94 protein-coding genes, 5 tRNA genes, 2 pseudogenes and 1 riboswitch (1 of these 102 running past the window's edge) are annotated in these 114,204 nt (G+C 70.5%); of the genes and pseudogenes, 46 read left to right on the top strand and 55 right to left on the bottom strand.

Translation table 11 applies throughout. From position 1 onward, the window contains the following. Positions 1 to 609: the start of an FHA domain-containing protein gene (locus AB0B61_RS36325; protein WP_358441860.1), read on the bottom strand. It extends 1,719 nt beyond the left edge of the window; only the first 609 of its 2,328 coding nucleotides appear in the window; it begins with the start codon at positions 607 to 609; the stop codon falls past the left edge of the window. Between the two features lie 116 nt (positions 610 to 725). Continuing rightward, a complete protein-coding gene (locus AB0B61_RS36320; protein ID WP_358441858.1) occupies positions 726 to 1,322 on the bottom strand; it encodes an ABATE domain-containing protein in 597 nt (198 codons plus the stop codon). A gap of 85 nt (positions 1,323 to 1,407) precedes the next feature. Between AB0B61_RS36320 and AB0B61_RS36315 the strand changes: the two genes are divergently transcribed. Next, positions 1,408 to 2,280 (top strand): EamA family transporter, encoded by an 873-nt coding sequence (locus tag AB0B61_RS36315; protein WP_358441856.1) that lies wholly within the window; start codon positions 1,408 to 1,410, stop codon positions 2,278 to 2,280. Between the two features lie 71 nt (positions 2,281 to 2,351). Here the strand turns inward: AB0B61_RS36315 and AB0B61_RS36310 are convergent, their stop codons facing one another. From AB0B61_RS36310 to AB0B61_RS36270, 9 genes are all read right to left on the bottom strand, one after another. Beyond that, positions 2,352 to 3,437, bottom strand: coding sequence for a mechanosensitive ion channel domain-containing protein (locus tag AB0B61_RS36310; protein WP_358441854.1), 1,086 nt, complete (start codon positions 3,435 to 3,437; stop codon positions 2,352 to 2,354). A 12-nt stretch (positions 3,438 to 3,449) separates the two neighbouring features. Next, the gene (locus AB0B61_RS36305; protein WP_225289813.1) at positions 3,450 to 4,445 is read right to left on the bottom strand and encodes a ribonucleotide-diphosphate reductase subunit beta; all 996 of its coding nucleotides are present in this window, start codon (positions 4,443 to 4,445) and stop codon (positions 3,450 to 3,452) included. Between the two features lie 26 nt (positions 4,446 to 4,471). Then, positions 4,472 to 6,643, bottom strand: coding sequence for a ribonucleoside-diphosphate reductase subunit alpha (locus tag AB0B61_RS36300; RefSeq protein ID WP_358441851.1), 2,172 nt, complete (start codon positions 6,641 to 6,643; stop codon positions 4,472 to 4,474). A 125-nt stretch (positions 6,644 to 6,768) separates the two neighbouring features. Next, a riboswitch (cobalamin riboswitch) is annotated at positions 6,769 to 6,963 on the bottom strand. 4 nt (positions 6,964 to 6,967) lie between these two features. Then, positions 6,968 to 7,933: a tripartite tricarboxylate transporter substrate-binding protein gene (locus AB0B61_RS36295; RefSeq protein WP_358441849.1), complete on the bottom strand. Its 966-nt coding sequence runs from the start codon at positions 7,931 to 7,933 to the stop codon at positions 6,968 to 6,970. A gap of 106 nt (positions 7,934 to 8,039) precedes the next feature. Next, positions 8,040 to 8,807, bottom strand: a complete 768-nt coding sequence (locus AB0B61_RS36290) for an SAM-dependent methyltransferase (RefSeq protein WP_358441846.1) — start codon at positions 8,805 to 8,807, stop codon at positions 8,040 to 8,042. Positions 8,808 to 8,880: 73 nt separating this feature from the next. After that, entirely contained in the window at positions 8,881 to 10,701 is a 1,821-nt protein-coding gene (gene glmS / locus AB0B61_RS36285; RefSeq protein WP_357643043.1) for a glutamine--fructose-6-phosphate transaminase (isomerizing), read from the bottom strand. 47 nt (positions 10,702 to 10,748) lie between these two features. Continuing rightward, positions 10,749 to 11,024, bottom strand: a complete 276-nt coding sequence (locus tag AB0B61_RS36280; RefSeq protein ID WP_225289808.1) for a hypothetical protein — start codon at positions 11,022 to 11,024, stop codon at positions 10,749 to 10,751. 68 nt (positions 11,025 to 11,092) lie between these two features. Continuing rightward, the gene (locus AB0B61_RS36275) at positions 11,093 to 11,803 is read right to left on the bottom strand and encodes an ABC transporter permease (RefSeq protein WP_358441843.1); all 711 of its coding nucleotides are present in this window, start codon (positions 11,801 to 11,803) and stop codon (positions 11,093 to 11,095) included. Between the two features lie 167 nt (positions 11,804 to 11,970). After that, positions 11,971 to 12,774 (bottom strand): ABC transporter ATP-binding protein, encoded by an 804-nt coding sequence (locus AB0B61_RS36270; RefSeq protein WP_358441841.1) that lies wholly within the window; start codon positions 12,772 to 12,774, stop codon positions 11,971 to 11,973. Between the two features lie 56 nt (positions 12,775 to 12,830). On the opposite strand from AB0B61_RS36270, the gene AB0B61_RS36265 reads away from it, so the two are divergent. The 9 genes from AB0B61_RS36265 to AB0B61_RS36225 all read left to right on the top strand — a co-directional run bounded on the left by AB0B61_RS36265 (position 12,831) and on the right by AB0B61_RS36225 (position 17,721). Next, positions 12,831 to 13,445 (top strand): TetR/AcrR family transcriptional regulator, encoded by a 615-nt coding sequence (locus tag AB0B61_RS36265; protein ID WP_358441838.1) that lies wholly within the window; start codon positions 12,831 to 12,833, stop codon positions 13,443 to 13,445. 74 nt (positions 13,446 to 13,519) lie between these two features. After that, positions 13,520 to 16,159 (top strand): N-acetylmuramoyl-L-alanine amidase, encoded by a 2,640-nt coding sequence (locus AB0B61_RS36260; protein ID WP_358441835.1) that lies wholly within the window; start codon positions 13,520 to 13,522, stop codon positions 16,157 to 16,159. Positions 16,160 to 16,279: 120 nt separating this feature from the next. Continuing rightward, positions 16,280 to 16,351: transfer RNA gene (locus AB0B61_RS36255), tRNA-Gly, on the top strand. Positions 16,352 to 16,367: 16 nt separating this feature from the next. Further along, positions 16,368 to 16,438: transfer RNA gene (locus AB0B61_RS36250), tRNA-Cys, on the top strand. Positions 16,439 to 16,492: 54 nt separating this feature from the next. Continuing rightward, positions 16,493 to 16,564 (top strand) — tRNA-Gly (locus AB0B61_RS36245). A 22-nt stretch (positions 16,565 to 16,586) separates the two neighbouring features. Beyond that, a tRNA-Val gene (locus tag AB0B61_RS36240) sits at positions 16,587 to 16,661 on the top strand. Between the two features lie 274 nt (positions 16,662 to 16,935). After that, a complete protein-coding gene (locus AB0B61_RS36235; protein ID WP_358441921.1) occupies positions 16,936 to 17,367 on the top strand; it encodes a DUF6879 family protein in 432 nt (143 codons plus the stop codon). Between the two features lie 8 nt (positions 17,368 to 17,375). Beyond that, entirely contained in the window at positions 17,376 to 17,621 is a 246-nt protein-coding gene (locus AB0B61_RS36230; protein ID WP_358441832.1) for a helix-turn-helix transcriptional regulator, read from the top strand. 27 nt (positions 17,622 to 17,648) lie between these two features. Further along, positions 17,649 to 17,721, top strand: a tRNA-Asn gene (locus tag AB0B61_RS36225). A 405-nt stretch (positions 17,722 to 18,126) separates the two neighbouring features. On the opposite strand, the gene AB0B61_RS36220 is transcribed toward AB0B61_RS36225, so the two are convergent. Continuing rightward, a complete protein-coding gene (locus AB0B61_RS36220; RefSeq protein WP_358441829.1) occupies positions 18,127 to 19,200 on the bottom strand; it encodes a medium chain dehydrogenase/reductase family protein in 1,074 nt (357 codons plus the stop codon). 335 nt (positions 19,201 to 19,535) lie between these two features. Here AB0B61_RS36220 and AB0B61_RS36215 point away from each other — a divergent pair, with 335 nt between their 5' ends. Then, positions 19,536 to 20,237: a TetR/AcrR family transcriptional regulator gene (locus AB0B61_RS36215; RefSeq protein ID WP_358441826.1), complete on the top strand. Its 702-nt coding sequence runs from the start codon at positions 19,536 to 19,538 to the stop codon at positions 20,235 to 20,237. Here the strand turns inward: AB0B61_RS36215 and AB0B61_RS36210 are convergent. From AB0B61_RS36210 to AB0B61_RS36195, 4 genes are all read right to left on the bottom strand, one after another. Beyond that, positions 20,234 to 21,106 carry an LLM class F420-dependent oxidoreductase gene (locus AB0B61_RS36210; RefSeq protein WP_358441823.1) on the bottom strand — a complete coding sequence of 291 codons (873 nt, stop codon included), beginning with the start codon at positions 21,104 to 21,106 and terminating at the stop codon, positions 20,234 to 20,236. The two genes, AB0B61_RS36215 and AB0B61_RS36210, sit on opposite strands and share 4 nt — an antisense overlap. A 96-nt stretch (positions 21,107 to 21,202) precedes the next feature. Further along, positions 21,203 to 23,155, bottom strand: coding sequence for an ABC transporter ATP-binding protein (locus tag AB0B61_RS36205; protein ID WP_358441820.1), 1,953 nt, complete (start codon positions 23,153 to 23,155; stop codon positions 21,203 to 21,205). Between the two features lie 82 nt (positions 23,156 to 23,237). Further along, positions 23,238 to 24,974 (bottom strand): ABC transporter ATP-binding protein, encoded by a 1,737-nt coding sequence (locus AB0B61_RS36200; protein WP_358441817.1) that lies wholly within the window; start codon positions 24,972 to 24,974, stop codon positions 23,238 to 23,240. Further along, complete coding sequence (locus AB0B61_RS36195; RefSeq protein WP_358441815.1) at positions 24,974 to 25,597, bottom strand: helix-turn-helix domain-containing protein; 624 nt, start codon at positions 25,595 to 25,597, stop codon at positions 24,974 to 24,976. Before AB0B61_RS36195 ends, AB0B61_RS36200 begins: the two co-directional genes overlap by 1 nt. 121 nt (positions 25,598 to 25,718) lie before the next feature. On the opposite strand from AB0B61_RS36195, the gene AB0B61_RS36190 reads away from it, so the two are divergent. Further along, positions 25,719 to 27,209, top strand: coding sequence for a CYTH and CHAD domain-containing protein (locus tag AB0B61_RS36190; protein ID WP_358441813.1), 1,491 nt, complete (start codon positions 25,719 to 25,721; stop codon positions 27,207 to 27,209). Here the strand turns inward: AB0B61_RS36190 and AB0B61_RS36185 are convergent, their stop codons facing one another. Next, positions 27,210 to 29,576, bottom strand: a complete 2,367-nt coding sequence (locus AB0B61_RS36185; RefSeq protein ID WP_358441811.1) for a LuxR C-terminal-related transcriptional regulator — start codon at positions 29,574 to 29,576, stop codon at positions 27,210 to 27,212. A gap of 174 nt (positions 29,577 to 29,750) precedes the next feature. Here AB0B61_RS36185 and AB0B61_RS36180 point away from each other — a divergent pair, with 174 nt between their 5' ends. Then, complete coding sequence (locus AB0B61_RS36180) at positions 29,751 to 31,826, top strand: LuxR family transcriptional regulator (protein ID WP_358441809.1); 2,076 nt, start codon at positions 29,751 to 29,753, stop codon at positions 31,824 to 31,826. A 240-nt stretch (positions 31,827 to 32,066) separates the two neighbouring features. On the opposite strand, the gene AB0B61_RS36175 is transcribed toward AB0B61_RS36180, so the two are convergent. Beyond that, the gene (locus tag AB0B61_RS36175) at positions 32,067 to 32,534 is read right to left on the bottom strand and encodes an ATP-binding protein (protein ID WP_358441807.1); all 468 of its coding nucleotides are present in this window, start codon (positions 32,532 to 32,534) and stop codon (positions 32,067 to 32,069) included. Between the two features lie 360 nt (positions 32,535 to 32,894). On the opposite strand from AB0B61_RS36175, the gene AB0B61_RS36170 reads away from it, so the two are divergent. The 9 genes from AB0B61_RS36170 (at position 32,895) to AB0B61_RS36130 (ending at position 44,876) form a co-directional block, all read left to right on the top strand. Then, positions 32,895 to 33,395 (top strand): calmodulin-binding protein, encoded by a 501-nt coding sequence (locus AB0B61_RS36170; protein WP_358441805.1) that lies wholly within the window; start codon positions 32,895 to 32,897, stop codon positions 33,393 to 33,395. A gap of 227 nt (positions 33,396 to 33,622) precedes the next feature. Continuing rightward, positions 33,623 to 34,483, top strand: coding sequence for an amidohydrolase family protein (locus AB0B61_RS36165; RefSeq protein WP_358441803.1), 861 nt, complete (start codon positions 33,623 to 33,625; stop codon positions 34,481 to 34,483). A 259-nt stretch (positions 34,484 to 34,742) separates the two neighbouring features. Beyond that, positions 34,743 to 35,951, top strand: coding sequence for an FAD-binding oxidoreductase (locus tag AB0B61_RS36160; RefSeq protein WP_358441800.1), 1,209 nt, complete (start codon positions 34,743 to 34,745; stop codon positions 35,949 to 35,951). Further along, the gene (locus tag AB0B61_RS36155; protein WP_358441797.1) at positions 35,948 to 39,091 is read left to right on the top strand and encodes an amino acid adenylation domain-containing protein; all 3,144 of its coding nucleotides are present in this window, start codon (positions 35,948 to 35,950) and stop codon (positions 39,089 to 39,091) included. Before AB0B61_RS36160 ends, AB0B61_RS36155 begins: the two co-directional genes overlap by 4 nt. Positions 39,092 to 39,093: 2 nt before the next feature. Beyond that, positions 39,094 to 40,077, top strand: coding sequence for an aldo/keto reductase (locus AB0B61_RS36150; RefSeq protein WP_358441794.1), 984 nt, complete (start codon positions 39,094 to 39,096; stop codon positions 40,075 to 40,077). Further along, positions 40,074 to 40,796, top strand: a complete 723-nt coding sequence (locus AB0B61_RS36145; protein WP_358441791.1) for a hypothetical protein — start codon at positions 40,074 to 40,076, stop codon at positions 40,794 to 40,796. Before AB0B61_RS36150 ends, AB0B61_RS36145 begins: the two co-directional genes overlap by 4 nt. A 12-nt stretch (positions 40,797 to 40,808) precedes the next feature. Beyond that, complete coding sequence (locus AB0B61_RS36140) at positions 40,809 to 41,657, top strand: family 3 encapsulin nanocompartment shell protein (protein ID WP_358441788.1); 849 nt, start codon at positions 40,809 to 40,811, stop codon at positions 41,655 to 41,657. A gap of 263 nt (positions 41,658 to 41,920) precedes the next feature. Further along, on the top strand, positions 41,921 to 43,468 hold the full coding sequence (locus AB0B61_RS36135; RefSeq protein WP_358441786.1) for an AMP-binding protein: 1,548 nt from the start codon (positions 41,921 to 41,923) through the stop codon (positions 43,466 to 43,468). 1 nt (position 43,469) lies between these two features. Then, complete coding sequence (locus AB0B61_RS36130) at positions 43,470 to 44,876, top strand: DHA2 family efflux MFS transporter permease subunit (RefSeq protein WP_358441783.1); 1,407 nt, start codon at positions 43,470 to 43,472, stop codon at positions 44,874 to 44,876. A gap of 58 nt (positions 44,877 to 44,934) precedes the next feature. Here the strand turns inward: AB0B61_RS36130 and AB0B61_RS36125 are convergent, their stop codons facing one another. Both AB0B61_RS36125 and AB0B61_RS36120 read right to left on the bottom strand, forming a co-directional pair. Continuing rightward, positions 44,935 to 45,729, bottom strand: coding sequence for a carbon-nitrogen hydrolase family protein (locus AB0B61_RS36125; protein WP_358441780.1), 795 nt, complete (start codon positions 45,727 to 45,729; stop codon positions 44,935 to 44,937). Between the two features lie 10 nt (positions 45,730 to 45,739). Then, a complete protein-coding gene (locus AB0B61_RS36120) occupies positions 45,740 to 46,489 on the bottom strand; it encodes an aldolase/citrate lyase family protein (protein ID WP_358441778.1) in 750 nt (249 codons plus the stop codon). Positions 46,490 to 46,548: 59 nt separating this feature from the next. On the opposite strand from AB0B61_RS36120, the gene AB0B61_RS36115 reads away from it, so the two are divergent. Beyond that, positions 46,549 to 47,229 carry a GntR family transcriptional regulator gene (locus AB0B61_RS36115; protein WP_358441775.1) on the top strand — a complete coding sequence of 227 codons (681 nt, stop codon included), beginning with the start codon at positions 46,549 to 46,551 and terminating at the stop codon, positions 47,227 to 47,229. A gap of 25 nt (positions 47,230 to 47,254) precedes the next feature. Here AB0B61_RS36115 and AB0B61_RS36110 read toward each other — a convergent pair whose 3' ends face one another. The 5 genes from AB0B61_RS36110 to AB0B61_RS36090 are packed head-to-tail and all read right to left on the bottom strand — an operon-like array spanning position 47,255 to position 53,178. Beyond that, the gene (locus tag AB0B61_RS36110; RefSeq protein ID WP_358441773.1) at positions 47,255 to 48,901 is read right to left on the bottom strand and encodes an ABC transporter ATP-binding protein; all 1,647 of its coding nucleotides are present in this window, start codon (positions 48,899 to 48,901) and stop codon (positions 47,255 to 47,257) included. A 26-nt stretch (positions 48,902 to 48,927) separates the two neighbouring features. Next, a complete protein-coding gene (locus AB0B61_RS36105) occupies positions 48,928 to 49,725 on the bottom strand; it encodes a creatininase family protein (protein ID WP_358441770.1) in 798 nt (265 codons plus the stop codon). A 47-nt stretch (positions 49,726 to 49,772) separates the two neighbouring features. Further along, entirely contained in the window at positions 49,773 to 50,642 is an 870-nt protein-coding gene (locus AB0B61_RS36100) for an ABC transporter permease (RefSeq protein ID WP_358441768.1), read from the bottom strand. A gap of 2 nt (positions 50,643 to 50,644) precedes the next feature. After that, positions 50,645 to 51,589: an ABC transporter permease gene (locus AB0B61_RS36095; protein WP_357951285.1), complete on the bottom strand. Its 945-nt coding sequence runs from the start codon at positions 51,587 to 51,589 to the stop codon at positions 50,645 to 50,647. Then, positions 51,586 to 53,178, bottom strand: coding sequence for an ABC transporter substrate-binding protein (locus AB0B61_RS36090; RefSeq protein WP_358441765.1), 1,593 nt, complete (start codon positions 53,176 to 53,178; stop codon positions 51,586 to 51,588). Before AB0B61_RS36090 ends, AB0B61_RS36095 begins: the two co-directional genes overlap by 4 nt. 150 nt (positions 53,179 to 53,328) lie before the next feature. On the opposite strand from AB0B61_RS36090, the gene AB0B61_RS36085 reads away from it, so the two are divergent. After that, positions 53,329 to 55,146, top strand: a complete 1,818-nt coding sequence (locus AB0B61_RS36085) for a sugar-binding domain-containing protein (protein WP_358441762.1) — start codon at positions 53,329 to 53,331, stop codon at positions 55,144 to 55,146. Between the two features lie 37 nt (positions 55,147 to 55,183). Here the strand turns inward: AB0B61_RS36085 and AB0B61_RS36080 are convergent, their stop codons facing one another. The 3 genes from AB0B61_RS36080 to AB0B61_RS36070 form a co-directional block, all read right to left on the bottom strand. After that, complete coding sequence (locus AB0B61_RS36080) at positions 55,184 to 56,056, bottom strand: ACT domain-containing protein (protein ID WP_358441759.1); 873 nt, start codon at positions 56,054 to 56,056, stop codon at positions 55,184 to 55,186. Between the two features lie 165 nt (positions 56,057 to 56,221). Next, positions 56,222 to 56,425, bottom strand: a complete 204-nt coding sequence (locus AB0B61_RS36075; RefSeq protein ID WP_030475722.1) for a cold-shock protein — start codon at positions 56,423 to 56,425, stop codon at positions 56,222 to 56,224. Positions 56,426 to 56,748: 323 nt separating this feature from the next. Further along, positions 56,749 to 57,552: an SAM-dependent methyltransferase gene (locus tag AB0B61_RS36070; RefSeq protein WP_358441756.1), complete on the bottom strand. Its 804-nt coding sequence runs from the start codon at positions 57,550 to 57,552 to the stop codon at positions 56,749 to 56,751. Between the two features lie 186 nt (positions 57,553 to 57,738). On the opposite strand from AB0B61_RS36070, the gene AB0B61_RS36065 reads away from it, so the two are divergent. Continuing rightward, the gene (locus tag AB0B61_RS36065; RefSeq protein WP_357643012.1) at positions 57,739 to 57,987 is read left to right on the top strand and encodes an SCO4226 family nickel-binding protein; all 249 of its coding nucleotides are present in this window, start codon (positions 57,739 to 57,741) and stop codon (positions 57,985 to 57,987) included. Here the strand turns inward: AB0B61_RS36065 and AB0B61_RS36060 are convergent. Beyond that, positions 57,963 to 58,958, bottom strand: coding sequence for a LysR family transcriptional regulator (locus tag AB0B61_RS36060; RefSeq protein ID WP_358441753.1), 996 nt, complete (start codon positions 58,956 to 58,958; stop codon positions 57,963 to 57,965). The two genes, AB0B61_RS36065 and AB0B61_RS36060, sit on opposite strands and share 25 nt — an antisense overlap. 164 nt (positions 58,959 to 59,122) lie before the next feature. On the opposite strand from AB0B61_RS36060, the gene AB0B61_RS36055 reads away from it, so the two are divergent. Together AB0B61_RS36055 and AB0B61_RS36050 are read left to right on the top strand one after the other, a co-directional pair. Further along, on the top strand, positions 59,123 to 60,184 hold the full coding sequence (locus AB0B61_RS36055; protein WP_358441750.1) for a Glu/Leu/Phe/Val dehydrogenase dimerization domain-containing protein: 1,062 nt from the start codon (positions 59,123 to 59,125) through the stop codon (positions 60,182 to 60,184). 126 nt (positions 60,185 to 60,310) lie between these two features. Continuing rightward, positions 60,311 to 62,260 carry an AAA family ATPase gene (locus tag AB0B61_RS36050; protein ID WP_358441747.1) on the top strand — a complete coding sequence of 650 codons (1,950 nt, stop codon included), beginning with the start codon at positions 60,311 to 60,313 and terminating at the stop codon, positions 62,258 to 62,260. Here AB0B61_RS36050 and AB0B61_RS36045 read toward each other — a convergent pair. From AB0B61_RS36045 to AB0B61_RS36010, 8 genes are all read right to left on the bottom strand, one after another. Then, positions 62,232 to 64,172: an ABC transporter ATP-binding protein gene (locus AB0B61_RS36045; protein ID WP_358441745.1), complete on the bottom strand. Its 1,941-nt coding sequence runs from the start codon at positions 64,170 to 64,172 to the stop codon at positions 62,232 to 62,234. The genes AB0B61_RS36050 and AB0B61_RS36045 overlap by 29 nt on opposite strands. Then, positions 64,169 to 67,102, bottom strand: coding sequence for a type 2 lanthipeptide synthetase LanM family protein (locus AB0B61_RS36040; RefSeq protein ID WP_358441742.1), 2,934 nt, complete (start codon positions 67,100 to 67,102; stop codon positions 64,169 to 64,171). Before AB0B61_RS36040 ends, AB0B61_RS36045 begins: the two co-directional genes overlap by 4 nt. Before the next feature lie 6 nt (positions 67,103 to 67,108). Beyond that, positions 67,109 to 67,351, bottom strand: a complete 243-nt coding sequence (locus tag AB0B61_RS36035) for a DUF6229 family protein (protein ID WP_357951270.1) — start codon at positions 67,349 to 67,351, stop codon at positions 67,109 to 67,111. A gap of 92 nt (positions 67,352 to 67,443) precedes the next feature. Next, entirely contained in the window at positions 67,444 to 68,631 is a 1,188-nt protein-coding gene (gene pcaC, locus AB0B61_RS36030) for a 4-carboxymuconolactone decarboxylase (RefSeq protein ID WP_358441918.1), read from the bottom strand. An 8-nt stretch (positions 68,632 to 68,639) separates the two neighbouring features. Beyond that, entirely contained in the window at positions 68,640 to 70,316 is a 1,677-nt protein-coding gene (locus AB0B61_RS36025; protein ID WP_358441739.1) for a lyase family protein, read from the bottom strand. Continuing rightward, complete coding sequence (locus AB0B61_RS36020) at positions 70,306 to 70,830, bottom strand: protocatechuate 3,4-dioxygenase subunit alpha (protein WP_358441737.1); 525 nt, start codon at positions 70,828 to 70,830, stop codon at positions 70,306 to 70,308. The genes AB0B61_RS36025 and AB0B61_RS36020 overlap by 11 nt, the downstream gene beginning before the upstream one ends. Then, positions 70,827 to 71,495, bottom strand: coding sequence for a protocatechuate 3,4-dioxygenase subunit beta (pcaH, locus tag AB0B61_RS36015; RefSeq protein WP_358441735.1), 669 nt, complete (start codon positions 71,493 to 71,495; stop codon positions 70,827 to 70,829). The genes AB0B61_RS36020 and pcaH overlap by 4 nt, the downstream gene beginning before the upstream one ends. A 19-nt stretch (positions 71,496 to 71,514) precedes the next feature. Continuing rightward, positions 71,515 to 72,669 (bottom strand): 4-hydroxybenzoate 3-monooxygenase, encoded by a 1,155-nt coding sequence (locus tag AB0B61_RS36010; RefSeq protein ID WP_358441733.1) that lies wholly within the window; start codon positions 72,667 to 72,669, stop codon positions 71,515 to 71,517. Positions 72,670 to 72,749: 80 nt separating this feature from the next. Between AB0B61_RS36010 and AB0B61_RS36005 the strand changes: the two genes are divergently transcribed. The 3 genes from AB0B61_RS36005 to AB0B61_RS35995 all read left to right on the top strand — a co-directional run bounded on the left by AB0B61_RS36005 (position 72,750) and on the right by AB0B61_RS35995 (position 75,538). Further along, a complete protein-coding gene (locus AB0B61_RS36005; protein ID WP_358441731.1) occupies positions 72,750 to 73,499 on the top strand; it encodes an IclR family transcriptional regulator in 750 nt (249 codons plus the stop codon). 99 nt (positions 73,500 to 73,598) lie between these two features. Further along, positions 73,599 to 74,681 carry a Gfo/Idh/MocA family oxidoreductase gene (locus AB0B61_RS36000; protein ID WP_358441729.1) on the top strand — a complete coding sequence of 361 codons (1,083 nt, stop codon included), beginning with the start codon at positions 73,599 to 73,601 and terminating at the stop codon, positions 74,679 to 74,681. After that, positions 74,678 to 75,538, top strand: a complete 861-nt coding sequence (locus AB0B61_RS35995; RefSeq protein ID WP_358441727.1) for a PmoA family protein — start codon at positions 74,678 to 74,680, stop codon at positions 75,536 to 75,538. The genes AB0B61_RS36000 and AB0B61_RS35995 overlap by 4 nt, the downstream gene beginning before the upstream one ends. 15 nt (positions 75,539 to 75,553) lie before the next feature. Here the strand turns inward: AB0B61_RS35995 and AB0B61_RS35990 are convergent, their stop codons facing one another. After that, positions 75,554 to 75,814 carry a thiamine pyrophosphate-dependent enzyme gene (locus tag AB0B61_RS35990; RefSeq protein WP_358441725.1) on the bottom strand — a complete coding sequence of 87 codons (261 nt, stop codon included), beginning with the start codon at positions 75,812 to 75,814 and terminating at the stop codon, positions 75,554 to 75,556. A 107-nt stretch (positions 75,815 to 75,921) separates the two neighbouring features. Here AB0B61_RS35990 and AB0B61_RS35985 point away from each other — a divergent pair, with 107 nt between their 5' ends. Then, the gene (locus AB0B61_RS35985; RefSeq protein ID WP_358441723.1) at positions 75,922 to 76,821 is read left to right on the top strand and encodes an NAD(P)H-binding protein; all 900 of its coding nucleotides are present in this window, start codon (positions 75,922 to 75,924) and stop codon (positions 76,819 to 76,821) included. A 54-nt stretch (positions 76,822 to 76,875) separates the two neighbouring features. On the opposite strand, the gene ligD is transcribed toward AB0B61_RS35985, so the two are convergent. Both ligD and AB0B61_RS35975 read right to left on the bottom strand, forming a co-directional pair. Further along, the gene (gene ligD / locus AB0B61_RS35980) at positions 76,876 to 78,033 is read right to left on the bottom strand and encodes a non-homologous end-joining DNA ligase (RefSeq protein WP_358441720.1); all 1,158 of its coding nucleotides are present in this window, start codon (positions 78,031 to 78,033) and stop codon (positions 76,876 to 76,878) included. A gap of 31 nt (positions 78,034 to 78,064) precedes the next feature. After that, positions 78,065 to 81,313, bottom strand: a complete 3,249-nt coding sequence (locus tag AB0B61_RS35975) for a BTAD domain-containing putative transcriptional regulator (RefSeq protein ID WP_358441717.1) — start codon at positions 81,311 to 81,313, stop codon at positions 78,065 to 78,067. A gap of 55 nt (positions 81,314 to 81,368) precedes the next feature. On the opposite strand from AB0B61_RS35975, the gene AB0B61_RS35970 reads away from it, so the two are divergent. Then, positions 81,369 to 82,640, top strand: a complete 1,272-nt coding sequence (locus AB0B61_RS35970) for an FAD-binding protein (RefSeq protein ID WP_358441715.1) — start codon at positions 81,369 to 81,371, stop codon at positions 82,638 to 82,640. Between the two features lie 12 nt (positions 82,641 to 82,652). Here the strand turns inward: AB0B61_RS35970 and AB0B61_RS35965 are convergent, their stop codons facing one another. Continuing rightward, positions 82,653 to 83,393 (bottom strand): crotonase/enoyl-CoA hydratase family protein, encoded by a 741-nt coding sequence (locus AB0B61_RS35965; protein WP_358441712.1) that lies wholly within the window; start codon positions 83,391 to 83,393, stop codon positions 82,653 to 82,655. A 125-nt stretch (positions 83,394 to 83,518) separates the two neighbouring features. Next, positions 83,519 to 83,947, bottom strand: a complete 429-nt coding sequence (locus AB0B61_RS35960; RefSeq protein ID WP_358441709.1) for a DUF6223 family protein — start codon at positions 83,945 to 83,947, stop codon at positions 83,519 to 83,521. A gap of 219 nt (positions 83,948 to 84,166) precedes the next feature. Between AB0B61_RS35960 and AB0B61_RS35955 the strand changes: the two are divergent. The 3 genes and pseudogenes from AB0B61_RS35955 to AB0B61_RS35945 form a co-directional block, all read left to right on the top strand. Further along, a pseudogene (locus tag AB0B61_RS35955) lies at positions 84,167 to 84,889 on the top strand (histidine kinase dimerization/phosphoacceptor domain-containing protein); the annotation flags it as partial. A 232-nt stretch (positions 84,890 to 85,121) separates the two neighbouring features. After that, positions 85,122 to 85,688: pseudogene (locus tag AB0B61_RS35950) on the top strand (response regulator transcription factor); the annotation flags it as partial. Between the two features lie 71 nt (positions 85,689 to 85,759). Next, positions 85,760 to 86,965, top strand: a complete 1,206-nt coding sequence (locus AB0B61_RS35945; protein ID WP_358441706.1) for an alpha/beta hydrolase — start codon at positions 85,760 to 85,762, stop codon at positions 86,963 to 86,965. Positions 86,966 to 86,993: 28 nt separating this feature from the next. Here the strand turns inward: AB0B61_RS35945 and AB0B61_RS35940 are convergent, their stop codons facing one another. Next, positions 86,994 to 87,941 (bottom strand): GntR family transcriptional regulator, encoded by a 948-nt coding sequence (locus AB0B61_RS35940; RefSeq protein ID WP_358441703.1) that lies wholly within the window; start codon positions 87,939 to 87,941, stop codon positions 86,994 to 86,996. Positions 87,942 to 88,156: 215 nt separating this feature from the next. On the opposite strand from AB0B61_RS35940, the gene AB0B61_RS35935 reads away from it, so the two are divergent. Beyond that, the gene (locus tag AB0B61_RS35935) at positions 88,157 to 89,518 is read left to right on the top strand and encodes a carotenoid oxygenase family protein (protein ID WP_358441701.1); all 1,362 of its coding nucleotides are present in this window, start codon (positions 88,157 to 88,159) and stop codon (positions 89,516 to 89,518) included. A 16-nt stretch (positions 89,519 to 89,534) separates the two neighbouring features. Here AB0B61_RS35935 and AB0B61_RS35930 read toward each other — a convergent pair whose 3' ends face one another. Continuing rightward, the gene (locus AB0B61_RS35930; protein WP_358441698.1) at positions 89,535 to 89,657 is read right to left on the bottom strand and encodes a hypothetical protein; all 123 of its coding nucleotides are present in this window, start codon (positions 89,655 to 89,657) and stop codon (positions 89,535 to 89,537) included. Positions 89,658 to 89,771: 114 nt separating this feature from the next. Next, the gene (locus AB0B61_RS35925) at positions 89,772 to 91,469 is read right to left on the bottom strand and encodes an acyl-CoA dehydrogenase family protein (protein WP_358441696.1); all 1,698 of its coding nucleotides are present in this window, start codon (positions 91,467 to 91,469) and stop codon (positions 89,772 to 89,774) included. Between the two features lie 30 nt (positions 91,470 to 91,499). On the opposite strand from AB0B61_RS35925, the gene AB0B61_RS35920 reads away from it, so the two are divergent. Next, positions 91,500 to 92,216, top strand: coding sequence for a PaaX family transcriptional regulator C-terminal domain-containing protein (locus tag AB0B61_RS35920; protein ID WP_358441693.1), 717 nt, complete (start codon positions 91,500 to 91,502; stop codon positions 92,214 to 92,216). On the opposite strand, the gene AB0B61_RS35915 is transcribed toward AB0B61_RS35920, so the two are convergent. The 3 genes from AB0B61_RS35915 to AB0B61_RS35905 all read right to left on the bottom strand — a co-directional run bounded on the left by AB0B61_RS35915 (position 92,206) and on the right by AB0B61_RS35905 (position 95,448). After that, a complete protein-coding gene (locus AB0B61_RS35915) occupies positions 92,206 to 93,240 on the bottom strand; it encodes a hypothetical protein (RefSeq protein ID WP_358441690.1) in 1,035 nt (344 codons plus the stop codon). The two genes, AB0B61_RS35920 and AB0B61_RS35915, sit on opposite strands and share 11 nt — an antisense overlap. A gap of 63 nt (positions 93,241 to 93,303) precedes the next feature. Continuing rightward, positions 93,304 to 94,701, bottom strand: coding sequence for a glutamate--cysteine ligase (locus AB0B61_RS35910; RefSeq protein ID WP_358441687.1), 1,398 nt, complete (start codon positions 94,699 to 94,701; stop codon positions 93,304 to 93,306). A gap of 36 nt (positions 94,702 to 94,737) precedes the next feature. Next, on the bottom strand, positions 94,738 to 95,448 hold the full coding sequence (locus AB0B61_RS35905; RefSeq protein WP_358441684.1) for an SDR family oxidoreductase: 711 nt from the start codon (positions 95,446 to 95,448) through the stop codon (positions 94,738 to 94,740). A 101-nt stretch (positions 95,449 to 95,549) separates the two neighbouring features. Here AB0B61_RS35905 and AB0B61_RS35900 point away from each other — a divergent pair, with 101 nt between their 5' ends. The 3 genes from AB0B61_RS35900 to AB0B61_RS35890 all read left to right on the top strand — a co-directional run bounded on the left by AB0B61_RS35900 (position 95,550) and on the right by AB0B61_RS35890 (position 98,128). Beyond that, entirely contained in the window at positions 95,550 to 96,380 is an 831-nt protein-coding gene (locus tag AB0B61_RS35900; protein ID WP_358441681.1) for a helix-turn-helix transcriptional regulator, read from the top strand. A gap of 1 nt (position 96,381) precedes the next feature. Continuing rightward, entirely contained in the window at positions 96,382 to 97,419 is a 1,038-nt protein-coding gene (locus AB0B61_RS35895; protein WP_358441678.1) for a zinc-dependent alcohol dehydrogenase family protein, read from the top strand. Positions 97,420 to 97,522: 103 nt separating this feature from the next. Further along, the gene (locus AB0B61_RS35890; protein ID WP_358441675.1) at positions 97,523 to 98,128 is read left to right on the top strand and encodes a response regulator transcription factor; all 606 of its coding nucleotides are present in this window, start codon (positions 97,523 to 97,525) and stop codon (positions 98,126 to 98,128) included. A 63-nt stretch (positions 98,129 to 98,191) separates the two neighbouring features. Here AB0B61_RS35890 and AB0B61_RS35885 read toward each other — a convergent pair whose 3' ends face one another. The 6 genes from AB0B61_RS35885 to AB0B61_RS35860 form a co-directional block, all read right to left on the bottom strand. Continuing rightward, entirely contained in the window at positions 98,192 to 100,207 is a 2,016-nt protein-coding gene (locus AB0B61_RS35885) for a prolyl oligopeptidase family serine peptidase (RefSeq protein ID WP_358441673.1), read from the bottom strand. After that, the gene (locus tag AB0B61_RS35880; RefSeq protein ID WP_358441670.1) at positions 100,204 to 101,895 is read right to left on the bottom strand and encodes an ABC transporter ATP-binding protein; all 1,692 of its coding nucleotides are present in this window, start codon (positions 101,893 to 101,895) and stop codon (positions 100,204 to 100,206) included. The genes AB0B61_RS35885 and AB0B61_RS35880 overlap by 4 nt, the downstream gene beginning before the upstream one ends. After that, complete coding sequence (locus tag AB0B61_RS35875) at positions 101,892 to 103,748, bottom strand: ABC transporter ATP-binding protein (protein WP_358441667.1); 1,857 nt, start codon at positions 103,746 to 103,748, stop codon at positions 101,892 to 101,894. The genes AB0B61_RS35880 and AB0B61_RS35875 overlap by 4 nt, the downstream gene beginning before the upstream one ends. A gap of 90 nt (positions 103,749 to 103,838) precedes the next feature. Continuing rightward, the gene (locus AB0B61_RS35870) at positions 103,839 to 103,970 is read right to left on the bottom strand and encodes a SapB/AmfS family lanthipeptide (RefSeq protein ID WP_357642972.1); all 132 of its coding nucleotides are present in this window, start codon (positions 103,968 to 103,970) and stop codon (positions 103,839 to 103,841) included. 3 nt (positions 103,971 to 103,973) lie between these two features. Continuing rightward, positions 103,974 to 106,535, bottom strand: a complete 2,562-nt coding sequence (lanKC, locus tag AB0B61_RS35865) for a class III lanthionine synthetase LanKC (protein ID WP_358441664.1) — start codon at positions 106,533 to 106,535, stop codon at positions 103,974 to 103,976. Positions 106,536 to 106,608: 73 nt separating this feature from the next. After that, on the bottom strand, positions 106,609 to 107,787 hold the full coding sequence (locus AB0B61_RS35860) for a histidine kinase (RefSeq protein ID WP_358441662.1): 1,179 nt from the start codon (positions 107,785 to 107,787) through the stop codon (positions 106,609 to 106,611). 163 nt (positions 107,788 to 107,950) lie between these two features. Here AB0B61_RS35860 and AB0B61_RS35855 point away from each other — a divergent pair, with 163 nt between their 5' ends. From AB0B61_RS35855 to AB0B61_RS35845, 3 genes are all read left to right on the top strand, one after another. Continuing rightward, positions 107,951 to 108,919: an aldo/keto reductase gene (locus AB0B61_RS35855; RefSeq protein ID WP_358441660.1), complete on the top strand. Its 969-nt coding sequence runs from the start codon at positions 107,951 to 107,953 to the stop codon at positions 108,917 to 108,919. 44 nt (positions 108,920 to 108,963) lie between these two features. Continuing rightward, positions 108,964 to 110,646, top strand: coding sequence for a DNA polymerase/3'-5' exonuclease PolX (polX, locus tag AB0B61_RS35850; RefSeq protein ID WP_358441658.1), 1,683 nt, complete (start codon positions 108,964 to 108,966; stop codon positions 110,644 to 110,646). Between the two features lie 209 nt (positions 110,647 to 110,855). Further along, positions 110,856 to 111,596 (top strand): hypothetical protein, encoded by a 741-nt coding sequence (locus AB0B61_RS35845; protein ID WP_358441656.1) that lies wholly within the window; start codon positions 110,856 to 110,858, stop codon positions 111,594 to 111,596. A gap of 81 nt (positions 111,597 to 111,677) precedes the next feature. Here the strand turns inward: AB0B61_RS35845 and AB0B61_RS35840 are convergent, their stop codons facing one another. Next, positions 111,678 to 112,295, bottom strand: a complete 618-nt coding sequence (locus AB0B61_RS35840) for a hypothetical protein (protein WP_358441654.1) — start codon at positions 112,293 to 112,295, stop codon at positions 111,678 to 111,680. A 277-nt stretch (positions 112,296 to 112,572) separates the two neighbouring features. Here AB0B61_RS35840 and AB0B61_RS35835 point away from each other — a divergent pair, with 277 nt between their 5' ends. The 3 genes from AB0B61_RS35835 to AB0B61_RS35825 all read left to right on the top strand — a co-directional run bounded on the left by AB0B61_RS35835 (position 112,573) and on the right by AB0B61_RS35825 (position 114,182). After that, complete coding sequence (locus AB0B61_RS35835) at positions 112,573 to 112,980, top strand: cupin domain-containing protein (RefSeq protein WP_358441651.1); 408 nt, start codon at positions 112,573 to 112,575, stop codon at positions 112,978 to 112,980. Positions 112,981 to 113,109: 129 nt separating this feature from the next. Then, positions 113,110 to 113,436, top strand: a complete 327-nt coding sequence (locus AB0B61_RS35830; protein ID WP_358441648.1) for a carboxymuconolactone decarboxylase family protein — start codon at positions 113,110 to 113,112, stop codon at positions 113,434 to 113,436. Continuing rightward, a complete protein-coding gene (locus AB0B61_RS35825; RefSeq protein WP_358441646.1) occupies positions 113,433 to 114,182 on the top strand; it encodes an SDR family NAD(P)-dependent oxidoreductase in 750 nt (249 codons plus the stop codon). Before AB0B61_RS35830 ends, AB0B61_RS35825 begins: the two co-directional genes overlap by 4 nt. The last annotated feature ends 22 nt before the right edge of the window (positions 114,183 to 114,204 follow it).

Below are 114,204 nucleotides of genomic sequence, written 5' to 3'. Positions count from 1 at the left end.
GAACGTCGACGTCCCGATGCCGATGAGATCGTCCGGTGAGACGCGGGCCCGCTGAACGTGCCGGCCGTTGACGTACGTGCCGAAGCGGCTCCCCACGTCGACGATCTCGTGGACGCCGCCGGCGATCCGGAGCTCGGCGTGCCGGCGCGATACCCGCAGATCGTTGACCACCACATCGTTCTCGGGAGCCCGGCCGATGCGGACGACCTGCGCGCCGTCGAGACTCCTGACGGCGGCCGGCGCACGCCACTGCCCGGAGTGCGGGAAGCGGACCGTAGGTGTCGGCTGGAGCTCGGGTGCGCCGCCTCCGTCCACGGGGACGGTACGGAAGCTGACGAGCCCGCCCTCCGACGGGTGCCCGAGGCCGATCCTGGTTCCCGGACCGACGATGACCCGCTGGACGCGGTGGCCGCTCACGTACGTGCCGTTGCTGCTGCCCGAGTCCTCCAGGATCCACTGACCGCCCTCGAAGCGCAGCATGGCATGCGTACGCGAGACGTGATCGGCGTCGATGACCACATCCGACCCCGGGTCACGGCCTAACCGGTACGAACGCCCCGGATCGAGAGTCACCGGTGTGTCATGGCCTTCGACGACAAGCTGCGTCACGAGACCGCCTTTCCCACAGGAGCGAGAGGTGACGTGAGCGACTCTCCGTCGAGCCTCAAAATGGTTGACCGCAGACAGGATCCCCGAAAAGCGGCCGGGCCGCGAGCCTGCGGCGCTCACACCCGCCGGCGGGCGCGGAAACCCGCTGCCTTGGCGCGGTTGCCGCACTCGTGCATGTCGCACCAGCGCCGCGACGACCCGCGCGAGGCGTCGACGTACAGGCGGGTGCACACCTCTCCCCCGCATTCCTTGATCTGTACGATCTGCGGCCCGCCGAGCAGCTGGACCGCCTCCCTGGCGACCGTGGAGAGGGCCGCGGCGAGATCCCCCGAACGCTCGACCCGCCCGGCGTCGTTCAGCAGCACGGACGCCGGCGGCCCGGCGGCGACCCGGTTGACCAGCCGCCGATCGTCCGCCGCCACACCGGCCCCATCGGCAGCGGACCGGTCAACAGCCCCGCCGAGCCGGTCAATGGCGTCCCCCGCCGCCGGCCGACAGAGCGCCAGCCGGTAGAGGGCCTCCCGCAACGTCTTCCCCGCCGTGAGATCGGCGTCGCCGGCCACAGGCGGCACGTCGAGAATGCCCGCCTCGACCGTCCACCGCGCCAGGTCCGCCGGCTCGCGCAGCAGGTCACGCCGGTCCGACCGGCGGTGTTGCACGGTGCCCGCCAGGTCGAGCCCCAGATTGCCGCTGATGAAGGTGAAGCTCGTCACACCCCCATAGTAACCATGTTGACAGGTTATGCGAGAGCACGGAACAGTGACATAACCGGGTTAAGGGGTTATGGAGGGGTGTGCCGTGGCGGTCAGCGTTATGGAGACCAGGAGTAAGGCGCCGGCCCTCATGCCGTCCCTGTTCGTGGTGATGTGGAGCAGTGCCTTCATCGCGGGAGTGATCGGCGTCGGGGCGGCGCCGCCGTTGCTGCTGACGTTCGCCAGGTTCGCGCTGGCGGGGCTGTTGCTGGGCGGGTTCGCGCTGGCCGTACGGGCGCCGTGGCCGCGCGGCCGGCGGCTGGCGCACGTGGTGGTGTCCGGGATTCTGGTCCAGGCGGTGCAGTTCGGCGCGTTCTACTCCGCGATCGGCCTGCATGTGCCCGCCGCGGTCGTGGCGCTGGTGCAGGGCCTCAACCCGGTGGTGATCGCGCTGGTGGCCGGGCGGCTGCTGGGTGAGCGGGTGAGCCCGCGCCAGTGGGTGGGCTTCGGGCTCGGCGCGGCCGGGGTGGGGCTGGCGGTGGCGGACCGGTTGAGCTTCTCTCTGACCGGGGTGGCGCTCTGCGTGGTCGGGCTGCTGGGGTTGAGCCTGGGCACGGTCTACCACAAGCGGTTCGCCGCGGACATGGACGTGCGAACGGGCACCGCGACGCAGTTCCTGGTCGGCGCGCCGCTGATGGGGCTGGCCTCGCTGGTGCTCGAGACGCCGCGGGTGACGGACTGGGGCGCCTTCTCCGGCGCCGTGGGCTGGCTGGTGCTGGTCAACTCGATCGGCGCGTTCCTGCTGCTCAACACCATGCTGAAGAACGCGCCCGCGAGCCGGGTGAGCACGATGTTCTTCCTCACCCCGGCGGTCACCGCGGTGATGGCGTGGCTCCTCGTCGGTCAGTCGCTGCATCCGCTGGCCGTCGCGGGCCTGCTGGTCGGCGGCGCCGGCGTGCTGCTGGCCAACCGGCGCTGAGCCTCAGCCCGGCATGAGCGGCGTCATCCCGGCCGCCTCAGCCCGGCATGAGCGGCGTCATGCCGGGCGCCTCAGCCCGGCATGGAGCTGGTCCACGGCACCCCCGCGCGGGTCTCCGGGGTCTCGATGCGGAAGCGGGGCAGCGACTCGGGGAAGTTCTCCCTGATGTAGCCCACGAGATGTTCGCGTACGTCGCACTTGAGGTCCCAGGCGGAGGGCGAGTCGGCGGCGCTCATCAGCGCCCGCAGCTCGACCAGCCCGTTCGGCAGCACGTCGGTGACCTGGAGCGTCCAGTCCTTCTGGTCCCACAGCGGGCTCTCCTGGATGAACCGATAGAGCTCTTCGCGCAGCTTGCCGATCGGTATCGACCAGTCGACGCGCAGGAACACCACGGCGAGGACCTGGCTGCCGTGGCGGGTCCAGTTCTCGAACGGGTTCTGGGTGAAGTAGGACACGGGCAGGACCAGGCGCCGCTCGTCCCACAGGCGTACCACGACGTAGGTGAGCGTGAGCTCCTCGATCCTGCCCCACTCATCGTTGACCACGACCACGTCGTCGAGGCGCAGCGCGTCGCTGAAGGCGAGCTGGAGCCCGGCCAGCATGTTGCCGATGGTCGGCTGGGCGGCGATACCGACGATGGCGCCGGCGATGCCCGCCGAGGCGAGCAGCCCGGCGCCCAGCGCGCGGACCTGCGGGAAGGAGAAGAGCATGGTGCCGATCGCCAGTACGACGATGGTCACGGCGGCGACGCGGCGGACCAGCCCGATCTGGGTCATGATCCGCCGTGCCCGGCGATTGCGCTCCCCCTTGACCAGGACCAGCCGGTCCAGAACGACGTCCGTGAGGGCATAGCTGGCCTGGACGATCAGCCAGGTGACGCAGGCGATGGTGACCAGGCCGAGCACCCGGTCGATCGTGCCGCCGAGCTCGCGCTGGCGGACGCTCGCGCCGATCATCCCCGGCGAGAACACCAGGTTGGTCGCCACCACGACCCCCACCGAGAACGCCGCCCAGGTGCAGTGCTCCACCAGGTGCCGGGCGAGCGCCCATTTGCGGCCCGCCCTGACCAGCAGCCTCCTGACCACCTCCACCACGAGAATGGAGCCCGCCACCGAGATGGCGAGAATGAGCCAGTCGGTCGGCGACTGCACGTTCATGCCCCCTATGTCTTAAAAGGTCTCGTCAAATGTCACATTGCCCTCAACAGCCACTTGGTATGCGGAGACACGCCGTTCGAAGAAGTTGGCCAGCTCCTGGACGTCCTGCAGCTCCATGAATCCGAACGGGTTGGCGGTGCCGTACCTCTGGGGCAGCCCGAGCCGGGCCAGCCGCTGGTCGGCGACATATTGAAGATAGTCGCGCATCTGCTCGACGCTCATGCCGGGCATGCCGTCGCCGCACAGATCGCGGGCGAAGGCCAACTCGGCGGCGACGGCCTCCTCGATCATGCGGGTGACCTGCTCCCCCAGCTTGTCGTCGAACAGCTCGGGCTCCTCGGCCCGCACGGTGTCGACGACGCTGAAGGCGAACTCCATGTGCATGGACTCGTCGCGGAACACCCAGTTGGTGCCGGTGGCCAGCCCGCCGAGCAGGCCCCGCGACCGGAACCAGTATACGTAGGCGAACGCTCCGTAGAAGAAGAGCCCTTCGATGCAGGCGGCGAAGCAGATCAGGTTGAGCAGGAACTGCCGCCGCTCGTCCGCGGTCTCCAGCCGCCGCAGGCCGTTGATCGAGTCGATCCACCGGAAGCAGAACTCCGCCTTGTCCCTGATGGACGGGATGTGCTCCACGGCGGCGAACGCCTTGACCCGTTCCTCCAGGTCAGGCAGGTACGTGTCGAGCAGCGTCAGGTAGAACTGCACGTGTACGGCCTCCTCGAACAGCTGCCTGCTGAGGTAGAGGCGCGCTTCGGGGGCGTTGACGTGCTGATAGAGGTTGAGCACGAGGTTGTTGGCCACGATGGAGTCGCCGGTGGCGAAGAAGGCGACCAGCCGGTTGATCAGGTGGCGCTCCTGCGGCGTCATCCTGGCCAGGTCGGCGAGGTCGGAGTGCAGCTCCACCTCCTCGACGGTCCAGGTGTTGCGGATCGCGGCGCGATAGCGCTCGTAGAAGTCCGGGTAACGCATGGGGCGCAGGGTCAGGTCCATGCCAGGGTCGAGCAGCATTGCGGGGGTCTCCGTTCGAGGGGCTACTACTGGCAGGCTTCGCAGGTTTCCGGGTTCTCCAAGGAGCAGGCGACGGCGTCGAGCGCGATCGTCGTCTGGGCGATCCGGGTGGCCGGGCGCGAGCGCAGGTAGTAGGTGGTCTTCAGGCCCTGCTTCCAGGCATAGGCGTACATCGAGGACAGCTTCCCGATCGTCGGGCTGGCCATGAACAGGTTGAGCGACTGCGACTGGTCGATGTACGGCTGGCGGGCCGCGGCCAGGTCGATGAGCGCCTTCTGCGGCAGCTCCCAGGCCGTGCGGTACAAGGTCTTGAGGTCGTCGGGGAGGCCGGCGATGTCCTGGACCGAGCCGTCCGCCCGCTTGAGGTCGTCGCGCATCCGCTGCGTCCACAGCCCGCGGGCCTGCAGGTCGGCCACCAGGTAGCGGTTGACCTGGAGGAACTCCCCTGACAGCGTCTCGCGCTTGAACACGTTGGACACCTGCGGCTCGATGCACTCGTAGCACCCGGCGATGGAGGCGATGGTCGCGGTCGGGGCGATGGCGACCATCAGCGAGTTACGCAGCCCGGTCGCGGCGATCTTCGCGCGCAGCTCCGCCCAGCGCGGCCACGCGGCGGCGCCGTAGTGGTCGGGGTGCAGGACGCCGCCCGCCGCCCTGGTCTCCTCGTACGACGGATGCCGGCCGCGCTCCACGGCCAGGTCGGCGGAGGTGTCGTAGGCGGCCAGCGCGATCTCCTCGGCGACGCGGGTCGACAGCCCGAGCGCCTCGGGCGAGTCGAACGGCAGCCTGAGCGCGAAGAAGACGTCGGCCAGGCCCATCACGCCGAGCCCGATCGGCCGCCAGCGCTTGTTGGCCGCCTCGGCCTGGGCGGTCGGGTAGAAGCCCAGGTCGATGGTCCGGTCCAGGAAGCGCACCGCCGTACGGACGGTGGTGCGCAGCCGGGCCCAGTCGACGCCCTCGGCGGTCAGGTGGGCGGCGAGGTTGATCGAGCCGAGGTTGCACACCGCCGTCTCGCCGTCGCTGGTGACCTCGAGGATCTCGGTGCACAGGTTGGACAGGTGGATGACGTTCTCGGGCCGGGCCGTCTGGTTGGAGGTGCGGTTGGCGGCGTCCTTGAAGGTCATCCAGCCGTTGCCGGTCTGGGCGAGAGTACGCATCATCCGGCCGTAGAGGCTCCGGGCGGGCAGCTGCCGGACGTAGCGGCCGTCGGCCTCGTAGGCGCGGTAGGCGCGGGTGAACGCCTCGCCGTACAGGTCGGTGAGGTCGGGGACCTCCTTGGGGTCGAACAGCGACCAGACCTCGTCGGCCTCCACCCGCCGCATGAACTCGTCCGGCACCCAGTTGGCCAGGTTGAGGTTGTGCGTACGCCGGGCGTCCTCGCCCGTGTTGTCACGCAGCTCCAGGAACTCCTCGACGTCGGCGTGCCAGGTCTCCAGGTAGACGCAGGCCGCGCCCTTGCGGCGGCCGCCCTGGTTGACGGCGGCGACGGAGGAGTCGAGCGTACGCAGCCAGGGCACGATGCCGTTGGAGTGCCCGTTGGTGCCCCTGATGAGGGATCCGCGCGAGCGCACCCGGGTCCACGAGATGCCGATGCCCCCGGCGTACTTCGACAGCCTGGCCACCTGCCCGTAGCGGTCGTAGATCGACTCGAGCTCGTCGCGCGGCGAGTCGAGCAGGAAGCACGACGACAGCTGCGGCCGGCGCGAACCCGAGTTGAACAGCGTCGGCGAGCTCGGCAGGTACGACAGCGTGGACATGAGGCCGTACAGCTCGGCGGCCTCGGCGACCGTCTCCGACAGACCGCAGGCCACGCGCAGCAGGAAGTGCTGCGGCCGTTCGAGCACCGTCCGCGACTCCGGGTGCCGCAGCAGGTAGCGGTCATAGACCGTACGCAGGCCGAAGTACTCGAAGCGGTCGTCCGCCTCGCCGGAGACGAGCGCGTCGAGCTCGGCGGCGTGCGCGCCGACGAACGCGGCGAGCGAGTCCTGGATCAGCCCGGCGGCGTGGGTGGCGGCGATGGACTCGGAGAAGGTCCGCACGCCGTGCCCGGCCGCCTCGTCGGCGATCTCCTCGGCCAGGAGCCGGGCGGCGAGCCGGGAGTTCGCCGGATCGGTGATCACCCGGGCGGCGGCCTCCTCGATCGCCAGCCGCCGGTCAATGGCGACCGGCCGACCATCAGTCTCAATGATCTGCGTCACGTGCTCTCTCCTCGCGAGCTCATCCCCGTGAGGGCGCGCGAGAGCACGACGGCCCTGGAATCCCCGGCCGCGACGCCCCCGGCCCTCCCTCGAGGCCATGGACACTTCGATGGGCGGAGCCGGCCGGCTCCCCCAACGTCACCGGCAGGTCTTCGGGCTCGCGGGCATGGTCGAGGCTTCCTACTGGCCGTCGCTTCCCGGAAGTCTCCAGTGCTCGTGACGGCGGTCGTTCCCGCTCACCGCTGCGGGGCAGCCCCGGAATCGCACCGGGTTCCCTTTTGCTCCGCCCCGAGGGGCGAACCAGCGACGAGCAGGATCCTACATCTAGTGGCCGTTGGCGCAACTACCCCAGCATGTTGTGTCGCCCGCGTCGAGCATGCCCAGATCGCGGAGCACCGCCCTGGTCCTGCCGATCTCCGAGGCCAGCCACTGTTCGAAGTCGTCGCCGCTGAGCGGGAGCGAGGTCCATCCCTCCGCCCGGCAGGCCGCCCGCCACGAGTCGGACCCCGTGACCTCGTCGCAGAGCCGGATGGCGATGGCCTTCCCGTCGTCGGACATGCCCTCGGGCCCCACGGCCGCGCACCAGTCGGCGAAGTCCACCCGTACCCCGCACTCCAGCAGGCTCGGCGCCTCGATGCCGTCCACCCGGCGCGCGCTGGAGACGGCGAGCACCCTGACCAGGCCCTTGCCGATGGCGCGGCGCCAGTCCGCGAGCGTGCCGGTCGCCGCGGCGGCCTTGCCGCCCAGGAGCGCGGCCGCAGCCTCCTCGCTGCCGGGAAAGCCGGTGTAGTCGACCTGCCGGGTGTCGGCGCCGAGACCCTTGGCGATCAGCCCGAACAGCAGGTGGTCGGGCTCGCCCTGCGGTCCGCCCGTCAGCGGCGTGCGGTCGGGGTGGGCGACCAGTTGCGCGCCGAACTGGTCGAAGGTGGCGAACTTGGAGTGGGCGGGCACCACCACCACCTCGATCTGGCCGGTGAGCCGGGCCAGCGGCGTGGCGGTGTCGAGCAGCGACAGCCCGTTGTTGAGCTCGGTCGCGGCCAGCGCGGGCAGCCCGGTGACGGTGATCCGGGTGACGGGCGGGGTGCCGGAGACCGGGAAACCGGCGTCGCGGGCGGTCTTGACGAGCGCTTTGGTGACGCGGGCCCAGCGTCCGGCGCCGGGGACGATCGCGAAGCGCCCCGAGAGGCCGGCCGCGCTGACGGCACGTCCGCCGAGGCTCCCCTCCGTGCCACATCCTGTCGCGCAGGCCGCCACCGCCAGCCCGAGCGCGAAGAACCCCCGTCGGCGCATGGCGTCCTCCCCTCGCACCCCATTAACTACCCCACGTCACTGACACTTAACGCACTGTTACACATCAGGGTTGTGATTATCTGGGATCACGAAAAGTCGGGAAGAACTATGAAGTTTTCTCGCCCACACCGACGAGCAGGTACGACGGCAGCGAGGGCTCGCTGACCAGCCTGGGCCGGTCGGGCCGCCAGTCCGGGGCGTGCACCAGGCCCGGCTCGACCAGCGCGAAGTCCCCGAAGAACGCCCGGATCTCCCTCGGCGTCCGGTCGGTGCCGGCCCCGGCCGGCGTGGGCCGGCGCAGCGGCGTGGCGCCCTCGTCGAACCGCCCCCGCGAGGTCGCGTGGGTGAGCACCAGGTAGCTGCCGGGCGCCACCGCCTCGCGCAGCCTGGTCACCATCTTGCCCGGGTCGCGGGCGTCCGGGATGAAGTGCAGGATCGAGACCAGCAGGACGCCCACCGGCTCGTGCAGGTCGAGGAAGCGGGACGCCTGTGCCAGCACCTCGTCGGGGTCGAGCAGGTCGGCCTGGACGAAGACGGCCCGGCCCGCCTCCTCCAGCAGCGCCCTGGCGTGCGTGGCGACGACCGGGTCACGGTCGACGTAGACGACTTTCGCCTCCGGCGCCACCTCGTGCACGTTGCCCTGGGTCGGCAGCCCGCTGCCCAGATCGAGGAACTGGCGGATGCCCGCGTCCGCCAGGTGGCGGACCGCACGCTGGAGGAAGGCCCGGTTGGCACGCGCCAGCAGGACGGCTTGCGGGATCAGTGCCGCAAGCCGGTCGATCGCCTCGCGGTCGACGGCGTAGTTGTCTGTGCCGCCGAGCATGTAATCGTACATTCGTGCGAGATTTGGCGTCTGAGCATGAAACTCGGGCACAGTTTCGATCTTAAGTCCTGCCGGTCCACTTATCACGGGCTATGTGCCTATTGTGGCCGCCGTGTCGTAGCAGTTACTCGACTGTGACGCTCTTAGCCAAATTGCGCGGCTTATCCACATCACGCTCGAGTGCCACGGCGGCGTGGTAAGCCAGCAGCTGCAGCGGGATCGTGAGCAGGATCGGGTCCAGCTCGATCTCGTTCTTCGGCACCACGATGACGTCGTCGGCCAGCTTGGCGTCGGGTTCGCGGTGGCCCACCATGAGCACCTTGCCGCCGCGGGCGCGGATCTCGCCGAGCGTGGTGAGGTTCTTGTCGAGCAGTTCGTCGTCGGGGACGATGGCCACCGTCGGCATCTCGGGGCCGATGAGCGCGAGGGGCCCGTGCTTGAGCTCACTGGCCGGATAGGCCTCGGCGTGCACGTAGGAGATCTCCTTGAGCTTCTGCGCGCCTTCGCGGGCCACGGGATAACCGCGGACCCGGCCGACGAACATCATGCTCGGATAGTTCGCGTACTTCTTCGCCAGCTCGGCGATCTTGTCGCCCTGCGCCAGGATCTCCTCGATCTGGCCGGGCAGCCTGCGCAGGCCTTCGCAGACGCGGCGGCCGTCGGCGGGCGAGAGGTCGTGCACCCGGCCGAAGTGCAGCGCGAGCAGCGCGAACGCCAGCGACGTCGAGGTGAACGCCTTGGTCGAGGCGACCGAGACCTCGGGCCCGGCGTGCAGGTAGACGCCGCCGTCGACCTCGCGGGCGATGGCGCTGCCGACCGCGTTGACGATGCCGATGACCCGGCCGCCCTTGCGCTTGAGCTCCTGTACGGCCGCGAGCGTGTCGTAGGTCTCCCCCGACTGGCTGATCGCGACGTAGAGCGTGTCGGGGTCGACGACCGGGTTGCGGTAGCGGAACTCGCTGGCCGGCTCGGCGTCGGCCGGGATGCGGGCCAGCTCCTCGATCAGCTGCGCGCCGATCTGGCCGGAGTAGTAGGCCGAGCCGCAGCCGATGATCTTCACCCGGCGGAAGGAGCGGGTCTCGCGGGCGTCCATGTTCAGGCCGCCCAGGTGCGCGATGTGGAAGCGCTCGTCGAGCCGGCCGCTCATGGTGCGCGAGACCGTGTCGGGCTGCTCGGAGATCTCCTTGAGCAGGTAGTGCTCGTAGCCGCCGGTGTCGTAGTGCCCGGCGTCCCAGTCGACGGTCAGCGGCTCCTTGGCGGTCTCGCGCGCGTCGCTGGCGAAGGTGTGGAACCCGTCGGCCTTGAGCACGGCCAGCTCGCCGTCCTCCAGGTGCACGACCTGGCGGGTGTAGCGGACCAGCGCGGCCACGTCGGAGGCGGCGAACATCTCCTTCTCGCCGATGCCGAGCACGATCGGGCTGCCGTTGCGGGCCACGACCACCTCGCCGGGCCGCTCACCGTCGACGACCGCGATGCCGTACGTGCCGACGATGCTCTTGAGCGCCTTGCGTACGGCCTCCTCCAGCGTGTCGGTCTCCTCGACCGTGCGGGCGATCAGGTGCGCGAGCACCTCGGTGTCGGTCTCGGAGACGAACTCCGCCCCGTCGGCGGTCAGCTTGGCGCGCAGCTCGTCGGCGTTCTCGATGATGCCGTTGTGCACGACCGCGATCCGCTCGTCGGACGACAGGTGCGGGTGCGCGTTGACGTCGCTGGGCACGCCGTGCGTGGCCCACCGCGTGTGACCGATGCCGAGGGCGCCCTTGAACCTGGGGGGTACGACCTTCGCCAGGTCGGCGACCCGGCCTTTGACCTTGCGTACCTTGAGCCCCTTGTTGGACACGACGACGCCGGCCGAGTCATAGCCTCGGTACTCCAGCCGTTGCAGCCCTTCCAGCAGGATGGGCGCCGCATCCTTCGACCCGACATAGGCCACGATTCCGCACATACGACGCTCTCCTCTGCTTTTGGGCTTTTCTACTGTTTTGTCCGCTTTTATCCGTACACGATCCTGCGCAGTTGCCGGAGCGACAGCTCCGGCGGCGCCACCCGGCGCCCGCGCAGTTCCGCGGCGACCCTGGGGAAGATCTCGTCGTTGGTCAGACCGCGAGACTTCAACTCCCCGTGACGCCGCCGTACGAACTCCTCGACCGGCTCGGAGAAGTACGACAGCACGTCGGCCACCACGCGCGCCGCCTCACCGGGACCGAGACCACTGGTCCTGACGAGGTGGGCGACGAGGTCTTCGTAGGGATGCCGTGCCAGGGACACAGACGAGGACACTACGCAGCTGGGATGCGACACGCTAATATTCTGCCCGAAATCGGGCAGGATATGAGCTAAAGCACCGCCAACCGACCCCATCCTTTACCGAGACGGCGGCAGGCGAAGGCTCCGGCCGCCGCACCGAGGCCGACGAGGACGGCCGCGGGGCCCACCGTGGCGGACACGTCGCCGCGCACGGCGGCCTGCAACATGGTCGTCGCCCAGTAGCCCGGCGAGGCCGGGGCGATGGCCTGCGCCCATGACGGCATCAGCGCGTACGGCACCAATGCCCCGCCCAGTGCGCTGACCGACAGGGCGCCGATGTTGCAGAGCGTGCTGAGCTCGCCATGGCTGCGTACCACCGCGGCGAGCGCCGTACCCACACCGAGGAGGGCGAAGCACCACGCGGCGACGGCCAGCCCGAGCGGCCAGATCGGCCCCGTCGGCCGCATGCCCACCGCGAAGACCCCGTAGACCAGCAGGACGACCTGCTGGACGGCCAGGATGGCGAAGACCGGCAGGGTCTTGCCGATGATCAGCTCAGGCACGCGCGCCCGGGTCGCCCTGATCCGGTCCCAGGTGTGCCAGACGCGCTCGGTCAGCACGGCGGTCGCCACGTCGGCCATCGACAGCACCGAGAACATCACCAGCAGCCCGGTCACCACCTGCGCGGGCTGACCGAGCATCGACTTGAAGACCAGCATGAGCACCATCGGCATCACCAGGTAGCTGACCAGGTGGGCGGGGTCGCGCCTGCGCAGGAGCACGTTGTGCCCGACCAGCACCGCGATGCGATGAAGCGAGTCACGCGGTATGGCCCGGCTCCTTCCGCTCTTTCCTCTCCCCCGAAGGGGGTGCTCCTCCCAAGGGACCTCAACCACGACGGACCGTCACAGAGATCGAGACGCTCGTATCATCACGCGACATCGGACAGCTCCTTGTAGTCGTGTCGTCACGCGACATCGGACAGCTCCTTGTAGAGGTCGTCGAGCGACGGCTGGCGGATGTCGATGCCGCGTACCGGCCGGTCGAGGCCGCGCAGCAGCTCGGCGAGCGTGGCCGTGGGGTCGGCCGTGGTGACGACGAACTCCTCGTCGTCGAGGATCACCCGCACCTCGCCCGGCAGGCCCTTGAGCAGTTCCTCGCCGGTGCCTCTGGCGATCACCCTGCCGCTCTTGGCGACCGCGATCGTGGCGGCCAACTCGGTCAGCTCGGGCAGGTAGTGGGTGGCGTACACGACCGTGGCGCCCTTCTCGGCCCGGCGGCGGACGGCCGCGAGAAGGGCGGCTCGCGTCTCGGGGTCGGCGCCGACCGTCGGCTCGTCGAGCAGCAGGACGGCCGGGTCGGCGACCAGCGCGGTGGCGGCCTGGGTGCGGCGCTGCTGGCCGCCGGACAGGACGCTCACCCGCCGGTCCAGCTCGTTCGTCAGCAGCATCTCCTCGGCGATCCGGTCGATGGCCCGCTTGAGCGCCTGGCGGCGCAGCCCGGCCAGGCCACCGAAGAAGCGCAGGGTCTCGCGGACGGTGACGCTCGGGTAGAGCGCGAGCTGCTGCGGCGCGACCCCCAGCTGCCCGTCGATCACCACATGTCCCGCCTCGGGCCCGATGAGGCCCGAGGCGATCTCGAAGAAGGTCGTCTTGCCGGCGCCGTTGTGCCCCACCAGACCCGCGATCTCCCCCGGCACCACCTCCAGGCAGAAGCCGTCCAGCGCGGCCACCTCATTGAAGCGTTTGACGAGTCCCGTCGCCTTGAGCATGCCCCCACTCCCTTCCAGTCTACCTTGTAGACTGCTCTACACCGTAGACTGAGGCGGTGCGGAAACTCAAGACCGAGCGGCAACCGGAGATCCTCGACGCCGCCCTCGCGATCGCCGACGAACGCGGACTCGACGCCCTGACCATGCGAGCGGTCGCCGAACGCATCGGCCTGACACCCATGGCCCTTTACGGATATTTCCGCAACAAGGATGAGCTGCTGGACGGGCTCGTCGGGCGACTGCTGACCACCCTCCCGATGAGCCCGCCCGGCGAGTCGTGGGACCAGCGGCTGAGCGCGTTCGCATGGGCCACCAGGAGGCTGGCCCGGGAGCATCCCGGCGTCTTCCCGCTGCTGTTCGCCCGGCCCTCGGTCACGCCCGACGCGGTACGGGTGGTGGACTGGATCTACCAGGCGCTGATCGACGCGGGGGTGCCCGACGCCGAGGTGCCGCGCATCGAGCGCATGGTCAGCACGTTCGTGCTCGGCTTCGCGACGTCCGAGGCGAACGGGCGGTTCTCGGCGGCCGGCCACGACGCCCGCTCACGCCGGGCCCGGGGGGACTTCCCTGCGCATCAACGACTGATGCCCCACCTCGACTCGCCGGCCGACCTGGACGCGGAATTCGCCGCCGACCTCGCGGACCTCGTCCGTATCATCCGCCCCGCCTGACCCATCTCTTTCGGCGACATGGTTACGCTCGGTGTTTTCACCGTCGCGTTCCGTTCCGCTGTGTGGGGGTCCTCATGTTGCTGTGGGTCGTCGTCGGTCTCACCGCGTCCACCGTCGCCCTGCCCGGACTGCCCGGACTGCCCGACCTGCCGGACCTGCCGAACCTGGGCGGCGTTGGGCATCGGGCTGACATGACCCGCCAGGGCGACTTCACGGCGGCGGCGCGGGAGTTCGGAGTGCCGGAGAGCGTGCTGCTGGGCGTGTCGTACCTGGAGTCCAGATGGAACGCGAACAGCGGATCACCCAGCGTGGCCGGCGGCTACGGCCCCATGCACCTCGTGGACGCACTGGACGCACCTGGAGGCACGCACCTCGTGGACGCGCCCGCCGTAACCCAAGACACGCACCTCGTGGACCCGCCCGCCGAGCCTGGAAGCAGTCACCTCGTGGACGCGCCAAGCGCACCTGGAGGCAGGAATCTCGTGGACGCGCCGGGCGTACCTGGACGCGTGCGAGACGGGGCGTCCGCGCGGGAGGCGACGCTGCGGCTCGCGGGGCGCCTCACCGGACTGACGCCCGCGCGACTGCGCGCCGATCCCGCCGCCAACATCCGCGGCGGCGCCGCTCTCCTCGCGTCCTACCAGCGACGGCCCAGCACGAACCCCGCCGACTGGTACGACGCGGTCGCCCGCTACTCGGGCGCACCCGACCTGAACGCGGCCCGCGCCTTCGCCGACGAGGTGTTCGCGGTGATCCGCGAGGGAGCCACCCACCGCACGGACGACGGCCAGCCGGTACGGCTCACGGCCATCCCCACCCTCCGCCCACCGGCCCATCTACGCCCACCCGCCCCCCTCCGCCCAGCCACCCGCCTCATCGCTCTATGGGGCCTCACCCCACTCGACCCCGGCGCGACCCATTTGGCAGCAGCACGTGGAGCGGACGGCCACCCCTCAACCTCACCGAAGACCACTGGAGGCTCCTCGGCGGCATCCGAAATCGCCAACGCCAACTACCCGCCCCCACTCCCGCTCCCGGACCCAGCCCCGACTCCGGCCACGACCACGACCGATGTGACAAAACCCCGCCCCAACGTGGCACAACCCATCGCCGACCAGGCACAACCTGCGGCCCCAGAAGACCAGCCACCGACACCCGGAACCGGCACGGGCCATCCGGCACCCCCGACCCCGCACACAAACACGGCGAACGTCGAATGCCCCGCCTCACTGGCCTGCGAGTGGATGCCCGCCGCCTACAAACGCACCGGCAAGGACGACTACGGCAACCACGACACCCTGAATGGGCCGCGACGCATCGACTACATCGTGATCCACGACACCGAGGGCACCTACGAAGGCGTCCCGTCGATGGTGAACGACCCGGAGTACGTGAGCTGGCACTACACGATCCGCTCCAGCGACGGACATGTCGCCCAGCACGTACGTACGAAGGACATCGCCTGGCATGCCGGCAACTGGGATATCAACTCCCGCTCCATCGGCATCGAACACGAGGGCTACCTGGCCAGCGGCGGCACCTGGTACACGGAGGCGATGTACCGTTCGTCAGCCAAACTGGTGAAATATCTGGCCGCCAAACACCACATCCCCCTCGACCGCGCCCACATACTCGGCCACGACAACGTCCCGGGCCCCAACCCCGAAACGCTCCCGTCCATGCATGAGGACCCGGGACCGTACTGGAACTGGGCCCACTATTTCGACCTGATGGGCAGCCCACTCAGAAAGGCCAAGAAGGGCAACTCGATCATCATCCGCCCCACCTACGCCACCAACCAACCACATTTCACCGGCTGCACCGCCAACCCCACCAAACCGGCCGAAGATGAAGCCGAAGCCAACGACGCCGCTGAGCCCGCCGAGCCCGCCGACCCCATCGAGCCTCCCAAGCCCGCAAACTCCACCAAGCTCGCCAAATCCCCCAAGCCCGCTAACCCCACCGAGCTCGCCAACTCCGCCAAGCCCACCAAATCGGCTAAGTCCACCGACCCCTGTCCCCCGCACGGCGCCTCAGCGGTCTTTCTGCGAACAGAACCGCGCGAGGACGCCCCTCTCGTGGACGACATCGGCAAACGCGTCGGCAAGCCCAGCACGTACAGCGTCTACGACCACAGTGCCCGCGCCTCGACCGGCCAGCGGTACGCCGTGGCGGGCCGGAAGGGCGACTGGACGGCCATCTGGTACCTAGGCAGCAAGGCCTGGTTCTACAACCCCGCCGCCGCCCCCACCGCCATCCCGGCGAGGGGCCCGCTCGTCACCCCCCGCAGAAAACACATCAAGGTGTACGGCCGCGCATACCCCGAAAAGTCCGCCTACCGCGGCACCGTCGCCTACCAGCCCTCAACCCCGCTCGACTACGTCATCCGCCCCGGCCAGTACTACTCGCTCGGCCTCACGCTGCCCGGCTCCTACCACGCGACGAACTCCTTCAACCCGGCCAACCACGTCACCGTCACGGGCAAGGACCGCTACCGCCAGATCCAGTTCGGCCACCGCGTCATGTTCGTCATGGCCAGGGACGTCCGCATAACCCACCGAACCCCACCCGCCCACCTGACCCACCAACACCCACGCGCCCATGTGACCCATCGACCCCCACCCGCCCGTCCGATCCACCGACACCCACGCACCGATGTGACCCACCGGCCCTCGGCCGGGCGTGTGACCCACCGAACTCCACCCGCTGCCTGACCCGCTGAACCCCACCCGCCACGTGACCCGCCAAATCTCACCCGCACACCCGCTGGCCGCGCACGCGCACTCCCCGAAGGCGATATGGTTTTCCCGTGGCCGGTACGTCGCCGGAAACACGCGGAAGTGGCTCAGTGGTAGAGCATCACCTTGCCAAGGTGAGGGTCGCGGGTTCGAATCCCGTCTTCCGCTCGGAGTTCAATCTCCTGGTGGAGTGGCCGAGAGGCGAGGCAGCGGCCTGCAAAGCCGTCTACACGGGTTCAAATCCCGTCTCCACCTCGGTCGCTGGACAGCGGACCCTCCCGGGTCCGCTAAAGTTAAGTGTGGCACCACGCGGAAGTGGCTCAGTGGTAGAGCATCACCTTGCCAAGGTGAGGGTCGCGGGTTCGAATCCCGTCTTCCGCTCGGAGTTCAAGTAACTCGATAAGGACGATTAGCTCAGCGGGAGAGCGCTTCCCTGACACGGAAGAGGTCACTGGTTCAATCCCAGTATCGTCCACCAGGCTCACAGCAGATCAGGCCCGACCTGGTCACATATGAGTTAAGGCCCCAGCTCACGGCACATGCCGAGGGTCTGGGGCTTCTTGTTGTTCCGGGTTGATCATGGTTGTTGTCAGCACCGGTGCTGACGTTGTGCCGACCCTCGACAGCGGCCTCTCCGAGTGAGGGTTGCGCCGACCTGGGCCGACGGTCGCGGAGTCGAGCAAAGTGTGGCAAAGCTCCAGCGGAAGTATCGATCATGAAGTTGACCTTCCTGGGCAAGGAGATGTCCGGGGATCAGCCCCCGGCCCTATGCGCCACCGACCGGGGCACCATCGTGGTGCAAGGATGGAAGATCACAGACCCTGAGGCCCTCGAAACCCGCCCGGAGGTCCACCCGCCGAGGCACCGCCATCCAGCGGACCCGGATCGTGACCGAGCCCTTGAGTGCCTACATCAAATGGGCCATGACCATCGACCCGCAGAACATCGAGGCAGGCGAGGACATCCGCTATCGGCCCCGGCACCAGGCCGCCGACATCCACTTGCCCGAAGAAGAGGACTACTGGCTGCTCGACGCGGACACCATGGTCCTCAGCTTGTTCATGCCGGACGGCTCCTCAGGAGGCTTCGCCCTGGCCTCTGATTCCGGCCTGCTTCAGCGATGCCGCACGGCGCGAGACCAGGTCTGGGCGAGGGCCATTCCCTACGCTCAGTACGTCGCCTAACCGCTCCAGTGTCTACGCCAGCGCGGCAGGCCCGCGAGGCACTCGGTGCACGCCTGAGAGACATCCGCAGGGATGCCGGGCTGTCAGGCGTCGAGCTGGCGACCCTGGCAGGCCGGCACTCCTCCAAGGTCTCTCGCATCGAGTACGGCAAGCGCAACGCCTCCGAGGACGATCTACGGGCGTGGTGCCGGCACTGCCGCGCGGAAGATCAGCTAGCCGAACTGGTGGCCACTCTCCGGGCCTGGCTCTCGTAAGACCTCAGACGGCTGGTTCCGTCACCGTAGCGCATAGCTCAACTGGCAGAGCAGCGGATTGTTAATCCGCGAGTCCTTGGTTCTGGTCCGGGCACGCCAGCTTAGTCCTAAAGCATTACTCCATGGCGGACAATGACGAGCGCTATGGCCGCCAACGGGCCACAAACAGCACACGATAGGTACAGCAGGTTTCGCTCGCGTTCCATAAAGGAACGACCCTCGTTCGCAAACCGCTCAAACGAATGAAAGGGAGTACTGCCGGATGGCCGGTAAAGGCTCAGCCACGAAGACGAACGCGGTTCGCCGCAATAAGCAGCCCAGCGAAGGCCCCCGACCCGCGAGCCGGGGGCTCTGGTCCTGCCCGGCGTCGCACCCAGATGGTGCGGCCACAGGGTGCCGTTGCCGGCGGCCTCGGGCGAGCCGCGCATGATGCGGGTCAATGCGATTCCCGTGGCGATGGGGAAGCCGACCGCTTCCTCCCGTGCCGCGGCAACCGGTCCGGCGCTCAGGGAACGAGGATGATCTTGCCGAGAGCGGTGCGGTTGGCGGACTCGGACAGCTCTATGGCCGCCGCCACCTCGGTGAGCGGGAAACGAGCGGCGATCTTCGCGGTGAGCTTCCCGTCGCGCAGCAACCCGAAGACGTGCGAGAGATCGGTACGCAGGCGCGCCAGGAACGCCTCGCGCTTGGCCGAGCCAGGCTTGCCGGCGCCCGCCCAGATGTCGTAGAAGCTCGCGTGCCTGCCCGTGGGCAGGTAGTTCCAGAACGCGAGCTTGCTCAGCAGCACCAGGAAGCTGAGCAACACGGGAGTCTTGTCGTCAAGCTTGCTCGCGATGCTGTACGAGACTAGCGTCCCCGTACGGCTGAGCAGCCGGTACGAAAGGTCGACGCTCGCGCCCCCGAGGTGATCGAACACAGCGTCCACACCGCTGGGGGCCAGCTGCCGCACTCTGGCCGCCAGGTCGGGGTCTCGATAGTCGATCGGTTCCGCCCCCAGCGCCATGAGCGCCTCGTGATGCCGCGGACCGGCCGTGCCGATCACCCGCGCGCCCGCCTGCCGGGCGAGTTGCACCAGGATGCTGCCCACCCCGCCGCTGGCACCCAGTACGAGCACCGTCTGCCCGGCCCGTACCTTCGCCCGGCCATGCAGCATCTGGTAGGCGGTTGTCCCGTTGACGACCAGCGTCTCCGCCTCGTCGGCGGCGATCCCGTCGGGTACCTCGACCAGTTCGGCGGCCGCCAGCAGGACCGCCGTGGCCCAGGCACCGGTCTTGGTCAGCGCGGCGACCCGCCGGCCGACCAGCGCGGGATCCACGCCGGGCCCGGCGGCTTCGACGATGCCGACGAGATCGTAACCGGGCACGAACGGGAACTTGGGCTGGCCGTAGTAGCGGCCCCGGCGCATCGCGCTCTCGGCGAACGACACGGCGGTCGACTCGACGCGCACCATGACCTGGCCGGTGGCGGGCCGCGGCAGCACTCGCTGGACCAGCCGCAGACCGGACACTTCGACCTTGCCCGGCAAGACCACCTCGGTAGTGGTCACCGTCGCCTCGGCGGCGGGGTTCGTCCCTGTCATAGTCGACTCCTGGGTTCGCGATCGTGCATCGCACCGTTAATGCCCGTAACTATGCACCTGTGCGTCGAACTGCGTCAACCTATAACTAAAGTGAGATGCTGACAGCGACTTGCCGTGGCCGCGTTCAGCACCCGCCCCAACCCAACCGCCGGAACGGCCCCGGCCCCACGGCGAGGGACGAGGGCTGACGGCGATGACTTCCGTGCCGCTGGCGGCGCTGATCCCGGCGCCCCTGGGGAAAGCAGTCTGAGCAGCGCCACGACGCGTAAAGTCCGTTACTCTCCGTCGCAGGCATGCCTGCCCATCAGCAATCGCATGGCCGTTACACTGCGATGATGAGTAGCGAACCGCGGGCGATGAATCGGCGTGAACGACTGCGAACCCAGACGCTCCAGGAGATCAGGGACGCCTCGTTCGAGATCATCGACGCGGACGGCCTGCACGCGCTCTCGATCGCGGCGCTGGCACGAAGCATGGGGATGTCCGCGCCCGCGGTCTACCGCTATTTCCCGTCGCGCGACGCGCTGGTGGCGCACCTGACCACCCTGGCCTACGAGCAGCTGCTGGCGGCGATGAGTCAAGCCGTGGCCGGCGGCAGACGGGCGCCGCACACGCGGGTGCGGCTACTGGTCGCCGCGTACCGGGACTGGGCGCTGCGACACCCACGGCGCTACGGGATGCTGTTCGGCGAGCGGACCGCCGACCTGCCCGGCGAGGCCGGCACCCGAACCCCGCTGGATCAAGCGATGGCGCTGCTCATCGACCTGCTGATCGCCACGTCGGGCAGCGCACCGGCGGAGAGCGCCGGCGGCGACCAGACCCTGGACGGGCAGCTACGGTCATGGGCTCGCATCCAGGGACGGCCGGACATCAGTCCCCGCGTCGCCAGTGCCGCCATCCTCATCTGGACCCGAGTCCACGGGATCGTGAGCCTCGAACTCACCGGCATGCTCGACGACCATCCCCTCGACGCGCAGCGGCTGATCCGTCTCGAGATCGACAGCGCCCTCCAGCAGCTGGCCCCCAGCGCGAACTAATCGGCCTTCCGGACCTCGAGCGCGTCGGCGGCTGTCTCCAGTGCGGCGAGGTGCTCGTCGACCGAGCGGAGCCCCGCCCGCATGGTGTCGATGGCGAGGTGGGTGGCTCCGGACTCCTGCCACCGCCGGGCCACCGCGCGCAGCTCCTCCGCGTCGCCCGTCCAGCTGACCCGGCCCTCCATGCCGAGCGTGGCGGGGTCGCGGCCCGCCTGCGTGGCGGCCTCCGCGACCAGGGCCTTGGCCTCGTCGAGCTTCGGCCCCGGAGACATCTGCGGGAACCAGCCGTCGGCCAGGCGTCCGGCGCGGCGGTACGCCGGGGGCGACTGCGCGCCGAACCAGACGGGGATCGGCCGCTGCACGGGCAGCGGCGCCAGCCCCGCGCCGGTCACCCGGTCGAAGGTGCCCTCGAACGTGAGCGACGGCTCGGTCCACAACCGGCGCAGCAACGCGACCTGCTCGTCGACGCGCTTGCCTCGGGTGCTGAAGTCCTGGCCGAGGGCTTCGTACTCCACCCGGTTCCAGCCCAGTCCCACGCCCAGCCGGAACCGGCCGGAGGTGAGCAGGTCGACCTCCGCCGCCTGCTTGGCCACCAGGGCCGTCTGCCGCTGGGGCAGGATGATGATGCCCGTGACGAGCTCCAGCGAGGTCAGCGCGGCGAGGTAGCCGAACATGACCATCGGCTCGTGGAAGGTGGTCCGTACGTCGTAGGGGCCGTCCCAGCCCTGGTGGACCGCCGGATCGGCGCCTACGACGTGGTCATAGGCCAGCACATGCCGGAACCCGAGCTCCTCCGCCCGCTGTCCGTAGGCCCGTACGGCGCCCACGTCGGCACCGAGCTCGGTCTGGGGAAAGACGACACCGATCCGCATGCGTGGCTCCCGTCAAGATCCGGCGACTCCTGAACATCATCGTGTACCCGGTGTCGATCACCCGAATACGACACAGGAGTCGCCGGTCCTCGACGGTCAGTCCACCTCCGCGACCGCCCGGCCGAACTGGGCCGAGTACAGCCGGGCGTAGGCGCCCTCCGCGGCCAGCAGCGACGCGTGCGTGCCCTGCTCGACGATCCGCCCGTTCTCCATGACCAGGATCAGGCTGGCGTCGCGGATCGTGGACAGCCGGTGGGCGATCACGAAGCTGGTACGCCCCTCGCGCAGCGAGTTCATCGCCCGCTGGATGAGCACCTCGGTCCGGGTGTCGACCGAGCTGGTGGCCTCGTCCAGGATCAGGATCGCCGGCTCGGACAGGAACGCGCGGGCGATCGTGATCAGCTGTGTCTCGCCCGCGCTGACCGTCGCGCCCTCCTCGTCGATCACCGTGTCGTAGCCGTCGGGCAGCGTGTGCGCGATGCGGTCGACGTGCGCGGCCTCCGCGGCGGCCTCGATCTGTTCGCGCGTGGCGCCCTCCGACCCGTAGCCGATGTTCTCCGCGATCGTGCCGCCGAACAGCCAGGTGTCCTGCAGCACCATGCCCATGTTGTCGCGCAGCTCTTCTCTGGACATCTGCGCGATGTCGACGCCGTCGAGCGTGATACGGCCGCCGGTCACCTCGTAGAAGCGCATGATGAGGTTGACCAGCGTCGTCTTGCCCGCTCCCGTGGGGCCGACGATGGCCACGGTCTGGCCGGGTTCGACGGTCAGCGACAGGTTCTCGATCAGCGGCCGGTCCGGCGCGTAGCGGAAGGACACGTTCTCGATTGCCACCCGGCCCCTGACCTGCTCGGGCCGCGCGGGCTTGGCGGGCTCCGCGGACTGCTCCGGAGCCTCCAGCAGCTCGAAGACCCGTTCGGCCGAGGCGACGCCCGACTGGACCAGGGTCGCCATGCCGGCCACCTGGGTCAGCGGCTGGCTGAACTGCCTGGAGTACTGGATGAAGGCCTGCACGTTGCCCAGCGAGATCGAGCCCGAGGCCACGTTGAGCCCGCCCACCACGGCGACCAGCACGTAGTTGATGTTGCCGATGAACATCATCGCCGGCTGGATGAGCCCGGAGATGAACTGCGCGCGGAAGCTGGAGGCGAACAGGGCCTGGTTGTGCTCGTCGAAGGTCTCGGCGACCTCCTTCTGCCTGCCGAACACCTTGACCAGCGTGTGCCCACCGAACATCTCCTCGATGTGGCCGTTGAGCTTGCCCGTCGAGGACCACTGCTTGATGAACTGCGGCTGCGACCGCTTTCCGATGACCGTCGTGACGTAGACCGACAGCGGCACCGTGACCAGCGCGATGAGCGCCAGGAGCGGCGAGATCCAGAACATCATCACCAGCACGCCCACGACCGTCAGCACCGACGAGATGAGCTGGCTCATCGTCTGCTGCAGCGTCTGCGCGATGTTGTCGGTGTCGTTGGTGGCGCGGCTGAGGATCTCGCCGCGCGGCTGGCCGTCGAAGTAGCTCAGCGGCAGCCGCGCCAGCTTGGCCTCGATCTGCTCGCGCAGCCGGGACGCCGCCCGCTGTACGACGATCGTGGTCAGCCGGAACTGCACGATCCCGAGCAGCGCCGCCACCAGGTAGAGCGCCAGCACCCAGCCCAGCACCTGGGCCAGCGCGGTGAAGTCGATGCCCTGGCCGGGCACCACGCTCATCGCCGACACCATGTCGGCGAACGTGCCCTGGCCCCTGGCGCGCAGCCCCGCCACGGCCTGCTCCTTGGTGATCCCGGCGGGCAGCTGGGTGCCGATGATGCCCGAGAAGATCAGGTCCGTGGCGTGGCCGAGGATCTTGGGGCCGGTCACGGTCAGCGCGACGCTGACCGTTCCGAGGGCCAGGATGACGGCCAGCAGCGCGCGCTCGGGGTTCAGCAGCCGCAGCAGGCGGCGTAACGAACCGCCGAAGTCGTGCGCTTTCTCGGCTGGTCCGGCCATCATCCGGCCTGGCCCGAAAGCGGGCGTGGGGCGGCGCGCGGGCGTCTGGGTGGTCATGAACCCTCCTTCCTTGATCGCATAACGCTCGGTCGCATGACCAAGGTGCTGTGTATGGTGCCGCGCACGGCGATGAGCTCGGTCATGCCGCGGCCTCCTGTTCGGTGAGCTGGGACAGCACGATCTCCCGATAGGTCGGGCAGGTGTCCATGAGCTCGGCGTGGTCGCCGCTGCCGACCACGCGGCCGTCGTCGAGCACGATGATGCGGTCGGCGTCGCGGATCGTGTTCACCCGCTGGGCCACGATGACGATCGTGGCGTCGGTGATCTCCTGGGCCAGCGCGGCCCGCAGCCGGGCGTCGGTGGCGTAGTCGAGGGCGGAGAAGGAGTCGTCGAACAGGTAGATCTCGGGCCGGTGCACCAGCGTCCTGGCGATGGCCAGGCGTTGGCGCTGGCCGCCGGAGACGTTCGTGCCGCCCTGGGCGATCGGCTCGTCCAGGCCCTCGGGCATCGCCTCGACGAACTCGCGGGCCTGCGCCACGTCAAGGGCCTGCCACAGCTCCTCGTCGGTCGCGTCCGGCCTGCCGTACCGCAGGTTGGAGGCGATCGTGCCGGAGAAGAGGTAGGGCGACTGCGGGACCAGGCCGACCGCCCGGGAGAGCGCGGCCGGGTCGAGGTCTCGTACGCTGACGCCGTCGACCAGCACCTCGCCGGCGGTCGCGTCGAACAGGCGCGGGATGAGGTTGAGCAACGTCGTCTTGCCGCTGCCCGTACTGCCGATGATCGCGGTCGTACGGCCCGGCCGCGCCGCGAAGCTCACCTCGCACAGCACCGGCTCGTCGGCGCCCGGGTAGCGGAAGTCCACGGACCGCAGCTCCAGCTCACCGAGGTGACTCTCCGGGACGACGGGGGTGGCCGGCGGGTGGACGGTCGGCTCGGTGCCGAGGACCTCCTCGATGCGCTCGGCGCAGACCTCGGCGCGAGGGATCATCATGAACATGAACATCGCCATCATCACCGACATGAGGATCTGCATCAGGTAGGAGATGACCGCGGTCAGCGCGCCCACCTCCATGCTCCCGTCGGCGATGCGATGGCCGCCGAACCACACCACGGCGACGCTGGACACGTTCACCACCAGCATGACCGTGGGGAACATCAGCGCCATCAGCCGCCCGACCCGCAGCGACACGTCGGTCAGCCGGTCGTTGGCCACCGCGAAACGCTCACGCTCGAACCGGTCGCGGACGAAGGCCCTGATGACCCGGATGCCGGTGATCTGCTCGCGCAGCACCTGGTTGATCCGGTCGATGCGCTCCTGCATCGTGCGGAAGAGCGGACGCATGCGCATCACGATCACGCCCACGATGACGAGCAGTACGGGCAGTACGACGAGCAGCAGCGACGACAGCGTCGCGTCATGGCGCAGCGCCAGCACGATCCCGCCGACGCACATGATCGGCGCGGCCACCATCATCGTGAACGTCAACAGCACGAGCAGCTGGATCTGCTGCACGTCGTTGGTGGTCCGGGTGATCAGGGACGGCGGGCCGAACCGGTTGACCTCCTGGGTGGAGAAGTCCTGGACCCGATGGAAGATCGCGGCCCGTAAGTCCCGGCCCAGGGCCATCGAGGTCCGGGCGCCGTAGTAGACGGCCACGATCGAGCAGATGATCTGGATGAGCGTCACACCGAGCATCACCAGCCCGACACGGGCGATGTATCCGGTGTCACCCTTGACGACGCCGTTGTCGATGATGTCGGCGTTGAGGGAGGGCAGATAGAGCGTGGCCAGCGTCTGCACGAACTGGAAGAGGACGACGAGCGTGATCTCTTTCCCGTACGGCCTGAGCTGTGCCCGCAAGAGACGGAGCAGCATCAAGAAGCGCTTTCTGTCGAAGGATTGGGGGAAGGCCGCAGCAGCAGCCCGTCGAGCAGAACGGAGACGATCTCCGCGTCGTCCATGTCGCCGAACTCGCCGCCCTGGCCGAAACCGCGATGCACACTCACCGCGATCAACATGAGGAGCAGCTGTGCCGTGGCCTCGGGAGAGCGGCGCAACCGGGCGCGGTCGGGCTCGAGCAGAGCGGTGACCGCGGCCAGTATCTGACGCCGGCTGTCCAGCATCCGCTCGCGGAACTCGACGTCGTCGACCATCATCTCCTTGGGCCCGGTGATGAGGTTGGCGTTGGCGTTCATTCCCGCCCGCAGCATCGTGACCGCCTCGCGCAGCCGCTCGCGCAGCTCGGTCCGCGTGCCGATGGAGGTCAGCGCGTCCACCGCCGACTTCGGGTCGAACGCGCTCATCACCGCCGCCCGCACCAGCGAGGCCTTGTCGGGGAAGACCCCGAAGATCGTGCCCTCGGCCACGCCCGCGGCCTCGGCGATCTGGCGAGTGCTCACCGCGGTGCCGTACTCGCGCAACAGGGGCAGCGTGGCGGCGATGAGTGTGGCCCGACGCTCTTCTGGCGCCATGGCCGGCACCCTCCGCCTCTTCGTCATGCGGACGATCCTAATGAGCGAGTACTCACTCGTTCAAATGGTTTTATCCGGAGATGCCGCCATCCGGTGCACGTTTTGTGGAACTCGCTTGGGTAGTGGGTGGTCGAAGAGTTGAGGAAACATGGTGGAGATCGAACGCAAGTACGATGTCAACGGCCCCGCCGAGATCGCGATCGAGGACTTCGCCGGCCCGGACGGCAAGGTCACGGTGGACGAGCCGGAGACGTGGCGGCTGGTGGCCGACTACGTCGACACCCCGGCCCTGACGCTCGCCGCCCACGGCATCACCCTGCGCCGCCGGGGCGGCCAGGACGCCGGGTGGCATCTCAAGTTGCCGGTGGCCAAGGGGGCCAAGCGGGAGGTGCACGCGCCGCTGGGCGCCGGTGTGCATCAGGTGCCCGCCAGGCTGACCGGCCTCGTCGCGGCCCACCTGCGCGGGCGCGACCTCGTCCCGGTCGCCACCCTGACGACCACCCGCACGACACGCAAGCTGCGCGACCAAGAGGGCCGGGTGCTGGCCGAGGTCAGCGACGACGTGGTGGTGGGCCGCCGCCAGAACGCCGACCGGCCGCCCGTCTCGTGGCGCGAGATCGAGGTCGAGCTGGTCGAGGGCCCCATGGACGTCCTCGATGCCGTCGAGAGCAGGCTGCGTGACGCCGGAGTGGTGCCGTCGCCGTCCGGCTCCAAGCTGGCCCGCGTGCTGGGCGCCGACCTGCCCCCGGAAAGCGAGCACGAGGACGGGCGGAGCGCCGGGGCGGTGCTGATCGCGTACGTGCGGCGTCAGCGCGAGCACCTGCTCGCCAACGACCCGCTGGTACGCCTGGCCGACCACGACGACGACTCGGTGCACGACATGCGCGTGGCCCTGCGGCGCATCCGCAGCCTCCTGCGCACCTACGCGCGGCTGCTGGACGGCGACCGGATCGGCCCGCTCGACGCGGAGCTGAGATGGCTGGCCGGCGAACTGGGCACGGTGCGCGATCTCGAAGTGCTCACCGGCCGATTCGCCCGCCGCCTCGGCGACCAGCCGGCCGTCGGTCCCCCGGGGGCGGCATGGCCTGCCCTGCTGGCCGAGCGCGAGCGCAAGGCCAGGCGGGCACTCAAGAGGACGTTGCGGACACCGCGTTACTTCACCCTGCTGGCCGCCGTCGACGATCTCATCGCCGACCCGCCCTTCCACGGCCGGGCGAACCGCCGGCCCTCAGCCTTGGTGGCCAGGAGCTGGCGCAAGGTCCTGGCCAAATACGCCAAGGCCGAGCGCCTGCCGCCGGGCGCGGAGCGCGACCAAGCCCTGCACGCCACCCGCAAGGCGGCCAAACGCGCCCGTTACACCGCCGAAGCCGCCACCGGCGTACTCGGCAAGCCCGCCGCGAAGCTCGCCAAGCACGGCGAACGGCTCCAGGACGCCTTCGGCCGCCGCCAGGACGCGCTGGTCGCCCAGCAGCAGCTCACCCAGCTCGTCACCAGGGCGAACCTGTCGGCGGCCGACGCCTTCACCCTTGGTCTGCTGCTCGCCGAGGAACGTCACGAGGCCGCCGAGGCGTACCGCGCCCTCGCGCCGATCTGGAAGAAGGCCGCCAAACCCAAGCTCCTGCGCGCCCTCCCGAAATGATCACTCGCGCGAATCGGGAGTCTCCCCGTCCGCTGCCCGGGCCCGGTCGCCGACCCACACGGCGATCTGGGCGCGCGAGTTGAAGCCGAGCTTGTTCAGGATGTGCTCGATGTGCCCCTCGGCGGTGCGCGGGGCGATCACCAGCGCGGCGGCGATCTGCTTGTTGGTCATCCCCTGGGCGACCAGCCCGGCGATCTCCGTCTCACGGCGGGTGAGCCGCGCAGGCTCCCCCTTCTCCGCCTTCTCGTCCTGGGGCGGCTCCTCCTGGAGCGCGTAGCCGAGCGCCTCGTCGTAGGAGAGCCGGGCACCCCGCTTGACCTCGGTGTCGAAGGCCGCGTCTCCGAGGGCCGCGCGCGTGCGACTCTCGCATTCGTCGTGGTAGCGGACCAGGTGCCCGTACCCGGACAACGGCGCGCCGATCGAACTCCAGACCGTCTCCAGGATGCCCAGCAGCCGGGCGGCCCTCCCATAATGCTGCTCCGTCTCGGCGATCCAGGCCAGCACCTCGAGGTTGACCCCGACGCCCAGCGGATCGTCCAGCGAGCGGTTGAAGACCAGGCTCTCCTTCTCGAGTTCGGTCGCGCGGCGGAGGTCTCCCTGCCGCCACACCTCCACGCCGAGCGCCATCATCGTGTACGCCTTGTGCCACCCTTCCCCAAAGGTGTCGCACACGGCCAGGCAGTCGTCGCCCAGGGAGATGGCCTGCGACGAGTCACCCAGGTAGGAGTGCGCGAGGGACAGCCGGATGAGGGCCAGGGCGAGACCCACAGGGTTCTCGGTGCTGCGGTGCCGTGCCGCGGCCTCCTCATACAGCTCGATGGCCATTTCGGTGTCGCCGCGGTACATGGCGATCATGCCGGAGTAGAGCGCGACGTACCCGCGGACCAGCTCGTCACCCAGCAGCTCCCCCAGGATCCGGCTCTCCTCCAGCATGGTCGAGGCGGCGGTGATGTCGGCCTGGATGATGGCCAGCCAGCTGTTGGCCCACAGGGCCCTGGCGCGTACCTCGCTCGGCTCGGTGTCCATGGCCAGCCCTCGGTCCAGCCAGCGCCGGCCCTCGCCGAGGTAGTAACTGGTGATCCAGTGGTAGAGCAGGTCGGCCGCCATGCCCAGGCCGGCCCTGACCTCCGCCGGGTCGCCGTAGAAGCTGTCGAGGGCGGTACGCAGATTGGCGTGTTCGAGCTGCAGCCGGTCGAACCAGGCCACCTGCGAGGGGCCGAACAACTGTGCGTGGGCCCGCGCCGCCAGTGCCCGGTAGTAGGCGCGGTGTCGCCGTTGCAGCGCGGACTCCTGGCCTGAGGCGGTGAGCCGTTCGCGGCCGTACTGGCGGATGGTGTCGAGGAGCCGGTATCTCACTACCCGGCCATGCTCCTCCCGGAGGAAGACGGATTTGTCGACCAGGCCCATCACCAGGTCGATGATCTCCTCGCGGCTGATGCCGTCGCCGGAGCAGACCGCCTCCGCCGCCTCCAGGTCCAGCGTGCCGGCGAACACCGACGCGCGCTCCCACACCTGCTGTTCCCGCTCCGAACAGAGGCCGAAGCTCCAGTCGATCATCGCGCGCAGCGTCTGATGGCGCGGCAGCGTCGCCCGCGAGCCTGCGGTGAGCAGCCGGAACCGGTCGTCCAGCCGGTCGTGGAGCTGCTGGAGCGACAGTGCCCGCAGCCGCACGGCCGCCAGCTCGATGGCGAGCGGCAGCCCGTCCAGCCGGCGGCAGATCCGCAGCACGAGGTCCCGGTTGTCCTCGGTGACGGCGAACGTCGGCAGGACGGCCCGGGCCCGCTCGGTGAACAGCCGCACCCCGTCACACTGCATGAGCACTTCTGCGGATATCCCCGGGCGGTCGGAGTCCGGCAGCGGAAGCGTCGGCACGGGCAGCATCTGCTCGCCACTGATGCCCAGCGTCTGCCTGCTGGTGGCCAGGATCCGCAGCTCAGGGGCGGCCCGCAGGAGCGTGTCGGCCACTACGGCGCACTCGTGGACCAGGTGCTCGCAGTTGTCGAGGATCACCAGCGTCTGCTTGTCGCGCAGGTGGCCGACGAGCACCTGCAGGGGCGGGCAGGTGGTGTGATCGCGAATCTCCAGAGCCTCGGCCACGACCTGAGCGAGCAGCTCCGGATCCTCCAGCGAGGCGAGCTCGACCAGCCACACGCCGTCGCGGAAGGCCCGCCGCACCTCAAGCCCCACGCGCAGGGCCAGCCGGGTCTTACCCACTCCGCCCACGCCGATCAGGGTCACCGTCCGGGACGCGGACAGCAGCGTTTTGACGTCGGCCACCTCGTGCCGACGTCCCACGAAACTTGTCACCTCGGCCGGCAGCCACCCCATCCGCTGCCGCCGGGACTCCCCTGTCGCGCTGGTTGCCATGACGCCCTCGTGCCGGCTCGGCCAGGCAGGTCACCACCCTGCCGAATCCGGGCCCCTAACTACCTAGGTTATGCCCAGACCGTTTTCCGGTGCACAGCGCAATGAAGTGGACATAGCCTGGTGGTGAGTGATGGCGCGGTTACAGAAGCGCCACAAGGCAGGATGGACGCGGAGGTGACCGGTTCTCCGGAACGTCGGCGGGTAGAGGGACCCGGCATCGTCGGGCGCAGGCATGAGATGGCCGCTGTGCGGCGCATGCTGGGGCATACCCGGTTGCTGACCCTGACGGGCACCGGCGGAGTCGGCAAGACCCGGCTGGCCGTGCAGGCGGCCGGGTCCCTGCGCGGGGCGTTCGCGCACGGAGTCGAGCTGGTCGAACTGGCCACTCTGGAGGACGCCGACCTTCTGGAGTCGGCCGTGGCCACGGCGCTGGGCCTGCGTGAACAGGGTCCCTGCTCCATGACCACGCTGGTGGACTACCTGGCCGACCGGCGGATGCTGCTGGTGCTGGACAACTGCGAGCACCTGCTGGAGGAGTGCGCCCTCCTGGTGGACCGCATGCTGCGCGGCGCCCCACGGCTACGGATCCTGGCGACCAGCCGGCAGGCGCTCGGCGTCTACGGCGAGCAGGTGCTGTACGTGCCACCGCTGCCGACATCGGATCCCGGCGAGGCGGTACGCGACATCGCCCGCCACGACGCGGTCCGCCTGTTCGCCGAGCGCGCGGCGCGGGCCCGGCCCGGGTTCACGGTCGACGCGGCCAACGCCGCGACGGTGGCCCGGCTGTCCCAGCGCCTGGAGGGGATTCCGCTGGCGATCGAGCTGGCCGCGGTGCGGCTGCGTACGATGCCCGTGGAGCAGTTGCTGCGCGAGCTGGACGAGCACTTCGAGACGCCGGCCGATGGCGCCCGATCCGGCCTGCCCCGGCACTTGTCACTGCGCGCCACCCTGGACTGGAGTTTCGGGCTGTGCTCGGCGGCCGAGCAGCGGCTGTGGAGCCGGCTGTCGATGTTCGTCGGCGGCGTCACGCTGGAGGCCGCGGAGGCGATCTGCTCGGGAACGGCGATCGACCGGGAGGACGTCATCGATCTGATCGCCGGCTTGGTGGACAAGTCCGTACTCATCGCGACAGAGCGCGACGGCGGGGTGTACTACCGCATGCTCGACAGCATCCGCTCGTACGGCCGTGAGGAGTTGGGCGCCGCCGAGGCGCGGGCGCTGGTCCGGCGATACGTCGAGCATTACCGGAGTGAGGTCGAGCGGCACCGGTTGGATCGGCTCTCTCCCCAACAGCTCGAGGGGTTCAGGGCCCTGCAGCGTGAGCTGCCCAATCTGCGCGTCGCGCTCGACCAGTGCTTCGGCCGTGCGGGCGAGGCGTCTGTGGGGCTGGAGATCGCCTCGGCGCTGTGGGTCTTCTGGATCATCGCCGGCTCTCTCACCGAAGGCCGGCACTGGCTGGACCGTGGCCTTCGGCTCGTGCCGGAAGCCAACTCCGCCCGGGCCCACGCCCTGTGGGTCGACAGCCTGCTCGCTCTCCATCAGGGTGACCTGAAGACGGCCCTGCCGCAGCTTGAGGAATGTCAGATCCTGGCTCGGCGGCTGGGTGACGAGTCGGCTCTCGCGTTCGCCACCCAGGTCTCGGGCATCGCCGCCTTCTCGGCAGGAGAGCCCCGGCGCGGTCTCGCGCTCCTGGAGGAGGCCCGCGCCGGGCACCTGGCCCGTGGAGACGCCGACGCCGCCGCCGTCAACCGGTTCTACGCCGCCGCCTACGGCGCGGCCGAGGCCCCGGAGCTCAGTATCACCCTGGGCGACTGGTTCCTCGCGCTGTCGGAGGCCCGTGACGCCCGGCTGTCGCGCGGGTACGCGCTCTTCGCCCTGGGCATGGCCGCGTGGAACCAGGGTGACTGGCGCAGGACCGAGACTCTGATGAGGGAGGCGGCCGAGCTGCGGAACAAGCTCAACGACCGGTGGGGCCTCACGCAATGCCTGGAGGTGCTGGCCTGGACGGCCTGCGCGCAGGGCCGATATGAGCGGGCGGCCACGATACTCGGCACCGCGCACCCGCTGTGGCGGGCGATGGGCGCCTCACCGACCCGGCTGTTTCCCCACGTACGGGGCCACGAGCAGTGCATGGCCCGCACCCGTGAGGCATTGGGCGGGCGGGCGTTCGAGGCGGCCTTCCGCCAAGGGGCGCGGCTCGGGCTGAAGCGGACGATCACGTACGCGATCGAACGGTCGGGCGGCGGCTGACCCGCGCGGACAAAAGTGGGACGCCGGGACCGATCTAAGTGGTGACCCGGTCGGCTCCGGCGTCCCTGTGTTCAGGGGGTTCCGTAATGATCGTTTATTCAGTAGGGCAACCTCCGTCCTGACGGCGTCCGCAGATCTGGCCGATCATCTTTGGTGCGGATAGGACGTTTGCGGACACGAATCTGGCGCATGGACTCTCTCTCGTAACCTTTCCGGATCGTGGGCGAGTGGGCCCGGTTCTCAGCACTGGCGCGCGCCGACAGGCAGTTCGCACCAGACGACTTTTCCCCGATGGGTACGGATGCTTCCCCAGCAACACGACAGTGTGTCGACCAGGCGCAGTCCGTGCCCCCTCTCCTCGTCCGGGCGGGGTGTGCGCACGTGAGGCAGGTCGGGATTGGCATCCTCGACCTCCAGGCGCAGCAACCCGTCCTCAGCGGAGAGGCTGAGATCGACGGCCCCTTTCACGTATTTCAGCGCGTTGGTGACCAACTCGCTGACCAGCAGTTCGGCGACCTCACCCTGGCCGTCGAAGCCCCATTGGGACAGCAGCGCACGTGTCAGGTGGCGTGCCTTGGGCACCGAGCCGAGCTGGTGCGGGAGCCTCCATGAGGCAACCCGACGCGCGTCGGCTGGACAGTCGCTCTCGACCCTGGCCGCGAACCTGTGCCGTTCATGTGCACCATCCCCTTGCGACGCAGACCCCATCCCTGCTCCAAGCAGTAGGTGGCGAAAGATTTCGCCTCGCGGTCGGGAACGAGGGGGGGTGGACTTGGGGGGCTGATGCTTGTACATGGCTCGCAGCCTCGATCCTCACTTCCAGCGGAATTGGTACTTTGGCGACAAGCCTTCCTCACACCTCGCGATGACGAGACGTGAGAAATCCCCATACGACTACCTATTTCGACTACGTAGGTAGTCCCCGGGACACCTACCTACTCGACCTGGCTGATCGTGCACAACCGACCCCACCCAGCCGGTAGCTTTGTGTAGTCGTTCAGTTACGTTAGGTAGTTTTGGCTGCTGGGCATCGGTGCAGAGGGTCCACTGCTGATCGAAAGGAAGCCGATGCGCATCCCCTCTCTCGCGGCGTCAACACTCGCCCTCGTGGCGCTGCTCGCCGCTGGCGCCCCCGCTCTCACAGCCGCGCCGGCCCATGCCGCCGCGGCACGCTCGTGCATGCCCTCCTCACTCCAGGCCGCCCCCGTACACGCGGCGGTCGCACCGGTCTACTTCGAGATGCAGACCGCCGAACGCGCCACGCCGTTCGTCTTCCAGCTCACCGACCCCGCGAAGATCGAGCACGCCCGGCGGATCCTCAGCGGCGAGGAGCGGGAGGAGGTGCACGTCCTGGGCCGGATCATCAAGAGACCGGCCCCCTACAACCCGCGCTGGAGCTTCCACTACGACCCGAACACGATCAGCTTCTTCGCCTTCGCCATCGAGGTCTGCGACGCCACGGTGTCCTACACCGAAGACCATCTCGATGAGGCGTGCGGCGCGTTCCTGCCTGGCTGCGTCTTCTGCCCCTGGACGTCCAAGCTGGTCCGCGAGATCCCCGCTCCCTGAGAAACCAAGAGCCATTCCCCGCAGCACCGAAACCTCCGCGGTCACGCCCGCGGAGGTTTCGGTGTCTACAGGCCAAGGCCGGCACCATGCGCCGCGATGTCGACACCCGGGCCCCCATCGTCGTTCGGCAGAAACTTGACCATGGTCACGGAAGCGCCTTACGTTCGAGCGGTGAATCTCACACGGAAAACAGCAGACACCGGACCGCGCACCTCCGGACGCCCGGCATGAACGTCGAGGAGCTCGTCGCGATCGACGTCCACACGCACGCCGAGGCGTCCAAGGACGGCCACGGCTCGCTGAGTCCGGAGCTGTTCGGCGCGTCGGCGGAGTACTTCAAGGGGCACGCGCGGCCGACCATCCCCGAGATCGCCGCCTACTACCGCGAGCGGAAGATGGCGGCGGTCGTGTTCACCGTGGACGCCGAGCACGCCACGGGTCACCCGCGCATCTCCAACGAGGAGGTGGCGGCGAGCTGCGCCGAGCACGCCGACGTGCTGATCCCGTTCGGCAGCGTGGACCCGTGGAAGGGACGGGCGGGCGCCCGCGAGGCGCGCAGGCTCGTCGAGGAGTACGGCGTGCGCGGCTTCAAGTTCCACCCCAGCATCCAGGGTTTCGCGCCGAACGACCCGATGGCCTACCCCCTCTATGAGGTCATCGAGGAGCTCGGGGTGCCCGCGCTGTTCCACACCGGGCAGACCGGCATCGGCGCGCGGGTGCCGGGCGGGGGCGGCATCCGGCTGAAGTACGGCAACCCGATGCTGGTCGACGACGTCGCCGTGGACTTCCGCGAGCTGCGGATCATCCTGGCCCACCCGTCCTTCCCCTGGCAGGACGAGGCGCTCGCGGTGGCCACGCACAAGCCGTACGTCTACATCGACCTGTCCGGATGGTCGCCGAAGTACTTCCCACCGCAACTCGTCCAGTACGCGAACACGCTGCTCAAGGACAAGGTGCTCTTCGGCTCCGACTATCCGGTGATCACCCCTGACCGCTGGCTCGCCGACTTCGCCAAGCTCGACATCAAGCCGGAGGTCCGTCCGATGATCCTCAAGGACAACGCCGTGGGCCTGCTCGGGCTCCGCTGACTATGGGCGTCACCAAATCCCACTAAAAGACGTCCATATCCGCAAAACGGATAGATAGTGCCTTTTTGGCCCGTTTATCATTATTAAGGCGGAGCCGGTTTCGGACAGGCTGACTCCTGGCCACCTTCGATCCTAATTTCGTGAGCTGGGGTTTGTCTCCCGAGCTTCACGACCCTTACATTCCCGCCGACTCCCGACGGGGAGTTAGGAAGCCCAGAAAATATTGCGGGTCCGGCCCGAAATATGATCGGTTACGATCGTGAGAAATTTTCTCATCGTGGGCGGCGGGGTGGCCGGCGCGAGCGCGGGGTACTTCCTCGCCGAGTCCGGCACCGTGACGCTACTGGAGATGGAGCGCGTTCCCGGCTACCACGCGACTGGACGGTCCGCCGCGCTCTTCTCGGAGTATTTCGGCAACCCGGCCGTACGAGCGCTCACCACGGCGAGCCGGCCGTTTCTCACCACACCACCGCCCGGCTTCGCGGACGGTCCGCTGCTCACCCCACGCGGCGTGCTGACGCTGTGTCCCGTGGGCGCGGCGGAGCAGTTCGCCGAGATGCTGGCCGACGGGCTGGCCGCCCCGACCCCGGTCCGTGAGATCGGCCACGATGAGGTACACCGGCTCTGCCCGATCGTGCGGTCCGGCTGGTACAGCCGCGCCATGCTGAAGCCCGCGGCGATGGACATCGACGTGGACGCGCTCCACCAGGGCTTTCTCCGCGGCATCCGGGCGCGCGGCGGCCAGGTGATCACGTCGGCGCGGGTGCGAAGCCTGTCGCGGCGCGGCGGGCTCTGGCGGGCGGCGACCGACGCGGGCGAGTTCGCCGCGCCGATCGTGGTCAACGCGGCCGGGGCGTGGGCCGACGAGGTGGCCGCGCTCGCCGGCGTCCCGCCCATCGGCCTGCGGCCGCTACGGCGCACCGCCTTCCTCGTCGATCTGCCCGAAGACATCGGCCTGCCCGAAAACACCGAGCTGCCCGAAAACACCGACCTGCCGCAAGGCGTCGGCGCGGCCCGGTGGCCGATGGTCACCGATGTGGCGGACACCTTCTACTTCAAGCCCGAGTCGGGACGCCTGCTCGTCTCGCCGGCCGACGCGACCCCGATGCCGCCCGGTGACGTCCGTCCCGACGATCTCGACGTCGCGATCGGCGTGGAGCGATTACAGCGGGCCACCACGCTGGAGATCCGCAGCGTCCGGCACGCGTGGGCCGGCCTGCGCAGCGCGGTGGCTGACGACACGCCCGTGATCGGCGAGGCCCAGGACGCACCGGGGTTCGTCTGGCTGGCCGCGCTCAGCGGGTACGGCGTGCAGACCGCGCCCGCCGTCGGCCGGATCGCCGCCGCGGCGGCGACGCGCACCCCGCTGGACGTCGCGTACGACCACCTCTCACCGGAACGCAATCATCTGGAACGGCATGGAACGCCTATGAGTAGGGCGGCATTCCTAACGGAGAGGTGGAAATGACCGGACAGCCGACCGGCAACGACCAGGAAGGGTCCCAGGGGCAGCAGTCAGCCCCTTCCGAATTATCGATCGAATCCCAGAGCTTCGCCGGCCGAGCGGTCGACTTCGGGGCGTTCCGCCCGATCTCGGCGCTGATCGAGGAACAGACCGACCGCCATCCCGAGCGCCCGGCGGTGTCGTTCGAGGGCCGGATGCTCACCTATCGGCGGCTGGACGAGCTGGTGAACGGCCTGGCGGCCACGCTGACCGGGCACGGTGTGGGCAAGGGCGACGTGGTCGCGGTCCTGCTGGTCAACTCCCTGGAGCTGCCGGTCACCTATCTGGCGTTGATGAAGCTGGGCGCGGCCTTCGTACCGCTCGACCCGTCGTGGCCGGAGGACCGGATCCGGGGCACTTTCGGGGTGCTGCCGCCCGGGCCGATCCTGTGCGCCACCGCAGACGCGCTGCCGCGCGAGTTACGGCACCGCGCGGTCACCGTCGAGGTCGACCGGATCGACCCGTCACCCCGGCGCCCGGCGGTGCCGGTGGGCCCCGATGACCTGATCTACGGCTATTTCACCTCGGGCACCACGGGCACACCGAAGTGCGCGATGAACCGGCACGCGGGGCTGACCAACCGGTTTCGCTTCATGACGCGTTACTTCGCCGCGACGGGCGCGGACGTCGTCCTGCAGAACAGCAGGCACACCTCCGACTCCTCGCTCTGGCAGCTGTTCTGGCCGCTGACCACGGGCGGTCACACCGTGCTGCCCGTACAGGAAGAGTTCCTCAACCTGCAGCACACCATCGACCTGATCGCCGAGTACGGCATCACGACCGCCGACTTCGTCTCGAGCGTCTTCAACGCGCTGGTGGCCATCGTGGACAGCGACGAGCAGGCGCTTCGGAAGCTGTCGTCGCTACGGCGGCTCGTCGTCGGCAGCGAGGCGGTCAACCCGCGCGCGGTGCACCGGCTGATGGCGCTGCTCCCGGGCCTGCGGGTGACCAACGGCTACGGGCCGACGGAGGCGTCCATCGGGATGGTCTTCCATCCCGTGTCCGCGGCGGATGGGGACACGATTCCGCTGGGCCGCCCGATCGACAACTGCTATGCCGTGGTGGTCGACGACGACCTGCGCCCGGTGCCGCCCGGCACCACCGGCGAGCTGGCGATCGGCGGCGAGTGCCTCGGCGAGGGGTACTTGGGGGACGCGGCGGCCACCGCCAAGGCGTTCGTCCCCAACCCGTTCCCGGAGATCATCCCTGGCCCCCGGCTGTATCTCACCGGCGATCTCGGTCATCTGGACCATGAGGGCCGGCTGTTCTTCTCCGGGCGCAAGGACTTCCAGGTCAAGATCCGCGGCGTCCGGATCGAGCTGGGCGAGATCGAGGTGGCCGCCGAGAGCTGCCCCGGGGTCCGGCAGGCGGAGGTCCTGGTGGCCGAGCAGCGGGGTACGAAGGCACTGGCGCTGTTCGCCTCCGGCGCCGATCTCACCGAGGCGGCGCTCGGCGAGCACCTGCGCCGCACCCTGCCCAGGACCAGCATGCCCCGCTACTTCTTCCTGCTGCCGGAGATGCCGCTGAACGACAACGGCAAGGTCGACCGCGGGCGGCTCCAGGCGGTACTCGACGGCAGGCTGGCCGAGGACACCGCCCGGCTGGCCGAGAGCGCGCCGACCACGAACCTGGCCGACCAGGTCCTGCGGGCGCTGCGCTCGGCGCTCGGCCGGCCCGGCCTGACGGGCGACGCGCACTTCGCGGAGGCGGGCGGCGACTCCATCCAGGCTCTGTCGGTCGTGCACATGATCACCGCGGAGTGCGGTGTACGGGTCGACGTCAAGGATCTGTACGACCACCCGACCGCGAACGAGCTGACACCCCTGATCGAGGCCCGGCGGCGCGACGGCGTGGCCATCGAGGACGAGTCCGTGCTCATGGCCCACGACTCGACGGTGCCGGAAGGCGAGCCCATCCGGCCCGCCGACAGGTCGGGCAGGCTGCGGACCGTGCTGGTCACCGGGGCGACCGGCTTCGTCGGCAGCCGCCTGGTCCATGAGCTGCTGGCCCGTACCGACCTGCGGGTTCGCTGCCTCGCGCGGGCCGCCGACGACAGCGGCGCGACCGCGCGGGTCGTCGAGGCGCTCCTCGAACGGGGTCTGTGGGAGCCGAGATTCGCCGACCGGCTCGAAGGGTACGCGAGCGACCTGGCGTTACCGGGCCTCGGGCTGACCGCCCGGACCTGGGAACACCTGGCCCGTACGTGTGACCTGGTGCTCCACAACGGCGCGCTGGTGAACTTCCTGTTCGACTATCGCGCCCACCGTCAGGTCAACGTGCGCGGCACCATCGAACTGGTCCGGCTCGCGATGGCCTACCGGCCCGTACCGGTGCACTATGTCTCGACGCTCGCCGCACTCCAGGACGAGGCGCTCCGGCACGACGGCCGTCTGCCGGAGGACTACGAACCGTCCCTCGCCAGGACACCCGCCGGCGGGTACGGCCGGTCCAAGTGGATCGCCGAACGCTACCTCGCCGAGGCCCGGCGCCGGGGCGCGCTGGTCACCGTTCTGCGGCTCGGCGAGGTGATGCCGAGCGCCGACAACGGATACCCGAATCCGGTGGCTTTCACCCATCTGCTGCTGTCGGCCTTCCTGCGGCTGGGCGTCCGGCCCGAGGTCGCCACGCGCTCCGACTACACCCCGGTCGACTATGTGGCGGCCCGCGTGGCGGCGGCGGTGTGCGACGACGGCGCCTGGGGCCGTACCCTGCACGTCTTCCGCGCGGAGAGCGTCAGCTTCGACGACGTCCTGCTGCGGGCCGGCGCGGCCATCGCGCCGATCCCGTGCGCCGACTTCGTGACGCTGGTCCGCGAGGCGGGCCGGGCCGGCGCCGATCGCGAGCTGGCCGCGCTCGGATCGCTCCTGCCCAATCCGGAGGGCATGGGCGAGGACGGGCTGAAGCGGGCCTTCGGCAGCCTGCTGACCGACAACCCCGCCCTGTTCCGCAAGGACGAATGCCGCCGGCTGGAGCAGCGCTGGCAGCTCGACGACGGCAGCCTGGACGGCTCGATCACCGCGTACCACGCCCGGCTGGCGAGCGGGAGCGGAGACGGTCGCGCGGTGAAGGGGCGCCCGCTGATCAGCACGCGACAGAGAGGCTAGGGATGCGACACCGCAAGATGGGGAACCTCGGCTGGGCGGTCAGCGAGGTCGGATACGGCATGTGGGGCATCGGCGGCGGCCCCGGCAACTTCACCGGCTGGGACTACGACGTGGCCCCGCGCTGCCTCGACGAGGCCGTGGCGCTGGGCTGCGACTTCTTCGACACGGCCTGGGTGTACGGCCGGGGCGTCAGCGAGCAGATGCTCGGCGCGCTGCTGCGCCGCCATCCCGACCGGAAACTGTACGTCGCCACGAAGATCCCCCCGAAGAACCGCGAATGGCCGCCGGGACCGGACGACACCCTCGACGACGCCTACCCCGCCGACCACATCAAGGAGTACACCCATCGCAGCCTGGAGAATCTCGGGGTGCCGCGCATCGACCTGATGCAGTTCCACACCTGGGAGGACCGGTGGGCGGCCGACGAACGCTGGCAGGAGGCGATCACCGACCTCAAGCGTGAGGGGGTCATCGACGCGGTCGGCATCAGCGTCAACCGGTGGGAACCGGCCAACTGCTTCGCCGCGCTCGACACCGGGCTCATCGACGTCATCCAGGTGATCTACAACATCTTCGACCAGGCGCCCGAGGACGAGCTGTTCGACCGCGCGCTGCGCGACGGCATCGGGATCATCGCCCGCGTACCGTTCGACGAGGGCACCCTCACCGGCACGCTGAGCGCCGACAGCACCTGGCCGGAGGAGGACTGGCGCAGCACGTACTTCTGCGCGGAGAACCTCCAGCCGAGCGTCGAACGGGCCGAGCGCCTCAAGGCGGCCCTCCCCGAGGGCACCTCGCTGCCCGAGCTCGCCCTGCGGTTCATCCTCAACCATCCGGCGGTCAGCACGGTGATCCCGGGCATGCGCAAACCCGCCCACGTACGGGCGAACTTCTCCGTCAGCGACGGCCGGCCGCTCGACGACGCGCTGCTCCAGGAGCTCCGCCGGCATCGCTGGGACCGCGTCCCGGCCTGGTGGTCCGGGTGAACCCGCTGATCGTCATGTGGGCGCACTCCCGCTCGGCCTCGACGGCGTTCCTGCGGATGATGATCGAGCGCGGCGACGTGGCCGTCCTGCACGAGCCGTTCCTCGCCCTGACCGAGGAGGGCGCGGTGCAGATCCCGTCACCGGACGGCGGCCAGGCGATGGCGCGATCGGAGAAGGAGCTGCTCATCGGCCTCAGGGAGCTGGCCGGTGTGCGGCCGGTGTTCGTCAAGGAGGTCCTCGACTACGACTACACCTACCTCTTCGAGCACCCCGAGGAGCTCGCCGGGATCGTCCACACCTTCATCGTCCGCGACCCCAAGCCGACCATCAGCTCGCACTACGCGATCAAACCGGCGGTGACCTGCGCGGAGATCGGCTACGAGCGTCTGTACCGGCTGTTCGAGCTGGCCTGGTCGGCGACCGGGCGCAGGCCGCTCGTCATCCGCACGGAGCGGCTGGTCGCGGAGCCGGCGAAGGTGGCCGAGGTCTTCTGCGAGTACGCCGGTCTGCCGTTCCTCGCGCACGCGCTCACCTGGGACTCAGGAGAGCGGCCCGAGTGGCGGCGCACCCGCCGCTGGCATCTCGACGCGATCGGCAGCGCCGGCTTCGAGAACCGCCGCAACACCTACCCGGACACCGTCGACAACCACTCCGCCCTGAAGGCCTTCTACGACCACCACCTGCCCTTCTACCAGCGGCTCATCCAGCACGACTTCTGACCGGGAGGCCCCATGTCAACGGACACCGTCCCAACCGCCACCGCCGTGAAGCAGTCCCCTGGCCAGGCGTTCGCGCGGGCGTTCGCGGCCGACCCCGGCCGCGCCGAGGTGAGCTTCGACTACACCATCACCGAAGCACACGAGCCGACCAAGGACAGACCACGGCTGACCGTACGGAACCTGCTCAAGGTCCGCCCCACCGACGACGTCGCCCGGTTCTGGACGGAGTCCCGGCCCACCGCGGAAGAGCAGAAGGCGGTACGCGGCTCCGACGTCCGCCGGGAGGCGGCCTTCAGGTTCGGCATGGGCGAGGCGGGGGTGCACCCGATCCGGGCGTGGGTCCAGATCCCGGACGGGCTGGCCGACGACCCGGACGCGCTGGCCACCTTCCTCGACTACCGCTTACTGGTACGGCTCGCCACGGCCGAGAACCTGGCCCTGACCAACGCCCTGCTCGACCACCCGGAGATCGCCCGGCTCCCCTACGACACCGACTACGTCACCGCGGTCCTGACGGCCTGCGACGAGGTCGAGCAGTCGGGCGCCACCCCGCACGCGATGATCATCAACCCGAACGACTACTACCACCGGCTCGTCGGCCGCAACGGCCTGCTGGCCGACCTGGCGGCGGGCAACGGCATGAAGATCAGCCGCAACCGGTGGATCAGCCCCGGGTCCGCCCTGGTCGGCGACATCTCGGTGGCGGCCAGGCTCCTGGACGCCCGTCACTCGGTCATCCGCGTGGCCGAGCCGCCGCCGGGCACGTTCGCCCGACCCGGGGTGGCCGTGTGCGCGGAGGTGTACGAGGGCGTGGCGGTCCATCTCCCGGCCCTGTTCTACCTCGTCACCCCTGCCTCGTGACCATGCTCCCCCTTCGTCCCACGACCGTCTCGGTCCCTGCGATGGTCTGTGGTGGCTGGTGTCCTTTCGGAGGGATGTCCCGTAACACCGGAAGGCGATGAATTGCGGTAAATGCCGTACGTTGAATTTCGTGCAGATCAGCAGACGAGGGCGTCCGCGGGGCGCCTGATGGAAGGCGGGCGAGCGTGACGGACACACATGAGGAATATCGGCGCAACGGTTGGTGGCGAAGCGCGACTTTCCTGGATGACCTTCGGCATAACGTGGCGGCATTTCCCGGCAAGCCCGCGCTGATCAGCCGACGGGTCGCCGACGGCCGTACCGACGTCGTCACCTACGCGGAACTGGACCGGCTGACCGACCGAATCGCCCACGGCCTGATCCGGCTGGGCGTACAGCCCGGGGATTATGTCGCGATCCAATTACCCAATCGCCGGGAGATGCTGCCCCTGACGCTGGCCTGCATCAAAGTCGGCGCGCGTATCGCGCCGCAGTTCCCCATCTACCGGCATCGCGAGCTCGACTTCATGATCCGGCTGACCGAGGCGCGCGTCTTCATCACCGTGAACCGCCTCGGTGACCTGCCGACCGCCGAGACCGCGATGACGCTCGCGAGCGAGATCCCGGCCCTGGAGCACGTCGTCGTGCTCGGCGGCGACGGCCCGGCCGGGTCCATCGGATTCGAGGAGCACCTCCTCGACCCCGAACCCGGTGACCCCGCGGACCTGGCCGGGCGCGCGCTGGGTCCGGACGATCCCTTCCTCATCCTGTTCACCTCGGGGACGACCGGAGAGCCCAAAGGCGCGCTGCACAGCCAGAACACCCTGCATGCCGCCATCCGTGGCTACGGGGACGCGTACGGCCTGGACGACAGCCTGGTCATCATGACGGCGCAGACCTCCATGCACTATGTGGGCCTGGTGATGACGTACCTGCAGGCGTTGATGCTGGGCGGCACCGCGGTCACGGCCGACATCTGGAACCCCGGCGTCTACCTCGACCTCATGGCAGAGCACGGCGTCACGATGTATTACGGCACGCCGCCCTTCGCCCGGGAGATCAGCGAGGAGCAGAAGGCCAACCCGCGGAAGATCCCCACTCTGCGGATCTTCGTGTCCGGCTCGGCGCCCGTCCCGCCGCACCTGGTGGAGCAGGTGAGCGAGATCCTCGGAGTACGGGTGTACGCGCTGTGGGGCATGACCGAGAACGGCGGCGTCACCATGACCCGTCCCGAAGACCCGCCGGAGCGGGCAGGTGAGAGCGACGGCACCGTCGTGGCCGGCATGGAGACACGCATCGTCGATGAGGAGAACCAGCCGGTCCCAGCCGGCGAGATCGGCGCCTTGCAGGTACGCGGCGCGGCCCAATGCCTCGGCTACTACCGGCGCGACGACATCTACGCCAAGTCGCTCACTCCGGACGGCTGGTTCGACACCGGCGACCTGGCCCGCGACGACGGGTACGGCGGCGTGCGCATCTCCGGCCGGACCAAGGACGTCATCATCGCGAACATGTGTCTCAAGCTGCCGGTGAGCGACATCGAGGCGCTGCTCGGCAGGCACCCCGCCGTCCGCGACATCGCGCTCATCGGCATCCCGGACCCGAAGCTGGTCGAGCTGGTGTGCGCCGTGGTGACGCCGTCGGGCGAGTCGCCCACGCTGGAGGATCTGCGGACGTACCTCAAGGACGCCGGCGTGAACAGCTGGTTCTGGCCCGAACGCCTCGAAGTCGTCGAGGCCATGCCACGGACCGTCACGGGCAAGATCCGAAAGGTCGAGCTCCGCGAGCGGTTCGGCGCGGCGTCCAGCTGAGGTGCGCGGATCCCGGGCGCTCCCGCTGGCGGTGCTGTGCGGGAGCGCCTTCCTCGGTGCGATCGACGTACAGCTGGCGAACATCGCCTTCCCCGACATGCTCCGGAGCTTTCCGAGCAGTGGGCTCCCCGAACTGTCGTGGGTGTTCAACGGCTACGCGATCACGTTCACGGCGGCGCTGCTGCCGGCGGGCGGCCTGGCCGACCGGTTCGGCTATCGGCGGGTCTTCCTGGCCGGGCTGACGGTGTTCGTGATCGGCGCCGCCCTGTGCGCGGTCGCCCCCTCGGCCGGCATCCTGATCGCCGCCAGAGTGGTGCAGGGCGTGGGCGGCGGCGTGATCACCCCGCTGACGCTCGCGCTGATCCTGCCGTACTATCCGCCGGAACGGCGCGGCACGGCGATCGGTCTGTGGAGCGCGACGCAGTCGGTGGCGACCGCGTCCGGGCCGTCGCTCGGCGGTCTGCTGGTCGCCGTCTGGGACTGGCGTACGGTGTTCTTCCTCCATCTGCCGGTCGGGCTCCTCGTGCTGTTCGGCGCGTGGCGGACCCTGGCCCGGACGCCGCCGTCCGCCCCGTCGCGGATGCCGGACATCGTCGGACTGTTCCTGCTGGTGGCGGCCATCGGCCTGCCCTCGCTGGCCATCGTGCAGAGCGACGCGTGGGGGCCGGGCAGCCCGGGTACGATCCTCGCCCTCGTCGCCGGTGTCATCGTCGGCGTGGTCTTCGTCCGGCGGGCACGCTCGCACCCCGCTCCCATCGTGGACCTGAAGATCCTCCGGGCCCGGGGCACCCAGCGGGCCAACCTCGCGATGTTCCTGCTCGGGCTGGTGATGTTCGCCCTTCCGCTGGCCAACATCCTGTTCCTCACCAAGATCTGGGGGTACTCCGAGGCCCAGGCGGGGCTCGCCGTCACTCCCGGCGCGGTCATACAGGTGCTCACCGCACCGCTCGCCGGACGGCTGGCGGCGAAGACCGGGCACCGCCGGCTGGCGTTGGGCGGGGTGGTGCTGCTCTCGCTCGCCACCGGCTACCTGGCGGTCGCGGCCGGGGGCGGGCAGGCGTACCTCACGGTGGTCCTGCCCGCGGTCGTCGGGACCGGGATGGGCGTCGCCGTGCTGGTCAACGCGCTCAGCGGTGCCGCCGTCGCCGAGATTCCGCCCGCCCGGCTGGCCACCGGCACCGCCATGTCCGTCACCTCGCGCGCCTGCGGGGCGGTCATCGGCGTGTCGGCGCTCGTGCTGGTGCTGTCGGGGGATCGCCTCGGCTCGACCGCCGCCTACCACGGTGTCTGGGCGACCATGCTCGGGCTCTGCGCCCTCATCGCCGTCGCCGCCTCGGGGCTGCGCAGCCCTGAAGCACCCGCCACGGCGGACGCCGGCCGGGGCGAACCCGGCTCGAAGACGCCGTGACGGGCGCCGTCCCTCAGGCGGGCGGCGTCCTCAGCCGCCGTCCCTCAGGCGCGGTCCCTCAGGCGGGGACGACCTCGAAGCGGCGGTTGGTCAGGCTGGGGTTCTTGGCGCGTACGGTCTTCACCCGCTCCGCCCCGATGACCGCGGACGCCACCCCCGGAGCCTCGCCCGCCGAGGCCGCTATCTGGCCCATCGGGTCCACGACGGCGCTGTGACCGGTGCAGATCGGGCCGGTCTGCCCGCAGGCGATGACGTAGGCGGTGTTCTCGATCGCGCGGGCGCGGGCCAGCGTGATCCAGTGGTCCTCCTTGGCGGGCCCGGCGACCCACGCGGCGGGTACGACGAGCGCCTCGGCCCCGGCGTCGACCAGGAACCGGGCCATCTCGGGGAAGCGGAGGTCGTAGCAGGTCATGACGCCGAAGGTCAGGTCGCCCAGGCTGAAGATCAGCGGCTCGGGCTTGTGCGCCTGGACCCGGTCGGACTCGCGGTAGCCGAAAGCGTCGTAGAGGTGGACCTTGCGGTAGACGCCCACGAGGTCGCCGCCGGAGTTCACGGCGATCACGGTGTTGCTGGGCTTACCGGACCCACCGGCCGGCGCCTCGGTCATGCCGGCGACGACGGCGATGCCGTGCTGCTTCGCCAGCGCGCGGATCGTCGTCGCGAAGCGGCCCTCCAGGGGTTCGGTCTCCGAGACGATGTCGGCCGTGACGTCCGAGTTGGAGTACATGGCGTTCTCCGGCAGGACGATGAGCTGGGAGCCCTGGGCCGCCGCCTGCTCGATCAGTGCGGTGGCCGCCTCGAGGTTGGCGGGCTTGTCGGTGGTGGCGCCGAACTGGCCGACGGTGACGAGCATGCTGTGTCTCCTAACGATTGCGGGTGAGTTCGCGGGTCTGGTCGAGAGCGGCCCGGAAACCGGCCATGATGGCGCCGTGCTCCATGGTCAGGACGAGTTGGTCGGCGCCGTTCTCCAGCGCGAACGCCTTCTCCTCCGCCGACCAGGCGGGCAGCACCCAGGGCTTGCCGGCGGCGCGGGCCGCGTCCGCCACGATCTTGAGGTCGGCGAAGTCGCCTTCCGAGCGGCTGTAGGCGCCGCGCTCCCGGCGCAGGGACAGGTCACTGGGGCCGACGAAGACGCCGTCGACCGTGGGGAGCGCGAGGATGTCGGCGATCTGCTCCAGGGCACCGGCGTCCTCGATCATGGGGTAGACGCGGGTCTCGCGGTCCTGCCGGGCGGTCCACTCGTCGTCGAAACCGCCGTAGCGGGTCGTACGGCCGCCCGCGAAACTCCGGTCGCCCAGCGGCGGGAACTTCCCGAACGCGCAGGTGGCGGCCGCGTGCGCGACGCCCTCGATATGGGGCACGACGACGGCGCTGGCGCCGAAGTCGAGGGCCTGCTGGATCGGGCCCCGCTCCGGCCCCAGGACCTTGGCCAGCACCTCCAGGTCGAGCGCGCGCAGGAACGGGATATAGCGTTCCAGATCGGCCAGATCAAACGAGCCGTGTTCGATGTCGAGGACCACCGCCCCGTAACCCAGGTCCGCCACGATCTCGGCCGCGGCGAAGCTCGGACCGGACAGCCAGGCGGCGTATCTCCGGTCTTGCTGGTCCTGCAATGGATACTCCTAACAGAAATTGGTATACGCTGTGTATACACATGAACATGGGGGGTGGCATGGATTGGGAACCGGACAGGGTCCCGGCGACGACGGCCGGTGAGCGTGCTTACCGGTGGACGAGGGAGGCGATCCTCGGTGGCCGGTTTCCTGAGGGTTCCTTCCTGGAGGAGAAGCTGGTCTGCGACGAGGCCGGCGTGTCGCGGACTCCCGTCCGAGAGGCGTTCCACCGCCTGGCGGCCGAGAAGTACATCGACCTGCAGCCCAGGCGCGGCGCCCAGGTGCGGAGCGTCACGGCCGGCGAGCTGTTCGAGACCTACGAGATGCGGCAGGTGCTGGAAATCCACGGTTTCCGGATCCTGTGCGAGACGAAGACCGACATCCCGACCGGCCTGTCCGCGCACCTGGACCTGATGGAGGAGCCCTCGACGCTGGCGCGGTGCCGGGCCGGCGACCGCGACGCGATCGCCGAGCACGCGAAGATGGACTTCTTCTTCCACTACTCGTTCGTGAAAGCGACGGGCAACACCGTCCTGACCGACCTGTTCACCAGCCTCCAGCCGCGCCACCAGCGGATCGGGGTCAGCGCGATCTCGCTGCGGCCCAACCGGCTGGCGGTCATCGGCCCGGAGCACCGCGCCCTGCTCGCGGCGCTGACCGAGCACGACTTCGAGGCCGCCGAACGTACGCTGCGCAACCATCTGCGCCCCGACGAGTCGGTGGTCTCCCGCCTGAAGTGAACGCCCGATCACGAAGACAGCTCGATCACTTCGCCATCGCCCGCCACAGCTCGCGGCGCTCGGCCTGCTCGGCGGGATCGGGCACCGGCGCCGCCGCGACGAGCCGCCTGGTGTAGTCGGTCCGCGGCTCGTTCAGCACCTCGCGAGCCGGGCCGTGCTCGACCAGCCGACCGTGTTGCAGGACGGCGACGTCGTGCGCGAGCAGTTCGACCACGCCGAGGTCGTGGCTGATGAACAGGCAGGAGAAACCCAGCCGGTCCTGCAACTCCTGGAACAACCGCAGGACGGTGGCCTGCACCGACACATCCAGCGCCGAGGTGGGCTCGTCGGCGATGAGCAGTTCGGGTTCCAGCGCCAGCGCGCGGGCGATCCCGACGCGCTGCCGCTGACCGCCCGACAGCTCGTGCGGAAACCGGTCGGCCCAGCTCTTGGGCAGCTCCACCTGCTCCAGCAGGTCCAGCACCCGTTCGCGTACGGCGGCGCGACCGGCGTACCGATTGATGATCATCGGTGCCGCGATCGAGTCGCCGATCGACCGGCGCGGGTCGAGCGAGGAGCCCGGATCCTGGAAGACCATCGAGTACGTCCGGCGGAAGTCGCGCAGTTGCCCGGCCTTGAGCCCGGTCACCTCACGCCCGCAGATCTCGATCGCGCCCGCTGAAGCCCGCGCCAGCCCGACGATCGCCCGGCCGATCGTGGACTTGCCCGAGCCGGACTCCCCCACGAGACCGAGGACCTTCCCCTTCTCGATGGCGAAGCTGACGCCGTGCACCGCTTTGAAGCCCTTGCGGCCGAGCCGGCCCGGGTACTCGACCTCGAGATCGGTGACCCGCAGCGTCATGCCATCAGCGGGCTCGGCCGTGGCGCGGGCCGGTTCCGCCTGCCCGCGCCGGGGCACCGCGGCCAGCAGCTTGCGGGTGTACTCGTGGCGGGGGTCGGCGAACAGCCGGGCGACCGGCGCCTCCTCCACGACCTCGCCCTGCTTCATCACCACGACCCGGTCGGCCAGGTCGGCGACCACTCCCATGTCGTGGGTGATGACGATGACCGCCGAGCCGAGGTCCTTCTGCAGGCGGCGCAGGAGCTCCAGGATCTCCGCCTGCACGGTGACGTCGAGGGCGGTGGTCGGCTCGTCGGCGATGATGACCTCCGGCGAGCCGGAGATCGCCATGGCGATCATCGCGCGCTGCCGCTGACCGCCGGACAGCTGGTGCGGGTAGCTGTCGATCCGCGACTCCGGCTCCGGGATGCCGACCTTGCGCAGCAGTTCCAGGGTCCGCGACCGGGCCTCGGCGGCGGGCAGGCGCTCGTGGCACTGGATCGCCTCGATGATCTGCTCGCCGATGGTGTAGACGGGGTTCAGCGCGGTCATCGGCTCCTGAAAGATCATCGCGATCCGCTTGCCCCGGATGGCGCGCAGCGGCTCCTCGCCGAGGCCGATCAGCTCGGTGTCACCGAACCGGATGCTGCCGCGGCGCCGCGCGTTCGGCGCCAGCAGCCCGAGCACCGACATCGAGCTGACGGACTTGCCCGAGCCGGACTCCCCGACCAGCGCCACCACCTCGCCCTTGGCGACCGAGAAGCTGACGTCCTTCACGGCGGAGGTCCACTCGCCCGCGATCTGGAAGTCCACCGAGAGCTGCTCGACCGAGAGGATCGTGTCGGTTGTCATGTGTCTCCCCAAATGCTCATGCAGGGCTACTCGGCTTTGGTGTTGCGGTCGTACTCCTGGATGTAGGCGGAGCAGAAGCCGATGACCCGCTCGATCCAGATCTCGCCGATCTTGGCGTCGCCGAGGCTCACGTCACCGGTGCAGCCGGTCTCGCTCACCTCGGAGAAGTCCCAGAAGACGGTCCCTCGTACGGTCTGGCCGGGGATCGCCGTCTCGAGGTAACTCGTCGGCGTCCAGCCGCTGCCGGACGCCAGGCCGCCGGGGACGGCCAGCTCACTGCGCACCTGCTCGGGGAACATCGCGAGCATCGCGGAGTGCTCGGGCTCGGCGCCGTGTCCGTACGCGGTGGCGGGGTCCTCGTACACGTCGCGCATGAGCGCGTAGCCGAGCTGCCACGGGTACAGATGCCCGACCAGGACGCCGAAGTCGCGGCGCGCGTCGAGGGCGGCGCCCGTGACGGGACCGACGTTGCCGCCGTTGTTGTCCACGATGATGATGCGCCGGAACCCGGACTGGACCAGCGCCTCGATGATCTCGTACGTGACGTTGCGCAGGGTCGCCTGGCTCAAGGAGAGGTTGCCGTTGTAGCCGCGGAAGGTGCCGGAGTGCCCGTAGTGCAGGGCCGGGGCGACATAGCACCCGTTCTCCGCCGCCAGCTTGTCGGCGACCCATTCGGCCACGATGGAGTCCTCGTGGATGGGCAGGTGCGGGCCGTGCTGCTCGACGGCGCCGATCGGCAGCAGGATGATCGGGTCCCGTTCCGCCAGCTCCTTGACCTGGGTCCAGGAGAGCTCACCGAGCCTGTGGGTGGAAGGGAGGGTCATGTGGTGGTTCCTTTCGGTTGGTGCCAGGACTCGGTTGGTGCCACGACTCAGCTGGTGCCACGGCGGCGCGGGTCGAGCAGGTCACGCAGGCCGTCCCCGAACACGTTGAGGGCGAGGACGACGAGGATGATGAGCACGGACGGGTAGATCAGCAGCGTCGGCTGGACCTCCAGGAAGTCGCGGCCCGAGCCGACCATCGTGCCCAGCGAGGGCAGCGGCGGCTGGGCGCCGAGGCCGAGGAAGCTCAGTCCGGCCTCCATCTGGATGGCGAAGCTGACCGACAGGCTGAGCTGGACGATGATGGGCGCGGCCACGTTCGGCAGGATCGTGCCGACCAGGATTCCGGCCGGTTTCGCGCCCATGATCTTCGAGGCTTCGACGTACTCCAGGTTCCTGATGGACAGCACCTGGGTGTACACGATCCTGGTGAATCTCGGGATGTACAGGACGCCGATCACCAGCACGACGTTTACCAGGGCCGGCCCCAGGATGGCCACCACCGCGATGGCCAGCACGATCGGGGGGAAGCTCAGCAGGACGTCGATGCCGCGCATGATGATCGTCGAGACCCAGCGGCCGACGTACCCGGCCACCAGCCCGAGCGCGACGCCGATGACCGCCGCCACCAGGACCGCCGACAGCGCCACTCCGAGGGAGACCCGCAGCCCGATCAGCAAGCGGGACAGCACGTCGCGGCCGAAGTCGTCGATGCCCAGCGCCGCGCCGGAGGTCAGCGGCTTGCCGACGATGTCGCGGTAGTCGTAGGGCGCGAGGAAGGGGGCGAACAGCGCGATGACCGCGATCAGCAGCAGGAAGCCGCCCGCGACGGACGTCCTGCGGTTGGCCAGCATCCGCCGCAGGAAGGTCTTCCTGTCGGCGCTCGTGATCGCCGGTGCGCCTGACAGCACAGTGGCCATGATCAGTTGTCCTCCGCCCGGGGGTCGAGTGCCCTGACGACCAGGTCTCCGACCAGGTTGACCAGGATGACGATGGTGGCCGCGGCGAGGACGACGGCCTGGATGACGGGATAGTCGCGCTGTCCCACGGCGTTCATGAGCAGGGAGCTCATCCCCGGCCAGCCGAAGATGGTCTCCACCAGGACCGTGCTGCCGATCAGCGTCGTCAGCTCCACCGTCGTCACGGAGACCACGGACAGCATCGCCGTACGCAGGGCGTGCCGGTTGATGACGCGCTTCTCCACCAGCCCCTTGGCGCGGGCCGTACGGACATAGTCGGCGTTGAGGGTCTCCAGCATGGATGCCCTGGTCATCCGGGTGACCACCGCGCACGAGGCCGCCGTCAGCGTGACCACCGGCAGGATGAGGATGTGCAGGTGCGTGAGGGGATCTTCGAACGGTGAGGCGAAGCGGGCCGGCGGCAGGATCGGAATGAGGATCGCGAACACCAGCAGCAACAGGGTGCCGACCACGAAGACGGGCAGCGAGATCCCGAAGATGGACCCGGCGACCAGCACGTGGTCCGACGGCTTGTCGGCGCGCGTGGCGGCCATCCGGCCCAGGACGATGCCGACCACCAGCGAGACGGCCAGCGCGATCAGGACCAGTTCCAGCGAGTTGCCGATGCGGGAGGGCAGGTCCTGCATCACCGGGCGCCCGCTGATCAGCGAGGTGCCGAGATCGCCCTGGAACAGCCGCGCCCAGAAGCCGATGAACTGCCCGAAGAAGGGTTCGTCGAGGTGCATCGCCAGCCGGGTCTGGGCGATCTGCTGCTCCGTCGCCGCCTCGCCCAGCACCGCCTTGGCGGGGTCGCCCGGGATGAGACGTACCAGGAAGAAGACGATGGTTCCGACGAGGAGCAACTGCAGGATCGCCTGGGCGAACCGCTTGGCCAGGAATCGCCTCACGCCGTCTTCTCCATCCAGGTCCGGCGCAGGGCCGTGGCCGTCCAGGCGCCCTTCGGCGGGTGCTCGTAACCCTTGACGTAGGTGTAGTGAGCCTCGCCCTGCTCGCGGCGGACGGTGTAGGTCATCGGAACCAGCTCCAGCGCCCGTTTCTCGATGTCGAGGTAGATCTCGTCGCGCAGGCTCTGGTCCGAGGTCTTGCGCCCCTGGGCGAGCAGCTCGTCGATCTTGTCGTCCGCGAAGTCGAGGTACTTGGCGAAGGTGCCGGTGCTGCCGATGAAGTCGCCCAGCGACGCGGGGTCGCCGAACTTCGGCGCCGTCCCCCAGGAGTGGACGGGGAAGCTCTTGTCGGTCACGCTGGCCCGGAAGGTCAGCCATTCCTGCTGCGTGAGGTTCACGTTCAGACCGGCCGCGCGCAGGCCCGGCAGCATCGCCTGGGCGGGCCGGGCGATGACCGAGTAGGAGCTGGTGGTGACCACCGGCAGGGTCAGGCCCTCCTGTCCGGCCTGTTTCAGCAGGAATTTCGCCTGTTCCGGGTCGTACGGCATGGTGCCGTCGAGCCCGCGCGCGTAGGGCGCGAACGTCTCCGACATCAGGGCGCCGTCCATCGGCCTGCCGTGCCCGAGCAGCGCGGTGTCGAGGACCGACTGCCGGTTGATCGACATGGCGATCGCCCTGCGGACCCGCACGTCGTCGAAGGGCTTCCTGCTGGTCACGAACCCGACGAAGCCGAACCCGAAGGTCTTGTCCGAGACGAACCGCAGCCGCGGGTTCTCGGAGATGACACCGACGTGGGTGGCCGGGACATAGTCGATCATGTCCACGGTCGCCGTACGCAGGGCCATCACGCGGGCGTAGTCGTCGCTCATCGGCTGGAAGACGATGCCGTTGAGGTAGGGCAGGCCGGACTCGAAGTAGTGCTCGAACCGGACGAAGGTGGTGCTCACTCCCGGAATGCGCTCCACGAACCGGAACGGGCCGGTGCCCATGACCTGCGTCTTGGTGTTCGCCCCCGCCTCGATCCACTTCTTGGAGACGACGTTGGAGGTGGGCGCGGCCAGCGCGAAGGGGAAGGCCACGTCGGGCTGCTTCAGGGTGAAGGTCACCGTCGTGGCGTCGGGCGCCTCGACGGAGGTGACCTGCGTGAGCAGCGGGCCCGATGCCGCCGCGGTCTCCTTGTCCATCATGCGGCGGAAGGAGAAGACCACGTCCTCGGCCGTCATCGGGGAGCCGTCGTGGAAGCTGACTCCTGAGCGGAGCTTGACCTTGTAGGTCAGCTCGTCGGCCCATCCGAACTCGGCCGCGAGGTCCCCGACGATCTCCCCGGCGCCGTTGTACTGCACCAGCCCGTTGTAGGCGAGTTGGCGCAGGTAGTCGGAGGCGCTACCGGTGGTGAGATGCGGGTCGAGGTTGGCCGGGTCCGTGGAGAGACCGAAGTACAGGATGCCGCCCCGGCTGGGGCCACCGTTGCCGGCGCGGACCACCTGCATGGATTCGGGCAAGGTCGTGGGATTGCCGCAGGCCGCCAGGGTGGTGGTACCCAGCGCGGCGGCACTGCCTGCGAGAAAGGTCCGCCTGCTGATTACTGCCATGACATCTCCACCTCGTCGGCGCTTGGAGGATGCATCAGGTATGGCCCAGGTATACATGGCGTTTACCTCAGGGGTCAACGGGTTGCGGGCGAGCCGAATGTGCGGTAGGAGCTGGGCGAAAACCGATCTTCAGAAAGGCCTTGATCGCCGATGCGCTCGCCCATTCCCCGCCCGGAATACCCTCGGCCCGCCCTGACGCGTACGGACTGGCTGAACCTGAACGGCGAGTGGCAGTTCGAGATCGACGCCGGCGACTCCGGCCTCGAACGCGGGCTGGTCGAACGCGAGCTGTCGGGCCGGATCACCGTCCCCTTCGCCCCGGAGAGCGAGCTGTCCGGCGTCGCGAACGTCGATTTCATGGAGGCGGTCTGGTATCGGCGGACGGTCCGCGTCCCTGAGGCGTGGGCCGGTCGCACCGTGCTGCTGCACTTCGGCGCCGTCGACCATGACGCGACCGTCTGGGTCAACGGGCACGAGGTCGTCCGGCATCGGGGTGGCTTCACCCCGTTCACGGCCGATCTCACCGGCGTGGCCACGCCCGGCGAGGACGCCGTGATCGTGGTCCGCGCCCGCGACAGCCGCCACAGCCTGCAGGCGCGCGGCAAGCAGTCGCGGGAGTACGCCAACGCGGGCTGCCTCTACACCAGGACGACGGGGATCTGGCAGACGGTGTGGCTGGAGCCGGTCGGCGACGTGCACGCCCGTGAGGTGCGGGTGGTGCCGCAGCTGGCCTCGCCCGGCTTCGACGTCACCGTCCTGCTACCGGCCAACCGGCCCGGCCATCGTGTCCGGCTCCGGCTCACCGAGACCTACGATCACGACACTCACGGTCCGGCCGGCGCCGTCCTGGCCGAGGCGGAGGTGCGCGCCGATCTCGACCTCTCCCCCAGGCTCACCCTGCGGCTGCCGGAAGGCGCGGTCAGGGCGTGGTCTCCGTCGGATCCGCACCTGTACGGGCTGAGCGTCCAGATTCTCGACACGGCCGGGGTCGTGGTCGACGAGGTCAGGTCGTACGCGGGGCTGCGCTCGGTCTCGATCGACGGGAACCGGTTACTGCTGAACGGCCAGCCGGTGTTCCAGCGGCTCGTACTCGACCAGGGATATTGGCCGCAGTCGCTGATGACGGCCCCGAGCGACCACGCGCTCGCCCACGACATCGAGCTGGGCATCGCGGCGGGCTTCAACGGGGCCCGGCTGCACCAGAAGGTGTTCGAGGAGCGCTACCTCTACCATGCGGATCGGCTGGGCTATCTGGTCTGGGGAGAGTTCGGCGACTGGGGTGTCGACGCCTCCGGACCGGCCGGGGAGAATCAGCGGCCGACTGCGTCGATGGTGACGCAGTGGCTCGAAGCCGTGCGTCGCGACCTGAGCCATCCGTCGATCGTCGGCTGGTGCCCGCTGAACGAGACCTCGCAGATCCTCACGGACCGGATCACCCAGCTCGACGACGTGACGCGGGCGATGTGGCTGGCGACGAAGCTCGCCGACCCCACGCGTCCCGTCCTGGACGTGTCGGGCTACGCGCACCGCGTGGCGGAGACCGACGTCGTAGACTCGCACGACTACGAGCAGGACCCGGCGGTCTTCGCCGCGAACCACGCCGGCCTCGCCTCGGGGCGGCCGTTCATGAACACCAGCCCGGATGGCCCGATGTCCGCTGCCTATCGGGGGCAGCCGTACTTCGTCAGTGAGTTCGGCGGCATCTGGTGGGTCGCGGGCGGCGATGCGCTCGACCAGTCGTGGGGGTACGGCGTTCGTCCGGCCAGCGAGGAAGAGTTCTACGTACGGTTCAGCGGTCTCGTCGGCGCATTGCTCGATAATCCGGACATGTTTGGCTATTGCTACACGCAGCTCACCGATGTGTTCCAGGAGCAGAACGGCATCTATACCTTCGATCGGTCCGTGAAGCTCGATGTCGAAAGGATCCGGGCGATCCAGGTGAAGCCCGCCGCCGTCGAACGGCGGTGACGCGTACACGAGGCAGCCTTGGCTGAGCGGGCGGCGTTCAGTCGGAGTAGCGCCGCTGTCTCACGCTCGCGGCCAGTGCGGCGGCTCTGGCCGCCTCTGTCGGGGTGAACGGCAGAGCGGGGCGGCTGACCAGGAGCGCCCGTTCGGGATGGACGGAAATCACCAGAGTGGTGCCGGACTCGCCGCTGTCGGCGAGGGTGTCTCCGGGGCGTCGCCACTGGACGTCCGGGGCGCGCAGCAGCTCCGCCATCGCATGGGGCAGCTGCTCCGGGTCGTCGCTGACGGCATGGGCCAGGACGAGGGCCTGGACCCCGGGGTCGACCAGGTCTTTGACGTAGGCGCGGACGATGACGATGTCGAGCCCGCCGGCCTTCTCGACCGCCGACCGCAGGTCCTTCTCGCTCAGCTGCGTGGGCGCCTCGACGACGAACTCGTCCAGGGCGTCGCAGCCGGACGGAGAGATCGCGCTGCTGCCGGTCGCGGCGATGTGCAGGGCCAGCACGTTGCAGTCCAGCCTGGCGAACGCCGTGGCCAACTCCGCCAGACGGCCCGGCCGGTCGACCACCCGCGTGCGGATGCGCCACAACTTCATCGGCCGGCCTCCCTCGATATCGATCACCTCAGCGGCTTGGCGCTCGGTTCCACATCGTTCGTGGCCTTCGCGGCCCAGGCGTTTGCGGCCGGGTCGTCGGTGGGCCAGGCGTTTGTGGACGAAGGTGCACATGATGAGCCCCGCGCCGAGGGTGATCAGCACCGCGGGGCCTGGGGCGGAGTGCCCCATAAGAGTGGCGAACAGGTGGGCCAGACCGACCGCGACGAAGAGCACCGCCAGTTCTACGACCTCACGCTTCCACGAGGCGGCGGCCTGCTCAGGAGTGCGCGCCCGATCTACGTCTTTCGCATCGCTCATGCGGGCAGAATGGCAGTCCGCTGTTTCGCAACCACGCGACGTGCGGTTTCACCGGCATTAACCCTCGCCCGGGGCGGCCGGGCTCCCGACACATGCCCTCAATGCGACGAGCCGGGGCCCGCACCTCTTCAGGTGCGAACCCCGGCTCGTCGTGCGTGACTAGCGTCAGGCGGGAACGATGTTCTCGGCCTGCGGGCCCTTCTGGCCCTGCGTGATGTCGAAGCTGACCTTCTGGCCTTCCTGCAGCTCGCGGAAGCCCTGGGCAGCGATGTTGGAGTAGTGGGCGAAGACGTCGGCGCCGCCGCCGTCCTGCTCGATGAAGCCGAAGCCCTTTTCAGCGTTGAACCACTTCACGGTGCCAGTCGCCATGTCGATCTCCTCTAGGATAGGCGAAATAGTCAGAACCCGCAGGTCACGGGCCCCACGTCGCCGAAATGACCCATCCGGAAATGACCGGCAAACAAAATGCGCCTGAGGGCTACGTCCCGTCAGGCGCACACAAAGTTCATTTGGGTACCAGAACTGCAACTGAGACGAGCTTACCATGCCCTCCGCGCCGACGTGTCCGACCCCGCGTCGGCGCGTCGCTCACGGTCGGCGGGTGGAAGGGACGGACGGCACGTCACAAGCGGGGCGTCGCAGGTGGGGCATCGCAGGCGGGGCGAGGCCCCTGGCCCACCGATGCGGGCGGGTCAGGGCTTCCTGGCGATGCCGCCGTACATGAGGCGCTGGCCCACACTGAGCACCTCGGGGACGGTGTCCTCGGGACGCCACAGGGGCAGCGGGACAACTCCGGGCTCGACCAACTCGTACCCGTCGAAGAACGAGGTGATCTCCTCCGGAGTCCGGAAGCGGCCGGTGCCGAGCAGCGCGAGGAACTTCTTCTCCGCGTCACGCGCGTCCTGGGTGGCGGAGCAGAAATGGGTGATGAAGACGTAGCTGCCGGACGGGACCGCCGCCATGTACTCCTCGACGATGCCCTTCGGGTCCTCGCTGTCGTGCAGGTGGTGCAGGATGCCGACCAGCATCACGCCTACCGGCCGGTCCAGGTCGATGAGCCGCTGTACCGTCTGGTCGGCCAGGATCGACTTCGGTTCGCGCAGGTCGGACGTGACCACCCCGGTGCGGTCGTTCTCGGCCAGGATCGCCCGGCCGTGGGCCAGCACCATCGGGTCGTTGTCGACGTAGACCACGTGCGCGTCCGGGTTGGCCCGCTGCGCGACGTGATGCGTGTTCTCCACCGTCGGCAGGCCGGAGCCGAGGTCGACGAACTGCGTGATGCCGCGCTCGACGAGAAAACGCACGCCCCGCCCGAGGATCTGCCTGTTGTACGTGGCCACGTCGTAGATCTCGGGGACGACTTTCACGATCTCGGCGACGAACGCCCGGTCGACCTCGAAGTTGTCCTTGCCGTTGAGCACGACGTCGTAGGCCCTGGCGATGCTGGGCCGGGTGGTGTCGATGCCATTTGCCCACAAGTCCGAATTTTCGGCCACGGCGGACTCCTCGTGAGATCGGGAACCAGTCGAAATGATCATAAGGCCGTCGAATGATCCTATGCCGGGAAAAGCAGGAGGCACCTGTTCCCTGACATGCCATTTGAGGAATGTTGGGGTGATTGATGACTTATGTCGGATCTAGGCTGAGAAGGACCTGCGCCAGATGTCTACAGGAGGAATGCCATGACGAGGTTCATGGATGTCCACCACGACATGGTGGGCATCACCGACGAACAGCTCCGTGAAGCGCACGAGGCCGACCTCGCGATCCAGGGCGAAGAGGGCGTGTCCTTCATGCAGACCTGGGCGGATCCTGAGGAGGGTGTCATCTACTGCCTGTCCGACGCACCGAGCGCGGAGGCCGTACAACGCATTCACCAGCGGTCGGGCCACCCCGCTGACGAGATTCACCCCGTACCGCTGTCGCTCTGATCGCCCTCCAGGAGCAGGTCCCGGAGGGCTTTGGCGGCGCCGCTCAGGAAGCCGTGGCGTCGTTGGATGAGGACGACCGGGATCGAGCTCGAGCAGGCGGCCTCCGCGATGTCCAGAATGTGGATCCGGCCGGAGTTGACCTCGTCCTCGACTCCGCTGCGTGGCAGAAGGGCCAGGCCGAATCCGGCTTCGACCATCTTGATCTGGGCCGTCAGGCTGTCGATCGGCACGATCTCCGTCGTGGTGAGCGCGTCCCTGCCCAGCAGCCGTTCCAGCGCGTCGGCGTAGGGCTGGCGGGCTTCGCCGGGGCGCGGCGGAAAGGTGATCCAAGGGTGCTCGGCCAGTCGGCGGCGATCCAGGCGCCGCCCGGGTACGAGCGGGTGATCGGGTGCGGCATCCAGGCGCCGCCCGGCGGCGAGCGGGCGATCCAGGTGTTGCCCGGCGATGAGCGAGTGGTCGGGGGCGGCGACGGCCACGAGTTCCTCGTCGTACGTCTTCGTCGAGATGATGTCCGGGTGGCTGTCCTCGTCGTAACGCAGGCCGAGCACCGCTTCGCCGCGGCGGACGAGGTCGCTGACGCCCTCGCTGGTCGCCGTGCGTACGCGCAACCGCACTCCTGGATGGTCGGTACGGAAGCCGCGTAGCCGCCGGGTGAGGCTCGTACCGGCGAGGGTGCCGACGAAGGCGAGGACGACCTGTCCGGTCCGTCCGCCGCTGAGCTCTCGTACGGAGTCGAGGCTGTCCCGCATGACGGTGAGCAGCGTCTCGGCGTAGGGCAGGAACGCCTGACCGGCTTCGGTGAGCAGGACGCCGCGCCCGACGCGCTCGAACAGCGGCGCGCCCAGCTCCTGTTCGAGTAGACGGATCCGCCGGCTGATCGCCGGTTGGGAGACGTGCAGCGCCTCCGATGCCCGGGTGAAGCCGCCATGTCGCTCGATGGCGAGAAATGTCGCGATCTGGTCGACCTCCACTCCATCAGATTAGCTGATGCATTCCTGCCAATTTATGTATTGGACACATATGTCCTGGTCTTCTTATGGTCGCCGCGTTCCGTCGAACGCCACCACGGGCCGTCCGCTGTCCCTTGGTGGCCCTTCTCCATCCTCGACAGCGGCAATACCAGGGCAGGAGAAACATGGAAGCGAAGTTCGCGACAGCGGGATCTCGAACTGGTTCCGAGCTGGTCGACCGCTTTGAGCAGGTCGTACTCGGAAATGACCCGGCCACCGGGTTGCGCTCGATCATCGTCATTCACGACACGACGCTCGGGCCTGCGCTGGGCGGGGTGCGGATGTGGCCGTACGCGAGCGATGCGGCGGCGATGGCCGACGGCCTGCGCCTGGCCCGGGCCATGACGCTCAAAGCCGCGGCCGCCGGGCTCGATCTCGGCGGCGGTGCCGGGATCGTCATCGGGGATCCGGCACGCGACAAGTCCGAAGCCCTCCTGCGCGCCCACGGCCGGTTCATCGCCACGCTGGGCGGCCGGTTCATCCCGGTGAACGACGTCGGAACCGGGCAGGCGGACATCGAGGTCATCGGCCGCGAAACAGCGCCCGTCTGCGACAAAGGCGACCCCTCCCCGTACACGGCGCTCGGCGTCCTCGCATCGATCCGGGCGGGGCTGCGCGCCGCCCACGGCTCCGGCGATCTGGCGGGTGTGACCGTGGCCGTTCAGGGGGCCGGCAACGTGGGATCCCAGCTGGCGCGCCTCCTGCGCGCGGAGTCGGCCGAGGTGCTGATCGCCGACCTCGTCGATGGACGTGTCCGCGACGTGGCCGAACGGTACGGCGCGCGATGGATGTCACCGCAGGACATCCTCTCGGCCTCCTGTGACGTGTTCGCCCCTTGCGCTCTCGGCGAGGTGGTGACGGGCGAGACGCTGCCGCGGTTGCGGTGCCGCGTCATCGCCGGAGGCGCGAACAACGTGCTCGCCGAACCCGGCCTCGCCGACGTGCTCGCCCGAAGGGGCATCCTGTACGCGCCGGACTTCCTCGCCAGCGCCGGTGGGCTGGTGTACCTGGAAGGACGGCTCCTCGGTCACGACGACGCCCGCTCGACCGCGCGAGTCGAACGCGTGGGCGGGATCGTCGCCGACGTCTTCGAGCGGGCGGAGCGCGAGCACATCACGACGGTGGAAGCCGCCACCGCGATCGCCCACGCGAGACTGACGGCACGTCGCGTCGCCGGTATGCGGTGAGAGTTCCCCTGCCGCCATAGGTGACCGGGGTACGCCCCGGCTGAGCCGACCCGCCGCTCCGTGGAACATCCCTGTCCCTCGATGTCACGCCTCAAGGTGAGGGGCTCGGGGAGGCGGCGGAAGAACATGATCGACAGGACAGGTGGCCGCGAAAGCAGGGTGCTGATCCGGCTGGTGGGCTCGTTCGCGGTCGAGAAGGACGGTCTGCGCGAAACGGTCGGCGGCCGGGCCGGGACGCTCCTGAAGCTGCTGGCGGTGGAGCGCGGCCACGCCGTGCCCACCGACCGCGTCGTGGAGGTGTTATGGGACGACTGCCCGCCCAAGCGGCCGGTCGAGAACGTCGCCACGCTGGTGAGCAGGCTGCGCAGGACGCTCGGCCCTGAGGCCGTGACGGGCGGCAGGCGGGGCTACCGGCTGGGCGGCCCGTCGGCGGTGAGTGTGGATCTCGACGAGGCCGCCGTGCTGACGGCGGAGGCGGAGAGCCGGTTGGCGAAGGACGAGGCCGCCGTGGCCGTCGCCGCGGCGACACAGGCGCTCGAACTGCTCGACGGCGGTGCCGTACTGGATGGGGAGAACGACGCTCCTTGGGCGGCACCGGCACGAGGTGAGGCGGCCGGGTTGCTCAGGCGGGCGCTCCACGCGGCGGCGACGGCGGCGCTGCGGATCGCCGAGCCGGGGCGGGCGCGGCGGGCGGCCGAGGCGGCGGTGGCCGCGGACCCGTTCGACGAGGCCGCGCACCGGCTGCTGATGCGGGCGCACGCCGAGGCGGGCGAGCCCGCGCGGGCGTTGCTGGCCTACGAACGGCTGCGCGACCTCCTGGCGGCCGAGCTGGGCACGGATCCGGCAGCCGAGACGCGGGCCATGCACCTGGCGGTCCTGCGCGAGCAACCGCCCGCTCCCCTGACGGGAGCCGTAAAAGCCGGAGCAGTGCACGAGGGAGCCGCCACGCTGGCCGCGCGGGCGGAGGCGGAGGCGGCGCTGCCAGGGCGGGCCGAGGAGGTGGCCGGGATCTCCCGGACCTGGGCGGCGGCCGTGTCGGGGCGGGCCGGTGTGCTGCTGATCGCAGGTGAGGCGGGCATCGGCAAGTCCCGGCTGGCCGCGGAGGCGGTACGGGTCGCGCGGGCCACCGGCGGGATCGTCTTGCGGGCGCGGTGCCATGAGAGCGAGCGGTCGCTCTTCCTCCAGCCGTTCACCGACGCGTTGACGCCACCGGTCACCCGTCTCGCCGGGTCCGTACTGCGCGACATGGTGGGTGACGGGGCGGAGGCGCTGGCCAGGCTGATCCCGGAGGCCGCGCCGACGCTGCGGCAGGGGCGTCACGGCACGGTCGGGGAGGCCGGGCGGAGATCGGCGTACGAGGCGGTGGCCGGGTTCCTGCGGGCCCTGGCGGCCAGGAAGCCGGTCCTGCTGGTGCTGGAGGACCTGCACCTGGCCGGGACGGCGACCGTCGAGCTCGTCCACTACCTGGCCCGCCGGGTCTCCGGCACGCGCCTGCTGGTCGTCGCGACGACGCGTTCAGGGGAGGGCGCGGCCGCGATGGAGGCGCTCGGGCGCGCGGCCGTCCGGCTGGAGCTGGGGCCGCTGCCCGCGCAGGCGGTCGCGCGGCTGGCCACGCGGAGCGGTCAGGGCAGGTGGGCGGATGACGTGTTCCGCCGCACGCGCGGCCATCCGCTGTACGTCGTCGAGCTGCTGCGCGGCCTGGCGGCGGGTGAGCACGGGGTACCGGCGGGGTTGAGCGCGGCGGTGCTCGAGCGGGTTCACCGGACCGGCTCGCTGGTGGAGCGGCTGCTGCGGGCCGCCTCGGTGTTCCGGGGCGCCTTCGAGCCCGCGCTGGCCGGCGAGCTGCTCGGTCTGCCGCCGCAGGTGGCCGCCGAGCTGTGCGAGCGCGCGCTGCGGGTGGGCCTGCTCGTGGTGACGGGCAGCGGGTACGAGTTCGCCAACGAGGTGACGCGGGAGGCCCTGTACTCCGCCACGCCCGTCCCGACCCAGCTGGTCTACCGCCGCCGCGCCGCCGACCTGCTCGGCCACCACGACAGGCGGCCGGTGCTCAATGGCCGGAACCACGAGCTCCGCTGAGGGGAAGTTCGTCGGCGTACATGCGGGCCTGCAACTCGTACAGCTCCGCGTAGCGACCGGATCGGGCGATCAGCTCGTCGTGCGTGCCCTGTTCCGCCAGCGCGCCCTCGTGCAGGAGGTAGATCCGGTCGGAGTTGCGTACGCTGGCCAGCCGGTGCGTGATCAGGATGACGATCCGGCCAGTGGCGAGGCGGCGCAGCGACTCGTACACGGCGAACTCGGCCTTGGCGTCCAGCGGCGCCGTCGGCTCGTCCCAGATCAGTACGGGCGCGTCGCGGAAGACGCCGCGGGCGACGGCCAGCCGCTGCCACTGACCGCCCGACAGTTCCTGGCCGCCGTGGAAGTACTTCGAGAGCAGCGTCTGCCAGCCGTGGGGCAGGTCGGCCACCACGGTGTCGGCGCCCGCCAGCTCGGCGGCGGCGCGCAGCGCCACGTCACCGGGGTCGTCGCGGTCGTGGCGGCCGGCTCGGACGTTGGCGCGGGCGGTGTGCGGCCAGCGGATCGGGTCCTGGAGCACCATCATGATCCGGTCGCCGACGCTGCGCGGGTCCATCTCGCGGATGTCCACGCCGTCCCAGCTGACCTGCCCGTTCGTGGGCTCGTAGAGTCCTGCGATGATCTTGGCGAGCGTGGTCTTGCCGGAGCCGTTCTCGCCGACGAGGGCGATGGTCTGACCGCTGCGGACGGTGAGATCGATGCCGCGCAGCGCCTCGCGGGTCCCGCCCGGGTAACCGAACTCGACGCCGCTCAGCGTGATCACCTCCGGCGCGGCCGGCGCCATAGAGGTGCGGGTGGCCGCCGCGCGGCTCCTGGAGGCGGCGTCGTCGACGAACTCCTGGTAGTCCGCCACGTACATGCCCTGCTCCAGCAGTTGGTGTGCCGAGTGGACCAGCCGGCTGAGCGCGGCGTTCGCGGTCCGTACGGCTATCACCGCGCCGCCGGCCACCGGCAGCGGGATCCAGCCCGCCTGCAGCAGCAGGCCGAGCACGGTGAACGTGATGGCGGACATGAGCCCGGTGAGCGCCCGGCCGACGGAGCCGACGCGTACCTGGCCGATCTTCACCCGTACTTCCTGGTCGCGCAGCGGGTCGGCCACCTCGGCGTACTCGCGCAGCAGGAAGTCCTCGGCCTGGCACGCGCGGATCTCCGGCGCGGGCTCGCGCTGCGTGCCCAGCTCGGTGATCATCTGGACCCGGCGGTTCAGGGTGACCGTGCGGGTCATGTGCGCGTACGCCAGCCGGGCCGAGCGCTGCACCGTCCAGGCCGACGGGAGTACGCCCAGCACCAGCACCGGAAGCAGCGCGGCGTGCAGGACGGCCAGGCCGGCGAACGCGGCGGCGAACGCCAGCGCCGCGCCGACGAGGTCGACCAGGTTGTCCACGGCCCGCGCGAGGTGGAACAGGCCCCGGTCGCGCGCCCGCTGCATCCGGTCGTAGAACCCGGCGTCGTCGTAGGCGGCCAGCTCGACGCGGAGCCCGGCCGCGAACAGCTCCCCCTCCGCCATCCGGCGCACCGCGGGCGTCAGCCGGGCGTACGCGGCCGCGATGGCCGTCTCGACCGCGCCCCGCAGCAGATACGCCCCGCCGACGAGGAGGATCATGGGCAGCGCGGCCGCCACCACCTCCACGGTGGGGCCGGTGGCGAGCAGCCGTTCCAGCGCCCCCGTGGTCGCCAGCAGGCCGAAAGCCGTGGCGGCTCCCGACACGACCTGGAGCAGCACGACCGTGACGGCCTGCCGGGGCGCCGCCCGCGCCACGATCGCGAGCACCGCCCGGCTGGTGGCCGGCAGCCGGCGGCACATCCGCCAGACGCCCATGTCGCCCGCGTCGTCGAGTTGCCAGTAAGGCGACACCATCTGGGCATCGGCGGACGCGCTGGGGACGGCTTCATGAGCGTCGGCGGACGCGCTCAAGACGGCTTCACTGTGCTGGAGAGCGGGCCGGGGTCGGGGAGCAGTACCGAGGGCAGCGGGCATTCGGGATGCATGCGGAGCAACTGGTACGCGACTCCGCCGAGCCCCGGCATCAGCCCCGGAACGAACGCGTCCCTGGCGAACCCACTGACCGGCCCATGCTCCTCGACGCTGCCGAGCAGATGGGCCTCCAGCCGGGGCCGGTCCAGTCCGCCCGCGCCGAGCCCCGCGGTGACGGCGAGGTCCAGCACCTCCCAGGCCCCGAAGTCACCGTGGCACAGGGTGTGGTTCCAGCCGATGCCGTCGGCCTGGCTGGCCTGCGCCGCGCGCCGCAGCAGGTCACGCAGCCGTTCCGGGTCGCCGCGGCCCTCCATGAGCTGGTCGGCGGCCACGGCCGCGATCCCGACGGACCCGTGGCACCACGCCGCGCCGATCTGGTCCGGGCCGCGCAGGTCGCGCCAGCTGCCGGTCTCGGGGACGTACAGGGTCTCCTCGTAGGCGAAGGCGGCCTCGGCTATGGTCGCGCAGTCGGTGTCGCCGGTGGCCGCCGCCAGCCGGGACAGTGCCCAGCCGATGCCGGTCGCCCCGTGGGCCAGGCCGCCGATGCCGTCGGGGAAGCCGTCGATCGTCCAGCACGCGGTGTCGCCGCGTACCTGTGCCGCCGACACCAGCTTGCGGCCGATCGTCCTGGCCAGGTCGCCCGCGTCGGCGTCGCCCGCGCTCTCGTGGAGCCGCAGCAGGGGCACCACCGCCCCCGCCATGCCGCGTACCAGGTCGAGCGACGGGTCGGACTCCAGCGCGGCGGGCAGCTCGCGGACGAGGTCGACCGACCGCGAGAACGCCTCGGCCGGCTCGATCACGCCGAGGCGTACCAGCAGCAGCCAGCCCCAGATCCGCGAGGCGAGCCCGAGATAGCCGCCGGCGGGCGCGGGCCGTCGCGTCTTGATCTCGGCCCGGTCCTTGGCCCACTGCTCCTCCGCCATCCGCACGGTACGCAGCACGTCGGCCAGCAGTTGCCCGACGTCCGGCACCGGGTCCGCCCGTCCCGCCTCCATCTCGCGCAGATAGCCCGCCAGCAGCACGGCGATGCCGGCCGCCCCGCCGTACATGTCGAGGCCGAGCGGCAGCACCGCCCATCCGGTCGGGTTGAGCACCGGCGCGATCCAGGTGACGGTGCCGTCCTCGGCGCGTACGGCGGCGTCGGACAGCGATCGCATGATGTCGGCGGCCAGCACCCGCCGCCTGCGGTCCAGGTCGTCGGTGTTCAGTACGGCCGGGAGCAGGCGCCGTTGATCGGGCACGCCGCCCTCGTTCAGGTACGCGCTGACCAGGGCGGACTGGATCACCTGGTGCTCCAGCGCGAGGTCGGCCGACCGCCACCGGTCCAGCGTCCCGGCGATCAGGTCCTGGGCGGGACCCCACTGGGTACCGCGCGGCCCGGTGAGCCGGCCACGGCGTGGCGTGGTGGCGAAGAACGGCACGTCGCCGTCCAGCAGCTCCTCGACCTCCGCCTCGATCACCTCGGGGTCGTCGGGCCGGCCGGGCGCGTTGGCCGCCTGCCTGGCCAGCAGGTCCGCCGCGCGCCGCCGGGCGGCGGGCTCGTCGTGCAGCGAGTGCGGGTGCCAGAGCATCCGCTGCAGCTCGGCGTAGCTCTCGGTGGACCTGAGTACGACCCGGATCGGCAGGTCGGCGAACTCCCCGAGCCACCCCGCCAGCTCGCCGCCCTCATCGAGCTTCCTGAGCCGCCCGGTCAACCGGGTGAACCCGTCCACCACCAGGTCCCAGTGCTTGCTCAGCACGGGCTCCGGGCTCGGGTGGTTGAGCGAGAGCGGAACGCGTACGGGCGCGAGGCCGATCCGCGCCTCGTCGGTGCCGACACCGAGGATGACCGGCAGCTCCGTGACCGGCTGCTGGCCGGGCAGTGAGCCGATGGCGGACATGTCGACGCCGCGCCAGCCGAGCGCCAGCCCCCGGCCCGGCAGCAGCCCGGTGCCCAGCACCGAGCCGCCGATCAGCGCCCCCGCCCGGTCCGCCGCGAGCCCGTAGCCGGAGACGCGCGTCGGCGGCTGGGGCGTGAACAGCGTCTCGCAGTCCACGACGGTCGGGATCGGTCCTGCGGCGATCAGGTTCTCGGCGTGCAGATCGGTGCCGCCGATCAGCCGCATCACGGCCAGCCAGTGGCCGAGGTTGCGGTAGAAGCAGCGCGTCTCCTCGTCGTCGGCGCAGTACCGGTGGGCGACGTGCTCGGCCCAGCCGTAGCCGTCGCCGCTCACCACGTCGGGGACCCTGATCCGGGTGTCGGCGGGTTCATCGGCCAGCAGCCGGCCCAGCAGCCGCGCCGCCGCCAGGTCCACGGCTACGGATCGCGGCTTGTAGACGATCTTGCCAGCGACGCAGGTCAGGATCGCCACGCTCTGGCCGCCGCGATGGCTGTCGCCCGCGCCGAACTCGACGCTCACCAGCTCTCCTGGCCGACCCCCCTTGGACTTCTCCGGCTCGCCCCCCTCGAGCGGCCGGAACAGGGTGGAGAGCAGCGGCCGGTCGGCGGCGAAGCGGCAGGCCAGGCTCATCGCCGCCGCGCACCTGTGGCCGATCAGCCGTCGCAGGCGTGGGAGCAGGGTCGGGTAGTGGCCGCCCAGCGACTCCCAGAACTCCGGGTTCGCCGCCTGGGACTCCCAATCCCGCCACCTGGCCTCCGGGTCGGCGCCCGTGAGCCTGCCGGTGATCCTGGCCGCGTTCAGCTCCAGGAGCAGCACCCGGTTGGTCCTCATGCGCACGGTGTTCAGCAGCGCCGTGGCGGCGCCCGCGTGTACGGCCCGGCGCTCCGTTTCCGCCAGGCCCGCGACGGACCCGAGCCGGGCCGCCAGTCGCTCCAGTGAAGGTTCGAGCAGGCGGTCCAGCACGGTGTCGCTTACGGTGTATTCCCCCATGTCAGGTCAGCAGCACAAGCGCCCGGCGGAGGCGCTGCACGCGGTGCCGCAGCCGCCCTCGGTGAGCGGAGGGGGAGGCGGGTTGCAGCCCGACGCGGCGAGGATGGATTCGAGGGTGATGTCCGCTTCCGCGTACTCACCGCTGGCGAACAGCGGGCCCGCCGGGTTGTCCCATCCTTCGACGAGCTGCGTACCGCTCCGCCATCCGGCCACGATCCGGTCGGCCTGCTCCGGGGTCAGTTTGGGCATGAGATCGGTCCCTTCCTTGAGCCGTACGATCCGCTCAAGATGCTGCCAACCGACGTTGCAAATCCGTTGCAGCCGGGACGTCGAGCGTGGGATCAGTCTTCTTCCGCCTGGACTTCCGCCAGGACGCGCTGGGCTACGGCGAAGGCGGCGTTGGCGGCCGGGACCCCGCAGTAGATCGCCGTCTGCAGGAGCACCTCGCCGATCTCGTCGCGGGTCAGGCCGTTGCGCAGGGCCGCGCGCACATGCATGGCCAGCTCGTCCAGGTGGCCGCGGGCGACCAGGGCGGTCAGAGTGATACAGCTGCGGGTACGGCGGTCGAGGCCGGGCCGGTTCCAGACCTCGTCCCAGGCGTAGCGGGTGATGAGGTGCTGGAAGTCGCGGGCGAAGCCGGTGGTGGCGGCGACGGCCCGGTCCACGTGGGCGTCGCCGAGCACCTCGCGCCTGGTACGCATCCCGGCCGCGTAACCGGAGTCGCCCCCCAGGTGGCCGACGATCGCGGACGTGACAGTGTCGGCCCGCTCCACGCTCGCCAGATGGGCCGCGCCGGGCACCACGCGCAGCAGCGCCCCCGGGATGCCTTGGGCCAGCGTCAGAGCCTGGTCCAAGGGCGTGGCCGGGTCGTCGGCCCCCGCGACGATCAGCGTGGGGGCGGTGATGGCGGCCAGGCGTCCGGTCAGGTCGCAGGAGGCGATGGCGGTGCAGCAGGCCGCGTACGACTCGGCGTCCACGTGTTCCAGCATGTCCGTCACCCAGCGGCCGTCGTAGCCGGCGGTGAACCAGCGGCCCGCCAGCACCGGGGCGAGCTGGGCCACGCCGGAGGCACGTACCAGTGCCGCCCGCTCCAGCCACGGCCCCGGCTCCCCGAACCGCGCCGACGTGCAGCAGAGCACCAGACTCCGCACCCGCCCGTGCTGACCGGGCTGCTGCTGGCCGGGCTGCTGCTGGCCGGGCTGCTGCTGGCCGGGCTGCTGCTGGCCGGCCGCGATCGCGGTGGCGATCGCGCCGCCGAGCGAGATGCCGCCGACCGCGAACTCTCCGTCCTGTACGTCCTCTACGGCGTCCACCAGGTCCAGTACGGCGCGTGCCAGGTCGTCGATCGTCAGGCCGGAGGCGGCGGGGGCCGAGCCGCCATGGCCCGGCAGGTCGTACCGGAGCACCCGCCACGACTGGGTGAGCGCGCTCAGCTGCGGCTGCCAGATGTCGAGCGTGGTGCCGAGTGACGGCCCGAGAACCAGCAACGGCGCTCCGGCGGGACCGTCGACGCGGTGATGCAGCTTCATGCTCACGATCACTTCCGGTAGTCGGAGGGGACGCGGCGCTGGCGGTAGTCGGCCAGGAGGCGATCGACGAGTTCCGGCGCGGCGCCCAGGTAGCCCTCGGGGTCGAGCAGTTCCTCCGGTCCCTCCAGCGGGCCCGGACGGCTCAGCGCCTCGTCGAGGGCGTCGCGGCCGAGGTGGACCGCGAGCCGTTCGGACACGATGCGCCCGCCGGTCAGGCGGGCGTTGCCCCGCATCCTGTCGGGGAACACCTGAAGCCCGCCCACCAGCTCGGCGGCCGTCTCCGCGGCGCCGCCGGTCAGACGGAGGCATTCGCGCAGCGGCGACCACTCCGCCTGCCAGGCGCCCGCGGCCCGCTCGTGCTCCCCCGCCTGTCCCAGCAGCTGGGCGTACGCGGGCACCTGAAGCGCCGCCGACCGGATCAGCACCGACAGGGCGGGGTTGCGCTTCTGCGGCATGGCCGAAGAGCTGCCCCGGGACGACTCGGCCACCTCGCCGACCTCGGTCTGGGCCATGAGGATCACGTCGGTCGCCACCTTGCCCAGCGCTCGCGCCGTACCGGCCAGGGCCGCGCCCAGCTCGGCGACCACGGACCGCTCGGCATGCCACGGCGCGAGCGGAGCGACCAGCCCGAGCTCCTCGGCATACAACTCAACCAGCCGAAGCACCCGCACCTGCGCACTCTCACCACCACCGGACTCGGCCTGGGCAGTGCGGCCGGGCTCAGCATCGGCGCCACCACCGGGTTCCGCGTCGTCGGCACAGGGGGATTCGGCGTCGTCGGCACGGCCGGGCTCGGCGTGGCCGGGCCGGGCGGGCCGGCTGGGCTCGGCGTGGGCGGGCCGGGCGGTTTCGGCGTCGGTGGTGCGGGCGGTTTCGACGAGGGCGGCCAGGGTGCCGGCCGCGCCGCCGAGCTGGGCGGGCAGGCGTAGCGCGCCCAGTCGGTCGCGGGCGTGCAGGAGGCCGGTCAGCCAGCCCGCCGCCTTCAGCCCGAACGTCGTCGGGACCGCCTGCTGGCCCAGCGTGCGAGCCGCCATCAGCGTGTCGCGATGCCGCTCCGCCAGCTCGGCGAGCACGTCCATGACCTCGTCCAGCTCCGCCACGATCAGGTCGACGGCACGCGATGCGACCAGCATGGCAGCCGTGTCACAGATGTCCTGGCTGGTAGCCCCCCGATGAACGAACACGGCCGCCCCTCTGCCCCCGAAGGCCTCTCGCGCATCCTCAGCGCCTCCTGTAGCGGCGGCACCGGTGCCTGCTCCGGCCCCGGAGGCCACCCCTGCTCCGGCCTCGGCGGCACCGGAAGCGGCGATTTCGGAAGCGGCGGTTTCGGAGGCGGCGGTGCTGGAGGCTTCGGCGGCGGTGACGGCTTTTCGTAGGTCGGCGACCAGGGGGACGACGGGGTTGGCGGCCTGTCTGGCTCGCTGGGCGAGGTCCGGTAGGTCCGCGGTGAACTCCGAGGCCACCCGGTCGATCAGGGTGGCCGCCGCGCCGGGGATCAGCCCGGCGCGCCCCTGCGCACGAGCCAGCGCCGCCTCGGCGTCCAGCATGGCGCGCAGCCAGGCCGCGTCCGACGTCACCGCCTCCACCCGGGTGCCCGCCCGCACCGGCGCCAGCAACCCGCTGTCGACAGCAGCCCCGCCAGCGCCCTCGCCGGAAGCCCCGCCAGCGGTCCCGTCAGAAGTCAAGGAACACCGTCTCCCCATCCCCCTGGAGCCGCACGTCGAACCGGTACCGGTCCCCCGACCCCGTCGCGATCAGTGTCCCCCGCCGTTCCGGCTCCAAGCCGTCCAGCAGCGGATCCGGCCGATCCTCCAGGTAGACGCGGGTCAGCAACGACCGCAGCAACCCCCGCGCGAACACCTGCAGCGACAGGTACGCCCCCTCAGGCCGGACCGTACGGAAGCGAAACGAACCATCCGGAGCCGTGGCGCAGCGCCCGAAGCCGGACACCTCCCCGTCTCCCCGCACCAGCGCGCCGCGGTCGCCCGTGCGCCCCAGCCAGAGTTCCAGCAGCGCGTCCGGCACCGGCTCGCCGGCGCCGTCCAGGACAAGTCCGGTCAGCATGATCGCGCCCGCGTGCCCGGGAGGCACCAGCTCCCAATCGTGCGGGTACGGCAGCGCGTGGCTGAAGAACGGCCCCACGGTCTGGGAGGGCGTGAGCTTCATGAAGGCTCCGTCCTGGGAGGGCGTGAGGTTCATGACGGCTCCATCGGGGTTCGGCCCAGCACGATGTCGAAGGAGTAGCCCAGCGACCATTCGGGCTCGGTCAGCTCCATGGAGAAGGCCGAGACGAGGCGCTGCCTGGCCGGTTCGTCGGGGATCGACTGGAGGATCGGGTCGAAGGGCATCAGCGGGTCGCCGGGGAAGTACATCTGCGTGACGAGCCGCTCGGTGAAGGCCCGCCCGAACACCGAGAAGTGCAGGTGCGCCGGCCGCCACGCGTTGTGGTGGTTGCGCCAGGGATAGGCGCCGGGCTTGATCGTGACGAACCGGTAGCGGCCGTCCTCGTCGGTGAGGCAGCGGCCGGCGCCGGTGAAGTTCGGGTCGAGGGGGGCGGGGTGCTGGTCGCGTTCGTGGGCGTAGCGGCCGGCGGCGTTGGCCTGCCAGAGCTCCACCAGCGTGCCGCGGACCGGTCTTCCGGCGGAGTCCAGGATGCGGCCCGTGACGGAGATGCGCTCACCGAGCGGCTCCCCGGCGTGCTGCCTGGTCAGGTCGGAGTCGAGCGAGCCGACCTCGTCGTGGCCGAAGACCGGGCCGGTCAGCTCGATCGCGTCGGGATCGCTCCTGAACGCCACCGGCGGCCGCGCGGGCGCGCGCAGGATCGTGCTGCGGTAGCCGGGGCTCAGGTAAGGAGGATGGGTCATGGCCGCCCTTCGAAGTTGATCATGGAAGCCCCACGTAGTTCTCCGCCAGCGTCGTCGCTGCCGCCTCGGAGGAGGTCACGTAGTCCAGATAGGACAGCTGCAGCCGCCGCCCGTAGTCGTCGTCGGAGTCGAACGTGTGCAGCAGAGTCGTCATCCACCAGGAGAAATGCTGGGCCCGCCAGACCCGCTTCAGGCAGGACTCGGAGTAGGCGTCGAGCAGGTCGGCCGATCCGGTGGAGAAGAACCGGTCCAGCGCCTCGGTCAGGACGCGTACGTCGGCCACGGCGAGGTTCAGCCCCTTCGCGCCGGTGGGCGGCACGATGTGGGCGGCATCGCCGGCGAGGTAGAGGCGGCCGTACTGCATGGGCTCGGCGACGAAGGCCCGCATCGGCGTGACGCCCCTGTCGAAGATCTCGCCGGTCTCGAGAACGAAGCCGGGTACGGTCTCCAGCCGCGCCTTCAGCTCGGCCCAGATCCGCTCGTCCGGCCACTCCGCCACGGTGGCGTCGGGCGGGACCTGGAGGTAGAAGCGGCTGACCGTGGGCGAGCGCATGCTGTGCAGCGCGAAGCCGCGCTTGGTCCTGGCGTAGATGAGCTCCTCGGACGAGGGCGCCACCCGGGCCAGGATGCCGAGCCAGGCGAAGGGATACTCCCGCTCGAACAGCCGCAGAACGCTCGGCGGGATGGACGGCCTGGACACGCCGTGGAAGCCGTCGCAACCGGCGATCACGTCGCAGTCGAGCCGCTCGCCGCCGAACGTCAGGTACGGCTCGGCCGCCGGCCCGTGCACGGCCACGTCCTCGATCTCGAACCGCACGTCACCGCCCGCCTCCAGCCTGGCGGCGATCAGGTCCTTGACCACCTCCTGCTGGCCGTACACGGTGATGGTCCGGCCGGGCACCAGCTTCTCGAAGGCGATGCGGTGGCTCTGCCCGCCGTACCTGAGCTCGATGCCCCGGTGTGGCAGGCCCTCGCGCAGCAGCCGCGCGCCGACGCCCGCCTCGACCAGCGTGTCCACCGTTCCCTGCTCCAGTACGCCGGCGCGCACACGGCGCTCCACGTACGCGCGACCACGCTTCTCCAGCACCACGGAGGAGATGCCGCGCAGGTGGAGCAGGTGGGACAGCAGCAGACCGGCGGGCCCTGCCCCGATGATCCCTACCTGAGTGCGCATGAGGGAAGCATCCTGCTTCGGCGGCCGATTGTTCGAGGCACCTCTTCCACTGAGCGGAAGAATTGTGCAGGATTTGCGGTATGTCAGGTGGATCCCAGGGACGTACGGTGACCTCCAAGGTGCTCGCCATCCTGGGCGCGTTCGACTCCGGGCACCCGCAGCTCACGCTGACGGACCTGGCCAGGCGCAGCGGCGTGCCGCTGAGCACGGTCCACCGGCTGGTCGGCGAGCTGGAGGAGTGGCAGGCGCTGAGCCGCGCGCCCGATGGACGGCTGCGCATCGGGCTGCGGCTGTGGGAGCTCGGCCAGCTCGCGCCCGCCAAGCTTCAGGATCTGGCCCATCCGTGGCTGCAGGAGCTGTTCGCGAGCACCGGCGAGAACGTGCACCTGGCCGTCCGTGACGGCTTGGAGGTCCTGTACGTGGACAAGGTGGCCGGGCGGCGGGCCGTGCCGATCGTGTCCAGGACGGGCGGGCGGCTGCCCATGCATCCGACGGGCGTCGGCAAGGCCCTGCTCGCCTACGAGCCCGAGTGGTTCGTCCGGTCGTACCTGGACCGCGTGCTCGAACGGCCGACCCCGCACACGATCACCGAGCCGGGGCGGCTGGCCCGCGAGCTGGCCACCGTACGCGGTCAGGGGTACGCGCTGACGTACGAGGAGATGACGCTCGGCTCCTGCTCGGCGGCGGCCCCGGTCCTCGTCGACGGCCGGGCCGTCGCCGCGCTCGGCATGGTGCTGTCCTCCAGGCGCGCCCGCGAGCTCCCCCGGCTGGTCGAGCCCCTGCTGACCGCCGCGAACGGGATCGCCAGAGCGTGCGCCGCCGCGCCATAGCCCGTGCCCAAGACTGCCCGCCGCCCTTGCCCAGACCTGCCCGCACACCATAACGTGCTCCGGTAAGCGCTTTCCAAAGGTCTCCAAAGGAGGTCGCCCGTGCCGTCCCCCCTGCGCGTCGCCGTCGTCGGCGGCGGCGCGATCGCGAGCTTCGCGCACATGCCCGCCTTCCAGGAGCTGTCTGACGACTTCGAGGTGGTCGCCGTCGTGGACGCGACCGCCGAGCTGGCCCAGGCGTTCGCCGACCGGTTCGGCGTGCCGTACGCCTCGGACGATCTCGAAGGCATGCTCGCCGAGGTACGCCCCGACCTGGTGGACGTCTGCAGCCCGCCCTCGCTGCACGCCGCACAGGTGTCGGCCGCGCTGCGCGCGGGCGCGTGGGTGTGGTGCGAGAAGCCGCCGTGCCTGTCGCTGGCCGAGTACGACGCCATGGTCGCGGCCGAGCAGGAGGGCGGGCCGTACGCGGCGATCGTGTTCCAGCAGCGGTTCGGCTCCGGCGCGCAACACCTGCGGCGGCTGATCGAGAAGGGCGCGCTCGGCACCCCGTACGTCGCGCACTGCCAGACCACCTGGTACCGCGACGACGCCTACTACGCGGTGCCGTGGCGCGGGCGCTGGGAGACCGAGGGCGGCGGCCCCGCGATGGGCCACGGCATCCACCAGCTCGACCTGCTGCTGGAGCTGCTCGGCGAGTGGAGCGAGGTACGCGCCATGGCGGCCAGGCTGGCGCGTGACGTCGAGACCGACGACGTCACGACCGCGCTGGTCCGCTTCGAGTCGGGCGCCCTGGCCACGGTGGTCAACAGCGTGCTGTCGCCACGGCAGGTCAGCCACCTGCGCATCGACCTCGCCGACGCCACGCTGGAGCTGACCCACCTGTACGGCTACGCCAACGACGACTGGACCTGCACCCCGGCCGAGCACGCCGGCCAGATCGACTGGCCGCCCGCCGAGGACGAGCCCACCTCCCACCTGAAGCAGCTGCGGGCCCTGGTGACGGACCTGCGCGCGGGCCGGCGGCCCCGGGCCAGCGGGCGGGACGGGCGCCGGTCGCTGGAGCTGATCACCGCCATGTACAAGGCGGCGCTGACCGGCGGCACGGTACGCGCGGGCGAGGTCGGCCCCGGCGATCCCTTCTACCGCAGCCTGCACGGCGACACTCCCGGATGGAGCCCCTCATGAGCGCGATCGTCTTCGAGGCGCACGGCGTGGAGCTGATGCGTTACGTCCACGAGCCCGACCCGCAGCCGTTCGAGGCGCCCAAGCCGTACGTCCACCCGCTGCGTACGCTGGCCGGTGACGTGGTGACCTCCTACCGGCCGCACGACCACCGCTGGCACAAGGGCCTGCAGCTGACCGCCTCGCACGTGTCCGGCCAGAACTTCTGGGGCGGCGGCACCTTCGTCCGCGAGGAGAAGCGCTACATCGACCTGGACAACAACGGCACGATGCGCCACGACACCCTCGACGTACGCGAAGACGGCCTGTCGGGGCAGCTGACCTGGCGCAGTTCGCGCGGCGAGCCCTGGGTGGAGGAGCGGCGCGAGCTCACCGTCGAGGCGGTCGATCCGGCCAACGGCTCCTGGGAGCTGGTCTGGCACACGACGCTCACCGGCCTGCGCGAGGAGCCGCTGCGTTTCGGCAGCCCCACCACGCACGGCCGCCCGCTCGCCGGATACAGCGGCCTGTTCTGGCGCGGCCCGCGCTCGTTCACCGGCGGCGAGGTGCTCGGCCCCGACGGGATGGGCGGCGAGGAGATGATGGGGCAGCGGGCCCGCTGGCTGGCCTACCAGGGGCGGCACGACGAGGTGGACCGGTCGTCCACGCTGATCTTCGTACCGGAGCCGGGGCCGGAGTCGCACTGGTTCGTGCGCAGTGGCCCGTTCGCCGCTGTCAACCCCTCATGGGCCTTCCACCAGGAGTTCGAGCTGGCGCGCGGGCAGACGATCTCCCGCCGCTACCGGATCGTGCTGGCGACCGGCTGGTGGGGCACCGAGCGGATCGAGGAGCACCTGGCCAAGCGCCGAGCCGCCGACTAGCCGCTGACTCGCCGGCTAGTCGCCGAGCCGCTGGATCCCGCCGCAGCCCCGGGCCCAGCCGGCGAAGTCGCCCGCCGGCTCGGGGAAGCGCACGCCATGCTCGGGGTAGCCGAGGACCATCTGCTCCCAGAGGATCTGGCCGAGCGAGCGGTTGTTGTTGATGACGACCTTGACCGGCAGCCGCTGCTGGGCGGCGGTGAGGAACTCGGCCATGAGCATGTCGACGCCCCACTCGGCAAGCCGCTCTACCAGGGATTCCGCTGCTATGCGTGCCATGACAGCGGCCCTATCCCTGACTGGGGTAGACAGACCCTTTGACCAAGCATGCGCTGAATTTCGTTGTCATTTCGGGAGAATTCCCAGGCTGCGGGTAGGGGCGGGGAATGCACATTCTGGTCACGGGGGCAACCGGCATGCTGGGCAAAGCCGTGGTGCCCACACTCCTCAGGACGGGTCACACGGTGCGGGCGTTGAGCCGCGAGGCGCACTCAGGCCGGGACGTCGAGTGGGTATGGGGTGACCTGACCTGGGGCAAAGGCATCTACAGCGCTGTGCGGGACGTCGATGCGATCATCCATCTCGCCACTTTCGCCCGCAAGGCGCACCGGGCCGGCTCCGTCGACGTCGCGGGCACCACGGTGCTGCTCGACGCGGCCAAGGAGGCCGGGGTGCCGCACCTGGTGTTCACCTCGATCGTCGGCGTCGACCAGGCCGCGACCGGGTATCTCGAGGACAAGCTCGAAGCCGAGCGGCTGATCAGGGAGAGCGGGATCGGCTGGACGATCCTCCGCTCCACCAGCTTCCACCAGCACCTCGACCAGCTGCTCCGGGAGCTGGCCGCCGCTTTCCCGGCGATCCCGGTGGACCGCACGCTCCCCTGGCAGCCGGTGGACCGCTCCGAGGTCGCCGTGTATCTGACCGACCTGGTGGCCGCCGGTCCCGAGCGGGGCGTGATCGAATACGGCGGGCCCGAGGTGATCGGCATGGACGAGGTGGTCAGACCCTGGCTGCAGGCCAGGCGGCTGCGCCGCCTGCTGCTGCCGGTGCGCTATCCGGGCGGCAGGTGGGCCGCCCAGCGGGCCGGCTGGCACACCACGGACGCCACGCCGCTGGGGCGGATCAGCTGGCGCGACCACCTCTTCCCCGCCCCGCCCGAGCCGTCGGACGACTTCGCCATCGAGCACACCGCCTCGCCGACCAGCCCGGCCACCCAGCCGGACCTCGACCCGAACGCGCACGTCTACGGCGGAGACGACGGCTACGAACGCCCGACCCGCGCCTGACCGACCCACACTTAACCCGCGCCTGCCCCGCCGCAGGTCCAAGAGACCCCAGCCTCAGGTCCAGGGGTCGTAGTCGACCTCCAGCGGCTCCTGGGCCGGTCGCTGAGCCTCCGGCACGTGCTGGAGGTTGACCCGGATGCGATACCACACACTGCTGCGCCCGCGCATGCCGTCGACCAGCACGTCGGCGGGCTGGAGGTGCCCGGCCACCTCGGGATGCCTGGCCTTCCACCGCTCGAACCCGGCCTGCGCCTCGTCCTTGTGCTGTGCCCTGGCGATCTCGACGACGGGAAGATCCTCCCGCTCGGGGGCGGGCCCCTGCGACTCGGCCAGCTCCAGCAGCGACTCCAGGCCGCCCGGGTGCAGGTCCATGTCCGCCCAGGGGTCGCCGAGTTCGGCGAACCTCTTGGGGACGGTGTCGATCGTGTAGTCACCCGGCCGGCAGCCCGGCACCTCGTCCCAGGTCAGCGGCGTGGAGACGCGGGCGTCGGCGACCGGCCTGACCGAGTAGGCGGAGGCGACCGTGCGGTCATAGGCGTTCTGGTTGTAGTCGACGAACACGCCGTGCCGCTGCTCCTTCCACCATCGGCTGGTGGCCACCTCGGGGGCGCGCCGCTCGACCTCCCGGGCCACCGCCTCGGCCGCCCGGCGCACCTCGGCGAACGTCCAGCGCGGCTCGATGCGGGCGTACACATGGAAGCCCCGCGATCCCGACGTCTTCGGCCAGGCGGTCAGGCCGTGGTCGGCCAGCACCTCGCGGGAGACCTGCGCCGTGCGCAGCACGTCGCCCCAGCGCACGCCCGGCACCGGGTCGAGGTCGATGCGCAGCTCGTCGGGGTGGGCCAGGTCGGCGGCCAGCACCGGGTGCGGGTTGAGGTCGACGCACCCCAGGTTGACCGCCCACACGATGTGGGCCGTCTCGGTCGCGACGACCTCCTCGGCGCTGCGCCCGGAGCGGTAGCGGAGCTCGGCCACCTGGATCCAGTCGGGCCGCTTGGCGGGCGCGCGCTTCTGGAAGAACGCCTCCTCCTCGATGCCGTGCACGAACCGCTTGAGCACCATCGGCCGTCCCTGGACGCCGCGCAGCGCGCCTTCGCCGACCGCCTGGTAGTAGCGGATCAGGTCGAGCTTGGTGTGTCCGCCGGCGGGGAACACCACCTTGTCGGGATTGGTGATGCGGACTTCGCGCCCCGCGACCTCGATGTCAGGCATGAGGGTCACGATACGGGGCGCCCCCGACAGATCAGCTTCGGCTCCGCGCCTCCCAATACGCCAAGCCGAGCCGCCGGTGCGTGTCGATCGCCACCCGCCGGTGCTCGTCCGCCTCCTCGGTACGGCCCAGGCGTACGGCCAGCGCCGCGAGGACGTCGCGGACCGAGCCCCAGGCGCCGCTGCCCATGCCCATGACGATGAGCTGGTCGGCGACGGGCAACAGCCGTTCGTACAGATCCCCCGGGTCAGGTGTGCCGAGCCGGGCGGCGATAAGGCCCCAGATCGGGAACAGGAACCCTCCCGACCAGTCGTCCCGCAGCTCCGTACCCCACCGCGCGATCAGCGCCCTGGCCAGTTCCTCCTTGCCCACGTCGAGGGCGGCCAGGATGGCGAGCGGCCGCATCGGTGTCATCTGCGGGAGGTCGCTCGCGGCGATGAGGTCGTCGACGATCTCGGCCACCCGGCCCTGGCCGCGTCGGCACGTGTAGAGCGTGGCCAGTCGGCGGGCTTCCGCGCCCCATGGGCTGGCACCGTACTTGAGGTCGGGGAACTCAGCGACCAGCGCCTCCGCCTCGGCCCAGCGGCCGTGCAGGGTGTGTCCGCCCGTCTGCGCGACCCGGACCATGGCTTCCAGCTCGGGGCGGCGTACCTCCTCCAGGACCCGCTCGCAGCGGGCGAGCTCGCGCTCCCACTCGGCCAGGTCCGCCGCGCGGAGCAGGCAGGACATCCGCAGGCCGCCGGCCACCAGCCGGGCCTCCCTGGTCAGCCCCGGAATGGCCAGCATCTCATCGGCGGCGCGCAGCCGGGCGGGGTTGTTCCCCATGACGAACCCGGCGATCAGGTAGTTGTTCAGCGTCCTGGCCAGCAGCGCCGGGTCGCCCAGCGCGCGGGCCAGCGCCACGGCGTCCGCGGCGAGCAGTTCGCCCTCGGCGCGACGGGGGCCGTAGTGGAGCTCGACGCCGAGCGTGCCCAGCAGCGTGGCCCTGGCGTGGTCGTCGAGCGGGCCCGCCAGCAGATCCTCCAGAACCGACACCATCTGCTCATCCACCACGCCGTACGGCCGCCAGTTCCACACCGACAGCCCGCCGAACGCCGATACCGCCGTCACCAGCGCGTCGCGGTCCCCGAGCCGCTTGGCCGCCGCGATCGCCTCCGTCAGGTCGCGCATGGCGCCGTCGGCGTCGCCCACGGTACGGCGGGCCTGGCCGAGCTCGGTCAGCAGGTGGCAGCGATCGGCCGAGTCGCCGGGCGGCAACTGCGCGACCGCCAGTTCCCAGAACGTGACCGACTCGGTGTAGCCGTGTCGGGCCACCGCCTCCCGTGCCGCGGCGACGGCATAGGCCACCGCCCGCTTCGCGCCGCCCAGCTTCGCGGCCGCGGCGAAGTGGCCGGCCAGCTGGGCGGGGTCGGCGCCGGGCAGGGTCTCCAGGTACGTACCGGCCCGCAGGTGCAGCCGGGCTCTGGCCAGCCGGGTGAGTCCCGCGTCCAGCGCCTGGCGTACCAGGGCGTGCGAGAACCGGTAGTCGGCGGGCCGCGCGTCCTCGGTCAGCAGGCCGACGGCCAGGGCGGGCTCGGCGAGGGTCATGACCTCCTCGACCGGCCGCTCGGTGAGCGCGGCCAGCAGGTCGACGGTCACCTCCCGGCCCGCCACCGCGGCGGCTCGCAGCAGGTCCTGCGTGGCGGCGGGCAGCCGGGCGAGCCGCCGGTCGATGACATCGCGGGCACCGGCCGGGACCAGGTCCCGCTCGCTCTCCGGCAGCAGGAGCAGCTCGGTCAGATAGAACGGGTTGCCGCCCGAGCGGTCGAGCATCGCCACCGGATCCGCCTCCACGTGGCGCAGGCGCAGGTAGTCGAGCACCTCGCCGGCGTCGAACGGGGCCAGCGGCACCCGGTGGCTCTCCCGCGCCAGCGCGCCCAGCGTCTCGCGCAGCTGCTCGGGGTGATCGCCCGGCTCGGGCCTGAGCGTGACGACGACGAGTGTGGAGGTACGGGCGAGCTCACCGGCGACGTAGCTGAGCAGCCTCAGCGACGAGATGTCGGCCCAGTGCACGTCCTCCAGCACCAGCAGGAGCGGGCCGCCACGCAGTCGCGACACCACGCCGTCGTACAGGTCGAACAGCTCGGCCTGCGGTTGCGCGGGGATCAGCCCGGCCTGGGTCCAGGGCCAGAAGGGCGGGGCCGTCTCGCCGTCCAGGCAGCGTCCCCAGGCCGTCTGGAAGCCGCGTGCGGCGGCCACCTCGGCGGCGGCGCGCGCCAGGCTGGTCTTGCCGATGCCCGCCTCGCCGGTCACCAGCAGCAGGCCGCCCCTCCCCCGGCGGGCCTCGGCCAGCAGCTCCTCGACCAGGTGCAACTGGCCGTCCCGCGCGATCAACCGCTGACCGGCCCTGTCTCGACCGCTGACCACGTCGTCCGCCGTCGTACCGCTTCGAGCGGGGGTCTGGGCGGTGAAGGCTGTCTGGGTGGTGAAGGCGGTCTGCGTGGTGAAGGCGGTCGGGGCGGTGAGGCCGGGTGCGGTGAGGGTCATCAGGTCGGGCGACTGGTCGAACACCGCCTGCTCCAGCCGCTTCAGCTCCGGCCCCGGCTCGATGCCCAGCTCGCCGTCCAGCAGCGACCGTACCCGGCGCAGCGCCCCGAGAGCGTCCGCCTGCCGGCCCGCCCGGTAGAGCGCCAGCACCAGCAGCGCCCACGCCCGCTCCCGGTAGGGATGCGCCTCGACCAGTGCCTCCAGGTCCGGCAGCCCGGCCTCGCCGAGCGCGAGCCGCGCCTCGAACCGGTCCTCGGCCGCTCCCAGCCGCAGCTCCTCCAGCCGGTGTACGGCCCGCCGCGCGAACTCCAGGTCGGCGAACTCCCCCAGCAGCTCGCCCCGCCACAGCCCGAGCCCCCGGTCGAGCACCTCCAGCGCCTCGGCGTACCTGCCGCCGCGCAGCACCCGCCGCCCGTCCTCGGCCAGCACGGTGAAGCGGCCCGCGTCGACCTGTCCCGGCGCGATGTCGAGCAGGTAGCCGGGCTCGCGGGTGAGCAGCAGCCGGGGCGGCGTGCGCGGCTTCCTGCCGGGTTCCAGCACCCGGCGCAGGTGGGAGACGTACGCCTGGAGGGTCGCCGTCGCCTTGGCCGGCGCCTCCCCGGCCCACAGCTCCTCGATCAGCCGGTCGAGCGGTACCACCCGCCCTGGTGAGAGGGCCAGCACGGCGAGCACGGCCCGCTGCTTGCGCGTGCCGAGATCGAGCCGAACACCATCGGCGGAGTCGACCTCAAGCCGGCCGAACAGACGGACATCCACAAACCCCAAGTCAACCCCAAATCCCCCTCAAATGGTAAAACGCACACTTGGTCCCATGAATGACATCAAAGTGAACGGCACCCTTCTGCTCCCCGGCGACCCGGGCTTCGACGAGGCCCGCAAGCCCTGGAACCTGGCGGTGGACCAGCCGGTGCGCGCGGTGGTCGAGGCGGCCGACGCCGACGACGTGGCCGCCGTGGTGAGCTACGCGCGGCTCAACGGCCTGGCGGTCACCGCCCAGCCGAGCGGCCACGGCGCCTCCGGCGACACCGACGGGACGATCCTGCTCAAGACCACGCACTTGGGCGGCGTGAGCATCGAGGACGGTGTCGCGCGGGTCGGCGCGGGCGTGAAGTGGGGCGAGGTGCTGGCGGCCGCGGGCCCGCTCGGCCTCACGGGCCTGGCGGGCAGCTCGCCGGTGGTGAGCGTGACCGGCTACACGCTCGGCGGCGGTTTGAGCTGGTTCGGGCGCAGGTACGGTTTCGCGGCCGACAGCGTGCGCGCCTTCGAGGCGGTCGACGCCGCCGGGGACCGCGTCAGAGTGACGGCGGAGTCGGATCCGGAGCTGTTCTGGGCGTTGCGGGGTGGCGGCGGCGACTTCGCCTTGGTCACCTCGCTGGAGTTCGGCCTGAACCCGGCCCCTGAGCTGTTCGGCGGGCGGATGATGTGGCCGGTCGAGCGGGCTCGGGAGGTGTTCGACGCCTTCGCCGAGACCACCGCCGAGGCGCCGGAGGAGCTGACGCTCTGGTTCGACCTGCTGAAGTTCCCCGGCGCTCCGGGACTCGTCGCCGTCGACGCCACCTTCCTCGGTGAGCACCCCGGCGCCCTGCTGCGCCGCTTCGAGCGGATCGGCGGGCTGATCAGCGACACCCGGCGGCCGACGCCGGTGGCCGAGCTGGGCTCGATCTGCGCCGAGCCCACGGACCCGAGCCCGGGTTCTGGCCGGTTCGAGCTGCTCACGGGGCTGGCGGGCGTGGCGGACGTGCTGCTCGGCGCGCCGATCGACCCGCTGATCAGTGTGCAGGTCCGGCACCTGGGCGGGGCGCTGGCCCGGCCCGCCGAAGGTGGCGGCGCCGTGGGGTACCTGGCCGAGCCGTACTCCGTCTACATGTTCGGACGGCCGACGCCGGACACGGCCGAGCGCATCACCGACCTGACGAAGGCGCTCGTGCCGCACACGAGCGGACGTAAGTCGTACACGATGCTGACTCAGGGCGAACGCGCCGCCTCCGCCTTCCCCGCGAGCACGCTCGCCCGGCTGCGCGACCTCAAGCGGGCCCGCGACCCGCACGGCGTGATCCGCGCGAACTTCCCCGTGCTGGGGTAACCACCGGGGTCGCTAGAAGGTGCCGTGACGGCCCGCGCCCGCCGCGAAGCGGGCGGCGCCGCCGGCCGCGTCGGGCAGGGACACCAGCCCGTGGCGCAGCTCGTTCCGCATCGCCTCCCGCTCCGGCAGCCCATCCTGCTCCAGCGCCGACAGCCGGTCGCCGCGCAGGCAGGTCTGCGGGAAGCCGGCGATCTCGCGGGCCAGCTCCTCCGCCTGGCGCCTGGCCGTACCGGGCGGGACGACGCGGTTGGCCAGGCCCATCTCGTACGCCTCGCGGGCGCCGACCGGACGGCCGGTGAGGATCAGGTCCATGGCCCGGGAGGCGCCGATGAGCCGTGGGAGCCGCACGGTGCCGCCGTCGATGAGCGGCACGCCGAAGCGGCGGCAGAACACCCCGAACACCGCGTCCTCCTCCGCCACCCGCAGGTCGCACCAGAGCGCCAGCTCCAGCCCGCCCGCGACGGCGTGCCCGGCGACGGCGGCGACGACCGGCTTGGACAGGCGCATCCTGGTCGGGCCCATCGGCCCGTCGCCCTCCTCGCCGACGTGGTTGTCGAGCGTCTTCAGGTCGGCGCCCGAGCAGAACGTGCCGCCCTCACCCCACAGCACGGCCACCGCGGCGTCGGACTCCTCGAACGCCCGGAACGCGTCCACCAACGCGTCGGCGCTCTTGCGGTCGACCGCGTTGCGGACCTCCGGTCTGCTCAGTATTACGGTCGTGACCTGGCCTTCTCGCTCCATGCGTACGGTCATGGCTGCCTCCGTGATGGGTGGTCGCCGGAACGTGAGCGTACGGCGGCACCGGAGGTCACGCCAGCGCCCGATCCCTTGCGGCATACGGCTACCCGTATCCGGACCTTATTCTCACGAGAACGTCTTCAGCCGGTCAGCGTGCGGCGGGACCGGGCCAGGGCGAGCCCGCCGAGGATCATGCCGCTCAGCCCTACTACCAGGGCTATGTAGCCCCCGACTATTCCGTAGCCGGTGCCGGGACCACCCTTGGCGGCGGCCACGACCAGCCCGCCGATGACCACGCCGGCCGACCCCGTCACCAGGGCCACGATGGCCCCCCTTCTCCCGGTGCCGGAGCCGATACGACCGGCTGAGCGTGCCAGGGCCAGCCCGCCGATGACCACGCCGATCAGTCCCAGCAGCGCGGCCACCAGGGACCAGAGACGCCCGGCGGTCATGGCATAGGCGCTGACGGGGTCCGGCTGGACCAGGGCGTGCGCGGCTTCGGGGATGGCGAGCGCGAAAGCCGGTGGCAGGGCGGTCGTGGTGGCGGCGAACAGATGATGGACGGACATGAGGTGCTCCTTCTCCTCCTGCGACTGGGGCGTCACCTGATCATGTCCGCCGCACCCATCGCCGGTCGTCGTGCGGAGGTGGGCTATTCGCGCTGCCGCCGATGCCGCAGCCGGCTACCTCGGACGCCGCAGGAGCCGTGAAAGTACCGCGGCCGCGGTAGGCGGCCGACCATCCGTGGGCAGGAGTTGCCCGCGCGAACATCCGGTTAGGGTGCGCGCATGAGCACAGGACGGTTCGTTGGCCGGGCAGGCGTCACAGACTGGGTGATCGCCGTCGGCGTGGCGGTGACGCTGCTGGTCACCGGGGTGTTCTGGCAGCGCTCCGGCACCTACCTCGACCTGCTCGGCTGCGCGCTGCTGATGGCGGGCGGCCTGGCGCTGGCCGCACGCCGCCGGGCGCCGGTTCTCGTCCTGGCCGTCACCGGGGTGTGCGCGGTGGGTTACCAGGCGGCCGGTTTCGACGTGCCCGCTGTCGCGTACCTGTTCGCGGTGTACGCCGCCGTACGGGCGGGGCACCGCGCCATCACGGTGGCGGCGAGCGTGATCATGCTGGCCGCTCTCCCCCTCGCCGCCCTGGCCTCGGGCCTGCACGACACGGGCGAGGCGTTCGCGCAGGCCCGAGGCGCCCTCGAGATCGCCTGGCTGGTCGCGGCCGGCGCCGCCGGTGCCGCCGGTGAGGCGCTGCGGCAGGCCGAGCGGCGGGCGGAGGAAGCGGAGCGGACCCGGGAGGAGACCGCGCGGCGCCGCGCCGACGAGGAGCGGCTGCACATCGCGCGGGAGCTGCACGATTCGCTCACCCACCAGATCTCGATCATCAAGGTGCAGGCCGAAGTCGCCGTCCACGTGGCCCGCAAACGGGGCGAACAGGTGCCGCCGGCCCTGCTGGCGATCCTGGAGGCCGGTCGTGAGGCGGCCCGGGAACTGCGCGCGACCCTGGAGGCGCTGCGCGACGACGACACGGCCCCGCCGCGTGGGCTCGACCACATCGCGGAGCTGGTGGAACGGGCTCGGACGACCGGCCTGGACGCGACGCTGACGATCGAGGGACAACGACATGACGTGCCGGACGCGGTGGACCGGACCGCGTACCGGATCGTTCAGGAGTCGCTGACCAACATCGCCCGGCACGCCGCCGCCGCGACGGCGTCGGTCCGGATCGACTACCGTCCCGACAGCCGCCGATGGGATGGAGGGCCTGGCCCTGGTCAAGGAGCACCGGCCCGACGTCGCGCTCATCGACATCCAGATGCCGGTTCTCGACGGCATCGAGGCGACCCGGCGGATCGCCGCGGACCCGGCCCTGGCCGGGGTGCACGTCGTCATCCTGACCAACTACGGCCTGGACGAATACGTCTTCAACGCGCTGCGTGCCGGCGCGGCCGGATTCCTCGTCAAGGACATCGTGCCGGAAGACTTCCTGCACGCCGTACGCGTCGCCGCGCGCGGTGACGCCCTGCTCGCACCGTCGATCACCCGCAAGCTGATCGACCGGTACGTCACCCAGCCGCTCCACATCGGCACCGGCGCGGCCCTGAACGAGCTGACCAACCGCGAACGCGAGGCCGTCGCCCTGGTCGCGCGGGGCCTGTCCAACGACCAGATCGCCGACCGCATGGTGATCAGCTCGCAGACCGCGAAAACCCACATCAACCGGGCCATGGCCAAGCTGCACGCCCGCGACCGTGCCCAACTCGTGGTCCTCGCCTACGAAAGCGGCCTGGTAGCCCCGGGCAAGTCCTGACATCTGTGCACTCCACGTGGATGCGCTCCTTTATGCACTGCGAATATATCCTCAGGGTATAGTCCCTCGACATGATCGAAACCCCGAACCGGGCCACGCCGGACGACAGCCATCGCGAGCCCCGGCGACGTGGCCGGCTGGCCATCCTCACCGTCCTGGCCGCCACCGGACTCGTCCAGGCCCCGCCGGCCGCGGCGTCCCAGGCGGTCACGCCGTTCCTGCCCGCACCGACCGGCTCCCAGCCGGTCGGCACCACATCCCTGTACCTGAAGGACACCTCGCGTCCCGACCCCTGGGTTCCCACCGTCAAGTACCGCGAACTCATGGTCTCGCTGTGGTACCCGGCCAAGTCGCCAGGCCGTAAGCGAGCGCAGTACATGACGGCGAAGGAGTCCGAGCTGCTGCTCAAGGACGGAAAGATCACCACGGTCCCGTCCGACACGCTGAGCAAGACGCGCACCAACGCCTTCACCGACGCCCGTCCCGCCGGGCGTAAACACAGCCTGCCTCTCGTGGTGCTCTCTCCCGGGCACAGCAAGCCCCGCAGCGAGCTCACGGGCCTCGCCGAGGAGCTGGCGAGCCGGGGGTACGCGGTGGCCGCCATCGACCACACCTACGAGAACGTCGCCACGACCTTCCCGGACGGACGGGTCACCACCTGTGTCACGTGCGAGATCTCCAAGGAGAAGGGCTGGTGGGCGAAGCTGGAGAAGAGCCGGGCCGCGGATGTGTCCTTCGTGCTCGACCAGCTGACCGGCGCGCACCCGAAGTGGAAGGGCGCCGGCCTGATCGATACGTCGAAAATCGCCATGGCCGGTCAGTCGGCCGGCGGCGCGAGCGCCGTCACGGCCATGCTGGAGGACTCCCGGCTGCGCGCCGGCATCGACGTCGACGGAACCGTGGCGAGCACGGTCCCCGCATCCGGGCTGTCCCGGCCGTTCCTCTTCCTGGGCAAACCCGCGACCTACGCGCCGGGCAAGAGTGAGGCCGCCTCGTGGGAGCACGTCTGGGCGGGACTGACCGGCTGGAAGCGCTGGCTGCTCATGGACGGAGCCGTGCACCTGTCCTTCACCGACCTGGGCGTGCTGGTCGACCAATTCGGTATCGAGGTCGGCGCCGACATAGCCGGCGCCCGCGCCATGAACATCACCCGCAAGTACGTCACGGCCTTCTTCGACCAGCACCTGCGCGGCAAGCCCCAGCCCCTGTTGAACAAGTCCTCAGCGAGCTACCCCGAGATCACCTTCTGCAACCCGCCGGAGAAGACCTGCGCTTGACGCGCTCGCCGAGCAGCCCAGCGCGTTCCTACGGCAGGCGCTGCCGGCCGATCAGCACGGCGACCCCGTCCAGCAGGAGCCGCAGGCCGCTCTCGAAGAAACCGGCCAGGTCGAAGGCCGGCTGATCACCCGCGGGCGCCACTCGCGTGGGGAGGGCGCTGGAGGGCATGCCGGCACGGAACCTCGGCAGGTGGGCGGAGTACCACTCCCCGGTGGACAAGCCCGTATGCCGCTCCGATTCTGCCTGCGGCTCCAGGTTCGTGGCCGTCCCCCGGACGTAGTTGGTCACCGCCCACCACACGAACCTGCCGGTATCCGGATCGATCCCCAGCTCGCGCACGACACCCATCCCCCAGTCCCCGTATCTGAGCATGTTGGGCGTGGGCTGCGGGTGGGTGAGCGAGACGAGCCGGGGCAGCCAGGGGTGTCGCAGGTAGAGCCGCCACTGCAGGCGGGCCGCGAGTTCCAGCCGCGTCCGCCAGCCCGCCGGGGGCAGCGCCGGAAGCTCCAGCTCGCCGAACGCGGCGTCGGCCATGAGCGCGGCCAGTTCCTCCTTGCCGCGCACGTACCCGTACAGCGACATGGTGGGGATGCCGAGCGCGGCCGCGACGCCGCGGATGGACACCGCGTCGAACCCCTGGGCGTCCGCGATGGCGATCGCCGTCCGGACCATCCGCTCCCGCTTGCCGTCGTCGGCGGGCCTCCTTTTTGGGGCACTCGGCACCCTGGGAGGCGAGAATGTTCCGGGCGCGGGCTCCGCCACGACGGTGCCGACGCGGGAGATGGCCACCACCACCCCCTCCTGGCGCAGCGTGTTCAGCGCCTTGGCGGCGGTCGCGCGGGCCACCCCCCACTGCTCGGCGACCTGCCTGGTGGAGGGAACGCGGTCGCCGGCCCGCAGCTCGCCGGCCTCGACGCGCCGCTTGATCTCACTGACGATCCGCAGGTACGGCGGCGCGGTGCCGGACCGGTCCATGGTCGATCGTCTCCTCACACCGGAAGCGGCCGCTGTCCTAGTACAGAAAGACGGCTGTCCCTCCGCGAAGGACGCCATCACCTGCCTGGTGGAAGCGGCCAGAGCGAGGAATCGTGTCCTAGTACAGGACTGATTGCTGCCCATTTAGTCGCTGGTCATCCCCTGTACGCAGGGTACCGTCCCAGTCGTACGCCGTACCACAAGAGGAGAGGACCATGCGGACCGAAGACCGACGCAGCCGCTACTTCGAAGGCCACTTCGCCCCGGTCAAGGAAGAAGTCACCGCCTACGACCTGCCCGTGACCGGCCACCTGCCCGCGGACCTGGAGGGCCGCTATCTCCGGATGGGCCCGAACCCGCTGGGGGTGGAGGATCCCGCCACCCACTTCTACGCCTTCGGCGCCGGCATGGTGCACGGCGTCCGGATCCGGGACGGCCGCGCCGAGTGGTACCGCAATCGCTGGGTCCGCTCGACAGAGGTCGCCGACGCCCTGGACCGGCTGCGGCGCGGGGAGGAGCCGCCCGCGTTCCTGCCTCCGTCCCCGAACGTCCACGTGATCGGCCACGCCGGCCGTACGCTCGCCCTCGTCGAGGCCGGCGGGCTGCCGCACGAGCTCGGCTACGAGCTGGACACGATCGGAGCGTGCCCGATGGCCGCCACGCCCGAGGGCTCCAGCGCCAACGCGCACTCCAAGGTCGACCCGCGCACCGGCGACCTGCATTCCCTGGCCTATGTGATCGGGCGGCCGTTCGCGCAGTACATCGTCACCAACCCCGCCGGCATGGTGACCCGGGTGACGGACATCCCGCTGTCCGGTGACACCCCATTCCTGCACGACTTCGCGCTGTCGGAGAACTACGTCCTCGTGTTCGACATCCCGCTGACGTTCAGCATGACGAAGATGCTGTTTCAGTGGGATCCCGGGCACCAGGCGCGCGTCGGCGTGCTGCCCCGGACGGGCGGGGGCATTCGCTGGCTGCCGGTCGAGCCCTTCTATGTCAGCCACGTACTCAACGCCTACGATGACGGCTCCACGATCACGGTCGACCTGATCAGGTCAGAAGGGCCGGTCGACGTCGCCGATCCGGGCGCGATCGCGCCCACGCTCGACCGCTGGACCATCGATCCGGCGAGCGGCGGGGTGGACCAGCGCCGCCTCGACGATCGGGCTCAGGACTTCCCCCGCGTGAACGACGCGTTCGCCTCGCGCCCGCACCGCTACGGCTACTCCGCGGTGAGCCCGGTGTACGGCGTACCGTTCACACTCGACGGCCCGCACCCCGACGAGGCGTTCACCAACGCGCTCGTCAAGCACGACCTGCGGCGGGGCATGACGGAGGTGCACGGTTTCGCCCGCGACGCCGCCGTCGGGGAGGCGGCGTTCGTCGCCAACCCGTCCGGCGGCGGCGAGGAGGACGACGGCTACCTGATGGCCTACGTCGCCGATCCCGAGCGGGGCGCCTCCGACCTGGTGATCCTGTCGGCCCAGGACTTCACAGGACCGCCCGTGGCCCGCGTCCACCTGCCTGTGCGCGTCCCGCTCGGCTTCCACGGCAACTGGATTCCCGACGCCTGAAGCCGAGCGACGAACGCTACTGCGCCTGCACCGACGTCTCCGGCGTCCGCATCAGCACCGAGAAGTTCGCACCCGGCCAGACCCGCGAGTTCTGGAACCTCTTCGCCCTGCCCGACACCACCGACACCCTCAAAGTCAAGATCGGCCCATTCCGCGACCTCCAGGTTCCCGTCCAGTAACGCGTAAGGATCACCTCATCGCCTTCGCCGGCCGACGAGGCAGGTGAGGTTACGCGGCGAAGGCCCCGTCCGCATCAGAGTGTGAGAGCGCCCGCGAGCAGATCGTCAAAGCGGTCCAAACCCTCTGCCGGGCGGTCGATTCCCCGCAACGGACCGTGATCCGCGAGGTGCGCGTCGGCGTAGAGCCGGGCCACCAGTGCCTTGCGGTCGGTGCCGAACTCCCGCGCCTCCCAGGCTGCCTGCTCCAGCAGCAGCGCCGCCGCGTAGACGTCCGCCATGTACGTGGCCAGCGCGAACAGCTGAGCCTCCGCCGCGACGGGGTCCAGGGAGGACCAGGCGGTGATCGTCTTTCGGAGGTCCTCGATCCGGCCGCGGACCAGAGCCACGGTCTCCGCGTCGACGGACGAAGCCGAGTCGACCGCCGAGACGAGCCGGTCGAGGAAGGGCTCGTGGGCGTTCTCGCGCAGCATCGCCCGCCGTACGTCGAGGCACAGGATGTTGTCGCCGCCCTCCCAGATCGGGTTGACCTGGGCGTCGCGCAGCAGCCTGGCCACCGGCCACTGCTCGATGTAGCCGTTGCCGCCGTGCACCTCGATCGCGTCGCTGGCCGCCGTGACGCCGAGCCGGGCCGCCCGCAGCTTGATCAGGGCGGGGGCGATGCGCAGGCGCGGTCCGACGAGGCCGTCGAAGACGAGCGCCTGGGCCGCCTCCACCTCGACGATCAGCTCGGCCAGCTTGCGGCGCATCAGCGGCTGCTCGATGAGCGGCCGGCCGAACGCCTCGCGGGCCCGTGCGTAGCAGAGCGACTCGACCAGGGCGCGCCTGGCCACGCCGGCACCCATCATCGCCACGCCGAGCCGGGAGGCGTTGGTGAGCTTCATCATCGTGCCGAGCCCCGAACCGGAGCCGCTCCCGGCCAGCAGGAACGCCTCCGCGTCGGCGAACTCCACCTCGGCCGACGCGACGGACCGGGTGCCGAGCTTGTCCTTCAGCCGCCTGATCCGCACCCCGTTGCGCGAGCCGTCACGGCGCTCCCACAGCACCAGGAACGGGGCCACGGCGCCGTCGGGAAGCCGGGCGAGCACGACGAAGGCGGAGCCGTTGGCATTCGAGGCGAACCACTTGAACCCGGACACCACCCAGGAGTCGCCGTCGGGCACGGCCGTGGCCTCCAGGGCGGCCAGGTCGGAGCCGCCGGTCCGCTCCGTGAACATCTGAGCGGCCTCGCCGGAGTAGAAGCCGTTGGCGAAGATCGTGCGTACCCGGTCCCGTACGTCCTCGGGCGCGTGCCGCTCGGCCAGGGAGACCACCATGTCCCCGCCCGTGCCGAGCGCGCAGCCCATCCCGATGTCGGCCTGGTCGAGCAGGTACGTCCAGGCAGCGGCGAGCGCGGCGGGATTCGCGCCGTTCGCCCGGGCCTCGTCGGCGAACGCCGGTGCGGTGAAGTTGTTGGCCATGAGGGCGTTCCTGGCCGTGTGGAAGGAGGGGGGCATCACGACCTCGCTGACGTCTCTGCCCCACTTGTCGTACTTCTCCAGCCGCGGCGGGTGCCGATCGGTCTCCTCCGCGCACTCGGCCACCGTGCCGCCCATCAGCGCGCCCAGCTTGTCCAGGTACGGCGTGGCCCAGGCGAAGCCGTCGCCCAGGTGGCGCCGCATGAGCAGCTGCAGCGTCGGATCGCAGCTCCACCAGTTACGCCCCGCCGCGCCCTGATAGCGCTCGGTCGCGTAACGGTCGCTGCTGTCGAACGATTCGATGAGATAGCGCCCCATACCCCGGACATTACATATACTCGACACGCGATGGAAGAGCGTAACAATCTCAGTGCGAGGTCGGCTGTGCTGAGCGCGCTGCTCGGCAGCCATCCGCCGCAGCTGGCCGCCCGCCATCTGGTGCGCATCGGCGCGCTGTTCGGCATCGCCGAGGGGACCGTGCGGGTGGCGCTGTCACGCATGGTGGCGGCGGGCGACCTGGTCCAGTCCAGCGGCCGCTACACGCTGTCCGACCGCCTCATCGAGCGGCAGGGCAGGCAGGACGAGAGCCGCGACCCGCACACCAGGCCGTGGGACGGCACCTGGGAGATCGCCGTCGTGACGGCCGAGCGCCGCGCCCCGGCCGACCGGGCCACGTTCCGGCACATGATGACCGCGCTACGCCTGGCCGAGCTCCGTGAGGGCACCTGGCTGCGCCCGGCCAACCTGCTGCGGCAGTGGCCGGAGAGCGTCACCGCGCAGTGCACGCTGATCGACGGCCGCCCGCGCGTCGACCCCACGCCGCTGCTGTGGGACCTCGACGGCTGGGCGGGCGAGGCACGCCGGCTGGAGAGCGCGCTCGACCGGGCCGAGGGCCTGACCGAGGGGTTCCTGGTGTCGGCGGCGGTGGTACGCCACCTGCTGGCCGACCCGCTGCTGCCCGAGGAGCTGCTGCCCGGCGACTGGCCGGGGTCGCGGCTGCGTGCCCGCTACGACGACTTCGACCACCACTACCGGGAGCTGCTGTACCAGCACCTCACAGATTGACCGCGAAGATCATCCGCTTGTTCCTGAACTCGGTGACGCTCCACAGTCTGCCGCCCTGCACGGTCAGGTCCTCCGGCCCGATGGGATAGGGGCGGGTGACGAGCTTGCCCTCGGTGCTGACGTGCAGCTTGCCGTTGGTGTTGCCGTCGGCGGCCTGGCTCATGTACCACTTGCCGCCGCTGGAGAGCGCGCCCTGGATCTTCGGCAGGCCCATGACGTAGGCGTCCTTGGGCACACCGCCGCTGAGCTCCAGGTCCCATCGGGCGAGGCGGCCGTTGGGGTCGTTCTCGTGGTATTCGCCGCAGATGAGGGTGTGCGGGGTGGTGCTGCGGTCGATGGAGGCGAACGAGAAGAGGGCGCCGGTCGTGGCGAGGCGCCAGGAGTCGCTCTGCGGGATGACGTAGCGGTAGCCGAACGCGTGGTACTTGCCGCCCTGGCGGCCGATCCGCGTCGCGTCGCCCAGGTCGTTCTGGGCGGTACGCAGGTCGAGCAGGTGGTTGAGGTCGAAGACGCGCAGTCCCTTGGTCGTGTCGGCCACGTAGAGCAGGTCGCCGTGCCAGGCCACGCCGCCGGCGTGGATGTTGATCGCCCCGTACGACCCGTCCGGCTTGGCCTCGACGAGGAGGGCGTGCTGGTACTTCAGCGTCTGCGGGCTGAGGAAGGTCACCCTGATCCCGCGTTCGACCACGGGGGGCGACGGCTTGAAGTACCAGCTGGCCACGAACACCGGGACCCCCGCCGAGCCGGAGTCCTCGCCGCAGGTCAGGCCCTGCGGATACCAGTCGGTCGTGTCCTCGTCCTTGGCGTCGAAGGCGTACCAGTCGACCGGTTTGGGGTTCATCGAGCCCAGCGCCCCCGTCGCCCCCTTGCGCACGCCGGTCCGGTTGGCCTGGGCCAGCACCGCCGCCACGGAGACGGCGCCGATGCCGCTGGCCAGCTTGGCCGCCCCCTCGGCCAAGGTGCCCGTAGCCCTGCGTAAGGTGAAGGGCGTCTTGTCGATCGGAACCATCCCCGGCGCAGCCATATTTCCCTCGCTTTTCCGTCGAAGTCTCGTGTATTCGACGGATCGGCGGACGGGAAAGTTCGGCTAACTCCAGGTATGTACGGGTTGCCCGGAAAGGGCGAGCTCGCGATAACGCCGTACCAGCCGCTCGGCGTCACCACCGAACTCGGCCAGCGTTTCGCGCTGCCACACCGCTCCGGTACGCCGCAGCCGGGTCCGCTGTCTGATGACGTCGAGCGCGCCATCGGCGTCCGACGGCGTCACCCCGGCCGCGAGCAGCCCCTCCCTTGCCTCGGGCAGCAGCTCGAGCACCAGGTCGGCGGCCGCGAACTCGCCGTCCCGGCCGGGCCAGGACAGCTTGGCGTCGAGCCCGTGCATGGCGGCCCGGTAGAAGTTCTGGTACGCCTCGGCGAACGCGTACTCGGTGAGATCCCGCTCCGCCTGCGCCATCGTCAGCCCGATGAGGAACGCGCTGTTGGCCGCCATGTCCGCGCACGACGGTCCCGCGGGCAGGGCGCGCATCTCGATCCGCAGGTGGCCGCCGTCGGACGGGTCGTAGACGGGCCGGTTCCAGTGCCAGATCGTGCCCTGGTGCAGCCGCAGCTCAGGCACGTCCAGCGGGTCCGTGTTGTCCGTCATGTCGGGCAGTACCGGGTCGTAGTCCCGTACGTACCGCTCGAACAGCTCATAGGCCCCCTCACGCACCCAATCAGACCCGAACGTGACCCGGCCGTCCTTCCGATAGCGCCGTTCCAGGTCCCGGTCGTCGGCCGCCTCCTCCATCAACGCGATCCTGGTCTCCTCCCGCAGCTGCCTGCCGAGGAAGAACGGCGAGTTGCCGCAGGCCGCCAGCACCGGCCCGGTGGCCAGCTGCGCCGCGTTGAACAGCCGGGCGAACCGCTCCGGCGGCGTGCGGATGTGCACCTGCCACGAGGTGTTGGCGCTCTCCAGGATGACGTCCTCGACCGCCAGCTCCAGGTCGTCGATCTTGACCAGGAACGGCTCAAGCCGCAGCCGCCGCAGCCCCCGGCTCATCGCCCGGTAGCGGTTCTGGTCGCTGATCGCCTCCTTGGTGAAGTCGTCGGCGCTCAAGGTGGGCAGGATGCCGATGGGCACCGCGCCGCCACCCTCGACCGCCCGGTCCACGCTCGTCAGGGTCTCCTGCACCTCCGCGCCCAGCTGCTCGAAAGGCCGCCCCTCCAGCGGCAGCGGAGTCAGGTTGACCTCCAGGTTGAAACGGCCGAGCTCCAGGACCACGCGGGGGTCGCCGAGCGCGTCGCGCACCTCGGCGTTGCGCGGCAGCGGGCGGCCCACCTCGTCGATGAGGAACAGCTCCAGCTCCGCGCCGATGGTCGTCGGCCCCTCGCCGAAGCCCGGCCTGTCGAGCAGCTCGCGCAGCACGCCGAGCTGCTCGTGGAGACGCTCTCCGAAGCGGGTGTACTCCGCTTCGGAAAACCGCTCTTTGTCCAAATCTTGTCCCATAGCCTCCTTACTGTCCGGACATCTCCCTTCCACACCTCACCAAGTCATCGGGCCGTCTTCGTCCAGGAAGGCGCCGGTCGGGCCGTCGGCGTCGAGGGTGGCCATCCGCACGGCGATCGTCGCGCCCTGCTCGGGTGTGCGGTGGCCGGAGTGCCCGTTGAGGTCGGTGGCGCAGTAACCCGGGGTGACGGCGTTCACCTTGATCGAGGTGTCCCATAGCTCCTTGGCATAGGAGACGGTGATCATGTTGAGCGCGCTCTTGGAGGAGTTGTAGGCCATGAGGTTGCGCTCCCAGAGGCGGCTGTCCGGGTCCATCACCATGGACAGGGAGCCGAGCTCGCTCGACATGTTCACGATCCTGGCCGCCTCGGCCCGGCGCAGCAGCGGCAGCATCGCGTTGGTCACGGTGACCACACCGAACACGTTGGTCTCGTACACCTGCCTGAGCTCGTCAGCGCTGCTGGCGCTGGGGCGCGGGTCCTCCGCCCAGACCATGACCCCCGCGTTGTTCACCAGGATGTCGAGCTTGCCGTACTCCTGCTCGATCCACTTCGCGGCGGCCTGCACGCTGTCGGCGTCGGTCACGTCGAGCCGCACGTACGGCTGGCCGATCCGCTCGGCGGCGGCCCGGCCGCGCTCCTCGTCGCGCGCCCCCACAATGGCGGTGACGCCGCGCTCGCCGAGCAGCCGCGCGATTTCGAAGCCGATTCCCTTGTTGGCACCTGTGATGAGGGCTGTTGTCGTCATGGCTCAACGCTCGCGCGAAACGGACCGAAGTGTGAGAGACCTCCCTAGGCTGGGATCGGCGATACCACCCAAGAGGCCACGATCTGCCCGAAGATAGAGGGATGGACCGCACCAAACTCGCCGAGTTCCTCCGCAGCAGGCGCGCCCGCGTCACGCCCCGCGACGTGGCGCTGCCCGAGGCCGGGCGCCGTCGCACGCCGGGCCTGCGCAGGCAGGAGGTCGCGCAGCTCGCGGGAATGTCGATCGACTACTACATCCGGCTGGAGCAGGGCCGCGGGCCTCATCCGTCACGCCAGGTGCTCAACGCGCTGGCCAGGGCGCTCATGCTCAGCCAGGACGAGCGCGGCCACCTGTTCAACCTGGCCGGCCAGGCGCTGGAGACGCCGCGCATCAGGGCCGACGTGCCCCAGGCCATCCTGCACCTCATCTCCTTCCTGGAGGAGGTGCCCGCCTATGTGGTCGACGCCAAGTACGACATCCTCGCCTGGAACCCGCTCGCCGGCGTGGTCATGGGCGATCTCGACGCACGCTCGCCCGACGATCTCAACGTCATCCGCTGGGTGTTCCGCTCCTCCGACATCGGCGGGTACTTCGAGGACGAGGAGAGGAGCCGCTTCGCCCGCGGCTCCGTGGCCGACCTCCGCATCGCGGCGGGTCGTTACCCGGATGACCAGGGCCTCCAGGCGCTGGTCGCGGAGCTGCTCGCGTTGAGTCCCGAGTTCGCCGAGATCTGGGCCAGGCACGAGGTGGCGGTCCGCCGGCACAACACCAAGCGCCTCGACCTCCCGGACCTCGGCGTCATCGACGTGACCTGCCAGGTCCTGGCCGTGCCGGACCGCGAGGACCTGCGCCTCGTCATCTACACGGCCGAACCAGGTTCACCCTCGCACCAAGCCTTGCGCAAGCTGCGGCAGTTGACCCTAAGCTCATGAGATGCGAGCCGTTGCGTTTGACCTGTTCGGTGGGGAGCTCGACCTGCGCGAGCTGCCCGACCCCTCGCCGGCGCCACACGGGGCGGTGATCAGGGTCGAGGCGACGGGCCTGTGCCGCAGCGACTGGCACGGCTGGCAGGGCCACGACCCCGACATCCGCGTCCTGCCCCACGTGCCGGGGCACGAGCTCGCGGGCGTCGTGGAGGCGGTCGGCGCCGAGGTGCGCGGCTGGCTGCCCGGCGCTAGGATCACCGTCCCGTTCGTGTGCGCCTGCGGATCCTGTACGGCCTGCGCCGCCGGCCAGCAGCAGGTGTGCGAGCGGCAGACCCAGCCCGGCTTCACCCACTGGGGCTCCTACGCCGAATACGTGGCGATCGACCACGCCGACGTGAACCTGATCCCGGTCCCCGAGGAGATGGCCTACGTGACCGCGGCCGGGCTCGGCTGCCGCTTCGCCACCGCCTTCCGCGCCATCACGCAGGTGGGGGCGGTACGGCCGGGCGAGTGGGTGGCCGTGCACGGCTGCGGCGGGGTCGGCCTGTCCGCCATCATGATCGCCACCGCGGCCGGCGCGCGGGTGGTGGCCGTCGACATCAACACCGACGCGCTCCAGCTCGCCGAGCAGGCGGGCGCCACGCACTTCGTCGACGGCTCGGCCGGTGACGCGGGCGCCCAGGTCAGGGAGCTGACCAGAGGCGGGGCGCACCTGTCGATCGACGCGCTGGGCAGCCCCCAGACCTGCGTGGCCTCGGTCGAGAGCCTGCGCCGCCGCGGCCGGCACGTACAGGTCGGGTTGCTGCCCGGCGCGGCGACCCCGGTGCCGATGGACCGGGTGATCGGGCACGAGCTGCGGCTGCTCGGCAGCCACGGCATGGCCGCGCACGCCTACGCGCCGATGATGGAGATGATCAGGGCCGGGATCCTGCACCCCGACCAGCTCGTCACCCGGACCATCGGGCTCGCCGACGCGGGCAAGGCCCTGTCCTCGATCGGCAGCGTGCCCGGCGTGACGATGATCACCCCGCGGTTCCCCCTGTAGGAGCCCGACCGGCCGCTTGGTACGCCGCCGACCGCTTTGCAGGTGATGCCGGATACGTCAGACTTGTGGCTCACAGGCTTGCTGGCTGACCGTGAGGACAACAGTGATCCGAACCTTGCTCGCTGAGGACATGCATCTGGTGCGAGGAGCGATCGTGGCATTGCTGGCCTATGAGGAGGATATCGAGATCGTCGCGGAGGTCGACCGGGGTGATCGCATCCTCCGCGTCGCCCAGACGGTCCGGCCCGACGTGGCCGTGCTCGACGTCGCGCTGCCCGGCAAGGACGGGCTGGAGGCCGCCGGCGAGCTGCACGACAAGCTGCCGGAGTGCGGCGTGCTCATCCTCACCGGCGTCGGCACTCCGGGGCTGCTGAAGCGGGCCCTGGACGTGCACGTGCGGGGGTTCATGGCCAAGGACGCGCCGCCCGGCCGGCTCGGGGACGCCATCCGGAGGGTGGCCGCCGGGGAGCGGGTCATCGACTCGGAACTGGCGATCGCCGCGATGAGCCCGCCGGAGGCGCCGCTGACGGAGCGGGAGCTGGACGTGATCGGGGCCGCGGCCGAAGGGGCCACGGTGTCGGAGATCGCGGCGTCGCTGTTCCTCGCGGAAGGAACGGTCCGAAATTACCTCCACCGGAGTACGGCGAAGCTGGGGGCGCGCAGCCGGATCGACGCGATCCGCATCGCCCGTGAGTCCGGCTGGATCTGACCCCGCCCGCTTGCGACTGGCGACCTACGGCATCGGTTCCAGGCCGGTGCGCGTGGAGAAGGCTCAGGGCATCGGTTCCAGGCCGGTGTGGGCGGCGGCGAAGGCGAGCACGTCGGCGGCCAGGGCGATCGACCTGCTGACCGCCCTGGCTCCGTGGCCGACGTCGCGCTCGTGGCGTAGCAGGATCGGCCGCTCGCCCGCCGTCGCCCACTGCAGGGCCGCGCACATCTTGCGCGCGTGCATCGGATCCACCCGCGAGTCGGCCCCGGAGACCGTGAACAGCGTCGCCGGGTAGTCGGTCCCCTGGTGGACGTGGTGGTAGGGCGAATAGCCGAGCAGCCAGCCCAGCTGCTCGGGAAGGTCGGCGGAGCCGTACTCACCGGTCCAGGCGGCTCCGAGCCCCGACCGCTCGTACCGCACCATGTCCAGGAGCCCCGCCGAACACACGACGGCCGCGAACAGCTCCGGCCGCCGCGTCATGGCGGCCCCCACGAGCAGGCCGCCGTTCGATTCGCCCCAGACCGCCAGCTGACCGGGGGTCGTCCACCCGTCGGCGATCAGCTTCTCGGCGGCGGCGGTGAAGTCCTGGAAGACGTTCTGCTTGCGGTCCAGCATGCCGTCGCGGTGCCACGCCTCGCCCTCCTCCCCGCCGCCACGCAGGTTGGCCACGGCCAGGACGCCGCCGGCCTCGACCCAGGCCAGGGAGTCGGCCGCGTACCCGGGGGTGAGCGACATCCCGAACCCGCCATAACCGGTCAGGATGGTCGGACGGGGGCCGCCGGAGTGCGGGCCCGCCACGACCACCATGCGCACCCGGGTGCCGTCGGCGGAGACGTACTCGACCTGGTGACTCTCCACCCCCAGTGCCGCCACCGCCGCGCCGCTGGCGGCCGGTGACCAGCGGGTCGTCGTTCCCTCGCGGGCGTCGTGGCGCCAGACCTCCGCCGGGGTGACCGCGTCCGTGTAGACGAACCACGCCTCGTGGCCGCCCCCGGGGCGCGAGGTCAGCGAGGCGATGGAGCCGCTGCCGGGCAGCGGGACGGTGCCGGTGCGCTCGCCCGTGGCGGCGTCGTGGATCGCGAGCTCGCCGACCGCGTGGCGGGTCCTGGCGATCAGCAGCCGGCCGCCGTCGAGCAGCGTGAACGTGCCGAGAACGGCCGCGGAGTCCTCGGGCACGAGCTCCTCCCACGCGGCGGGGGTGGCCGGGTCGGCGACACAGAGCCGGCGGCGGGGCGCGTCCTGGTCAGTGAGGATGTACAGGCGGCCGTCGGGGCCCATCGCCGCCGCGGCGCGCGCCGCCACCCCTTCCTGGATCACCCTCAGGTCGAGGCGCTCGAGCCGGCCCGCGGACGCGGGCTGGCCCGCAGCTTCGGGCGGGTCTGCGGAGAGGTCGGCGAGGTAGAGGTCGTTCCGGGCGGGGGTGCCCGCGGAGATCACCAGCCAGCGCCCGTCCACGCTGATCTGCAGGCCGTACGAGAGCGCTCCCCGCGTGAAGACCTGGACGTCGCCGCCTCGCCGGTGCAGGTATACGCCCTGGTGGAAGCGGACGTAGAAGAACTCTCTGCCACCGGGCAGCCAGGCGACCGGTGAGTAGCGGCAGCCGCCGATCGGGCCGTCGACGATCTCGCCGGTGGCGACGTCCATGACGTACAGGTCCGCCCGCTCGTCCCCGCTCCTCGACAGCTGGTACGCCAGCAGGCGCCCCTCCCAGTCGGGCTGCCAGTCGTCCAGCGTGGTGAGGCCGGTGGCGTCGAGCTCCATGGGATCGAGGATGACCCGGTCGTCGCAGTACAGCACCGGATGCTCCTGGCCCGCGGACTGGGACAGGTGGAAGCGCCGGTCGCCGCGCCACAGCGGCGGGGTGGTCATCCCGGTGACGCTGAGCTCGGTCAGGCGCTTCTGGAAGTGTTCGCGGAGGGGGAGGCCGGCGGCGTGGTGCCGCCAGAGCCGGTCCTGCTCGGCCTGCCAGCCGAGGGTGGCCGGATGGGCGGCGTCCTCCAGCCCACGGTAGGGGTCGGTGACGAGGTGGCCATGAAGCTCCTCGACGAGGGACAGACGCTCTGCGTCCGGATATTTCATGACACGGGCTCCGGTTGCCAGTGACCGGCCAGGTCAGCGTAGGTGGGTGAGAGACGCACCAGCTCGTCATGCGTACCGACCGTGGCCTGGCCGGCGTCCATGAGCAGGATGCGGCGGGCGCGCGTGGCCGAGGTGAGGCGGTGCGCGACGACGATCAGCGTGCCACCCCGCTCCGCGAACGCGGCCTCCACCCGCGCCTCGGCCGCGGGGTCGAGATGGCAGGTGGCCTCGTCCAGGATGACCAGGCGAGCCGGGGCCAGGTAGGCGCGTACGAGGGCGATCAGCTGACGCTGCCCGGCGGACAGGGAGCCGGGGTCGAGCTCCAGTTCCCTGTCCGCCATCAGGCCGGTGGCGCCGAGCGCGGTGACGGCGGCCTCGACCTGGTGGGGTGGTGCGTCGCTCAGGTACGTGAGGTTCTCGTGCAGCGAGCCGCGGAAGACGTACGCCTCCTGGGGGATCAGCACCCGCGCGGCGGGAGGCACGTCGGCGGCGAGCACTCCGCCGATCCGGACGTCGCCCGCGTCCGGCTGGAGAAGACCGCTGACCAGAGCCGCCAGGGTGGACTTGCCGGCGCCGCTCGGACCGACGACCGCTAAGTGGTCGCCCTCGGGGATGTCGAGATCGAGCCCGTCGATCACCGCCTCGGAGTGCGGCCCGTACGCGAACGTAACCCCCCGCAACCGCACACCGCCCGCGGGTGTCTGCCCCCCGGGAGTCTGGAGCGGAGTCAAGGCCGGGACTGGGGCCGGGGGGCCGGAGGTGGCGATGCGGCGGAGGGTGGCCACCAGGCTGACGCCGCTGACGCCGAGGCCGTGGACGAGGCCGTTCAGGGCGGGGGCCAGCGACTGGGTGACGTAGGCCAGGGCGCCCACGACGACCCCCGCGCCCATGCCGCCGCTGAGCAGCCAGGGCGTACCGGTCAGGAGGAGCATCACAGGCAGCCAGGCGCCGACGGCGAGCGCGATCGTGCGCGCCGCGGTCACGCGGGCCAGAGCGCGCGCCGCCGACGCCTGCGCCTCGACCCGATCGGCCAGCGCCGCGCCCACGCGGTCCTCCGCCCCGCAGGCCACGATGTCGCGCAGCCCCCCGGCCATGCCGGTCATCGACTCGGCGAGCAGTTCATCGGCCATCAGGAACGCCCGCTGCCGCCGCGCCAGCGCCGGCAGGGACACCAGGAACAGCCCCAGTCCGGCGACGAACGGCGGCAGCACCAGCACCGCCGCCCGCGGAGCCAGCGTGAGCAGCCCCAGCCCCACACTCACCACGGTGAACGCGAACCCGCGCACGGTGGTGACCACCGCCGCGAAGGCGTCCCTGGCCAGCTCCACCTGGAGACCGGCCCGGGTGACGGCGGCGGTGTCCGGGCGGGCGGTCACCGATTGGGCGGCCCGGCGCATGGCGCCGCCGACCACGTGAGCGAGCAGATCGTCCCGGAACGGCTCAGCGATCGCCGCCACCGCGAGAATGATCTGGCGGGCGGCGACCGCGGCGACCAGCCACGCACAGCCGAGCGCCGCCAGCCAGACCAGCCCAAGGGCGGGACGACCCACCGCGAAGCCGTCCTCGATGGCGCGGGCGACGGCGTGCCCGATGAGGAACGCGGGCGCCGCCTCCAGCACCGACCACAGACAGAGACGCAGCAGCGCGTACGGCCGCCGCCGCAACGCCTCCCAGAGCAACTGCTTCATGAGACGTCTCCCCGGAGCCCCCGAGATCCCGCGAGCCTCTCGGGCTCCTCATGCCGTCCCTCATGCCGTCCCTCGGACCGCCCCTCAGGCCCAGGCCCCTCGGGTGGCTGGGACCCGAGGGGTTCCTGGAAGACCGCCCGATAGTGCGGGTTCGCCCACAGTTCGTGGTGCGGCGCGTGGCCCAGCACCCTGCCGTCCTCCAGCCAGACGACCCGGTCGGCACGGGAAGCCGTAGTCAGCCGGTGCGCCACGATGAGCCGGGTACGCCCTCGGGGGTCGGCGGTGAGGGCGTTGCCGACCTGGCGTTCGGTGACGGTGTCGAGGCTGGAGGTGGCGTCGTCGAGCACCAGCAGGCGCTCTCCTTGCGCGAACGCCCTGGCCAGGCCGATCCGCTGCCGTTCGCCGCCGGAGAGCGGGGTGTCGGCCATGGGGGTCGCGTACCCGCCGGGCAGGCGGCGGATGAACCCGTCCGCGCACGCCGCCGTCGCCGCCGCGGATACGACCTCCTGGTCATCCGCACCGAGCCCGATGGCCGCGCCGACGGTGTCGCCGACCAGGACCGGCCGTTCGAAGGCGTACCCGATGGCCCGTCTCAGCTCGGCGCGGTCCAGCGCTGGCAGCGGCACGCCGTCGAGCAGCACCGTTCCCCCGGCGGGGTCCGCCAGCCGCGCCGCCAGGGCGGCGAGCAACGACTTGCCGGATCCCGAACGCCCGACCACCGCCGTGACCGAGCCACCGGGGATCACCAGCTCCTCCACGGCCAGACCGGGCATCGTGACCCCCCGGAACTCCACGCTGCCGAGCCCGGCAGGTGGTCCCGAGGTGCGGGACGGGGTGTCAGGCAGTGAGTGGACGGGAGGCGGGCGGTGGCTGGTGACGTGTAGGGGGAGGCAACGGCTGCCGTAGCGGGTGGTGGGCAGGCCGAGGATCTCGGCGACGCGTTCGGCCGCCGCGCGTGCCCTGGCCAGGCCGCCGATGTGGCCGAGCGCGGTGCTCAGCGCCGCGCCCAGTACCGCGTACCTGGCCGCCGCGTACAGTTCGCCGATCGTGAGCTCGCCGGCGGCCAGCCGGAGCCCGCCCACGGCGAGTACGGCCACCTCCACCAGCGGCACGATGAGGCCCGCCTGAACGCCGGCCGTGGCGTTCGCCCGCCACAGCTCCATACCGTGGGCCCGCAGCCGGTCCATGGGCGCCAGGACCCGGCGCGTCTCGCGGTCGGCGGTGCCGGCCGCGGCGATCGTCCGGGCGCCGCCGAGCGCGTCCACCAGCCGGGCGGCGATCTCGCCCTGTACCTCCTGGTAGCCGCCCGCGATCGTGGTCGTGGCCCGGAGGAAGGCCCGCAGGACGAGCAGGATGAGCGCGATCCCGGCGACCAGCGTCGCGGTCAGCACGGGGTCGATGAGCGTGAGCGCCACCAGGGCGCCGAGCGTGGGGACGAGCAGCGCCAGCGCGCCGGTCAAGGATTCGGGCGCCCGGCCGGCCTCCTCGGCGTTCAGGCCGGCGCGGGTGACCAGCTCGCCTTCGGGGAAACGGCGGGTCACGGCGGGGCCGACGCCCAGGATGTGACGCAGCACCGACAGGCGCAGCCGGGCGGCGGCGTACGCGCTGCTCGCGCCGCGTGCCCAGACCCCGGCGCTCTCGCAGAGCATGATCGCGGCCACGATCACCGCGCAGGCCGCCAGCCAGGACACGGTCTCTGGCCGGGCGGAGACGAAGCCGTCGACGGTACGGCCGACCGCGTACGGCAGTGCCAGCTCGGCGACCGCGCCCGCGATCGCCGTGACCGCGAGGACGGCGGGCCATGGGCCGCTTCGCCGTACCGCGTCCATCACCAGCCGGTCTCCGGCCCGCACGACCGTCTCCTTCATCTGGCGCGACAGAGGAAATGCCAGTGACCGATCCCCGCGCCGCCGTAAGCGACGCGGGGATCGGCGCTAATGTGATCAGTGACAAAGTGCGACACTGAGGTTGCTCGGGTGGCCTGACTGACACGTCAGAGCGGTCAGAGTGCTGCCGCCACTGGCGACATCGCTGCCGGCCGGGGTCTCGAGACCCTGCAGGTCGAGAAGTACCATGGTTTACACCTCCTTCTGGGACTGGTTGGAGACAGGCCGCCGGTCGGCGGCGGCCTCGAGGAAGGGCAGGCGTCCCGGCTGTTCGCCCATCACTGTGCCGAGGGCGAACAGGACGCCTGCCGTTCCGGTCGCGAAATCCATGGAGAGGCGCAGCAACTGGTCACCGGGGAAGGCCAAGCCTCCGCCGTACGGCAACGCGTGCCAGCGCAAGCCCTTTACCTGGGCCTCAGACGCGCCATCGAAGTCGAGCCCGCAGCCGAGTGCCGCGACGATCCCCGCGCGCCCGGTGAACAGCCCCGACTGGACGAAGAACCCCGACCGCGCGACCAGCCGCAGATCACGTAGCGCGGTGGCGAACCTCTCGTCCTCCCGGTGCGCCAGGTAGCGGGCGAGCACCAGGCCGATCCCGACTGACCCCTCGTCCAGGTACGGCAGCAGCCGCCAGCCCTGGTTCACCTGGAGTGAGCCGTCCTCGGCCGCGCGGCAGCGGCGCAGATCCTGGCGGAGCGCGACGGCGGCCAGGTCGAGCAGCGCCGTGTCACCGGTGCGCTCGTAGGCGTGCAGGAACAGCAGGGCGGGTCCGCTGGAGCCGTACATGAGCCCGGCCCGTGGGTTCGTGCCGCCGCTGAGCTCAGGGACGTCGTCGGCGCCGCCGAGCCGGTCCGCGCAGATGTCGACCGCTCGGAGCGCGTTGCGCTCCAGTTCGGGCTCGCCGAGGTGGAAGAGGTTCAGTCCGATGCCGGACAGGCCGGAGAAGTGGGCCGATTCCAGGCCGTCCCACTTCTCGCGCAGACTGATCTCGACCACGTCGAGCGCGTCCTGCCGGTGGCCGAGCAGGTCGAGGGTGTAGGCGATGCCGTGCAGGCCGTCGTAGAAGCCGAGGCCGGAGCCGGGCGCCGGGCGCTTGGCCCGGGCGAGCAGCCAGCTCTCATACTCGGGGAAACGGCCCGCTCCGGTCGCGGCCAGGGCGTACAGGACGCCGGCGGCGCCGTAGGCGAGGTTCAGGCCACCGCCCGGCTGGAACTGGGCCACGTCGCCGGGGAAGAGCCGGTCGTCGCGTCCGGGCGTCGCGGACGTCTGGATGGCCTGGCGCATCGCGGCGCGCAGTTCGGGCCAGGTGGCGCTCCCGGGCATCGGCAGGGCGCGCATCTCGCCCTCGTCACGGCCGTCGCCCGCGATCGTGGACACGGCCGTCGCGATCTCGCGAGTGAAGGTGTCCGACACGATCTCGCCGAGGTGCGCGACCTTGGCCCGGTGCAACGGCAGCATGATGGTGCACTGCGGGGCGAACAGCCCGAGCCGCAGACAGGCCATCGCGTACTTGTCGACGTCGGTGCCCCGCCGGTCGGCCGGCGCCGCGTACGCCGGGTGGGCCAGCGCGGCGCGGCCGCCCTCCTCGGCGAGCGTGGCCACCTCGTAGTCGATGAGCACGACGCGGCCGCTCTCGGTCAGCAGGATGTTGTCGGGATGCAGGTCGCCGAAGACCACGCCGCGCTCGTGCAGCGACGCCAGCGCCCGGTCCACCCGGTCCAGGGTGTCGAGGGCCCAGTCGGTGTAGCCGGCGAGGTCGTCCGGCGTGCACGTGGCGCGGGTCAGCGGGTACCTGTGCACCAGGCGGCGTTGCAGCGTGGTCCCGTCGACGAACTCCTGCACCAGGAAGTGATGCTCACCGAGGGTGAAGTAGCCGAGCAGCTCCGGCGCCGCCGGCAGCCCGGCCAGGCGGGCCAGGATGTCGCGCTCGTGCGTCAGCCGCGCCACCGCGTCCCGGCCCGCGTTGTCGAGCCCGGCGTACGGCCTGGCCTCCTTCAGCACGACCCGGGCGCCCGTCCGCTGGTCGCGGGCGAGGTAGACGCCGCCGCCGTTGGAGAAGTGCAGCACGTCCTCTATCGCGTACGGCAGGCCGGTCGTGGTCACGGCGTTGCGCGCGGCGAGATGGGGCTCGAGGAACTCGGGCAGCGTCGTCCATGGCGGCACCGAGAACGTGGCGCCCCGCACGTCGGGCACGAGCTGTCCGCCGCCGTCCTCGACGGCCAGCACCCGCTCGCCGCCGGACAGGCAGTGCCGCTCGGCGAAGCCGCCGTAGCGGACGAACAGCGGTCCCTCGCCGTAGCGCAGGTCGCTCAGGATGTACGGGCCGCGCACGTCGCGCAGGAGTTCGTGCAGCTCTTTGAGAACGAGTTCGAGCTGGCTCTCGTCCCTGGGATAAATGGTGACCAGTTTGCCGCTCGACGCCCTGGACGCGGCCTTGGAATTGAGCATGACCAGGACCGGGAGACCGCGCAGGAACTTGAACGCGATCCCGCGGGGCAGGCAATAATCCCAGACGGCGGCCAAGGCCCGTTCGGCGTCGTCCACGCGGGCCGAAACGTGGATCTTCCAACCCTGGGAGGGCAGAGGCGCCACGCCGCCCGGCGCATAGTAACACCAGGTCTCCGTCGCCTCGTGCAGCCATCCTTCGGGGACCGGCCGGTGCGCGATGGGAAAGTCGGCGTCCTCGGCGGTGCTGTGCTCGAGGGTGTCGTAGAAACGACCATCCGCGAGGCAGTACAGCTCATACTGGTCCATCCGGTGCGACCTCCCGTGCGTTGTCATTAAGAGAATGGCAACGCACGGACAAGGCGTCTAGTAACACACGACATTACCGATGTGTGCTTACCTCATAGGCATTTGTGAATTTTACACGTTTGTTTATCTGGGGCACATAAACCGAAAAGGTGAATTGCCCGCTACGGACCGCGGTGATCTCCAGCCAGCCGCCCACATCGGCCACCCGCTCGGTCAGGTTCATCAGCCCTTGGCCCGACTCTCCCGTCCTGCGTACTGGGCGGACGCCGTCGTTCTTGATCGACAGCCGGACCAGTTCGTCGCGTTCGAGCAGCTGGATGGCGCACTGTCGCGCCTCCGCGTGACGCAGCACGTTGGTCACGCCTTCGCGCAGGGCGTGCGTGAGCGCGTCGGCGACGTCCCCGGGCAGATCGGGGCACGCCACCCGGATCTGGCACCGCACTCCCACCGACTCCAGCAGGGCGCGGGCCGAGCTCATCTCCCCTTCCAGCGAGGAGCGCCGCCCGCCGCCGTGGGCGACGGCCCGTACGTCCCCCGCCAGGGTGCGCAGCAGTTCGAGGGTCTCGCCGACCTCCAGCTTCGCCTTCTCGTTCTCCTCGTCCATCAGCCGATCGATGAGCTGCGTCTTCAGGACCAGGGCGGTGAGCCGGTGGCCCACCAGGTCGTGCAGGTCCCTGCTGAAGCGGCGGCGTTCGAGCGCGACGGTCGTACGGATGGCGTCGGTCCTGGCGGAGGCCAGCCACTGCGCCCGCGCGGCCAGGCTCACCAGGGCGTACTCCATCAGGCCGAGCACCGGGGCGGCCAGCGCCCACCCCCGGTCGGCGAGCCCCTCGTGGGGAGCCGCGAGCAGGACCGGCCCGCAGCACACGGCCAGCGCCACCAGCGTGGCCGACCTGATGCGCCCGGCCACCAGCAGCAGCGCGCCGGCCAGCAGCCCGCACATCGGCGTCCACGCCGCCCCGAACACGGCCAGCGGCACGTACGTCAGCCAGGCCTGCACGCCGACCAGCCACCACCCCCCGGTCCTGCCGGCCAGCGTCCCCAGCACGAACCGGGCGTGTACGGCCAGCAGGAGGAGCAGGGTCACCGAGGCCGCCGGCGAGAATCCCGAGCCGGCGAGCGCTCCCTGCACCGGAACGGTCACGGTGAGGAGCCCCGCCATCAAGGTCAGCCAGGCCATGTCCAGGGGAGACGAAGGAATGTCGCCGAGAAGGCGTAGCCGGGGAGCCGGCTCGCTTCCTAATCCACTCACTCGTCCCCCGTCGCGCTGCGTCACGAGCACCGAACCGTCCGTTGTCCCTCTCCAATCGACCCGATGTACCGCGTTCTGTAAAGCGCAATGGCGGCTTCGAGCAGAACTTTCTGCCCGCCCCCGCCTGACTTAGGCCGCGTGACGTCGTCGTAGGGTTGCCGTTATGGATTACAGACGACTTGGTGACACCGGCCTGCGGGTCTCGCGCATCTGCCTCGGCATGATGAGCTTCGGGGATCCGGCCAGGCAGGAGTGGGCGCTGCCCGAGGACCAGGCCGAACCGCTCGTCCGCCGGGCCGCCGACGGCGGGGTCACGTTCTTCGACACAGCCGACGTCTACAGCGCCGGCGAGAGCGAGGTCGTGACCGGGAACCTGCTGCGCAAGATCTTCCCCAGGCGCGAGGACTACGTGCTGGCCACCAAGGTCTATTTCCCGATGGGCAAGGGGCGCAACGACCGGGGCCTGTCACGCAAGCACATCTTCGACGCGATCGACGCCTCGCTGCGCCGGCTGGGCACCGACTACGTGGACCTCTACCAGATCCACCGGTGGGACGACGAGACGCCCATCGAGGAGACCATGGAGGCGCTGCACGACGTGGTCAAGGCGGGCAAGGTCCGCTACATCGGGGCCTCGACGATGTGGACGTGGCAGTTCGCCAAGGCGCAGCACGTGGCGCGGGAGAACGGGTGGACCAGGTTCGTGTCCATGCAGAACCACTACAACCTGCTCTACCGGGAGGAGGAGCGGGAGATGCTCCCGCTCTGCGCGGACCAGGGCGTGGGCGTGATCCCGTGGAGCCCGCTGGCGCGCGGCCTGCTGGCCCGCGCGGGCGCGTCCCAGTCGACGACCAGGACCGGCACCGACGCGCGCATCGACGCCCTCTACGACCCCGAGAACGACCAGCTCATCCTTGACCGGGTCGCGGAGGTCGCGCGCGAGCACGAGCTGCCGGCCGCCCAGGTCGCCCTGGCCTGGCTGCTTCAGCAGCCGACCGTCACCGCCCCCATCGTGGGCGCCACCAAGCCGGGCCACGTCGACGACGCCCTCGCCGCGGTGTCGGTGTCGCTTTCGGACAAGGACCTGGCCTCCCTCGCGGAGCCGTACCGGCCGCGTGAAGTGCGCATGTAGCCTCGCCCACGTCGTTTGTCGGCGGGAATCCCTAAGCTGGCTCCATGGCTAGGGCTAACGATGATGCGGCGGCGGCGCTCTCCGAATACGCGGAGCTGTTCGCGCTGACCGGTGGCGACGCGTTCCGGGTGCGGAGCTACCAGAAGGCCGCCAAGGCGATCGCCGGGTTCCCCGAGGACATCTCGGTGGCCGACGTACGCGGTGTGCCGGGCGTGGGCGAGGCGATCGCCAAGAAAATGGAGGAGTTCCTGCAGCGTGGGAGCTTCCGCCAGCTCGACGACCTGCGCGGCCGGGTGCCCGAAGGGGTGCGGCGGCTGACCCGCGTGCCGACGCTGGGGCCGAAGACGGCGATCATGCTGTTCGACGACTACGGCATCGACTCGCCCGTGGCGCTCGGCGAGGCGATCACCTCCGGGCGGCTCGACGGCGTCAAGGGGCTCGGCCCCAAGACCCTGGCCAACCTCCTCAAGGGCATCGAGCAACTGGAGCAGTCGGGCCGCCGGGTGCACATCGGCGTCGCCATGTCCCTGGCCGAGCAGGTGATGGCCTCGCTGAAGGCCGAGCGCATCGCCTACGCCGGGTCGCTGCGGCGGATGAAGGACACGATCGGCGACATCGACATCCTGGCCGTGGCGCCCGAGTCCATCATGGAGGACTTCCGCGCCCAGCCCTATGTCGCGGAGATCATCGCGGCGGGCGACAAGAAGACGTCGATACGCACGACGTCGGGCCTTCAGGTGGACCTGCGGTTGGTGCCCGGCCAATCGTGGGGCGCGGCGATGCAATACTTCACCGGCTCGAAGGAGCACAACGTCGCCATCCGGGAGATGGCGGTGAAGAAGGGGTGGAAGCTCTCCGAATACGGACTCTTCGCGGGCGAGACGGTGATCGCCTCGGAGTCCGAGGAGGACATCTACGCCGCGCTCGGCATGCAGTTCGTACCCCCGCCCATGCGCGAGGACGGCGGCGAGGTGAAGGCCGCGCTCCGCCACGAGCTGCCGGATCTCCTCCAGCTCCCCGACCTCAAGGGCGACCTGCACACGCACACCAACCTGACGGACGGCATCGCCTCGCTGGCCGACATGGTGGCGGCGGGACACGCCCGCGGCTACCTCTACTACGCCATCACCGACCACGCCCCCGACCTGGCCATGCAGCGGATGACCCTGGACAAGGCGCTGGAGCAGCGGCAGCAGGTCGCGGACCTGCAACAGAAATATCCCGACATGCGGCTCCTGCACGGCACCGAGCTCAACATCGCCCCCGACGGCTCCGTCGACTGGCCCGGCGAGATCCTCCGCGAGTTCGACGTGTGCGTCGCCTCGGTCCACTCGCACTTCGGCATGTCCCGCGACGAGATGACCCGCCGCTTCATCGCGGCCTGCGAAAACCCGTACGTGGACATCATCGGCCACCCGACCACCCGCAAGATCGGCAAGCGCCCGCAGGTGGACGCCGACTGGGACGCCGTCTTCCGCGCGGCCGGCCGCACCGGGACGGCCATGGAGATCGACTCTTTCCCCGACCGCTCGGACCTGCCCGCTGACCTGGTCCGCCTGGCCAAGCACCACGGGGTGAAGTTCTCGATCGACAGCGATTCACACGCCATCCCCCACCTGGCCAACCAGCGGTTCGGCATCGGGATCGCGCAGCGCGCCTGGCTGACCACGGAGGACGTCATCAACACCTGGCCGCTGGAGCGCCTGCTCGCCTTCCTCGGCCGGTAGGCGCGGCCATCGATCGATCGCCTGCGCGGAACGGGCTCAGGCGCGGCGATCTCTCAGGACACCCCTGAGCCACCGCGCCGCGCAGGCGATCCTCACGACCAACACGCCTGCATGTCATCCCCAGGAATGACCACCCACAGGTGGATGTGGCCACCAGCGGATTACGCGAAAGTAATCCCCACCATCACCCCCACGAAAGGACGTCGATCATGCCACCGGCGCCCAAGCGATCGAGAGCCCGCAAGATCTGGACCCGGGCTCTCGCGGCGCTGGCCGTGCTGCTCGTCGCCGCCGTCGCCGGCGTGGCGGTGGCCTACCCCTCCGTGGCCGCCACGACGTGCCCCGGCTGCTACGGCCTGACAGAGCTCCGCCCCGGCGTCTACATCGAGCCCGACCTGTCGCCCCAGCGACGATCACAGATCAGCCAGACGGTCGACGCCGCCACAAAGAGAGTCGACACCTTCTACGGCGGCCGAAAGAGCTCACCCAGCCTGCTCATCTGCACCACCGAGGAGTGCTACCAGCACATCGGCGGCCACCAGGAGCGTGGCATCGCCGTTCTGGACCGCTCCGTGATGCTGTCGCCCCGCGGCCTCGACACAGTGATCGCTTCGCACGAGATGTCCCATGTCGAGCTCCACACCCGCCTCACCTCCGGAGCAGAGGTCCCGCAGTGGTTCGACGAGGGCCTGGCCGTGGTCGTCTCCGACGACCCCCGTTACCTCGCCCCGCGAACGACCGGCGACCGCTGCCTGGTCCAACCGACCGCGCCGCTGCCGGTCTCCTTGGACGAGTGGCTGCGTACGGCCAGCAAGCAGCCGAACACGTACGCCAAGGCCGCCTGCCAGGTAGATCGCTGGCTCCGAGCCAACGGGGACCGGCAGGGCTTGGAGTCCCTCATTCAGCGCCTCAACGCCGGCGAGACCTTCGGCTCCCTCGTCCCCAACTGAGCACCCGATCACTCACCCAGGGCTCGACCTCGCCCATCAGCGGCCCCGAAGGGCCGCGTAAGCAGCCGCCCTGCGGGAATCTCAGGCGGCCTGAGGAGGCGAGTACAACCACGGGTCGCGCAGGTCGAAGTAGGTGGGCTCGCCCTCGAACAGATCCTTCCACTGCTCGAAAAGCTCCCGCATCTCGGCCGGAAGCTCCTTGCCCTCGCCTTCCCTGGCCGCCCGTTCGGAGGTGAAGTACGCGGCCTCGGTGTATCCGCCGTCCCCGTGCAGCGCGGCGAACCCGCCGATGAGGTCGGGCCGGAATGCGGCCATGCCCCGCTCGCTCTGGGCGGTGATCTCCCGCATCCGCCGCGGATCCCGGATCCGTCCCTGCATCACCTGAACGAACCCCGCCGCATCTGACCCGCCCTTCAGGTACGTGTACGCCTCGGCGCAGTCATGGAAGGTGACCTCGCCGCTGAAGAGTTTCTGGGTCTCGGCCCACCACTGACCCTGCTCGGGCCGCTCGCTGTTACGCCGCGCCGCCTCCTGCGACTCGAAACGCGCCGTGTTCACGAACGTGCCGTCGTCCGTGACGCCGGCGGTCGCGCCGAGCCAGCCGTCCGCCCCTGGCGCGAGCTCGGCGTGCCACCGGTCCAACGCCGCCCGCATCTCGCCGGCGTCCCCGACCTGTCCCTGAATGACCTGGATGAACATCGCGGCCCCCTCGCTGTGTGCCTCAGCACCACGCTAGGAGCCCGCCCGTGAAGGTCGAGATGTCGAGGCACCATGCCATGCCCAAAACTTGCCGTCGCTCCGTTGACCTCGGCGGATGGGACGTCATCGGGGGAGGTACTGCCAGTACACCCTTCGGCAGTGACTGTTTGCGTAGGCGTAAAGCCGGTTACCTGAAGGGCACGGAAACGCCCAGGTGGCGACACCTCCCGCGAACTGGGCCCACACCTCATCACCTCGTACGTTTGAGGGAGACACCATGGAATTCGTCGAACAGCAGGCCACCACCAAGGCCCCCGCGGACTGGTTCACCGGCGACGTCTGGTTCGACGTGATCTACGCGGGCCAGGAGCCGTCCCGGATGCGCGCCAACATGGTCCGTTTCTCCCCCGGCGCCCGTACCCACTGGCACTCCCACGTACTGGGCCAAACCCTGCACGTCGTCTCCGGCGTCGCCCTGATCGGCACCCGCGACGGCACCGTCTTCGAAGCCCACCCCGGCCAGACCGTCACCTGCCCCCCGAATGAGGAGCACTGGCACGGCGCCACCCCCGACCGCTTCATGGAGCACCTGGCCATGTGGGAGGGCGCGGGCGACGGCAGCACCGAAACCACCTGGAACGAGCCGGTCCCCGACGAGCAGTACAACCGCGCCCGCAGCCACTGACCAGCTGAACCCGTCCTTCTTCCCGCTCCGGCTGTGGCAGTGCCGAGGTACACCGGCGATCCCGGTCCCGGTCTTACAGCAGCCGCCGCGCACCGCAGGACCGAAGGACGGCCACCGAAAGGATCTTCGATGACCGAGCAACCCCGGCAGATCGGCGGCGGACGCCGCATGATCGGCGACTTCGCGCCGAAGCTCGCCGAGCTCACCGACGACGTCCTGTTCGAGGACGTCTGGAACCGCACCGAGCTGGCCGCCCGCGACCGCAGCCTGATCACCGTCGCCGCCCTCGTCGCCGGCGGCGACGCCGATCAGCTCCGCTTCCACCTCGGGCGCGCGAAGGAGAACGGCGTCACCGAGACCGAGCTCATCGAGGCGATCACCCATCTCGCCTTCTACGCCGGCTGGCCGAAGGCCATGACGGCGATCACGATCGCGAAGCAGGTCTTCTCAGGTTGAGCGCCAGGGGAAGGGGCCGTCGGGGTCGGATCTTGGTCACCGGTTCCGCGGACGGTCTTGGGCGTGCCGCGGCGGATTCGTTGGTGTCCGCGGGACACGACGTGGTGGTGCACGCCCGCAACCGGGAGCGTGCGGCGGGCCTCGACGCGCTGGTCGAGCGAGGGGCACACCTCGTGGTGGGCGACTTCACCGAGCGTGACGCCGTACGGCGCATCGCCGCGGAGCTGAACGAGGCGGAGCCGCTCGACGCGGTCATCCACAACGCCGGCGTGTGGAGCGGACCGGCGGTCATGCCGGTCAATGTCATCGCACCGTATCTGCTCACGGCCCTGCTGCGCGGGCCGCGCCGGCTGGTGTACCTGAGCAGCGGCCTGCATACCAGTGGGCGCCCGTCGCTCGCCGGGGTCGACTGGCGGGGCGAGAGCGCCGGCTCGTACTCCGACAGCAAGCTGTTCGTCACCACGCTCGCGGCCGCGGTAGCTCGGCTGCGTCCCGGGGTGCTGAGCAATGCCGTGGATCCAGGCTGGGTGCCGACGCGGATGGGCGGACCGAGCGCACCGGACGATCTCGAGCTCGGCCATCAGACGCAGGAATGGCTCGCATCGAGCGACGAACCTCAGGCCCTGACCACCGGCGGCTACTGGTACCACCGCCGGCGGCTGCAACCGCACCGCGCCGTCCACGACGAGGCGTTCCAGGACCGCCTCGTGCGGACGTTGGCCGAGGAGACGGGCACCGCACTGTGAGCAGCGTGCACGCGCCGTGCGT

Origin of the sequence: Nonomuraea sp. NPDC049158, from assembly GCF_040648335.1 — a bacterium.
Taxonomy (GTDB): domain Bacteria; phylum Actinomycetota; class Actinomycetes; order Streptosporangiales; family Streptosporangiaceae; genus Nonomuraea.
The sequence above is the reverse complement of the archived record's forward strand: the minus strand, read 5'-3'. Positions and strand labels throughout refer to the sequence as shown.

Excerpts from the sequence above, each read along its gene's own strand:
- AB0B61_RS36310 (WP_358441854.1), bottom strand. The coding sequence starts at position 3,437 with ATGAACGTGCAGTCGCCGACCGACTGGCTCATTCTCGCCATCTCGGTG.
- AB0B61_RS36305 (WP_225289813.1), bottom strand. The coding sequence starts at position 4,445 with ATGCTGCTCGACCCTGGCATGGACCTGACCCTGCGCCCCATGCGTTAC.
- AB0B61_RS36295 (WP_358441849.1), bottom strand. The coding sequence starts at position 7,933 with ATGCGCCGACGGGGGTTCTTCGCGCTCGGGCTGGCGGTGGCGGCCTGC.
- glmS (WP_357643043.1), bottom strand. The coding sequence starts at position 10,701 with ATGTGCGGAATCGTGGCCTATGTCGGGTCGAAGGATGCGGCGCCCATC.
- AB0B61_RS36270 (WP_358441841.1), bottom strand. The coding sequence starts at position 12,774 with ATGCTCAAGGCGACGGGACTCGTCAAACGCTTCAATGAGGTGGCCGCG.
- AB0B61_RS36260 (WP_358441835.1), top strand. The coding sequence starts at position 13,520 with ATGTTGCTGTGGGTCGTCGTCGGTCTCACCGCGTCCACCGTCGCCCTG.
- AB0B61_RS36220 (WP_358441829.1), bottom strand. The coding sequence starts at position 19,200 with ATGACAGGGACGAACCCCGCCGCCGAGGCGACGGTGACCACTACCGAG.
- AB0B61_RS36215 (WP_358441826.1), top strand. The coding sequence starts at position 19,536 with ATGAGTAGCGAACCGCGGGCGATGAATCGGCGTGAACGACTGCGAACC.
- AB0B61_RS36210 (WP_358441823.1), bottom strand. The coding sequence starts at position 21,106 with ATGCGGATCGGTGTCGTCTTTCCCCAGACCGAGCTCGGTGCCGACGTG.
- AB0B61_RS36205 (WP_358441820.1), bottom strand. The coding sequence starts at position 23,155 with ATGACCACCCAGACGCCCGCGCGCCGCCCCACGCCCGCTTTCGGGCCA.
- AB0B61_RS36200 (WP_358441817.1), bottom strand. The coding sequence starts at position 24,974 with ATGCTGCTCCGTCTCTTGCGGGCACAGCTCAGGCCGTACGGGAAAGAG.
- AB0B61_RS36195 (WP_358441815.1), bottom strand. The coding sequence starts at position 25,597 with ATGACGAAGAGGCGGAGGGTGCCGGCCATGGCGCCAGAAGAGCGTCGG.
- AB0B61_RS36190 (WP_358441813.1), top strand. The coding sequence starts at position 25,719 with ATGGTGGAGATCGAACGCAAGTACGATGTCAACGGCCCCGCCGAGATC.
- AB0B61_RS36185 (WP_358441811.1), bottom strand. The coding sequence starts at position 29,576 with ATGGCAACCAGCGCGACAGGGGAGTCCCGGCGGCAGCGGATGGGGTGG.
- AB0B61_RS36175 (WP_358441807.1), bottom strand. The coding sequence starts at position 32,534 with ATGGGGTCTGCGTCGCAAGGGGATGGTGCACATGAACGGCACAGGTTC.
- AB0B61_RS36170 (WP_358441805.1), top strand. The coding sequence starts at position 32,895 with ATGCGCATCCCCTCTCTCGCGGCGTCAACACTCGCCCTCGTGGCGCTG.
- AB0B61_RS36165 (WP_358441803.1), top strand. The coding sequence starts at position 33,623 with ATGAACGTCGAGGAGCTCGTCGCGATCGACGTCCACACGCACGCCGAG.
- AB0B61_RS36155 (WP_358441797.1), top strand. The coding sequence starts at position 35,948 with ATGACCGGACAGCCGACCGGCAACGACCAGGAAGGGTCCCAGGGGCAG.
- AB0B61_RS36150 (WP_358441794.1), top strand. The coding sequence starts at position 39,094 with ATGCGACACCGCAAGATGGGGAACCTCGGCTGGGCGGTCAGCGAGGTC.
- AB0B61_RS36140 (WP_358441788.1), top strand. The coding sequence starts at position 40,809 with ATGTCAACGGACACCGTCCCAACCGCCACCGCCGTGAAGCAGTCCCCT.
- AB0B61_RS36125 (WP_358441780.1), bottom strand. The coding sequence starts at position 45,729 with ATGCTCGTCACCGTCGGCCAGTTCGGCGCCACCACCGACAAGCCCGCC.
- AB0B61_RS36115 (WP_358441775.1), top strand. The coding sequence starts at position 46,549 with ATGGATTGGGAACCGGACAGGGTCCCGGCGACGACGGCCGGTGAGCGT.
- AB0B61_RS36110 (WP_358441773.1), bottom strand. The coding sequence starts at position 48,901 with ATGACAACCGACACGATCCTCTCGGTCGAGCAGCTCTCGGTGGACTTC.
- AB0B61_RS36105 (WP_358441770.1), bottom strand. The coding sequence starts at position 49,725 with ATGACCCTCCCTTCCACCCACAGGCTCGGTGAGCTCTCCTGGACCCAG.
- AB0B61_RS36100 (WP_358441768.1), bottom strand. The coding sequence starts at position 50,642 with ATGGCCACTGTGCTGTCAGGCGCACCGGCGATCACGAGCGCCGACAGG.
- AB0B61_RS36090 (WP_358441765.1), bottom strand. The coding sequence starts at position 53,178 with ATGGCAGTAATCAGCAGGCGGACCTTTCTCGCAGGCAGTGCCGCCGCG.
- AB0B61_RS36085 (WP_358441762.1), top strand. The coding sequence starts at position 53,329 with ATGCGCTCGCCCATTCCCCGCCCGGAATACCCTCGGCCCGCCCTGACG.
- AB0B61_RS36080 (WP_358441759.1), bottom strand. The coding sequence starts at position 56,056 with ATGAGCGATGCGAAAGACGTAGATCGGGCGCGCACTCCTGAGCAGGCC.
- AB0B61_RS36075 (WP_030475722.1), bottom strand. The coding sequence starts at position 56,425 with ATGGCGACTGGCACCGTGAAGTGGTTCAACGCTGAAAAGGGCTTCGGC.
- AB0B61_RS36065 (WP_357643012.1), top strand. The coding sequence starts at position 57,739 with ATGACGAGGTTCATGGATGTCCACCACGACATGGTGGGCATCACCGAC.
- AB0B61_RS36055 (WP_358441750.1), top strand. The coding sequence starts at position 59,123 with ATGGAAGCGAAGTTCGCGACAGCGGGATCTCGAACTGGTTCCGAGCTG.
- AB0B61_RS36050 (WP_358441747.1), top strand. The coding sequence starts at position 60,311 with ATGATCGACAGGACAGGTGGCCGCGAAAGCAGGGTGCTGATCCGGCTG.
- AB0B61_RS36040 (WP_358441742.1), bottom strand. The coding sequence starts at position 67,102 with ATGGGGGAATACACCGTAAGCGACACCGTGCTGGACCGCCTGCTCGAA.
- AB0B61_RS36035 (WP_357951270.1), bottom strand. The coding sequence starts at position 67,351 with ATGCCCAAACTGACCCCGGAGCAGGCCGACCGGATCGTGGCCGGATGG.
- pcaC (WP_358441918.1), bottom strand. The coding sequence starts at position 68,631 with ATGAAGCTGCATCACCGCGTCGACGGTCCCGCCGGAGCGCCGTTGCTG.
- AB0B61_RS36020 (WP_358441737.1), bottom strand. The coding sequence starts at position 70,830 with ATGAACCTCACGCCCTCCCAGGACGGAGCCTTCATGAAGCTCACGCCC.
- pcaH (WP_358441735.1), bottom strand. The coding sequence starts at position 71,495 with ATGACCCATCCTCCTTACCTGAGCCCCGGCTACCGCAGCACGATCCTG.
- AB0B61_RS36010 (WP_358441733.1), bottom strand. The coding sequence starts at position 72,669 with ATGCGCACTCAGGTAGGGATCATCGGGGCAGGGCCCGCCGGTCTGCTG.
- AB0B61_RS36005 (WP_358441731.1), top strand. The coding sequence starts at position 72,750 with ATGTCAGGTGGATCCCAGGGACGTACGGTGACCTCCAAGGTGCTCGCC.
- AB0B61_RS35995 (WP_358441727.1), top strand. The coding sequence starts at position 74,678 with ATGAGCGCGATCGTCTTCGAGGCGCACGGCGTGGAGCTGATGCGTTAC.
- AB0B61_RS35990 (WP_358441725.1), bottom strand. The coding sequence starts at position 75,814 with ATGGCACGCATAGCAGCGGAATCCCTGGTAGAGCGGCTTGCCGAGTGG.
- AB0B61_RS35985 (WP_358441723.1), top strand. The coding sequence starts at position 75,922 with ATGCACATTCTGGTCACGGGGGCAACCGGCATGCTGGGCAAAGCCGTG.
- ligD (WP_358441720.1), bottom strand. The coding sequence starts at position 78,033 with ATGCCTGACATCGAGGTCGCGGGGCGCGAAGTCCGCATCACCAATCCC.
- AB0B61_RS35970 (WP_358441715.1), top strand. The coding sequence starts at position 81,369 with ATGAATGACATCAAAGTGAACGGCACCCTTCTGCTCCCCGGCGACCCG.
- AB0B61_RS35965 (WP_358441712.1), bottom strand. The coding sequence starts at position 83,393 with ATGACCGTACGCATGGAGCGAGAAGGCCAGGTCACGACCGTAATACTG.
- AB0B61_RS35960 (WP_358441709.1), bottom strand. The coding sequence starts at position 83,947 with ATGTCCGTCCATCATCTGTTCGCCGCCACCACGACCGCCCTGCCACCG.
- AB0B61_RS35945 (WP_358441706.1), top strand. The coding sequence starts at position 85,760 with ATGATCGAAACCCCGAACCGGGCCACGCCGGACGACAGCCATCGCGAG.
- AB0B61_RS35940 (WP_358441703.1), bottom strand. The coding sequence starts at position 87,941 with ATGGACCGGTCCGGCACCGCGCCGCCGTACCTGCGGATCGTCAGTGAG.
- AB0B61_RS35935 (WP_358441701.1), top strand. The coding sequence starts at position 88,157 with ATGCGGACCGAAGACCGACGCAGCCGCTACTTCGAAGGCCACTTCGCC.
- AB0B61_RS35925 (WP_358441696.1), bottom strand. The coding sequence starts at position 91,469 with ATGGGGCGCTATCTCATCGAATCGTTCGACAGCAGCGACCGTTACGCG.
- AB0B61_RS35920 (WP_358441693.1), top strand. The coding sequence starts at position 91,500 with ATGGAAGAGCGTAACAATCTCAGTGCGAGGTCGGCTGTGCTGAGCGCG.
- AB0B61_RS35915 (WP_358441690.1), bottom strand. The coding sequence starts at position 93,240 with ATGGCTGCGCCGGGGATGGTTCCGATCGACAAGACGCCCTTCACCTTA.
- AB0B61_RS35910 (WP_358441687.1), bottom strand. The coding sequence starts at position 94,701 with ATGGGACAAGATTTGGACAAAGAGCGGTTTTCCGAAGCGGAGTACACC.
- AB0B61_RS35905 (WP_358441684.1), bottom strand. The coding sequence starts at position 95,448 with ATGACGACAACAGCCCTCATCACAGGTGCCAACAAGGGAATCGGCTTC.
- AB0B61_RS35900 (WP_358441681.1), top strand. The coding sequence starts at position 95,550 with ATGGACCGCACCAAACTCGCCGAGTTCCTCCGCAGCAGGCGCGCCCGC.
- AB0B61_RS35895 (WP_358441678.1), top strand. The coding sequence starts at position 96,382 with ATGCGAGCCGTTGCGTTTGACCTGTTCGGTGGGGAGCTCGACCTGCGC.
- AB0B61_RS35885 (WP_358441673.1), bottom strand. The coding sequence starts at position 100,207 with ATGAAATATCCGGACGCAGAGCGTCTGTCCCTCGTCGAGGAGCTTCAT.
- AB0B61_RS35880 (WP_358441670.1), bottom strand. The coding sequence starts at position 101,895 with ATGAAGCAGTTGCTCTGGGAGGCGTTGCGGCGGCGGCCGTACGCGCTG.
- AB0B61_RS35870 (WP_357642972.1), bottom strand. The coding sequence starts at position 103,970 with ATGGTACTTCTCGACCTGCAGGGTCTCGAGACCCCGGCCGGCAGCGAT.
- lanKC (WP_358441664.1), bottom strand. The coding sequence starts at position 106,535 with ATGGACCAGTATGAGCTGTACTGCCTCGCGGATGGTCGTTTCTACGAC.
- AB0B61_RS35855 (WP_358441660.1), top strand. The coding sequence starts at position 107,951 with ATGGATTACAGACGACTTGGTGACACCGGCCTGCGGGTCTCGCGCATC.
- polX (WP_358441658.1), top strand. The coding sequence starts at position 108,964 with ATGGCTAGGGCTAACGATGATGCGGCGGCGGCGCTCTCCGAATACGCG.
- AB0B61_RS35845 (WP_358441656.1), top strand. The coding sequence starts at position 110,856 with ATGCCACCGGCGCCCAAGCGATCGAGAGCCCGCAAGATCTGGACCCGG.
- AB0B61_RS35840 (WP_358441654.1), bottom strand. The coding sequence starts at position 112,295 with ATGTTCATCCAGGTCATTCAGGGACAGGTCGGGGACGCCGGCGAGATG.
- AB0B61_RS35835 (WP_358441651.1), top strand. The coding sequence starts at position 112,573 with ATGGAATTCGTCGAACAGCAGGCCACCACCAAGGCCCCCGCGGACTGG.
- AB0B61_RS35830 (WP_358441648.1), top strand. The coding sequence starts at position 113,110 with ATGACCGAGCAACCCCGGCAGATCGGCGGCGGACGCCGCATGATCGGC.